The sequence below is a fragment of the Gordonia soli NBRC 108243 genome (assembly GCF_000334455.1).
Classification (GTDB): domain Bacteria; phylum Actinomycetota; class Actinomycetes; order Mycobacteriales; family Mycobacteriaceae; genus Gordonia; species Gordonia soli.
In genome coordinates, this window is record NZ_BANX01000005.1 from 1 (window position 1) to 115,343 (window position 115,343).

Annotated in this window: 97 protein-coding genes and 1 pseudogene; 52 read left to right on the forward strand and 46 right to left on the reverse strand. The window is 68.1% G+C overall.

Annotated features, from left to right (window positions below):
- Nucleotides 1–101 precede the first annotated feature (101 nt).
- Nucleotides 102–2,810, reverse strand: a complete 2,709-nt coding sequence (locus GS4_RS02975; RefSeq protein WP_245555545.1) for a DUF6049 family protein — start codon at nt 2,808–2,810, stop codon at nt 102–104.
- Nucleotides 2,803–3,573 (reverse strand): annotated as a pseudogene (locus GS4_RS26455) (NUDIX hydrolase); the annotation flags it as partial. The pseudogene GS4_RS26455 and the gene GS4_RS02975, both read right to left, overlap by 8 nt.
- A 996-nt stretch (nt 3,574–4,569) precedes the next feature.
- Here GS4_RS26455 and GS4_RS02985 point away from each other — a divergent pair.
- Nucleotides 4,570–6,024, forward strand: a complete 1,455-nt coding sequence (locus GS4_RS02985; protein ID WP_007617349.1) for a CCA tRNA nucleotidyltransferase — start codon at nt 4,570–4,572, stop codon at nt 6,022–6,024.
- Nucleotides 6,025–6,058: 34 nt separating this feature from the next.
- Here the strand turns inward: GS4_RS02985 and GS4_RS24695 are convergent, their stop codons facing one another.
- Both GS4_RS24695 and GS4_RS02995 read right to left on the reverse strand, forming a co-directional pair.
- On the reverse strand, nt 6,059–6,628 hold the full coding sequence (locus GS4_RS24695) for a pyridoxamine 5'-phosphate oxidase family protein (RefSeq protein ID WP_007617351.1): 570 nt from the start codon (nt 6,626–6,628) through the stop codon (nt 6,059–6,061).
- A gap of 134 nt (nt 6,629–6,762) precedes the next feature.
- Nucleotides 6,763–7,749, reverse strand: coding sequence for a YegS/Rv2252/BmrU family lipid kinase (locus GS4_RS02995; RefSeq protein WP_007617353.1), 987 nt, complete (start codon nt 7,747–7,749; stop codon nt 6,763–6,765).
- Between the two features lie 190 nt (nt 7,750–7,939).
- Here GS4_RS02995 and GS4_RS03000 point away from each other — a divergent pair, with 190 nt between their 5' ends.
- The 4 genes from GS4_RS03000 to GS4_RS03015 all read left to right on the forward strand — a co-directional run bounded on the left by GS4_RS03000 (nt 7,940) and on the right by GS4_RS03015 (nt 12,007).
- Nucleotides 7,940–8,545: a TetR/AcrR family transcriptional regulator gene (locus GS4_RS03000; protein ID WP_040509380.1), complete on the forward strand. Its 606-nt coding sequence runs from the start codon at nt 7,940–7,942 to the stop codon at nt 8,543–8,545.
- Nucleotides 8,545–10,086, forward strand: coding sequence for a glycerol-3-phosphate dehydrogenase/oxidase (locus GS4_RS03005; protein WP_007617357.1), 1,542 nt, complete (start codon nt 8,545–8,547; stop codon nt 10,084–10,086). Before GS4_RS03000 ends, GS4_RS03005 begins: the two co-directional genes overlap by 1 nt.
- A gap of 61 nt (nt 10,087–10,147) precedes the next feature.
- Complete coding sequence (locus tag GS4_RS03010; protein WP_007617359.1) at nt 10,148–10,744, forward strand: pentapeptide repeat-containing protein; 597 nt, start codon at nt 10,148–10,150, stop codon at nt 10,742–10,744.
- A 57-nt stretch (nt 10,745–10,801) separates the two neighbouring features.
- Nucleotides 10,802–12,007 (forward strand): acyl-CoA dehydrogenase family protein, encoded by a 1,206-nt coding sequence (locus GS4_RS03015; protein WP_007617362.1) that lies wholly within the window; start codon nt 10,802–10,804, stop codon nt 12,005–12,007.
- A 29-nt stretch (nt 12,008–12,036) separates the two neighbouring features.
- On the opposite strand, the gene GS4_RS03020 is transcribed toward GS4_RS03015, so the two are convergent.
- From GS4_RS03020 to GS4_RS03030, 3 genes are read right to left on the reverse strand one after another with little or no spacing between them, the layout of a single operon-like run.
- The gene (locus GS4_RS03020; RefSeq protein ID WP_007617363.1) at nt 12,037–12,360 is read right to left on the reverse strand and encodes a DMT family transporter; all 324 of its coding nucleotides are present in this window, start codon (nt 12,358–12,360) and stop codon (nt 12,037–12,039) included.
- Complete coding sequence (locus GS4_RS03025; RefSeq protein ID WP_007617364.1) at nt 12,357–12,761, reverse strand: DMT family transporter; 405 nt, start codon at nt 12,759–12,761, stop codon at nt 12,357–12,359. The genes GS4_RS03020 and GS4_RS03025 overlap by 4 nt, the downstream gene beginning before the upstream one ends.
- Nucleotides 12,762–12,780: 19 nt before the next feature.
- The gene (locus tag GS4_RS03030; protein ID WP_007617365.1) at nt 12,781–13,872 is read right to left on the reverse strand and encodes an aminotransferase class V-fold PLP-dependent enzyme; all 1,092 of its coding nucleotides are present in this window, start codon (nt 13,870–13,872) and stop codon (nt 12,781–12,783) included.
- Nucleotides 13,873–13,993: 121 nt separating this feature from the next.
- Here GS4_RS03030 and GS4_RS03035 point away from each other — a divergent pair, with 121 nt between their 5' ends.
- Nucleotides 13,994–14,713 (forward strand): hypothetical protein, encoded by a 720-nt coding sequence (locus GS4_RS03035; protein ID WP_369403292.1) that lies wholly within the window; start codon nt 13,994–13,996, stop codon nt 14,711–14,713.
- A 310-nt stretch (nt 14,714–15,023) separates the two neighbouring features.
- Here GS4_RS03035 and GS4_RS03040 read toward each other — a convergent pair whose 3' ends face one another.
- The gene (locus GS4_RS03040; RefSeq protein ID WP_007617367.1) at nt 15,024–16,352 is read right to left on the reverse strand and encodes an MFS transporter; all 1,329 of its coding nucleotides are present in this window, start codon (nt 16,350–16,352) and stop codon (nt 15,024–15,026) included.
- A gap of 101 nt (nt 16,353–16,453) precedes the next feature.
- Here GS4_RS03040 and GS4_RS03045 point away from each other — a divergent pair, with 101 nt between their 5' ends.
- The 4 genes from GS4_RS03045 (at nt 16,454) to GS4_RS25525 (ending at nt 21,055) form a co-directional block, all read left to right on the forward strand.
- Nucleotides 16,454–17,119 (forward strand): YqgE/AlgH family protein, encoded by a 666-nt coding sequence (locus GS4_RS03045; protein WP_007617368.1) that lies wholly within the window; start codon nt 16,454–16,456, stop codon nt 17,117–17,119.
- Between the two features lie 77 nt (nt 17,120–17,196).
- On the forward strand, nt 17,197–19,224 hold the full coding sequence (locus GS4_RS03050) for a CocE/NonD family hydrolase (RefSeq protein ID WP_007617372.1): 2,028 nt from the start codon (nt 17,197–17,199) through the stop codon (nt 19,222–19,224).
- A 95-nt stretch (nt 19,225–19,319) separates the two neighbouring features.
- Nucleotides 19,320–20,480: an AAA family ATPase gene (locus tag GS4_RS03055; RefSeq protein ID WP_007617373.1), complete on the forward strand. Its 1,161-nt coding sequence runs from the start codon at nt 19,320–19,322 to the stop codon at nt 20,478–20,480.
- Nucleotides 20,481–20,485: 5 nt separating this feature from the next.
- On the forward strand, nt 20,486–21,055 hold the full coding sequence (locus GS4_RS25525; protein ID WP_157226476.1) for a hypothetical protein: 570 nt from the start codon (nt 20,486–20,488) through the stop codon (nt 21,053–21,055).
- A gap of 13 nt (nt 21,056–21,068) precedes the next feature.
- Here the strand turns inward: GS4_RS25525 and GS4_RS03060 are convergent, their stop codons facing one another.
- Together GS4_RS03060 and GS4_RS03065 are read right to left on the reverse strand one after the other, a co-directional pair.
- Nucleotides 21,069–22,064, reverse strand: coding sequence for a bile acid:sodium symporter family protein (locus GS4_RS03060; RefSeq protein ID WP_007617375.1), 996 nt, complete (start codon nt 22,062–22,064; stop codon nt 21,069–21,071).
- A 59-nt stretch (nt 22,065–22,123) separates the two neighbouring features.
- Nucleotides 22,124–22,669, reverse strand: coding sequence for an SdpI family protein (locus tag GS4_RS03065; RefSeq protein WP_007617376.1), 546 nt, complete (start codon nt 22,667–22,669; stop codon nt 22,124–22,126).
- A gap of 184 nt (nt 22,670–22,853) precedes the next feature.
- Here GS4_RS03065 and leuS point away from each other — a divergent pair, with 184 nt between their 5' ends.
- Nucleotides 22,854–25,733, forward strand: a complete 2,880-nt coding sequence (gene leuS, locus GS4_RS03070) for a leucine--tRNA ligase (RefSeq protein WP_007617377.1) — start codon at nt 22,854–22,856, stop codon at nt 25,731–25,733.
- Between the two features lie 135 nt (nt 25,734–25,868).
- Here leuS and GS4_RS03075 read toward each other — a convergent pair whose 3' ends face one another.
- The gene (locus tag GS4_RS03075) at nt 25,869–26,204 is read right to left on the reverse strand and encodes a TfoX/Sxy family protein (protein ID WP_007617378.1); all 336 of its coding nucleotides are present in this window, start codon (nt 26,202–26,204) and stop codon (nt 25,869–25,871) included.
- A gap of 62 nt (nt 26,205–26,266) precedes the next feature.
- On the opposite strand from GS4_RS03075, the gene GS4_RS03080 reads away from it, so the two are divergent.
- Nucleotides 26,267–27,457 (forward strand): acyl-CoA dehydrogenase family protein, encoded by a 1,191-nt coding sequence (locus tag GS4_RS03080; RefSeq protein ID WP_007617391.1) that lies wholly within the window; start codon nt 26,267–26,269, stop codon nt 27,455–27,457.
- A 49-nt stretch (nt 27,458–27,506) separates the two neighbouring features.
- Here GS4_RS03080 and GS4_RS03085 read toward each other — a convergent pair whose 3' ends face one another.
- A complete protein-coding gene (locus GS4_RS03085) occupies nt 27,507–28,346 on the reverse strand; it encodes an RDD family protein (RefSeq protein WP_007617393.1) in 840 nt (279 codons plus the stop codon).
- Nucleotides 28,347–28,440: 94 nt separating this feature from the next.
- Between GS4_RS03085 and GS4_RS03090 the strand changes: the two genes are divergently transcribed.
- Nucleotides 28,441–29,436 (forward strand): stage II sporulation protein M, encoded by a 996-nt coding sequence (locus GS4_RS03090; protein WP_007617395.1) that lies wholly within the window; start codon nt 28,441–28,443, stop codon nt 29,434–29,436.
- A 284-nt stretch (nt 29,437–29,720) separates the two neighbouring features.
- Here the strand turns inward: GS4_RS03090 and GS4_RS03095 are convergent, their stop codons facing one another.
- The 6 genes from GS4_RS03095 to GS4_RS03120 form a co-directional block, all read right to left on the reverse strand.
- A complete protein-coding gene (locus GS4_RS03095) occupies nt 29,721–31,013 on the reverse strand; it encodes a DUF58 domain-containing protein (protein ID WP_007617408.1) in 1,293 nt (430 codons plus the stop codon).
- On the reverse strand, nt 31,013–32,062 hold the full coding sequence (locus GS4_RS03100; RefSeq protein ID WP_007617417.1) for an AAA family ATPase: 1,050 nt from the start codon (nt 32,060–32,062) through the stop codon (nt 31,013–31,015). The genes GS4_RS03095 and GS4_RS03100 overlap by 1 nt, the downstream gene beginning before the upstream one ends.
- Entirely contained in the window at nt 32,059–33,219 is a 1,161-nt protein-coding gene (locus tag GS4_RS03105; protein ID WP_245555548.1) for a DUF4350 domain-containing protein, read from the reverse strand. Before GS4_RS03105 ends, GS4_RS03100 begins: the two co-directional genes overlap by 4 nt.
- Nucleotides 33,220–33,311: 92 nt before the next feature.
- Entirely contained in the window at nt 33,312–33,986 is a 675-nt protein-coding gene (locus tag GS4_RS03110) for a DUF4129 domain-containing protein (RefSeq protein ID WP_007617419.1), read from the reverse strand.
- Complete coding sequence (locus tag GS4_RS03115) at nt 33,983–35,029, reverse strand: glycerophosphoryl diester phosphodiesterase membrane domain-containing protein (protein ID WP_157226477.1); 1,047 nt, start codon at nt 35,027–35,029, stop codon at nt 33,983–33,985. The genes GS4_RS03110 and GS4_RS03115 overlap by 4 nt, the downstream gene beginning before the upstream one ends.
- A gap of 616 nt (nt 35,030–35,645) precedes the next feature.
- Nucleotides 35,646–36,122: a winged helix-turn-helix transcriptional regulator gene (locus GS4_RS03120; RefSeq protein ID WP_007617422.1), complete on the reverse strand. Its 477-nt coding sequence runs from the start codon at nt 36,120–36,122 to the stop codon at nt 35,646–35,648.
- A gap of 119 nt (nt 36,123–36,241) precedes the next feature.
- Between GS4_RS03120 and GS4_RS03125 the strand changes: the two genes are divergently transcribed.
- Both GS4_RS03125 and GS4_RS03130 read left to right on the forward strand, forming a co-directional pair.
- Entirely contained in the window at nt 36,242–37,414 is a 1,173-nt protein-coding gene (locus tag GS4_RS03125; protein ID WP_007617423.1) for an acetyl-CoA C-acyltransferase, read from the forward strand.
- A 165-nt stretch (nt 37,415–37,579) separates the two neighbouring features.
- Nucleotides 37,580–37,969: a nuclear transport factor 2 family protein gene (locus GS4_RS03130; RefSeq protein ID WP_007617425.1), complete on the forward strand. Its 390-nt coding sequence runs from the start codon at nt 37,580–37,582 to the stop codon at nt 37,967–37,969.
- A gap of 133 nt (nt 37,970–38,102) precedes the next feature.
- Here the strand turns inward: GS4_RS03130 and GS4_RS03135 are convergent, their stop codons facing one another.
- Nucleotides 38,103–38,783 (reverse strand): SDR family oxidoreductase, encoded by a 681-nt coding sequence (locus tag GS4_RS03135; RefSeq protein WP_007617427.1) that lies wholly within the window; start codon nt 38,781–38,783, stop codon nt 38,103–38,105.
- A 225-nt stretch (nt 38,784–39,008) separates the two neighbouring features.
- On the opposite strand from GS4_RS03135, the gene ggh reads away from it, so the two are divergent.
- From ggh to GS4_RS03150, 3 genes are all read left to right on the forward strand, one after another.
- Nucleotides 39,009–40,349 carry a glucosylglycerate hydrolase gene (gene ggh / locus GS4_RS03140; RefSeq protein ID WP_040509385.1) on the forward strand — a complete coding sequence of 447 codons (1,341 nt, stop codon included), beginning with the start codon at nt 39,009–39,011 and terminating at the stop codon, nt 40,347–40,349.
- Between the two features lie 64 nt (nt 40,350–40,413).
- Nucleotides 40,414–41,388: a LacI family DNA-binding transcriptional regulator gene (locus GS4_RS03145; protein WP_007617430.1), complete on the forward strand. Its 975-nt coding sequence runs from the start codon at nt 40,414–40,416 to the stop codon at nt 41,386–41,388.
- A 352-nt stretch (nt 41,389–41,740) separates the two neighbouring features.
- Complete coding sequence (locus GS4_RS03150; protein ID WP_007617431.1) at nt 41,741–43,648, forward strand: carbohydrate-binding domain-containing protein; 1,908 nt, start codon at nt 41,741–41,743, stop codon at nt 43,646–43,648.
- 153 nt (nt 43,649–43,801) lie between these two features.
- On the opposite strand, the gene GS4_RS03155 is transcribed toward GS4_RS03150, so the two are convergent.
- The 3 genes from GS4_RS03155 to GS4_RS03165 form a co-directional block, all read right to left on the reverse strand.
- Nucleotides 43,802–45,112 carry an MFS transporter gene (locus GS4_RS03155; RefSeq protein WP_007617433.1) on the reverse strand — a complete coding sequence of 437 codons (1,311 nt, stop codon included), beginning with the start codon at nt 45,110–45,112 and terminating at the stop codon, nt 43,802–43,804.
- A gap of 4 nt (nt 45,113–45,116) precedes the next feature.
- On the reverse strand, nt 45,117–45,587 hold the full coding sequence (locus tag GS4_RS03160) for a MarR family winged helix-turn-helix transcriptional regulator (RefSeq protein ID WP_439644591.1): 471 nt from the start codon (nt 45,585–45,587) through the stop codon (nt 45,117–45,119).
- A 246-nt stretch (nt 45,588–45,833) separates the two neighbouring features.
- A complete protein-coding gene (locus GS4_RS03165; protein ID WP_007617437.1) occupies nt 45,834–47,921 on the reverse strand; it encodes a PhoX family protein in 2,088 nt (695 codons plus the stop codon).
- Nucleotides 47,922–48,137: 216 nt separating this feature from the next.
- Here GS4_RS03165 and GS4_RS03170 point away from each other — a divergent pair, with 216 nt between their 5' ends.
- From GS4_RS03170 to GS4_RS03180, 3 genes are all read left to right on the forward strand, one after another.
- The gene (locus GS4_RS03170; protein WP_007617439.1) at nt 48,138–49,004 is read left to right on the forward strand and encodes an ABC transporter ATP-binding protein; all 867 of its coding nucleotides are present in this window, start codon (nt 48,138–48,140) and stop codon (nt 49,002–49,004) included.
- Between the two features lie 229 nt (nt 49,005–49,233).
- Nucleotides 49,234–50,106: an ABC transporter substrate-binding protein gene (locus GS4_RS03175; protein WP_217997671.1), complete on the forward strand. Its 873-nt coding sequence runs from the start codon at nt 49,234–49,236 to the stop codon at nt 50,104–50,106.
- A gap of 86 nt (nt 50,107–50,192) precedes the next feature.
- Nucleotides 50,193–52,211, forward strand: coding sequence for an iron ABC transporter permease (locus GS4_RS03180; RefSeq protein WP_245555549.1), 2,019 nt, complete (start codon nt 50,193–50,195; stop codon nt 52,209–52,211).
- 90 nt (nt 52,212–52,301) lie between these two features.
- On the opposite strand, the gene GS4_RS03185 is transcribed toward GS4_RS03180, so the two are convergent.
- The 3 genes from GS4_RS03185 to GS4_RS03195 are packed head-to-tail and all read right to left on the reverse strand — an operon-like array spanning nt 52,302 to nt 54,755.
- Nucleotides 52,302–53,042, reverse strand: a complete 741-nt coding sequence (locus GS4_RS03185) for an SDR family NAD(P)-dependent oxidoreductase (RefSeq protein WP_007617456.1) — start codon at nt 53,040–53,042, stop codon at nt 52,302–52,304.
- Nucleotides 53,042–54,193, reverse strand: a complete 1,152-nt coding sequence (locus GS4_RS03190; RefSeq protein ID WP_040509493.1) for a 3-ketosteroid-9-alpha-monooxygenase, oxygenase component — start codon at nt 54,191–54,193, stop codon at nt 53,042–53,044. The genes GS4_RS03185 and GS4_RS03190 overlap by 1 nt, the downstream gene beginning before the upstream one ends.
- Before the next feature lie 16 nt (nt 54,194–54,209).
- Nucleotides 54,210–54,755 carry a VOC family protein gene (locus GS4_RS03195; RefSeq protein ID WP_007617460.1) on the reverse strand — a complete coding sequence of 182 codons (546 nt, stop codon included), beginning with the start codon at nt 54,753–54,755 and terminating at the stop codon, nt 54,210–54,212.
- Between the two features lie 55 nt (nt 54,756–54,810).
- Here GS4_RS03195 and GS4_RS03200 point away from each other — a divergent pair, with 55 nt between their 5' ends.
- Both GS4_RS03200 and GS4_RS03210 read left to right on the forward strand, forming a co-directional pair.
- Complete coding sequence (locus GS4_RS03200; RefSeq protein ID WP_007617466.1) at nt 54,811–55,503, forward strand: TetR/AcrR family transcriptional regulator; 693 nt, start codon at nt 54,811–54,813, stop codon at nt 55,501–55,503.
- Between the two features lie 1,447 nt (nt 55,504–56,950).
- Nucleotides 56,951–57,424, forward strand: a complete 474-nt coding sequence (locus GS4_RS03210; RefSeq protein WP_007617468.1) for a hypothetical protein — start codon at nt 56,951–56,953, stop codon at nt 57,422–57,424.
- A 40-nt stretch (nt 57,425–57,464) separates the two neighbouring features.
- Here GS4_RS03210 and GS4_RS03215 read toward each other — a convergent pair whose 3' ends face one another.
- A complete protein-coding gene (locus GS4_RS03215; RefSeq protein WP_040509390.1) occupies nt 57,465–59,486 on the reverse strand; it encodes a TPM domain-containing protein in 2,022 nt (673 codons plus the stop codon).
- Between the two features lie 92 nt (nt 59,487–59,578).
- A complete protein-coding gene (locus tag GS4_RS03220) occupies nt 59,579–60,385 on the reverse strand; it encodes an LLM class F420-dependent oxidoreductase (RefSeq protein ID WP_007617470.1) in 807 nt (268 codons plus the stop codon).
- Nucleotides 60,386–60,500: 115 nt separating this feature from the next.
- Between GS4_RS03220 and GS4_RS03225 the strand changes: the two genes are divergently transcribed.
- A complete protein-coding gene (locus GS4_RS03225) occupies nt 60,501–61,652 on the forward strand; it encodes a MalY/PatB family protein (RefSeq protein WP_007617471.1) in 1,152 nt (383 codons plus the stop codon).
- A gap of 21 nt (nt 61,653–61,673) precedes the next feature.
- On the opposite strand, the gene GS4_RS03230 is transcribed toward GS4_RS03225, so the two are convergent.
- The 3 genes from GS4_RS03230 to GS4_RS03240 form a co-directional block, all read right to left on the reverse strand.
- Nucleotides 61,674–63,014, reverse strand: coding sequence for a carboxylesterase family protein (locus tag GS4_RS03230; protein ID WP_007617472.1), 1,341 nt, complete (start codon nt 63,012–63,014; stop codon nt 61,674–61,676).
- A gap of 162 nt (nt 63,015–63,176) precedes the next feature.
- Nucleotides 63,177–63,671, reverse strand: coding sequence for a hypothetical protein (locus GS4_RS03235; protein ID WP_007617473.1), 495 nt, complete (start codon nt 63,669–63,671; stop codon nt 63,177–63,179).
- Between the two features lie 70 nt (nt 63,672–63,741).
- Nucleotides 63,742–64,272: a hypothetical protein gene (locus GS4_RS03240; protein ID WP_007617475.1), complete on the reverse strand. Its 531-nt coding sequence runs from the start codon at nt 64,270–64,272 to the stop codon at nt 63,742–63,744.
- Between the two features lie 187 nt (nt 64,273–64,459).
- Between GS4_RS03240 and GS4_RS25530 the strand changes: the two genes are divergently transcribed.
- Entirely contained in the window at nt 64,460–64,714 is a 255-nt protein-coding gene (locus GS4_RS25530; RefSeq protein ID WP_040509391.1) for a hypothetical protein, read from the forward strand.
- Between the two features lie 468 nt (nt 64,715–65,182).
- Here the strand turns inward: GS4_RS25530 and GS4_RS03255 are convergent, their stop codons facing one another.
- Genes GS4_RS03255 through GS4_RS03270 form a run of 4 tightly spaced genes read right to left on the reverse strand, consistent with a single transcriptional unit; the run spans nt 65,183 to nt 68,161 of the window.
- Nucleotides 65,183–66,424, reverse strand: a complete 1,242-nt coding sequence (locus GS4_RS03255; RefSeq protein ID WP_007617479.1) for a hypothetical protein — start codon at nt 66,422–66,424, stop codon at nt 65,183–65,185.
- On the reverse strand, nt 66,421–66,675 hold the full coding sequence (locus tag GS4_RS03260) for a hypothetical protein (RefSeq protein ID WP_007617481.1): 255 nt from the start codon (nt 66,673–66,675) through the stop codon (nt 66,421–66,423). Before GS4_RS03260 ends, GS4_RS03255 begins: the two co-directional genes overlap by 4 nt.
- The gene (locus GS4_RS03265; RefSeq protein WP_007617483.1) at nt 66,672–67,355 is read right to left on the reverse strand and encodes a VOC family protein; all 684 of its coding nucleotides are present in this window, start codon (nt 67,353–67,355) and stop codon (nt 66,672–66,674) included. Before GS4_RS03265 ends, GS4_RS03260 begins: the two co-directional genes overlap by 4 nt.
- 50 nt (nt 67,356–67,405) lie before the next feature.
- Entirely contained in the window at nt 67,406–68,161 is a 756-nt protein-coding gene (locus tag GS4_RS03270) for a maleate cis-trans isomerase family protein (protein ID WP_007617485.1), read from the reverse strand.
- A 259-nt stretch (nt 68,162–68,420) separates the two neighbouring features.
- Between GS4_RS03270 and GS4_RS03275 the strand changes: the two genes are divergently transcribed.
- Genes GS4_RS03275 through GS4_RS03295 form a run of 5 tightly spaced genes read left to right on the forward strand, consistent with a single transcriptional unit; the run spans nt 68,421 to nt 77,000 of the window.
- Nucleotides 68,421–70,529, forward strand: coding sequence for a hydantoinase/oxoprolinase family protein (locus tag GS4_RS03275; protein WP_007617487.1), 2,109 nt, complete (start codon nt 68,421–68,423; stop codon nt 70,527–70,529).
- Between the two features lie 20 nt (nt 70,530–70,549).
- Nucleotides 70,550–72,871 (forward strand): hydantoinase B/oxoprolinase family protein, encoded by a 2,322-nt coding sequence (locus GS4_RS03280; protein WP_007617489.1) that lies wholly within the window; start codon nt 70,550–70,552, stop codon nt 72,869–72,871.
- Nucleotides 72,868–74,622 (forward strand): (2,3-dihydroxybenzoyl)adenylate synthase, encoded by a 1,755-nt coding sequence (locus tag GS4_RS03285; RefSeq protein WP_007617490.1) that lies wholly within the window; start codon nt 72,868–72,870, stop codon nt 74,620–74,622. The genes GS4_RS03280 and GS4_RS03285 overlap by 4 nt, the downstream gene beginning before the upstream one ends.
- A gap of 17 nt (nt 74,623–74,639) precedes the next feature.
- Nucleotides 74,640–76,244 (forward strand): FAD-dependent monooxygenase, encoded by a 1,605-nt coding sequence (locus tag GS4_RS03290; RefSeq protein WP_007617492.1) that lies wholly within the window; start codon nt 74,640–74,642, stop codon nt 76,242–76,244.
- Nucleotides 76,245–76,262: 18 nt separating this feature from the next.
- A complete protein-coding gene (locus GS4_RS03295; protein WP_007617494.1) occupies nt 76,263–77,000 on the forward strand; it encodes a TetR/AcrR family transcriptional regulator in 738 nt (245 codons plus the stop codon).
- Nucleotides 77,001–77,266: 266 nt separating this feature from the next.
- Here the strand turns inward: GS4_RS03295 and GS4_RS03300 are convergent, their stop codons facing one another.
- The gene (locus GS4_RS03300) at nt 77,267–78,184 is read right to left on the reverse strand and encodes an alpha/beta hydrolase family protein (protein ID WP_007617496.1); all 918 of its coding nucleotides are present in this window, start codon (nt 78,182–78,184) and stop codon (nt 77,267–77,269) included.
- A gap of 146 nt (nt 78,185–78,330) precedes the next feature.
- On the opposite strand from GS4_RS03300, the gene GS4_RS03305 reads away from it, so the two are divergent.
- Complete coding sequence (locus GS4_RS03305) at nt 78,331–79,173, forward strand: helix-turn-helix domain-containing protein (protein WP_157226495.1); 843 nt, start codon at nt 78,331–78,333, stop codon at nt 79,171–79,173.
- Nucleotides 79,174–79,175: 2 nt separating this feature from the next.
- Nucleotides 79,176–80,336, forward strand: a complete 1,161-nt coding sequence (locus GS4_RS03310; RefSeq protein WP_007617500.1) for a low temperature requirement protein A — start codon at nt 79,176–79,178, stop codon at nt 80,334–80,336.
- A 142-nt stretch (nt 80,337–80,478) separates the two neighbouring features.
- Here GS4_RS03310 and GS4_RS03315 read toward each other — a convergent pair whose 3' ends face one another.
- From GS4_RS03315 to GS4_RS03325, 3 genes are all read right to left on the reverse strand, one after another.
- The gene (locus tag GS4_RS03315) at nt 80,479–81,702 is read right to left on the reverse strand and encodes a cytochrome P450 (RefSeq protein WP_007617501.1); all 1,224 of its coding nucleotides are present in this window, start codon (nt 81,700–81,702) and stop codon (nt 80,479–80,481) included.
- Between the two features lie 13 nt (nt 81,703–81,715).
- Nucleotides 81,716–82,690, reverse strand: a complete 975-nt coding sequence (locus GS4_RS26305) for a PDR/VanB family oxidoreductase (protein ID WP_281169197.1) — start codon at nt 82,688–82,690, stop codon at nt 81,716–81,718.
- A gap of 168 nt (nt 82,691–82,858) precedes the next feature.
- Nucleotides 82,859–83,500, reverse strand: a complete 642-nt coding sequence (locus GS4_RS03325; protein WP_007617505.1) for a class I SAM-dependent methyltransferase — start codon at nt 83,498–83,500, stop codon at nt 82,859–82,861.
- Between the two features lie 303 nt (nt 83,501–83,803).
- Here GS4_RS03325 and GS4_RS03330 point away from each other — a divergent pair, with 303 nt between their 5' ends.
- Both GS4_RS03330 and dinB read left to right on the forward strand, forming a co-directional pair.
- The gene (locus GS4_RS03330) at nt 83,804–84,232 is read left to right on the forward strand and encodes a DUF5994 family protein (protein ID WP_007617507.1); all 429 of its coding nucleotides are present in this window, start codon (nt 83,804–83,806) and stop codon (nt 84,230–84,232) included.
- A 60-nt stretch (nt 84,233–84,292) separates the two neighbouring features.
- A complete protein-coding gene (gene dinB / locus GS4_RS03335; protein ID WP_007617508.1) occupies nt 84,293–85,501 on the forward strand; it encodes a DNA polymerase IV in 1,209 nt (402 codons plus the stop codon).
- A 4-nt stretch (nt 85,502–85,505) separates the two neighbouring features.
- Here the strand turns inward: dinB and GS4_RS03340 are convergent, their stop codons facing one another.
- On the reverse strand, nt 85,506–86,816 hold the full coding sequence (locus GS4_RS03340) for a ClC family H(+)/Cl(-) exchange transporter (RefSeq protein ID WP_007617511.1): 1,311 nt from the start codon (nt 86,814–86,816) through the stop codon (nt 85,506–85,508).
- A 173-nt stretch (nt 86,817–86,989) separates the two neighbouring features.
- Here GS4_RS03340 and GS4_RS03345 point away from each other — a divergent pair, with 173 nt between their 5' ends.
- The 5 genes from GS4_RS03345 to GS4_RS03365 all read left to right on the forward strand — a co-directional run bounded on the left by GS4_RS03345 (nt 86,990) and on the right by GS4_RS03365 (nt 93,494).
- On the forward strand, nt 86,990–88,486 hold the full coding sequence (locus tag GS4_RS03345) for a CitMHS family transporter (protein WP_007617513.1): 1,497 nt from the start codon (nt 86,990–86,992) through the stop codon (nt 88,484–88,486).
- A 63-nt stretch (nt 88,487–88,549) separates the two neighbouring features.
- Nucleotides 88,550–90,265 (forward strand): ATP-binding protein, encoded by a 1,716-nt coding sequence (locus GS4_RS03350; RefSeq protein WP_040509393.1) that lies wholly within the window; start codon nt 88,550–88,552, stop codon nt 90,263–90,265.
- Nucleotides 90,255–90,920, forward strand: coding sequence for a response regulator (locus GS4_RS03355; RefSeq protein WP_007617517.1), 666 nt, complete (start codon nt 90,255–90,257; stop codon nt 90,918–90,920). Before GS4_RS03350 ends, GS4_RS03355 begins: the two co-directional genes overlap by 11 nt.
- Before the next feature lie 269 nt (nt 90,921–91,189).
- Entirely contained in the window at nt 91,190–92,491 is a 1,302-nt protein-coding gene (locus GS4_RS03360; protein WP_007617518.1) for a TrpB-like pyridoxal phosphate-dependent enzyme, read from the forward strand.
- A 274-nt stretch (nt 92,492–92,765) separates the two neighbouring features.
- The gene (locus GS4_RS03365; RefSeq protein WP_007617519.1) at nt 92,766–93,494 is read left to right on the forward strand and encodes a DUF429 domain-containing protein; all 729 of its coding nucleotides are present in this window, start codon (nt 92,766–92,768) and stop codon (nt 93,492–93,494) included.
- 9 nt (nt 93,495–93,503) lie between these two features.
- On the opposite strand, the gene GS4_RS03370 is transcribed toward GS4_RS03365, so the two are convergent.
- Nucleotides 93,504–94,076, reverse strand: coding sequence for a GNAT family N-acetyltransferase (locus tag GS4_RS03370; protein ID WP_007617520.1), 573 nt, complete (start codon nt 94,074–94,076; stop codon nt 93,504–93,506).
- A gap of 624 nt (nt 94,077–94,700) precedes the next feature.
- Between GS4_RS03370 and GS4_RS24700 the strand changes: the two genes are divergently transcribed.
- A complete protein-coding gene (locus tag GS4_RS24700) occupies nt 94,701–95,282 on the forward strand; it encodes a TetR/AcrR family transcriptional regulator (protein WP_007617521.1) in 582 nt (193 codons plus the stop codon).
- Nucleotides 95,283–95,547: 265 nt separating this feature from the next.
- The gene (locus tag GS4_RS03385) at nt 95,548–96,876 is read left to right on the forward strand and encodes a reverse transcriptase family protein (protein ID WP_007617522.1); all 1,329 of its coding nucleotides are present in this window, start codon (nt 95,548–95,550) and stop codon (nt 96,874–96,876) included.
- Between the two features lie 9 nt (nt 96,877–96,885).
- On the opposite strand, the gene GS4_RS03390 is transcribed toward GS4_RS03385, so the two are convergent.
- From GS4_RS03390 to GS4_RS03400, 3 genes are all read right to left on the reverse strand, one after another.
- On the reverse strand, nt 96,886–98,307 hold the full coding sequence (locus GS4_RS03390) for an acyl-CoA synthetase (protein ID WP_007617523.1): 1,422 nt from the start codon (nt 98,305–98,307) through the stop codon (nt 96,886–96,888).
- A gap of 202 nt (nt 98,308–98,509) precedes the next feature.
- Entirely contained in the window at nt 98,510–99,601 is a 1,092-nt protein-coding gene (locus GS4_RS03395; RefSeq protein WP_007617524.1) for an inositol-3-phosphate synthase, read from the reverse strand.
- Nucleotides 99,594–100,370: a PadR family transcriptional regulator gene (locus tag GS4_RS03400; protein WP_007617525.1), complete on the reverse strand. Its 777-nt coding sequence runs from the start codon at nt 100,368–100,370 to the stop codon at nt 99,594–99,596. The genes GS4_RS03395 and GS4_RS03400 overlap by 8 nt, the downstream gene beginning before the upstream one ends.
- A gap of 280 nt (nt 100,371–100,650) precedes the next feature.
- On the opposite strand from GS4_RS03400, the gene GS4_RS03405 reads away from it, so the two are divergent.
- The 5 genes from GS4_RS03405 (at nt 100,651) to GS4_RS03425 (ending at nt 106,817) form a co-directional block, all read left to right on the forward strand.
- Entirely contained in the window at nt 100,651–101,040 is a 390-nt protein-coding gene (locus GS4_RS03405; protein ID WP_007617526.1) for a DUF5318 family protein, read from the forward strand.
- A gap of 183 nt (nt 101,041–101,223) precedes the next feature.
- Nucleotides 101,224–103,491, forward strand: a complete 2,268-nt coding sequence (locus GS4_RS03410) for a transglycosylase domain-containing protein (protein WP_007617527.1) — start codon at nt 101,224–101,226, stop codon at nt 103,489–103,491.
- Nucleotides 103,492–103,507: 16 nt separating this feature from the next.
- Nucleotides 103,508–105,172 (forward strand): glycosyltransferase family 87 protein, encoded by a 1,665-nt coding sequence (locus GS4_RS03415; RefSeq protein WP_007617528.1) that lies wholly within the window; start codon nt 103,508–103,510, stop codon nt 105,170–105,172.
- Between the two features lie 80 nt (nt 105,173–105,252).
- Nucleotides 105,253–106,251 (forward strand): MDR family oxidoreductase, encoded by a 999-nt coding sequence (locus tag GS4_RS03420; protein ID WP_007617529.1) that lies wholly within the window; start codon nt 105,253–105,255, stop codon nt 106,249–106,251.
- A gap of 134 nt (nt 106,252–106,385) precedes the next feature.
- Nucleotides 106,386–106,817 (forward strand): HNH endonuclease, encoded by a 432-nt coding sequence (locus tag GS4_RS03425; protein WP_157226479.1) that lies wholly within the window; start codon nt 106,386–106,388, stop codon nt 106,815–106,817.
- On the opposite strand, the gene GS4_RS03430 is transcribed toward GS4_RS03425, so the two are convergent.
- Both GS4_RS03430 and GS4_RS03435 read right to left on the reverse strand, forming a co-directional pair.
- Nucleotides 106,810–107,391 (reverse strand): GNAT family N-acetyltransferase, encoded by a 582-nt coding sequence (locus GS4_RS03430; protein ID WP_007617532.1) that lies wholly within the window; start codon nt 107,389–107,391, stop codon nt 106,810–106,812. The two genes, GS4_RS03425 and GS4_RS03430, sit on opposite strands and share 8 nt — an antisense overlap.
- Nucleotides 107,388–108,926, reverse strand: a complete 1,539-nt coding sequence (locus GS4_RS03435; protein ID WP_157226480.1) for a glycosyltransferase family protein — start codon at nt 108,924–108,926, stop codon at nt 107,388–107,390. The genes GS4_RS03430 and GS4_RS03435 overlap by 4 nt, the downstream gene beginning before the upstream one ends.
- 171 nt (nt 108,927–109,097) lie before the next feature.
- Between GS4_RS03435 and rpsF the strand changes: the two genes are divergently transcribed.
- The 4 genes from rpsF (at nt 109,098) to rplI (ending at nt 110,811) form a co-directional block, all read left to right on the forward strand.
- Nucleotides 109,098–109,379 (forward strand): 30S ribosomal protein S6, encoded by a 282-nt coding sequence (gene rpsF / locus GS4_RS03440; protein ID WP_007617536.1) that lies wholly within the window; start codon nt 109,098–109,100, stop codon nt 109,377–109,379.
- Nucleotides 109,380–109,507: 128 nt separating this feature from the next.
- A complete protein-coding gene (locus GS4_RS03445) occupies nt 109,508–110,020 on the forward strand; it encodes a single-stranded DNA-binding protein (protein WP_007617538.1) in 513 nt (170 codons plus the stop codon).
- 62 nt (nt 110,021–110,082) lie between these two features.
- Nucleotides 110,083–110,340: a 30S ribosomal protein S18 gene (gene rpsR / locus GS4_RS03450; protein ID WP_007617539.1), complete on the forward strand. Its 258-nt coding sequence runs from the start codon at nt 110,083–110,085 to the stop codon at nt 110,338–110,340.
- A gap of 18 nt (nt 110,341–110,358) precedes the next feature.
- Nucleotides 110,359–110,811, forward strand: coding sequence for a 50S ribosomal protein L9 (rplI, locus tag GS4_RS03455; RefSeq protein WP_007617540.1), 453 nt, complete (start codon nt 110,359–110,361; stop codon nt 110,809–110,811).
- Nucleotides 110,812–110,999: 188 nt separating this feature from the next.
- Here rplI and GS4_RS03460 read toward each other — a convergent pair whose 3' ends face one another.
- Nucleotides 111,000–111,599, reverse strand: coding sequence for a hypothetical protein (locus GS4_RS03460; RefSeq protein WP_007617541.1), 600 nt, complete (start codon nt 111,597–111,599; stop codon nt 111,000–111,002).
- A 615-nt stretch (nt 111,600–112,214) separates the two neighbouring features.
- Here GS4_RS03460 and dnaB point away from each other — a divergent pair.
- Complete coding sequence (gene dnaB / locus GS4_RS03465; protein WP_007617542.1) at nt 112,215–114,425, forward strand: replicative DNA helicase; 2,211 nt, start codon at nt 112,215–112,217, stop codon at nt 114,423–114,425.
- 243 nt (nt 114,426–114,668) lie between these two features.
- A complete protein-coding gene (locus GS4_RS03470) occupies nt 114,669–115,082 on the forward strand; it encodes a hypothetical protein (RefSeq protein ID WP_007617543.1) in 414 nt (137 codons plus the stop codon).
- Nucleotides 115,083–115,343 lie beyond the last annotated feature (261 nt).

The window sequence follows — 115,343 nt, forward strand, 5'->3', positions numbered from 1 at the left end:
CGGCTCCGGGCGCGGCCGGCGCGACGACGGCCCCGGTGGGATGCGTCGCGGACTCGCCCGACGGGGCTCGTCGGGGTCCGGACTCTGGGGTGGACGTTCGGTCATCGATCGTCCTCTGGTGGTTCGGGACGGACGACGGGTTCCTCGACACGCAGGGTGCGCTGACGCACCTGATAGGTGGCGCCGGCCAGATGCCGTTCGTGCTCGTCGGGTTCGGGTCGGTCCTCGTCGGCCGGGTCGGGCTCACCGCGGAAGCGGTGCCAGAGCCTGCGCGCGGTCAACAGGACCAGTGCGGCGCCGGCGCAGATGGTGATGATGAACAGCGGCATGCCGTAGGCGTTGGAATGCACCGACAGGCTGATGGGGACCCCGAGCGGCACGCCGCTGGAGGTCAGCATCGAGATGGTGACGGTGATGGCCTCGGAACTGTCGGCGCGCGTCGGCATCTGGATCTGACGTGTACCGCGCGCCGGTATCTCGATGACCCCGACATCGCCGACGTCGAAGTCGGTCGGCGCGGACGTGTCGATCCGTACCCGGACCGGGAGTGCGAGGTCGTTGCGTACCACCAACAGCAACGGGCTACGTTCGGAGGCCAGCGTGTAGCGGCCACCGGGGTCGAGGATCGACACCGCTCCGGTCATCCGTTGCAGTGTCGCATCGACGGCCTCGGTGCGCTGGGACCGTTGCTCGGTGAGCACGGTCCGGGCCGGCGGGGTCAGGGTGTCGGGACTACGGACCGCGCGCAGCAGGTCCTCGCGTAGCGGCGCGACGTACCGCTGCGGGCTGACATCGACGTCCTCGCTGCTGACGAGCGATGCCTGCAGGCGCCACGACAGCTCGGCGCTGCGCCGGATCGACGCCGCGACGCGGTCGTCGACCACCCAGGCCGCCCGGGCGTCGGTGGCGGTGCCGGACGGAGAGACGATCCGCGCAGCATCGGTCACGCCGTCGAGGTCGCGGACGACGTCGGGCAGCGGAGCCGGACGCGCGGTGCCCGACTCGAGCAGCACCGTGGCGGTCGACAGGAGCGCAGCCGCATCGTCGTCGGATGGCGACCAGTATGTGGGCGGCACCACGAACTGACTGCGACCGGTGATCGGGAGTGGTTGCGGCCGTTGCGGTTCGCCGTCGGAAGCGAGGCGATCCGGGGCGGCGATCGCGGTGTAGGCGAGTGACGCGGTCGCGGTCTGCCGACGGCTGGCCGGCGACTCGCCCGCGAGGGCGACCCGTTGGTCGGCAGGGGTGAGCGCGGGGGTGGTCGGTGCCGTGCCGACTGCGCCGAGCGCCGCGCTGACGGGCGTGTCGAAGGTCTGCGCGCGGAGGTTCTCGATGCGGTAGCGACCCGATGCCTGCGTGCCGCGGGCGGGATCGACGGAACCGGCAGCCGTCACCAGTCGGTCGCGTTTGCTCGACTCGAGGAGCCCGGCGCCGGCCGGATCCACGGATCCGACGGCCGGGATGGTGAGGTCGCGGACGCTGCGGACGTCGAGGATGCCGTCCACCACGTCGGACGGTGTCGCCAGCGCGGCGGTGGTCAGCCCGACGTCGTCGATACGGGCCAGTGAATCGAGATCCGCCTGCGCGAAGGGCAGAGCGGTCACGCACATCTTCGACGCGACGCGACGCAACTCGGTCAGCCACGCGTCGGCGGCATCGCGGCCGGTACCCGGGGTGGTCGGCGAGCGCGGGTTCTCCGGATCGTCGGTGACGACGTATCCCAGCGACATCGCGCGGACCGTGACGAGCAGGTCCGGGTCGACGGCCAGGCAGGTGCTCTGCGCCAGTTTCGCCGACGGAGCGTCCGCATCCGCGTCCTGTGCGGAGGTGGAGGTGGGCGGGAAGGATCCGGGCGGCGACGATCCGGGTGACGCCGACGAGGGTGCACTCGCAGCGCTGCTCGAACCGTCGGAAGCGCCGGAGGCGTCCGACGAGTCGCCCTCCGGTGCGCCGACCACCGGGGTCAATGCGTGCAGCAGGCGGTACAAGCGGCCACCGGGGGAGACCGATCGGGCCATGTCCTCGCTGATCAGACGGACCGGCTCGGTGCCACCGCCCAGGACGCCGGGGGCGAGCTGCGGGGGAGCGGCGAGCGGCCAGAGCATCGTCAACGCCGACGGGCTCGACGTGTTAGCCGAGACCGAACCGTCGGGGCCGACGTCGGGATCACCGGAGCCCTCGAGGGGGTCGACATAGGCCCGGGCGCGGGCCCGATCCGGCGGCAACGACAGGACCGGCAGAAGCGTGCGCGTCCCGCCGACCTGTGCGAGCGATCCGTACTCGGGCACCCCGTTCAGGTTCACCTGCAGCGGATACACGCCGGTCCGGTCGATGCCGAGACCACCCGGCGCCGACAACGGCATGCTCAGCGAGAACGGCTTGCTGTCGCCGGGTTCGAGGAGATCGTCGAACTGCCGGAACTCATCCGAGGCCGCGACGGGTGGATGGTCGACGGCCAGTGAGCGTCGGAGTCCGGCCGCCGACTGCACACGGTCGCCGCGCTCGAGCCGGATAGTGGTGTCGCGCAGGGTGCGACTGCCCACGTTCTCCACACGACCGGCGACGGTGACGGTCGCATCGCTGCTGCTGGTGACCAATGACGGCGTCACGGAGTCGATGACGACATGGGCGAAAACCTCGGAACCGGAGGTGTCGTCACCCGGGTCGGCTCCGGCGGGTGAGCTGACCGGTGCGGCCAGCAGCATCGCGATCATCAGCGCACCGGCCAGCGCTGCCCATCGGCGCGCGGCGCGAACGGCGCAGCGGTGTCGGGAGCGGGGGATTCGGTGGACGTCGGCGGGCCTAACCATCGCCGGACGAGCCGCGTCGCGGGCGCCGCCTGCGCCGACGGGACCGAGCCGGCGGGGGCGGCTCGTTGCGGCGCTGGTTGCGGGCGGCTGCGGCTCTCTCATAGGCGTTGGGTTCGGTCCGGATGCTCTCGGCCTCGGATTCGGCCAACCGACGGGGATCGGCGGCGAGATCGGCGATGACTCCCCGGGCCATCCGGGCCAGTCGCCGCTCGTCAGAGTACGTGAGCTTGCGGGGGAGTTCGCGCAACGGCACCCACGCGACCTCGCTGACCTCGTAGTCCGCGTCCGACAGCTCACCGCCGACGCTCCGCAGGAGGTAGTGGTGCACGGTTTTGTGGATGCGCCGACCCTCGCTGACGAACCAGTAGTCGATCTTGCCCAGCGGGGCCACCACGGTGCCGTGGATACCGGTCTCCTCGGCGACCTCGCGGATCGCGGTCTGCTCGGCGGTCTCGCCGGTCTCGATGTGGCCCTTCGGCAGCGACCACATCATCCGTCCACGACGGTCCATCCGGCCGATCAGGGCGGCGTGCAGGTCGTCGACGGGCCGGTCGAGGTCGGAGATGACCAGACCACCGGCCGACGTCTCCCGGACGGTGTGCAGCTTCTCACCCTTGTCGCCGGTCTGCTTGGGCTCTGCCCGCCGGCGTCGGGACGGTGACGCTCCCGGGTCGCCGTGGCCGAGGCCGGTCTTGGTGATCTTCGCCGACACCGCGACGAGGTCGGACGGCTTGGGTCGTGAGACCCGTGCCCGACCGGGTTCGGAGTTGGTGGTGCCTGCCCCGCGTCCCGGCGGAGGTCCCGGTTTCGGTACGTCACCGGCCGAGCTGCGTGCGGCCCGGGGGCGCCCGTTCGGGTGCCCGCCGTTCGGGTGTCCGCCGTTCGGGTGTCCGCCGTTCGCGTGTCCACTATTCGGGTGTTTACCGTGCGGATGGCCCGCGCTGTGGCCTGCCCCGTTCTGGTCACCACCCCGGCGAGCGGTGTTCTGTCCGGTGCGCTGGTCTTTCGGTTGCTGACCGCGCGGCTCGTCGCGCCGGTCGGACGGTCGGGGTCCGGGCTTCGGACGGCCGTCGCCGCGCTGACCACCCGAGGTGCCCGAACCGGTGTCGGTGGCTGCCGGGCGCCCGGTGGCGCCGGGGCCCGACGGTGCCGTGCGCTGGGTGGTCGAGCCGGGCCGGGCGGGGTCCTGCCGATGGGGCGCCTGCGTCGGATGCGCGGTCGGGGAGTCGGCCCGGGCGTGGGTCGCGTCGGCGGTGTCCCCGCGGCTCTCGGGGCTCCGACGTCCGCGTCGGCGTCGCCCCCGACGGGTGCGCCGACCTTTGCCCTCTCGCTTGTCCGGTGATGCGTCGCCGCCTGCGGGCGAATCCGAGCGTGGGCCGCCTCCGGTCGGTGCGGTCGAGGAGCCGGGACCACCGGTGTCGGTGCCGTTGTGCCGACGATCGCCGCCGGTCACCGCGGGTCCGTCGGTCGCCCGACCACCGCCGGCGACGTCGGCGCCGACGTCAGCTCGATGGGTGGGGGATTCGGCGGACACAGTCTCGATGCTAGCCGCTGGTCACCATGCGTTTGCCTGGATGGCGGGTCGTGGCGGTCGGCCGACCGCCCGTCGGTCGCTGTCGCGGTACTTCGATCTCCGTCTGCTCCCGGACGCCGCGACCATGCGGTCGGGTGGTGTCGGAGTGTCGCGTGGGGTCACGTCGGGGGTCGGCGCCCGGCACGCCTGTGGAGGTGGGCGCGGTCGCCGGTAGGCTCACACGACGTGACCGAGCTCCCCGACCGCCGAACGCGCCTCCTCGCGGCCGCCGCGGTGGAACTACAGGGACTCGCAGACGTCCTGGTGCCACTCGGCACGCTCTTCGCCGACGCCGGACATGAGCTCTACCTGGTGGGCGGTTCGGTGCGCGATGCCGTTCTCGGGCGCCTCTCCGGCGACCTCGACTTCACCACCGATGCCCGGCCGGAGCAGGTCGACGAGCTGCTGCGCGACTGGGCCGACGCGCGGTGGGACACCGGGATCGCCTTCGGGACCATCAGCGTGCGCAAGGGTGACCTGATCATCGAGATCACGACGTTCCGCGCCGACGCCTACGACCGTGTGAGCCGGAATCCGCAGGTCCGGTTCGGCGACTCCCTCGACGACGATCTCGTGCGGCGCGACTTCACCATCAACGCCATGGCGGTGCGCGTCGGGCGCGACGGTGCACAGGACTTCTGCGATCCCCTCGACGGTCTGAGTGCTGCGCTCGCCGGCGTCATCGACACCCCGGCCACCCCGGAGGAATCCTTCGCCGACGATCCGCTGCGGATGCTGAGGGCGATCCGCTTCGTCTCCCAGCTGGGCTTCCGGCTCGCCCCGCGGGTGCAGGAGGCGATCACCGCGATGGCCGAGCAGATCGACCGCATCACGGTCGAGCGCATCCGCGTGGAACTCGACAAGACCATCGCCGGCGAGCATCCGCTGGAGGCGATCGACCTGCTCGTGGAGACCGGACTGGCCGAGCGGGTGCTGCCGGAGATCCCCGGGATGCGCCTCACCATCGACGAGCACCACCAGCACAAGGACGTCTACCAGCACTCCTTGACGGTCCTGCGGCAAGCGATCGACCTCGAGGAGGGCGATCCCGACCTGGTGCTGCGATGGGCCGCGCTGCTGCACGACATCGGCAAGCCGGCCACACGCCGCCACGAGTCGGGCGGTGGGGTGAGCTTCCACCACCACGAGGTGGTCGGCGCCAAGATGGTGCGCAAACGCATGCGAGCGCTCAAGTACCCCAAGGCCGTGGTCGACGACGTCGCGCAGCTGGTGTTCCTGCACCTGCGTTTCCACGGTTACGGCGACGGCACCTGGACCGACTCCGCGGTCCGTCGGTACGTCACCGACGCGGGCGACCTGCTCGACCGGCTGCACAAGCTGGTGCGCGCCGACTGCACCACCCGCAACAAGCGTCGGGCCCGACGCCTGCAGGAGAACTACGACCATCTCGAGCAGCGCATCGCCGATCTCGCCGCCGCCGAGGACCTCCAGCGCGTGCGTCCCGATCTGGACGGCAACGCGATCATGGAGTTGCTCGATCTGCCGCCGGGGCCCCTCGTCGGTCAGGCATGGCGGTACCTCAAGGAGCTACGCCTCGATCGGGGACCGCTCTCGCGCGACGAGGCGGAGGAAGCCCTCAGGCAGTGGTGGGCCGAGCGCCGCGCGGCGGCCGACGGCTGAGCTGAGCGGCAGGTCGCGGGGCCGTACGAGATCGTCAGAAACGGAAGCGCGTCGGTTCGAACTGGTCCGCGGTCGGGAAGGCGAAGGCGCGTGCGGGTGTGAAGCGGTAGAGCCGGTACGGCGGGCCTCCCGACGTCGGCGCACCGTAGGGCGCGTCCACGACGTCGCCGATCACCGTCGTCGGCCAGCCGTAGACCTCGAGCAGCGCCGCCGATGCGTTCTCCAGACCGGCCGGCGTCACCAGTCGGTCGGCTCGCCCCTCGACGACCAGGTGCACCGACGACAAGTCGATGGCCAGGGACCCACGACCGTCTGCATCCAGGTGTGCCGACTTCGCGGTGGAGCCGTTGGAGGCGAACACGAAGGCGTCGCCGGTCCAGGCGGCGAAAACCGGCCGGGTGTGGACACCGCCGGCCGACCGTCCGACGCTCAACCAGGTCGTCCCCGAACCGGCACGCAGGAGTTCCTCGACGTCGGACCACACCTGCGGCCTGTTGTCGGGCTGGTCGCCGTCGGGCTGGTCGCTGCCGTGGTCGGGCAGTGTGGCGGCCGTGTGCCGGGGGATCAGTTCGACCGTGGGTTCACTCGCGTTCGGATCACTCATACCGGATCCGACCGCGTGGCCCGCTGGAACTCATCGCTCGTGACAGTGGGGCGCCCGCCCCGGACCCACCCGTCCGCACCCCGCAGGCGGAGGAGGGGTCCGAGGCCGGACGGGAACAGCGGGACGCCGAACAGCTACCGCGAGCTGAGGTCGCCCTGGGGATGTGCCGAGCGTCCACCTCGCGCGGAGGCCGGAGTGCCGGCGTCTTCGGGCACCAGCATCTCGATAGCGGCCGGGATGGCCTCGAACACGGCCGGCAGCGTGCCGACCAGGTCGCCGTCGACCGACACGAGCGCGGGTGGATCGCAGTACAGCTCGATCTCCTTGCCGCGCAGCGTGATCACCATCGGATCGTCGACGTGCTCGCCGGAGAACACCTTGGGGAACACCTGGGCGATCTTCAACCTGGCGAAGCGTGGGGGCAGCTTCCCGAGCGTCACGTCGAGCAGACCGTCGAACAACGAGGCGGCTGGCGCGATCTGCATGCCGCCGCCGTAGGAGGTGGTGTTGCCGATGGCCGCGAAGGCGAGGTCGCCGTCGAAGGCCTCGTCGTCGTCGACGCGCACGTTGTAGTGGTGTCCGCGCAGTCCGATCAGCTCTCGCAGCGCCGCGAGCGTGTATCGCGACTGGCCGCGGGGCCAGCGCATGCCGATGGCGCGTTCGGTGACCGCGGCATCGAAGCCGGTGGCGGTGACCGTGCCGAACAATTCCGACCGACCGTCGGGAAAGGTCACGCGGCCGAGGTCGACGCTGCGCGTGTGTCCGGCGACCAGCACATCGACGGCCGCGGCGACATCGTCGAGCGGTATGCCGACGTTGCGCGCGAAGTCGTTTCCGCTGCCCGCCGGGATGACCGCGACGGGTACCCCGCTGCCGTAGGTCGCCTCGACGGCGAGTCGGATGCTGCCGTCGCCGCCGACCACCACGAGGGCGTCGGTGCGGGTGCGTGCGGCCTTGCCGGCGAGTTCGCGGGCCTCGTCGACGTCCCGACCCTCGATGACCGCGACCTCGAGTCCGCGCTCACGCAGCAGGCGAGCAGCCTCGTCGCCGACCGCTCCGGCCGCACCATGGCGCGCATGCGGGTTGACCAGCAGTGTCAGGTGTCGCACGGTCCCGGTCATCGCGCACCGCCGAGCACATCGACGATGGCTGCAGGGGTGGGCGGCCCGGACCCCGGCGCGCCGCTGGGGGGGAGGTGCGGCGTGCACGGGGTCCGGCGGGCCGGCCCGGCGAAAACGGTCTCTGGGGCGCCCGTCGGCATGGCCCCGAAGGTGGGCGAAGCAACGGTCATGGGTTACAGTGTTACACATCATGTCAATCTGTAAAGACGACATCGGCGATGTGGTCCTCGATTCCGCTCGGCTCTGCCTGACGCGGAGCGAGGGACGCAAGGTCACCCTGGCCGAGGTGGCGCGTGAAGCGGGAGTCAGCAGACCCACCGTCTACCGGCGCTGGCCCGACATGGATGCCATCATCCGCGCCCTGCTGACGCGGGAGGTCCTCGGCGTGATCAATGCGGTCACCGAGACCACCCCGCTCCGGACCGCCGACTTCGACGCGACCATCGATCTGGTGGTGCGGGTGGTCGGCGCGCTGCGCGAGGACGAACTGGTCGCATCGCTGTGGCGCGAACAGCGGGAGTTCATGACGCCCTACGTGTTCGACCGTCTCGGCACCAGCCAGGAGAGCGTGCTCGCGATCCTCGCCGACACCATCGCGCGCGGGCAGGATCGCGGCGAGGTGCGCATGGGCGACGCCAAGAAGATGGCGTCGATGGTGCTGCTGATCACGCAGTCGGCGATCCAGTCGCGAGCCCTGGTGGAGACCATCCTGGGTGATGAGTGGAGCGTCGAGCTGCACCACGCGCTGTCGGCGTACCTGCGCCGACCGCCGGTTCCCGGAACGGCGGTCAACTGATGTCCGCGCTGGACACCGTCCGGCGCCGCACCGACCTCGACGCACTGCGAGCCCGCACCGAGCCTGTCGACGTACTCGTGGTCGGCGGCGGTATCACCGGCGTCGGCGTCGCGCTCGACGCCGCGAGCCGCGGACTGTCGGTGGTGTTGGTCGAGCACCACGACCTGGCCCACGGCACATCGCGCTGGAGCAGCAAGCTGGTGCACGGCGGTCTGCGTTATCTCGCCTCGGCCCGGCTCGGCATCGCCTACGAGAGCGCGGTGGAGCGGCATCACCTGATGACGACCATCGCCCCCCATCTCGTCGCCCCGCTGCGGCAGATCGTCCCCGACCACGGATCGCGACGCACCGCCGCGAGTGTCCGGATCGGCTTCCGTGCCGGCGACATGCTGCGTCGCACCGTCGGCACCCCCACCGCGGTGCTGCCGGGCCCGACGCGGATGTCGGCGGCCGAGGTCGTCGACCGCATCCCGACGGTTCGCCGGATCGGCCTGCGTGGTGGCATCTCCGGCACCGACGGTCGGCTGGTCGACGATGCCCGTCTGGTCGTGGCGGTGGCGCGTACGGCGGCCGCGCACGGCGCGACGGTCCTCACCCGGGTCCGCTCCGACGAGATCACCGGCGATGGAGCGCGTCTCACCGACACGCTGACCGGTGACAGCTTCGATGTCCCGGCCCGCACCGTCATCAACGCCACCGGCGTGTGGGCGGATCACCTCGACCGGACCATCGCCGTCCGACCGAGCCGGGGAACCCACCTCGTACTCGATGCCGCGACCCTCGGTCACCCGACGGCGGCACTGACCGTCCCGGTGGCGGGTTCGGTGAGCCGCTTCGTGTTCGCCATCCCTGAACAGCTCGGTCGGGTCTACCTCGGCCTCACCGACGTCGATGCGCCCGGCGCGGTCCCCGATGTCCCGGTGCCCGACGAGCACGAGATCGACTTCCTGCTCGACTCCGTGAACGTCGCGCTCGAGCGTTCGCTGACCCGCGCGGACATCCTCGGCACCTTCGCCGGCCTCCGCCCGCTGATCGACGAGCGGACGGCCCCCACCGAGGGTGGCGACCTCGCCGACGTCTCCCGGCGCCACGAGGTGCGCGTCACCGACGGCAAGCTGGTCAGCGTCGTCGGCGGCAAGCTGACCACCTATCGGCGGATGGCGCAGGACGCGGTCGACGCGGCGATCGGTGCGGCCGATCTCGATGCCGGGCGCTGCATCACCACCGACATCCCCCTGGTCGGGGCTGCCGGTGCGGTTGTCCCACCGGGGCTGCCACCGTCGCTGATCGCACGGTACGGCTCCGAGGCAGGGAAAGTCGTGACCACGGCGACCGTCGCCGAACCCCTGGAACGCATCGCGCCCGGGATCGACGTGACGCGTGCCGAGATCGAGTTCGCCGTCCGTGCCGAGGGGGCCCTCGACGTCGACGACGTGCTGCACCGCCGGACGCGCATCGGGCTGGTCGCGGCCGACGCCGACGCCGCCCGCCCGGCCGTCACCGAGATCGTGGACGCCGCGCTCATCGCGGCAGCCGACTGACGAGACGGCCCGACCGGGCGTCGGCCGCGGTCCGTCGGGACGTCGGTGTAGAAACGGCGGCATGACTGACGACGTGACGGGTGCGACCTTCGACCACGAGGATCTCCACGGCGAGGAGTGGACCGACCGGACCTTCACCGACTGCACCTTCGTCGAAGCCGATCTCAGTGAGATCCGTACGCGGCGAACGGTGTTCGACGGATGTGACTTCACCGGGGCCAACCTGGGGCGTTCGGTGCACCGGGCCAGTGCGTTCCGGAACTGTCACTTCGAGCGGACCCACCTCGGTCGGGTCGACATGGCCGACTGCACTCTCGTCGGGTCGATGATCACCGGCTGTCGGACCACGGCGATGTCGCTCGTCGACTCCGACCTGACGCTGGTCTCGATGGGCGAGTGCGATCTCGGCGGCGTGACCCTGACCGGGTGCCGGCTCCGCGAGGCGAATGTGTCGGGGTCGACGCTGGCCAAGTCGGACCTCTCGGGCGCCGACCTCACCGGCCTGCGGGCCATCGGCGCGGTGCTCGACGGAGCCGATCTCCGAGGTGCTCGATGTGACCCCGCACTGTGGCTGCAGACGTCGGCCGTCGGCACCCGCGTCGATCCCGCCCAGGCGATCGAGTTCGCCATCGCGCACGGGCTGCGGATCGGTGACTGACCGCCGACGCCGACGGATCGTCGACCCGTCGGCGTCCCGGTGGCTAGGGTGCGAGACATGACCGTCACCGTGCCCGATGCCGCTCAGCTGCCGTCCTCGGCCGAGGTCTCCGCCGACGACCTCGCCCAGATCCTCGCCGCCACAAGACAGTTCGTCCGTGAGAAGGTGGTCCCGCGGGAGACGGAGATCGCCGAGGGGCAGGCCATCCCCGACGACCTGCGGGCGGCGATGGCCGACCTCGGCCTGTTCGGCTTCGCGGTCCCGCAGCAGTGGGGTGGCCTCGGCCTCGATCTCGCGCAGGACGTCCTGCTCGCCGAGGAACTCGGCTATACCAGTCTCGCGGTCCGGTCGATGGTCGGCACCAACAACGGAATCGCCGGTCAGGTCCTGGTGGAGTTCGGCACCGATGCCCAGCGGGAGCGCTGGCTGACGCCGATGACGACCGGCGAGGTGGTCGGGTCCTTCGCGCTGACCGAGGAGGGCGCCGGATCGGACCCGGGCGGTCTGCGGACGTCGGCGACCCGCACCGACGACGGCTGGGCCATCGACGGCACCAAACGGTTCATCACCAACGCGACCATCGCCGGGCTGTTCATCGTCTTCGCGCGGTACCGCGAACCGGAGAAGGGCAGTCCGGGTATCGGGGTGTTCCTGGTTCCCGGCGACGCGGAGGGGATCACCGTCGGGCCGCGCGACGCCAAGATGGGGCAGGAGGGCTCGTCCACCGCGGAGGTCGTCTTCGACAAGGTCCACGTCTCGGCCGACGCGGTTGTCGGCGACGACCCCGATCTCGGCTACCGGGCCGCCATGACCATTCTCGCGCGCGGGCGCATCCACATCGCGGCCGTCGCGGTCGGTCAGGCGCAGCGCGCGCTGGACGAGTCGCTGCAGGCGGCCGTGACCACCACGCAGGGCGGCGTCTCGATCGGCGATCACCAACTGGTGCAGGGGATGTTGGCCGACCAGTACACACAGGTCTCCGCGGCCCGCGCGCTGGTGCGGCAGACCGCAGCGGCGTGGGTGTCGGGTGAGGATCGACGGATCGCGCCGTCGGCGACCAAACTGTTCTGTACCGAGGTGTTGGGTCACGTGGCCGACCTCGCGGTCCAGATCCACGGCGGCAGTGGCTACATGCGCGGCGTGGCGGTCGAACGCATCTACCGTGACGCCCGACTACTACGGCTCTACGAGGGGACCAGCGAGATCCAGCGTTTGATCGTCGGTGGCAACCTGGTCAAGGCAGAGCGTCGGCGACTGGGGTGAGTCACGGCTGCGGCCTGATCCCCCGGAAGTCAGTGCGCCGCACCGAGTTCGATGAGCAGCACGCCGGCCATGATGAGGCCGATGCCCGCCATCATCCGGCCGGTCAGCGGTTCGGCGAAGAGGAACTTGGACGCGATGGCGGTGAGTGCGACGCCGGTCGCCGCCCAGACGCCGTAGGCGACCCCGAGCGGCATGCCCTGGGCGAGAGTCAACGACAGCAGCAGGAACGCGGAGAGGTAGCCGACGGCGACCGGCACATAGAACACGCGTCGGCCGGTCGCGGCCATGCGGAGCGAGAGCGTCGCGGCGACCTCGAGGACGATCGCCCCGAACAGGGTGAGCAGCGCGATCACCGGATGCCCCGATCGTCGGTACCGCTGCTCGTCGCATCGGTCGCGCCTGCGTCATCGGTCGCGGTAGCGGTGTCGGAATCGGCGGGGTGAGAGCCGAATTCGACCAGCAACACACCGCCGACGACCAACACGAATCCGATGCCCATCAGGATCGTCAGCGGCTCGTCGTATATCGCCGCCGAGGCGAGCGCGGTGAGTGCGACGCCCGACGCGCCCCAGATGCCGTACGCGACGCCGAGGGGCATGCCGCGCTTCAGCACCATTGCGAGAAAGGCGAACGACGCGAGGTAACCGGCCGCGACGATCGCGTACAGGCCGCTGTGGTCGAGCGCTCCCTTGAGCGCGAGTGACGCGCTGACCTCGCACAGGATCGCACCGACGAGCAACAGCCAGCGGATCATCGGGCCGACATCGCCGCGCTCAGTAGCCCATGGTGCGCAAGGCGTCGGCGAGCCGATCGAGATCCTCGCGCTGCACGTCGAGATGTGGGCTGATGCGGAGCAGGGACTGCTCGGTGGCGAGTGGCGCGCGCCAGGAGTCGGCCGCGGTGACCAGGATGCCCAGGGTCCGCAGCTTGTCGCGTGCGGCCAGCACATCCGACGGCTGCCAGCCGGGCGGCGGGGCGAGCGTGACCGTTGCCGACGGCTCGTCCAGTGGCTCCACGACCTCCCAGCTGGCGATACCGTGCAGGCGCTCGCGGGTGGCGAGTCCGATGGCGGCGAGTTCGCGGAAGACCCTCTGCTGGCCGATCTCCAGCAGTTCGGCGACGGCCACGCCCAGTCCGAGCCGGCCGGCGACGAAGGCCTCGGAACTCTCGATCTGCACGGGGCGCAGGGAGTCGCGCCGGACGGCGACGAACCCGACGCCGCGCGGGCCGGTCAGCCATTTGCGGCTGGTCCCGTAGACGATGTCGGCGCCGGTCACCGTCGGTACGTGCCCGACCGCCTGCGCCATGTCGACGACCACCGGCACCCCGGCGTTGTGGGCGATCTCGACGATCTTGGCGACCGGCTGGACGATGCCGCTCATCGCGCCGATGTGGCAGATGTGGATGAACTGCGGCTGATCGAACTGCAGCATGTTCTCCAGCGCGTCGGTGTCGACGTGCCCGTACACGTCCGAGTCGGGCAACGGGCGCACCCCGTAGCCGCGGCGCTCGAACTCGACGAGGTTGGGACCGAACTCGTTGGTCGCCACCCACACGGTCGACGCGATCGGCAGGTTCCAATAGGTGAGCAGGCCGCGCAGCGCGGCGCGTGCGCTCTCCCGGAACGCGAGTTCGTCACTGGTGTGGCCGATCAGCGACGCGAGATCGCGACGGTCGCGTGCGATCTCGTCGGCGCGGTCGTCGGCAGCCACATAGGAGCCGTGCTCGGACTCACGCCACAGATGCGCGCCGATCGCCTCGATGACCGCATTGGAACTGCGACCGGCCGACGCCGAATCGAGGTGTGCGATCGCGGGTTCGACCCGCGCGTGGTGCCACAGCTCGCCGAGTTCGCTCACATACACACTGGTCAACCTACCGTGTGGCCTGCGGTGGGTGCCGGGGTGGGCACGCGGCGGGGAGTGCGCGAGGTGACCTCGTGGGTGACGGTGACCACGGACCTCCGGGAACCGGATGACCGGGTCGGTGCGTCGAAATCCCATGGACCCGACCATCGAGTACGCATTCGGCGTGGGGGACGGGCACACGACCACCTGGACGTCGGTCGCCGACGCAGACCTGGACGGCGACGGCCGGCTCGATGCCGTCTGGCTCGACTTCGACGGCGACGGCCGTCGTGACGACGCGATGTGGGACTCGGACGGCGACGGCATCGCGGACACGGCCGTGCTCGACGCCGATGGCGACGCCGGCCGTCACTTCCACGACTCCGGTCGTGGGCTCTGGGATCAGCCGGTCGAGCGGTCGGCGGATGATCCGTCCGGCGCGCGTCCCGGTCGTCAGGACACGCCCGAGTCGGGTGGTCGGGAAGTGCGCCCGGCCGACCCGCCTGTCGACGCCCCGCCCGCCGAGCCCTCCGAACCCGGGCCCGCCCCACGGCCCGGCCGGGTGCCCGACGAGCCTGCGGCACCGTCTCCTGCTGCTCCATCGACACCACGGGTCGCCGAGCCGGATGTCGGGGAGTCGGACGACCCGGGGACCACCCGGGTGCTCGACCTGAATCGGGACGGCAGGGTCGATGCCGAACTGCACGGCACCCGCCGGGCGGGCATTCCCGTCGCCACGCACCTGTACGTCGACGAGAACGGCGACGGCACCTTCGATCGGGTGCTCGTCGACACCGACGGCGACGGTCGGGCCGACGCGACCCACGACCGCCGATGGTCGGGCTTCCGGCGTCGGTGAGATCGGATTCCCGTCGCTGGTCCACGGCCGTCAGGCTCTTCGGCTGAAATCTGTACCTCGGGGACCCGCGGTTGACGATATGTCGACGGCCGGCTGCTGGCGTACAGATTTCGTACCCCGTCCGCCTGGCCGCGTCGCAGCTCTGGCCCTGTTCGCTGGCCCGCCGCTGAAATCTGTACGTGGGGGGCCCGCGGTTGACGATATGTCGATGGCCGGCCCCTGACGTACAGATTTTGTACCGGTTCTGGTGTGGTCCCGCCCGGACCGCCCCGGCCACCGCGCCCGGACCGAGCCCCCCGGACCCCGACCCTCACACGTCCGAGACGTGGCCCGCCGTCTTCGCCGACACCGGGGTCTCCACGTGATGCGCGGTGTGCAGCAGCCGCACCGTCAGGATGCCGAGCAGGTAGATGACGGTGCCGAGGACGATCAGCCCGGCCGACTCTCCATCAGCGGGGATGGTGAACGCCGCGATGGTCACCGCGCCGACGTAGGCGATGTTGAACACCGCGTCCTGTACGGAGAAGACCTGACCGCGGACGGCATCGTCGATGTCGACCTGCATCGCGACGTCTCCGCACAGTTTGGCGACCTGTCCGATCAGCCCGAGCACCAATGCGGCGAGGCAGTACACGACGGCATCGAACGAGAGCAGTGAGATCTGGGCGACCGCACCGACCAACAACGCCGACACCAAGGTCACCCGCCGACCGAGTCGCGCCACCAGGATCGGGGTCAGCGCGGCCGCAGCCAGTGCGCCGCCGGCCGTGAAGCCGCCGATGACCGACACTCCGGCGAGCCCGTCGCCGAGCCCGGACTGTCGGGTCAGCACCAGCAGCATCAGCGTGTTCATGCCGAACACCAGTCGATGAGCCCCGATCGCCGACAACGCGGCCGCGACCGTGCGGGTGTGCGCCACCGCGCGGGTGCCGTGCAGCAGGCCGACGGCCACCGCGTGGGTCGCCGACGACCCGGGATCGTCCGGGTGGTCGGGTCCGAGTTGGAGTCGGGTGAAGCCGCGGGCGATGGTGGCTGCGATCAGCGCGATCAGCACTCCGGCGAGGGTGGTCCACGCGCTGCCGGTGTTGTCCGATCCGAAGATGGCGCGCAGACCGATCGCGATTCCCGCCCCGACGGCCAGCATTCCCGCACCGAGCGTCGTGAACAGGGCATTGATCCCGACGATCACGTCCCGATGGGCGACGTGTGGCAGACCAGCCGACAGTCCTGACGCGACGAATCGACTCGCACCGGTGGCGGCCAGCGCGGCGATCAGCACGACGGTGTCCGGGGCGCCGCTCGCGATCGCCGCCGCGACGATCCCGACCATTGCCGCGCGGACGATGTTGGCGTACATCAGGACACTGCGCCGATCCCAGTGGTCGAGCAGCGCTCCGGCGAACGGACCGATCAGCGAGTACGGCAGCAGCAACACCGCGAGCCCACCGGCGACGGCCACCGGATCCGCGTGCCGCTCGGGGTTGAACAGGATCGACGTGAACAACGCCGCTTGGAAGACGCCGTCGGTGATCTGGCTGGAAAGCCGCACCGCGAGCAGGCGTCCGAGGCCCGGCGAGGAACCGAGCGAACGGACGAATTCCCGGACGCCGGGGGCATTCCGAGCAGGCCGCAGGTTCACTTGTCCAGCCTACCGACGTCCCGCTCATCGGAATCGCCCAACTCGGGAGTAGGGCGCGCGTGACCCGCCGCGTAGCGGGTGGGTCGTGCGATGATGGACGCGTGGCCGGTGGCGACGAATCCGACGATCCGACTCCCGACCCGTTCGCCGAGGGGTCGGACGCGCAGTGGCGCATGTCCGATGCGGCGCGCGACATCGAATCCGCGGGCCGCGTCCGCGCCGGCACCCTGCTGATCTCGTCGACGGATCTGGTCGAACCGACCTTCGCCCGGACCGTCATCTACGTGATCGAGCACAACGACGGCGGCAGCCTGGGGGTCATCCTCAACCGGATGAGCCACACGGCCGTGCACAATCTCCTGCCGCAGTGGTCCGATCTCGCAGCATCGCCGCGCGCGCTGTTCGTCGGCGGTCCGGTCAAGCAAGACGCCGCGCTCTGCCTGGGCGTGCTCAAGCTCGGTGCCGACGTCGACGGCGTGGAGGCGTTGCGTCCGGTCGACGGACGCGTCGTGTTGGTGGATCTCGATGCCGACCCTGAGGCACTCGCCCAGGTCCTCGACGGTGTCCGCCTCTTCGCCGGCTACTCGGGCTGGGGCATCGGGCAGCTCGACGGCGAACTCGACCAGGACAGCTGGATGCTGGCATCTGCCCTGCCCAGCGACCTGTTGGCGCCCCCGACGGCCGATCTGTGGTCAGACGTCCTGCGTAGGCAACCGTGGCCGATGCCGTTGTTCGCGACGCACCCCATCGACGTGGCCCGGAATTGATCTGAGACAGGTGGTGACAGGCGTCTCATCATCGGGCTAGGCTACGCGCGGTATCCACTCGGTGATGGGGGTCACACGTGCGCGTCGGTCTGGTTGTTGGTGTGTTCGCAGTTCTGTCGACTCTCGTCGCGGTACCCGCGACCGCGGGTGCGGCACCGATCGGTCCCACCGGCGGTTCCACCGGCGCGCGGTGGGCGGCCACGCATGACGGGCCGCAGCCGTATGCGGGTGTCAACATCCAGTGGGACGTCCCGATCCGGATGAGCGACGGAACCGTTCTCAAGGCCAATGTCTACCGGCCCGCCGATCGCGCGGAGCGGCCGACGACGAAGAAGACACCGACCATCGTCACCATGACGCCGTACACCAAGCTGGTCTCCGCGCTCGGCGCCGCCGTTCTCAATCACCCTGTGCTGGAGCCGTTCCTGCTGCAGGTCGCGTCGGCGATCCGGCTCAGCGGCACCCCCATCGACGGCATCACCGACATCGCGCAGACCATCCGTGACCGCGGTGGCAAGACATTCGCGGTCGACTACGACCTGGTGCGCAGCGGGTACACGATGGTGGTGGTCGACGTGCGTGGGACCGGTTTCTCGCAGGGCGTGTGGGATGTCTTCCAGAGTCGGGAGCAGGCCGACACCGTGGAGGTCCTCGACTGGGTGAGCCGACAGCGCTGGTCGAACGGACGACTCGGCATGTCGGGTGTCTCGTACTCCGCCATCAACCAGATCCAGGCGGCGAACAAGCGCCCCAAGGGACTCCAGGCGATCTTCCCGGTCGAGCCCGGCGGCGATCTCATCCGGGACATCGTCGCTCCGGGTGGCTCGCTGGGCGTCGGATTCTTGCCTCTGTGGCTGACGTTGGTCAACTCGACCAAGTTGGTTCCCAACGTGGCGTCGATGCTGAACGGCACCTTCGACTGGAAGTGGCTCGCCGATCGCATCAAGGATCCGTTCACGTTCTACCCGCAGCTGTTCGCCGCGTTGCTCACCCCCGACATCCCGTCGGTGCCCGACAATCTGAAGGCGTTGTTGCGCAACGACTCCGAACCACGCCAGGCTTGGCTACCGCATTCCGATCGGATCACGGTACCGACGCTCATCTACGGCGGCTGGTTCGATCTGTTCACCAACAGCGAGGTGCGGATGTACAACGACATCCCGCTGACGCCCGGGCGCAAGCAGCTGATCATGGGCGACGGCTACCACCTGACCATCGGCGGCGGTCAGACCGGAACCAGGGGCACGCCACCGCGGCTCGACGTCCTTCAGCGCGCGTGGTTCGACCGCTGGCTCAAGGACATCCCCAACGGGGTCGACCAGTACGGGCCGGTCACCCTCAAGCAGCTCGGCAACACCTGGATCACCGCCGATCAGTTCCCCCGCGCCGGGATGACCCGCCAGCGGCTCTACCTCGGCGACCGTCCGAGCCGGACCGCACCGCACGCAGTCCGGGACGGAAGTCTGACGGTCGGCAAGCCCACGTCGCGCGGCCGGCTGACCATCTCGCCCGGCGTGCTGACGGTGTGCTCGCGCGATGCCGCCCAGCAGACGGCAGGTGCGCTGGCGCTCTTCCCGGGCTGCGCCAAGGATTCCCGTGTCGCCGAGCACAATGCGCTGACCTTCACCAGCGCGCCGATGCCGACCGCCCGCTCCGTGTCCGGGCCGGTCAACGTGCATCTCAACACCGTGCTCGACGCGACCGACGGGTACTGGACGGCCACGCTCAACGACGTGGCGCCCGACGGCCGGTCGACGGTGATCAGCTCCGGACAGGTGGTCTCGTCGCTGCGCCAGCTCGACACCTCGAAGACGAAGTACGGGCCGAACGGTGACGTCATCGACCCGGTGAACACCCTGACGCTGGCCACGCGACAACGGAACGTGCCCGGACGGCCGACCACCCTCGACATCGGGCTGCTGCCCACCGAGGCGCTCATCCGTCCCGGTCACCGGCTCCGCATCGATGTGTTCGCGATGAATCTGCCCCGCGGTCTGCCGCTTCGGCCGTTGCTGAACGAGTCGGGGCTGCGGCCGCAACACATCCAACTCGATCCGAATCGACCGAGCTGGGTCAACCTGCCGCTGTCGGTGCCGGTGTCCTAGACGCCGGTACGGTCACCGGCGGCGCGGGTCTCGATACCATTGGACAGCCAGGTTCAACTGGCATCGAGCGAACCGTTCTTGCTGAGGAGACTGGGTTGCGGATTACACGAGTCAGCGCCAGCAATTGGCGCAACTTCAAGTCGCTGGATTTTCCACTCGACTCGCGTCTGTTCGTAGTCGGTCCGAACGCGGCCGGAAAGTCGAATCTGATCGATCTCTTGCGTTTCCTGGGTGACATTGCGCAACCTGTTGGTGGATTGGCCGCCGCACTCACTGATCGCGGGGGCCTGTCAAAAGTGCGCAGCTTGTTTGCCCGCAACCACGCAGGTGGAAGATTGGTCATCGAACTCGAATTGGAGGACGAGACATCCACGTGGAAGTACCGACTTTCAATTAAAGGTGAGAGCGGGGGAAAGAACCGCCCGGTCGTGGACGAAGAAAAGGTGTGGAAGAACGGCAAGAACGTACTGTCCCGGCCGAACAAGCAAGATCTAGCAGATCCTGCGCTCCTTACGCAGACGCACCTCGAGCAGATCGCTGCCAACCAAGACTTCCGTGCACTCGCGGAGTACTTCGTCAAGGTCCGATACTTCCACCTGGTGCCGCAGATCATCCGTGAGCCTTCACGCTATGACTTACCTGGCGAATTCGGGGGCGACTTTATAGCCCAAATGAATTCGGTTCCACCGAAAACCAGAGATGCTTGGCTCCGACGCATGCGCGATGCACTAAGAGCGGCAGTGCCAGAGTTCGAGTCGTTGGACATAGAAGTTGATTCTGCGGGGCGACCCCACCTCATGGCTGGATACAAGAACTGGCGTAAGAACCCGGCTCGTCAGTCGGAGGCGGAGTTCTCGGATGGCACGCTACGACTCATCGGCCTGTTGTGGACAATGGTAAGCACACCGTCGAACGGTGGCGTGCTCCTGCTTGAGGAACCAGAGCTGTCGCTCAACGCGAGCGTTGTTCGCAAGCTACCCGCAATGTTGGCGGTTTCGCAGCGAGCCAAGGATCTTCAGGTGATCCTCTCCACGCACGCGCCGGAACTTCTCGACGATGAAGGCGTCCATGGAGACGAAGTTCTTGTACTACGCCCGGCGAAGGAGGGCACGGAAGCAGAACTGCTGTCGGAGATCGCCGACGCCGTCGGCGAGCTCGAAGCCGGGCTGCCGAAATCCGACATAGTTCAGGGCCTGATCGATCCCCGAGACTTATCCGACCTCGTCACTGTTGGGCGTGACTCCAAACGACGATGACGCGCGTGATCGTCGAAGGCCCTTCCGATCGGGGAATGGCGGAAGCCGTCCTACGAGAGGCTGGCCAAAAGGTCGGAAGCATCACTGTTCGCGGAGGCAAGACCAAAATCGATCCGCTCCTGAGTAGCTACAATCGAGCCGCTCGCCATTCGCCTCTCATCGTGTTTCGCGATACCGACACAAAATGCCCGCTAGAGCTGCGTAAGTATCTGACGCACGATGTCGAGGACATGGCTCCGGGATTTATGCTTCGGTTGGTTCATCCCATGACCGAGGGCTGGCTCCTGTCCGACAAATACGGGTTCGCGAGATACTTTCATGTGAGCCCGGGCAAAATCCCTACAGACACCGGGTCTTTAGTCGATGCAAAGTCGACATTGTTGGCACTGTGTATGAAATCGACCTCACGCGACATCAGAGCGGAAGTCGTGCGAAAAGACGGCAAGACAGGCCCTCTTTACACAGACCATCTGAATGAGTTCGCGAGTCGCTACTGGGACGTTGCGGCGGCTTCTGAGCAGAATGACAGCCTGCGCCGAGCTGTTGAGCGGATTCGCGTCATCAGTGCGTCGTGATGCCGAGCGAGAACTAGCCTGCAGCGGGATCGGCGTCCTCGATCTCCCGCCCGTATCGGGTCGCGAGCCACGAGCAGATGATCAGCTGGATCTGGTGGAAGATCATCAGCGGCAACACGATCAGGCCGACGGACGAGCCGGCGAACAGCACGGTCGCCATCGGGAGTCCGGTGGCGAGACTCTTCTTGGTGCCGCAGAACTGGATCGCGATGGTGTCGGCGCGGTCGAAGCCGAGGCGCTTCGGCAACCATCCGGTCGCCACCAGCATCACCACGACCAGGATCGTCGCGATGATGCACACGGCGATGACCTGCCAGGCGTCAACGCTCGACCAGATGCCGTCACGCACACCCTCGCTGAACGCGGCGTAGACGACGAGCACGATGCTGCCGCGGTCGGCGAGTTTGGTGGGCTTGGCATGCCGTGTGAAGAAGCCGCCCACGAACGGTCGGGCGATCTGTCCGACGATGAACGGCACCAGGATCTGGCCGACGATTTTGAGGATCGACGAGGCGTCGATGTGCACGCCGTCGGTGCTCATCAGCAGCACCACGAGCAGCGGGGTCAGGACCACGCCGAGGATGTTGGATGTGGATGCGCTGACGATGGCGCCCGCGATGTTGCCACGGGCGATCGAGGTGAAGGCGATCGACGACTGGACCGTCGACGGGACCAGACACAAGAACAGCAGGCCCGTGTAGAGGTCCGTTCCGATGATCGGCTCGGTCACCGGTCGTAGCGCCAGACCCACCAGCGGGAACACGACGAAGGTGAACGCGAGGATGGTCAGGTGGAGGCGCCAGTGCGCGAGGCCGGCGAGGGCCTCGCGTGGGTGCAGCCGGGTGCCGTAGAGGAAGAAGAGCGCGGCGATGGCGACGATGACGACCCAGTCGAGGACGTCGGCAAAGGCCCCGCGGGCCGGCAGGACGGCGGCCAGTACGACGGCGCCGAGGATGGCGAGGATGAAGCCGTCGATCGGGGACCGGCTCAAGACGCTGCGAAAGGACACGATGGGAAAACCTACGCCGGTCCGACACGTCCTCGGTCGTGGGGCGTCGGCCCCGGCGCTCAGGCCTGGGCTGTCTCGGGAGCGCAGGCTCCGCGGAGGCTGCAGGCTCCGCAACTGGTGCCACAGTCGGAGGCGTGATCGGTGTCCCCGGTAGCGGCTGATGCGGTGGTCGTCGCGGTTTCCGCCGACGCCGCCTGCTCGTGCTCGGCATCGCCGTGTGTGTCCGACGAGCAGCAGGAGCAGCCGCCGCCGGCGCTGTCGGCGGTGATCGCGGACGCCGCCTGAACGCCGTATGCGCTGATCAGACCGACGATCATCAGACCAGCGACGAGGCCCCCGGCGAGAAAGGCCAGTGCCCACAGGCCGTCCACGGCGAGCGCGGCCAGGGCGCTGAGCACGAGGATTCCGGCCGCGCCGAGCATGCCGGGAGCGGCGACGCGGTTGGCCACCTGGAAGCGCTCTTCGGAGGCGAGGGTGTCGGGAGTGCGGACGCCGAGCCACCGATTGCGGCGCAGGACGCCACGGGCTCCCAGCACGCCGACGACGGCCCAGACCGCGGCTACCGCGATCAGCAGGATGGCGACGATCAGGGACACGACACTCACCCGATCAGGATACGACCACGGGTTTCGGGTCGGAAATCCGTGTCCACCCGACAACGAGCGTCCGCGTCGGAGTGCGCGGTCGGTGAGCTCGACTCTCGGCAACCGGGGTCGGCGTCCGCCGTCACGACGAGGGTCGCGGGCGACCAGTTGGAGGCGGCGGCGGCGCACGATTTACGCTGGTGGCGTGACTTCAGCCGAAACCCCGAGTGCCGCCGATGCGGGCACCGACGCCGTGCCCGGCCATCGCTACACGGCCGAGCTGGCCGGGGAGATCGAGCAGCGATGGCAGCAGGTCTGGACCGACGAGCACGCCTACGAGGCCCCCAACCCGGTCGGCCCGCTGGCCGGTGACCTCTCGGCCTTCGACGGCGGCGGTGCCGATGCTGCGGCCAAGCTGTTCATCCAGGACATGTTCCCGTACCCGTCCGGCGCCGGACTGCACGTCGGCCACCCGCTGGGGTTCATCGCCAGCGACGTCTACGCGCGCTTCCATCGGATGGACGGGCGCAACGTCTTGCACACGATGGGCTTCGACTCGTTCGGTCTGCCCGCCGAGCAATACGCCGTACAGACCGGCACCCATCCTCGGACGACCACCGAGGCCAACATCGAGCGCTACCTCGGGCAGATCCGTCGACTCGGGCTCGGACACGACGAGCGTCGCCGGGTGGCCACCACCGACGTCGACTTCTACCGGTGGACGCAGTGGATCTTCCTGCAGATCTACAACGCCTGGTACGACGGCGAGCAGCAGCGTGCGCGTCCGGTCGACGAGCTCGTCGCCGAATTCGATTCCGGAGCACGGTCGCTCGCCGACGGCCGCCAGTGGGCCGATCTCGACGCCGCGGCGCGCAACGAGATCATCGACGGCCACCGCCTGGTGTACCTGAGTGACTCGCAGGTCAACTGGTGCCCGGGACTGGGCACCGTGCTCGCCAACGAGGAGGTCACCGCCGACGGTCGGAGCGATCGCGGCAACTTCCCGGTTTTCCGCAAGCATCTGCGCCAGTGGATGATGCGGATCACCGCCTACTCCGATCGCCTGTTGGACGACCTGGACCGCCTGGACTGGCCGGACAAGGTCAAGACCATGCAGCGCAACTGGATCGGACGGTCGCGCGGTGCACAGGTGAGCTTCCCGGTGCCGGGCACCGACGCGGTCGTCGATGTCTTCACCACACGCCCGGACACCCTGTTCGGAGCGTCGTACATGGTGCTGGCACCGGAGCACGAGCTGGTCGACACCCTGACCGCCGGCGCGTGGCCGGAAGGGACCGATCCCCGGTGGACCGGCGGCGCATCGGACCCGGCGACGGCCATCAAGGACTACCGTGCGTCGATTGCGGCGAAGTCGGACCTGGAGCGTCAGGAGAACAAGGAGAAGACGGGCGTCTTCACCGGCGCCCTGGCCACCAATCCGGTCAACGGGGAACGCATCCCGGTCTTCATCGCCGACTACGTCCTACTCGGGTACGGCACCGGCGCCATCATGGCGGTGCCCGCTCACGATGCCCGCGACCACGAGTTCGCCCGCGCATTCGGGCTGCCGATCCGTGAGGTCATCGGCTCCGATCAGGGCGTCGAGGACGAGGCATACGTCGGCGACGGTCCGCTGGTGAACTCCGACTTCCTGGACGGACTCGCGGTGGACGAGGCCAAGGCCGCGGTCATCGAACGGCTCGAGGCCGACGGGTCCGGCACCGGCACCATCCAGTACAAGCTGCGCGACTGGCTGTTCGCTCGGCAGCGGTACTGGGGCGAGCCCTTCCCCATCGTCTACGACGAGGACGGTCGCGCGCATCCGCTGCCGGAATCGATGCTGCCGGTGGAACTCCCGGAGGTCGACGACTACGCGCCGGTGTCCTTCGACCCGGACGACGCCGACAGCGAGCCGTCGCCCCCACTGGCCAAGGCCACCGACTGGGTGACGGTCGAACTGGACCTCGGCGACGGGCCGAAGACCTACACCCGCGACACCAATGTGATGCCACAGTGGGCGGGCAGCTCGTGGTACCAGCTGCGCTACATCGATCCCACCAACGAAGAGACGTTCTGCGCCAAGGAGAACGAGGCCTACTGGATGGGTCCGCGCCCGGAGCTGCACGGTGCGGATGACACGGGTGGTCTCGACCTCTACGTCGGTGGCGTCGAGCACGCCGTCCTACACCTGCTGTATTCGCGGTTCTGGCACAAGGTCCTGTTCGACCTCGGCTACGTGACCAGCGTCGAGCCCTACCGGAAGCTGTTCAACCAGGGCATGATCCAGGCGTACGCCTACACCGATGCCCGCGGCATCTATGTCGAGGCGGACGCGGTCGTCGAGCGCGACGGGCAGTTCTACTTCGGCGACGAGCCGGTCCGCCAGGAGTACGGCAAGATGGGCAAGTCGCTCAAGAACTCCGTTGCGCCGGACGACATCTGCCGCGACTACGGCGCCGACACCCTACGCGTCTACGAGATGTTCATGGGTCCCCTGGACCAGTCGCGTCCGTGGGCGACCAAGGATGTCGTCGGTGCACAGCGGTTCCTGCAGCGCGTCTGGCGACTCGTGGTCGACGAGGAGTCGGGGACGGTGCGTTCGGTGGACGACGCACCCGCAGAGGAGACCGTCAAGCTACTGCACAAGACGATCTCCGGTGTGCGCGAGGACTTCTCGGCTCTGCGCAACAACACGGCGGTGGCCAAGTTGACCGAGCTGACCAACCACCTGACCAAGACGTACCCGTCGGGAGCGCCGCGGTCGGTGGTCGAGCCGCTGGTGATCATGCTCGCGCCGCTCGCACCGCACATCGCCGAGGAACTCTGGAACCGGTTGGGCAAGGACGGGCTCCTGGCCCACGGCCCGTTCCCGACGCCGGATCCGACACTGCTCGTCGAGGACAGTGTCGAGATCCCGGTCCAGGTGAAGGGGAAGGTGCGCAGCCGGATCACGGTGGCCGCCGATGCCGACGAGGACACCATCCGCGCCACCGCCCTGGCCGACGAGAAGATCGCCGCCCTGCTCGACGGTGAACCGCGCAAGGTGATCGTCGTCCCCGGCAAGATGGTGAACGTCGTCCCGTAGTCGGCGGCTCCGGTCGTAGCCGATCGGTGCGTCTCCTCGCGCTCGCGACCTCAGCGGCAGGGCTGTGTCAGCAGTCCGGCCGCGGCACCCGCACGCGCTACATCACCGCATCCGCTACGTCACCGATCGGGCGGCTCACCCCTTCGGAGGCAGCTCGCGGGCTCGCGCCGCGCCGACGTCCACCCAGCGCCGGAGCGCTGCCTTGGTGGAGATGCCGGCTGCATCGACGCGAATCCACCCGCGCGTCTCCCGGCCTCCCATCACCATCGGCGTGGTGTGAGCGGCAGACAGGTACTCGGCCGTCTCGTCCGGTGGTACCCGCACCATCAGGCCGCCGCGCCCACTGGCGCAGACGGCCATGTTGCCGTCCAGGAGAAAGGCGAGGCCGCCGAACATCGACCGTTCGTCCAGGCCGGCCTGTCCGGCCAGCAGTTCGCGGATGCGGTAGGCGAGGTCCTCGTCGTAGGCCACCTGCTGAGAGTAATCCGAGGATGCAGCTTGGCAACGAACTTACTCGGGAGTAAGGTACGGTCATGGCGATCAACCTGGAGCTCCCGAAGAAGTTCGATTCGACGGTCGAGCGCACCCATCTCGCCGCAGAGCACATCCTGCGGCCGATCTCGCGAAAGTACGACAAGGCCGAGCACGAGTACCCCAAGGAACTCGACGACCTGGGTGAAGCCGCCAAGCAGGCCCGTGGCCAGGAGCGCACCGGCGAGTCGGAGACCGAGGAGACCTACGGGGTCGCCAATGGCGCCAGCATGCGTGCCGTGCTCTCCGCGCGTGAGATGAGCTGGGGCGACGTCGGCCTGCTGCTCTCGGTCCCCTACCAGGGGCTCGGTAATGCTGCCATCGCCGCGGTTGCCGACGACGAACAGCTCGAGCGGTTCGCCGACGTCTGGGCGTCGATGGCGATCACCGAGCCCAGCTTCGGATCGGACTCCGCCGCGGTCAGCACCACCGCCGCCCGTGACGGCGACGACTATGTGATCAACGGCGAGAAGATCTTCGTGACCGCGGGCTCGCGCGCCGACCACATCGTCGTCTGGGCGTCGGTCGATCGCAGTGCCGGCCGCGCGGCCATCAAGAGCTTCGTCGTGCCGACCGCCACCGAGGGCGTCACCATCGAGCGGCTCGAGCACAAGCTCGGCATCAAGTCGTCCGACACCGCGGTCATCCGCTTCGAAAACGCCCGCGTGCCCGCCGAGAACCTCCTCGGTTCGCCGGAGGTGGAGACCAAGAAGGCGTTCGGCGGGGTCATGCAGACCTTCGACAACACGCGCCCGGTCGTCGCCGCCATGGCGGTCGGTCTGGGTCGCGCCGCGCTCGAGGAGCTGCGACGGATCCTCGAAGAGGCCGGCCACGAGATCGACTACGACCGTCCGGCGTCCAGCCAGCACGCATCGGTCGCGGAGTTCATCCGCATCGAATCCGACTGGGAGGCTTCCTGGTTGCACACCATCCGGGCAGCCTGGATGGCCGACAACCGCGAGCCGAACTCCGCCGAGGCGTCGATGTCGAAGGCAAAGGCGGGACGCACCGTCACCGACATCACCAACAAGGCCGTGGAGGTCGGCGCGACCGCTGGCTACTCGGAGACCTTGCTCCTCGAGAAGTGGGCGCGCGATTCCAAGATCCTGGACATCTTCGAGGGAACCCAGCAGATCCAGCAGCTGATCATCGCTCGTCGTGTTCTCGGAAAGTCCTCGGCCGACCTCAAGTGACCTGCGCTGGCAGGTGAAGCCCGTCGTCATGTGACGGGTTCGCGGCGCGTCAGCGCAACAGTCGGGACCGCAGGTTCTCGTCGCGTGCAATCCGTTCGGAGTCGCGGCGCCGACGTTCGGCCATGATCGCGACGAGCAACTCCTCGGTCGGCGCTCCCGGCGGAGGAGCCGGGGCGACAAAGGGTGCCGTGGCCGTCAGCAGGCGATCCGCCATCATGGCCCGCGCCGGTGGACTCATCTTCTCGCGGCGCCCGAGGAACTGTCGGATCGCGATCGCGAGTGGGTCGGGGAGTGGCGCGATGTCGGCGAATTGCGCCCAGGGTTGCAGTCCGGGCGGCATCGGAGGCGGCTCGGGCAGCGAGATGCGATGCCGGTCGCGGATGACGTAGGTGCCCGCGAGGAGATCGCCGAACCGCTTGCCCTTCCGGGTGCAGACTGCAGCCAGAAACGCTGGTGCACCGAGGCATCCGTAGATCTCGATCACTCCGAGCATCGCACGACCGAGGGCTTGTCGAAAGCCGATCGGTCCGGCATCGTCGCGGACCGTGCGGAGCCCGACGACGAAGTGCCCCAGGGTCTTACCGCGCGAGTAGGTCTCCAGTGCGGTCGGGATCACCACCAGTGCGGTGATCACCGTCAACGTGTTGATGGCGATGAACAGCGCATCGTCGGACTCGCCGAACGCACGGATCGCCAGCCAGCGCAGGCCCGCCCAGGCGAGGTAGCCGACGAGCAGATCGATGAGACCGGACAGGATGCGCAGGCCGATGCCGGCGGGCGGGAGGTCGAGGGCGACGGCCTCTCCGGAGACGAGGTCGTCGCGACCCACGCCGACGGTCCCACTGGTGATCGCGGTGGTGGGCACCGGGGGTGGCGGCGGACCGTACATGCCGCACAACCCTAGTCGCCCCAGGCGACCACGACGTGACCCGAACGAATGACAAAAGCCCGGACGCCGACCATCGTCGGGCTAGGGTTGGCGCGTGGACCTCGACGCCTATGTGGATGCGCACCGCCCCACGTGGGAGCGGCTGGAGGTGCTGTCGAAGCAACGGTCGCTGACCGGGGCCGAGGCGGATGAGATCCTCGACAGCTACCAGCGCGTGGCGACGCACCTGTCGGTGATCCGATCGACCGCGCCCGATGCCTCACTGGTCGGGTATCTGTCGGCGCTGCTCGCGCGCGCACGATCGCGAGCAGCCGGCTCCCGCGCGTCGGCGTGGTCGGACGTCGGGCGGTTCCTGGCCCGATCGTTCCCGGCGGCGCTGTACCGGATGCGCTGGTGGTGGTTGTCGGTGATGGGGGCGTCCACGGTCTCGGCGATCGTGATCGTGTGGTGGATGCTGGAGCACCCCCGGATCGAGAGTTCGTTGGCGTCTCCGGCCGAGATCGATCAACTGGTGAACAACGACTTCGAGAGCTACTACAGCGAGTATGCGGCGAGTTCGTTCGCATTCCGCGTGTGGACCAACAACTTCTGGCTCTCCGCGCTGTGCATCGCCTTCGGGGTGTTCTGCATCCCGGTGATCTACATGATCTACTCCAACGTGCTGAATCTGGCGATCGTGGCCGCGGTGATGATCAACCACGGGCGCGGCGACCTCTTCTTCGGACTCATCACCCCGCACGGCCTCCTCGAGTTGACCTGCCTCTTCGTCGCGGCCGGTGTCGGACTCCGCCTGTTCTGGGCGTGGGTGTCTCCAGGCGCGCGCACCCGGGTGCAGGCGCTGGGGGAGGAGGGACGAGCCGCGCTCGGCGTCGCGCTCGGACTGGTTCTGCTGCTGCTGGTCTGCGGTCTCATCGAGGCGTTCGTGACTCCCTCGGGCCTACCGACCTGGGCCCGTGTCGGCATCGGCATCACGGCCGAGGTCGTCTTCTTCGTCTACGTGTTCACCCTCGGTCGGTGGGCGCACAACGCCGGTGAGACCGGCGATGTCGACGAGTCCGAACGCGGATTCGTTGCGCCGGTGGTCGGCTGATTCGTCGACCGTGCGCTCGGGATTGTCGACTGTGCGCTCGCGGATGGTTGGGCTCGCTGAAATTTGTACGCCTGCGGGCCGCCGTTGACGGTATGTCGATGGTGCCGCTCTGATGTACAGATTTTGTATGGCGGGGGCTCTTCTTCGGTCGCGGTGGGGTGGTCCGGATTTCTGACGCGTGAGCGGGCTGTGGTGTGGGTATTCCCGAGTTGGCTCTGCTCTGGTGTCATTTGTCCGGCCCGGCCCGCCCGGACCGGCGCGCCCACTCAGCCCACCCCACCGACTCAGAGCAACCCGCGCGACTTCAGCAGCAGGTAGTGGTCGGCCAGGCCGGTGGGGAGGTTCTCCGGCGACGCGTCGATCACGGTGACGCCCAGCCGCCCGACCGCATCGGCGGTCCGGTCCCGCAGTGCGATGGTGCGCGCCGCGGCCGCGGCGTCGAAGACCTCTCGGGCGTCGCCACGCTCGGCGAGCATCGTCGACAACGCCGGGTCCGACACGGACGCGATGACCACCCGATATCGCTGCGCCAGTACCGACAACGGCGGCAGCAACGACTCCTCGACGGCCGCCGGTTCCAGCGGGGTGAGCAGCACCAGCAGCGCGCGCTGACGACTCAGCGTGCTCACCTCGGCGGCCAGCAGCGGCCAATCCGCTTCGAGCAGAGCCGGTTCGAGCGGTGCCATCGCGTTCACCAGGTCACTGAGCAGCGACGTCCGCTTCGACCCGACAACGCGGCGGTGCACCCGACGGTCGCCGGCGATGAGGTCGACGCGGTCACCGGCATGCGAGGCCAGCGCGGCCAGCAGCAGCGCCGAGTCCATCGCGGCGTCCAGTCGCGGCACGTCGCCGACCCGTCCCGCCGACGTCCGCGAGGTGTCCAGCACGATCACGATGTGACGGTCCTTCTCGGGCTGCCACGTCCGCACCACGGTCGAACGTCGACGAGCGGTCGCCCGCCAGTCGATGCTGCGCACGTCATCACCTTCGACGTAGTCCCGCAGTGAGTCGAATTCGGTGCCCTGCCCCCGGATGCGCACCGCCGACCGGCCGTCCAACTGGCGGAGCCGTGCCAGTCGCGACGGTAGGTGCTTCCGAGAATCGAAGGGCGGCAACGCGCGAACCGATCCGGGCACGAACACCGATCGCTGTCGCCCGGCGAGTCCGAGTGGCCCGGTCCGGCGGATGGTGACCCGCACCGCTTGGCGATCGCCGCGACGAACCGGTCGCAGAACCGTCGTGAGGGCGCGCCGTTCACCCGGCGGCACCGACACCCGGTGGCGGTTGTCGACCGCTCCGGCCGACGGCTGCCAGGCATCGCGCAACTGGCCCCGGAAGGTCCGGGTACCGGGGTTCGCCACCAGCAGAACGGATGTGGTCTCGTCTCCGAGTCGGATGGGCACGGTCGGGCGACGTTCGATGTGCAGTCCCGACGCCTGGCCCGCGGCCAGCGCATCGACGGTCAGCACCAGCAGGCAGAACAGCACCCACAGGGCGACCGTGGCATAGGACGGGTACACCACGGTCGGCACGGCGCCCAGCAGGACGAGGGCGAAGAACCGTCCGGTGAGGAACATCAGCGCGGGACCGGCACCGACGCGATCGCGGCATCGAGCACCGCGGCGACCGAGACCCCTTCGAGTTCGGCTTCGGGGCGCAACGAGAGTCGATGAGCCAGCGTCGATTGCGCGAGCGCCTTGACGTCGTCGGGGGTGACGAAGTCACGACCGTTGAGCCATGCCCACGCGCGGCTGGTCGCCAGCAGCGCCGTCGCGCCACGCGGACTGACTCCCAGTGCGAGTGACGGGGACACCCGGGTCGCGCGTGCGATGTCGACGATGTATGCGGCCAACTGCGGCGCCACGGACACGTGGCGGACGCGGTCGGCACCTGCCTCGATGTCGGCGGCCGACGCCACCGCCCGGAGGCCCGCCGCCGACAGGTTGCGAGGGTCGAACCCCGCCGCATGGCGGCTGAGGACGGTGATCTCGTCGTCCCGCGGCGGGAGCGGGAGGACCACCTTCACCAGGAAGCGGTCCAGTTGTGCCTCCGGCAGCGGATAGGTGCCCTCGTACTCGACCGGATTCTGGGTCGCGGCGACGAGGAACGGTGACGGGAGTGGTCGCGGCACACCGTCGACCGACACCTGTCGTTCTTCCATCGCCTCCAGCAACGACGCCTGGGTCTTCGGCGGGGTGCGGTTGATCTCGTCGGCCAGGAGCAGATTGGTGAACACCGGCCCTTCCCGGAAGGTGAAGTCCGAGGTCGCGTTGTCGTACACCAGCGACCCGGTCACGTCACCGGGCATCAGATCCGGGGTGAACTGGACACGCTTCGTCTCGACCTGCAGAGCGGTCGCCACAGATCGGACGAGCAGCGTCTTGGCGACGCCGGGCACACCCTCGAGCAGGATGTGTCCGCGGCACAGCAGCGCGATGAGAATGCCTGCGACCGCGGCATCCTGGCCGACGACCGCCTTGGCGACCTCGGCGCGCACCGCCGACAACGCGGTACGCGCGCGGTCGTCTGTGGTGGCGGCGCCGGCGGGCGGGCCGGAGAATCCGTGTGCGGTGGGCTGGGCGGGGTGGCCCGGCTGTCCGGGTGGCCTGGTGGGATCGATGGTCATGGCGTGAGACGCACTTCCTTCTCGAGGGCGGTCAGGTCGGTGACGAAGGCGACGAGGTCGTCCTCGGTGGCGGGCAGCGGCCCGGTGAGCAATCGGTGGACGAGCCTGGGGTCGCGGCCGGATGCGGCGGCCGCGGCGTCGGCGATGGCGAACACGCTGGGCGACACCGGTATCGGTTGCGGACGGTCGGGGCCGAGGGCCGATCGTGTGTCGACCGGTAGGCCCAGGGTCGCACCGAGCCGGGCGACGGTATGGGCTCGGAGCTGCTCGGCGGCGCGTCCGTCGGCCCGCGCGCGGTGGTACAGCCGACCTCTGGCCTGCGTCGTCTCGATCGCCTTGACCACCGCGGGCAACGGCTCGGTCACCAGCGGCCCGAAGCGCCGACCGCGCCAGAACATCAGTGCCAACAGTCCGAAGAATCCGAGCAGGGTGAGCGGTCCGAGTGCGGCCGGGATGTCGGACGGCTCCTCCTCGGCGACGACGCTCGGCGGTGTGTCCCGATGATCGGGGACGTACCAGAGCAGCCTGGACGATCCGGCGAGTGTGCGGATCGCGACGCCGGCGTTGTCGAATCGGGTGATCTCGTCGTTGCGGACGAGCAGTGAGCTGAGGACCACCACTTCCGGCCGCCCCGCAGCCGCGGGCAGGACGACGAGGTCGGCGCTGCCGTCGAGATCGAAACAGCTGATCGCGCCCGGCGCGGTGGTCGCGTAGCCCGTGCTGTCGCGACTGATGATGTCGTCGGGCTCGACGCCGCCGATCCGACAGTCCGCACGGATCTCGTCGTTCACCGACGTCGACGATCCCGATGTGACCGGGATGTCCATGGTGCTCAGCGTGTTCGAGTAGGCGCCGACCACCACGACGCGGCGCGCACCGGAGACGCGCGCCCAGAAGCGATCGGCGGTCATCGACGACAACTCGGACGCGGAGGTGACCACGACAGTGGTGTCGGCGCCGGGGCGCGGCGCGTCGAAGAGGGCGTCCTGATCACGCACCACATCGACACCGACGCCTTTGTCGTCGATGACCGATGCGAGCGCCTGCGCGCCGTTGCCGTCTGGATTGGACGGATCCAGGTAGGCGCTCTCCTTCTGGGTCTGTCCGGCGGCGATGGTGAGCGCGATCCCGATCAGCGCGACGATCACGACCGCCACGATCACGATCCAGGGCCAGCGTCGTGGACGGCGTGATGTCGTCGGGGCCGAAGGAGGGGCAGCGGGGCCGTCGTATGCGACGACCGAGGCGGTCACTGCGTGGCCCCCGACGTCGCAGCATCCGGTTCGGTCTCGACCGATCGCGGACGTGCAGAAGCGATCTCGGACTCCAGATCGAGCAGACCGCGGGCTTCGTCGGCGGTTGCGTGCCGACCACCGTAGGCGACCGCGTCGAAGAGCAGGGCGGCCGCAGCGAGCCGTTCGCGCCGATCGGGGAAGTGACGGGTCAGCCCGACGGCGACCTCGCGTGCGGTCAGGGACGGGGCATCGGCGAGCAGCGTCCGGTCGAAGCCACGGCGCGCCATCGCACGCATGGCGTCGAGTACACATGCATCGTGATCGCCTGCCGCGAGAGCCTTCTCGGCCCGCTCGCGGAACTCGCGCGCCGACAAACGATGCCCGCCGAGCACCGACTGCGTGGACGCGGACTTCGCCTTGGGGGTACGGCGGACGAAGCGCAGGAGGTAGATGACCAGGACCAGCAACAGGACGACGACGATGGCCGCGACGATTCCTGGCAACGGAGTGGCTGCGCCGTTGATACCGCTGAGCAGGTCGGCGAACCAGTTCTCCAGGTTCTCCCACCATCGGTCGGTGATCGACGACTGATCGGAGTACTCGGGCTTCGACAGTTCCCTCTCGAGCCACCTCCGCGCTTCGTCGTTGTCGGGTGAGAGCCCTTCTGCGAGAACCACGGTGACGCTCATCGCGGCACCGACCCGGGGGACGGCTCGCGCGGCATCCAGCCGTCGGCGTGTGCGCCGGCGGCCACCTCGGCGGCGGCCTGGCCGAGGGTGATGTCGAATCCCTCGGCGCGGATTCGCGCGTCGATGTGGACGAGCGCCAGGGCGATTGCGATGAACGGCTGCGTCACCACGCTGGACAAGACGGTCCCGATGATCATCACCGCCGCGGCGACGATGGTGATGGCGGTGGCCCCGCCTGCGGCGTGTCCGACGGCGATCAGCAGGTAACCCAGGATCTGGAACAGGAACGAGATGACGTATTGCACTATCCCGGTGAGGATCGCGATCACCAGGAGGGTGGCGAAGGTCCGCCAGAACAGACCGGACGTCAGTGCGTAGGACCGACGGATGGCATCGACGACACCGAGCTCTTCGACGACGACGGCGGGCAGCGCCAGGGCGAGCCGGACACCGAGCCAGACCACGCCGATACCGATCGCCACCGTCAGGACGAGTGCGAGCACACCCAGCACGGGCTGCTGGGCGCTGAACGCCCAGACGGTGGCTGTCACCGGCAGACCGATCACCAACGATGTCGCCAGTCCCAGGAGGAGATACAGGCCGACCAGACGCGGAACCGAGTACTTGGTCCTCGCCCAGGTCTCGCCGACGGTGGTCGAGCGACCGACGGCGCCCTGGTTCACCGGGTAGGCGAGCACACCGCTCAGCGCGGCGGTGACGACGCCGCTGAGCACGGAGAAGCCGAGGAATCCGATCGCGACCGTTGCGACGATGGCGAGTTCGTCCGCGCCGGTCGCCGAGACGGCGAGGAACGCCACCGCGCCGATCGCGCCGGCGACGAAGAGGAAGACCAGCCAGGTGACGAGGGTCAGCCCGAAGTAGACGGAAGCGTTGCGCCGTACGGCCGTGAAGGCGGCCTGGAGGATGTCGCCGAGGTTCAGCGGACGGAGCGGGATGGTGCCCGGCTTGTGTGCGACCAACGGGTTCGCGTGGCCGAACGGCGGCGCTGACGGGCCGCCGACACCCCATGCAGGCCCGGGCACCGGCGGTCGACCGTCCGACCCCCACATCGGTCCGGGCGGTGGCCCTGACATCGGTCCCGGTGTCGACCCCCATGCGGGCCCGCCCCAGGACGCTCCGGCGGTGCGCGGTGCGGTGGTGGCCGATGGTGGGCCGACGATCCCAGGGCTTCCGTGACCGGATGCGTGAGGTGCGCCCCCGACCGGCGCACCTCCCGCCGGATGACCCGGTCGGTACGGCTCGGCGTGCCCGTAGACATCCGGTACCGACGACCATCCGGGAGGCGGCGCGTGGTGCCCCGCGCCGCTCGACCGCGGACCCTGTTCTCCCGCCCCTTGATCGAAGGATCGCGTGCCCGTCGACTCCGTACTCGGAGCCACCCACGACGGGCCGACCGGGTTCCCGTCCGGCCCGGCGTCGTCCCCGCTCGGGGTGGCGCTCATCGGTGCTCCTCACCCGTCGGCCCGCAACGACCGCGGGTGTGGTCGCGAACTTATCAAACCCCCGGCGTACCGGGCAGGAGCTTGTCAGCCGGTCAGACGACATGACCGCGGTCCGACCGGGGGCCGCACGGCACCATCGACGTGGCCGGATACGAGACCCGGTCCCGGCGGGGTCGGAGGTCGGACAGTGGCCGGATCAGCGCCGCGGGCGGGCGATCCGTACCTCGACATCCTCCGGGGTGAGGTGGCGGTCGGCGCCGGCCACCACGTCGACGCGCACCGGCTCGCCGGACTCGACATCGCGCAGGGCCAGGGGCGCGCCGTCGGGCTGCAGATGGTCGTTGCCGAACTGCATCAGCGCGGTGATGACCGGGAAGAGGTCCCGACCCATCTCGGTGAGTCGATACTCCGACCGCGCGCGTTGGCCCGGCTCGCGGTACGGGACCTTGGTGAAGATCCCGGCCTCGGTCAACTCCTTGAGGCGTGCGGCCGCGACGGCATCGGTGATGCCGACGCGCCGGGCGAACTGATCGAACCGGGTGGCCCCGTAGAAGGCCTCGCGCAGGATGAGAACAGCCGACCGCGTCCCGATCAGTTCCATCGCCTTCGCGATCGAACATCCGGTCGCCTGCCAGCGATCGCGCTCTGCCAACGGCCCGGCCAACTTCATCATGTGACCGATCCTACTCTGACTTGACTATGGAATAGTCAGCTCGGTAGACCAGTTGACTATAGCGAGGCAAAGTCAGCCCGACCGACGGCCGGCCGGGTAGCCCCGTGAGGAGGACGATCATGACCAACGCAGTCATCGTCGACGCGGTACGGACTCCGGTCGGCAAGGGCAAGGCCACCGGCGCACTGCACGACGTCCATCCGGTCGACATGCTGGCGCACAGCCTTCGAGAGATCGTGACCCGCACCGGGATCGATCCCGCCCAGATCGACGACGTCATCACCGGCGTGGTCAGTCAGGCAGGCGAGCAGAGCTTGAACCTCGCCCGCCGCGCGCTCCTGGCCGCGGGATATCCGGAGTCGGTCCCGGGGGTGTCGGTGGACCGGCAGTGTGGCAGCGGCCAGCAGGCGATCGCGTTCGCGGCGCAAGCCATCGCATCGGGTACCCACGACATCGTCGTGGCGGCCGGTGTCGAGTCGATGTCGCGCGTCCCGATGGGGTCGGCCGCGTTCGGTACGGAGAACCTCAACGGCGTCGCCTTCGACGAGCGGTATCCGGAAGGGCTGGTCGGCCAGGGCATCTCGGCCGAGCTCATCGCCACCGAATGGGACATCTCGCGGACGCAGATCGACGAATTCGCCCTACGCTCGCACGATCTCGCCGCCACCGCGTCCAAGAACGGACTCTTCGATGCGGAGATCGCGCCGTTGGCGGGGCTGACCGCCGACGAGGGCATCCGCACCGGCAGCACGCTCGAGGGTCTGGCCGGTCTGCGGCCGGCGTACTTCGACGAGGGCATCGGTCGGCGCTTCCCGCAGATCGACTGGCGGATCACCGCAGCGAGCGCGAGCCAGATCAGTGACGGCTCGGCGGCGCTGCTGCTGATGAGTGAGGAGAAGGCCGCAGAACTCGGCCTCCGGGCCCGCGCGCGGGTCCACACGATCGCGGTGGCGGGCGACGATCCGCTGCTGATGCTCACCGCCATCATCCCGGCCACGCGCAAGGTGCTGGCCCGTGGTGGACTCGACCTCGCCGACATCGATCTCTTCGAGGTCAACGAGGCGTTCGCGCCCGTCGTGCTGGCGTGGGAGAAGGAACTGGGTGTCGACCCGGCCAAGGTGAACGTCAACGGTGGCGCCATCGCGATCGGTCATCCGCTGGGTGCAAGCGGTGCCCGCCTCGCGACCACCGGTCTCAACGCACTGGAGCAGCGCGGCGGCCGCTACCTGCTCCAGACGATGTGTGAGGCAGGCGGACTCGCCAACGCCACGATCTACGAGCGGCTCGTCTGATCCGTTCGTGAGCACCGCCCCGGCCGAGCCTCCGCTCTCGGTCGGGGCGCTCTGCTGCTCGCCGACGGTGGCGGGGGCAAGTGGTCGAAGCCTGGTCGGCGCGGGTGTGCCGATGCTACGGTGATCGACTAGAACACGTTCTAGTTTCTCATCGGAAGGCCTGGCATGACCGTCGAACAAGAGAGCCTCAGCGCAAAGATCAACGCGGTGGTCGACAGCTACGTCGAACTGCTGAACAACGGGACCGCGGAGCAGATCGCCGACCTCTACGCGGCGAACGCGACGGTCGAGGACCCGATCGGTGCCGACATCCGTTCCACGCGGGAAGCGTTCGTGGAGTTCTACGGGATCATCACCGGCATGGACGAGCGGACCGCCACGCTCAAGTGGAAGAAGATCGCGGGCGACACCGCGGTCTTCGAGTTCACCCTGGTGACCGGGACGTCGGGGATGAAGTTCGAGATCACTCCCATCGACATCATGGTGTTCGACGATCAGGGCAAGATCGTCTCGATGCGAGCCGTGTGGGAACAGTCCGATCTGAAGCAACTCTGAGTTCTCGGCCCCGGCGCGAGCGCCCGGCGGGCCGTTGCAACCGATGTCGTCCCGCTCACCCGATCGGATGAGCGGGACGAATCATATGAGCTGTGGATCCGTACGGACATGTAGATGGTCCGCGCGGCTCCGGTCAGCCGCGTCCGGTCGGCTTCAGGATGATGTCCTCGGGATGTGCGTCGCCGGGGGTGGCGATCGCGTGGACGATGGCCGCGGCCACCGTGGCGGGCTTCAAGAACCGGGACCGGTCGTACTCGTCACCCTCGATGGCCACGATGTCGCGCTGCATGTCGGTGTCGATGCGGCCGGGGAAGACCGAAGTCACCCGGATCTCCGGCTCCTCACCGCGAAGTGCCTGCGCCAGAGCGGTCACCCCGAACTTGCTCGCCGCATAGGGTGCCCACCCGGGACGGGCGTTGCGGCCGGCGCCGGAGTTGACGAACACCACGTGGCCGCGGGCAGCACGTAACGCGGGGAGCAGCAGTCGGGTCAGCTCGGCCACTGCGATCAGGTTGACGCCGAGGACGTGCTGCCACTCCTCGACCGGGGTGTCGGCGATCTTCTCCAGGCTGCTCCCGACCCCGGCGTTGTGTACGAGCACGTCGAGCTCGCTGATCGCCTCGGTCGCGCCCTCGAGCTCCTCGTGGTCGGTGAGCTCGACGGCAAACGTGCTCGCGCCGTCGAGTTCGGTGGCGAGAGCGTCGAGTTCGGCCGATGGTCGACCGCCGAGCAGCAGGTCGTGGGTGGGTGCGAGTTGTCTGGCGATCTCGGCACCGAGGCCGCGGCTCGCTCCGGTGATCAGGGCGGTGGGCACGCCGTCGACCCTACGCCGCGGGCGGATGGCCGCTCGTGGGTCGAACCATCCTGGATGGTCCGGCCACGGCGCCGGCCGCGCGAAGTCTGTACGTGGCGGCCGGGCGGTCGACGTAGTGTCGTCGGTTGCGCGCAGGCGTACAGATCTCGTCGGGTCGGGCGGGCCCGGGGCGACGGCTCCAGGCCTCGGTGCGCAGTCGAGGGGCGACCGGTGCAGAATCGACGCGTGGCGCGCTACGGATTCACCCCGACCCAGCTGTCCGCCCGAGCTGCCTATCTCCTCCGCGGCAACGACCTGGGCACGATGACCAGCGCTGCGCCGCGCCTCTACCCGCACATGTGGAGCTGGGACGCGGCCTTCGTGACCGTCGGACTCGCGCCGCTGTCGGTGGAGCGCGCGGTCATCGAGATGGACACCCTGCTGTCGGCGCAATGGGACAACGGGATGATCCCGCACATCGTGTTCGCGAACGGTCGCGACGGTTATTTCCCCGGCCCCGCGCGTTGGGAGTGCGCGCGGCTCGCGGCCGATGCGCCGGAGTTCCCCGACACCTCGGGCATCACCCAACCGCCCGTCCACGCGATCGCCGTGCAGCGCATCCTCGATCACTCTCGACGCCACGGCCGGACCACCCGATCGGCCGCCAACGAGTTCATCGATCGCCGGTGGGGGTCGTTGGTGCGATGGCATCGGTGGCTGGCACATGCGCGGGATCCGGAGGGGCGTGGTCGGGTGACGATCTTCCACGGCTGGGAATCGGGCATGGACAACTCGCCGCGCTGGGATGCCGCTTACGCGAATGTGGTTCCCGGCGACGATCTCCCGCCGTACAGCCGCGCCGACCTCGACCATGTCTCCGACAACTCGATGCGCCCGTCCGACCTCGAGTACGACCGCTACCTGTGGCTGGTCGAGCAGATGAAGCGTGCCAACTACGACGATGCGGTCCTGCCGTCCGTGATGAGCTTCGCGGTGGAGGATGTCTTCGTCAGCGCCATCTTCTCCGTGGCCTGCGACGTCCTGGCCACCATCGGCGAGGACTACTCCAAGCCGCGGTCGGATGTGCGCGACCTGCGTGCGTGGTCGGAGCGATTCCGCAACGGTGTGGTGGCCGCGACCAACGAGCGCAACGGGGCCGCACGGGATTTCGACCTCCGCGCGAACTCCTGGATCAACACCGAGACCATCGCCGTGTTCGCCCCGCTGATCTGTGGCGGACTCTCCCGCGAGCGGGAGCGCGCACTGCTCCGACTGTTCGACGGCCCGCGCTTCTGTGGCCATCCCGACCTCCGGTACGCGGTGCCGCCGTCGACATCGCCGATCTCCATGGACTTCCGTTCGCGCGAGTACTGGCGTGGCCCCGTGTGGCCGGTGATGACGTGGCTGTTCAGCTGGGCCTTCGCCCGGCGCGGCTGGACCGAGCGGTCGGCGCGTCTGCGTGAGGAGGGTCTGCGTCAGGCCACCGACGGGGCGTTCGCCGAGTACTACGAACCGTTCACCGGCGAACCGCTCGGCAGCATGCAACAGAGCTGGACCGCGGCGTCGGTCCTGGATTGGCTGGACTGAATAGGCGTCCCGTACAGCTGTGCGAGAGGATGGCCGGGTGACTGATGGACAGCGGCGGCCGACGATGCAGGATGTCGCCGATCGCGTGGGAGTGTCGAAAGCCCTGGTGTCGCTCGTGTTCCGGAATCAACCGGGCCCCAGCTCGGCCACGCGCGAGAAGGTGATCGAGGCGGCCCACGAACTCGGCTACCGCGTCAACCGCGCCGCCGCACTCATGACGGCAAAGCGATCACACCTGTTGGGCGTCTCGGCGCTGATCTCCAACAGCTTCCATGCCGAGGTGGTCGAGCACCTGGTCGAGGTCGCCGACGACGCCGGTTATGAGGTGGTCCTCGGCGCGGTGACATCGCGGAACGTCGAGGCCCGGGTGGTCGACACACTGCTGGACTTCCGTTGCGAGGGCATGCTTCTGCTCGGCCCGCAGCTGTCGAACTCGGCGCTGACGACGCTCGGCGCCCAGGTGCCGACGGTCTCGATCGGTCGACGTGTGCCCGGTGGTGTCGTCGACGTGGTCCGGGCGAACGACAGCAAGGGCATCGCGCAGGTCGTCGATCATCTCTCTTCCCTGGGGCATTCGCAGATCGCGCATGTCTCGGGTGGACGCGGGGTCATCGCCGGTGATCGGCGCAACGGCTACCTGCGTGCGATGCGACGGCACGGACTGGAAGCGCAATCGCGGGTGGTCGACGGCGACTTCACGGCCGAGTCCGGTGCTGCGGCCGCGACCGCGATGCTTGCCGACGGTCTCCCGACCGCGGTGACGTGCGTCAACGATCCGGTCGCCGTCGGGGTCATCGACACGTTGCGCCGAGCCGGCGTCGAGGTACCCGGCGATGTGTCTGTCGCGGGATACGACGACAGCCCGCTCGCCCGACTGGGTCACCTCGATCTCACCACCGTCAGTCAGTCTCCGGTCGAGCAGGCGCGCGTCGCGATCGGCGCGCTCGTGTCGAGGCTGGACGACGGTCGCACCGACGTCGAGACGGTGGTCCTCGAGCCCGAGCTCGTCGTGCGCTCGACCACCGCGCCGTTGGACTGAGTCGGGCCGTCGGTCTGGTGCTGGTTGGGTCGCCTGGCCGGTACGAAATCTGTACGTGGGCTTGCGGGCGTTGACGTAGTGTCGCCGGCTCGGCGCTGGCGTACTGATTTCGTACCGGAGTGGGGCGGCGCGCCGAGCCCGCGTGAACTCCCGATCCCACGCCGTGGGATTGTCGATGTCGAATCAGCGATCAGTGATGTGTCAACGAATCGACTCCGGCACAGCGACTTTCGGTCTGCACTCGCGCGGCAGGGCCGAACCGACACCTGCCCGTTATCGCTACGACACCCGAGGTATGACTTACGCCACTAAGTTACTGGAGTTAGGGGAGGGGCCAAAGTGAAAGGCGACCATGATCCCCTCGGAGCGGGTCCGCGGTACCAGGCGCTACTGGAAGGTCGGTGTCGTCGGCCTCTCCGCGACGGTCGTCGGCTGTCTGGTCGTCGTCGCGATACCCAGTGCCGCCGCTGCCACCGTCGAGGCCGAGACGCTGGCGACGTCGGGCACCATCTACCAACTCTCGGACTCGACCGCGTCCGGCAAGAAGGCCGTCACGCTGGCCGCGACCAACAGCCAGGTGACCTACACCGCCGACACCGGTGCGCTCAACGGAGTACGTATCCGCGCGAAGGCGACCAACTGCAACGGGTCCCCGCAGATGCGGGTGAGCCTCGACGGCGTCGCCGTGAGCACGGTGACCGTCGCCGCGACCACCTGGACCGACTACACGGTCCCGTTCACCGCGGCTGCCGGACGACACAGCATCGCGGTCACCTACATCAACGACTACTCGTGGTTCCTCTGCGATCGGAACCTGTACGTCGACACCATCACCGACATCGCGGCACCCCCGACATCGAGTACGCCACCGTCGAGTACCCCTCCGACGACGACGCCACCGACGACAACTCCGCCGCCGACGACGCCACCGACGACGACGCCACCGACGACGACGCCACCCACGACGACACCACCCGGAACAGGTTGTGCAGCACGCGAGTACAAGGCGAGGTACTTCAACAACACGACCCTCGCCGGTGCGCCCGTGCTGGAACGATGCGAGGTCTCCGTGGGTGGCAACTTCGGTACGCGCTCTCCGGCGACGGGGGTCCGCGCCGACAACTTCGGCATCGAGTACAGTGGCGCGCCGGACTTCCCGGTCACCGGCTCGTACACCTTCGGCGCCGACACCGGCGACGTCGGCGTGCGCGTCTGGCTCGACGACGCCCTGATCATCGACAAGTGGGCTACCAACACCTGGGGTCGATTCGAGGAGGTCCGCACGGTGACCGCCGGCCGCCACCGCGTCAAGGTGGCCATCATCGACGCGGGTGGGACGGCCATCCAGCACTTCTCCGTATCCCAGGCCGGGGCCGGGCCCAGCGCACGCAGCAGCGCCGACGGACGGTACTTCGCCGGTGACTCCTTCTGGAACACGCCGGTTCCCACCGGGGTGCAACTCGACTCCCGGACGTCTCGCTGGGTGACGATGCTGCGCAACTCGTCGGCCATCCGCGAGATCGCGATGAACTCGCGGGCGTGGACCACCACCCTCTACCTCGCGCCGGCAGGCACTCCCAAGAAGTCGATCCGCGTGTCCAACAACGCGAACAAGACGGTCAGTATCCCGTATCGCAGCAACTACGTGCCATCGCCGGACGGCGATGCGCACCTCGCGGTGATCGACCAGGCCGATGGATGCCTGTACGAGTTCCAGGGATTCAACGCCGGGTCGGGGAGCGCGATCGCCCACGCGACCTATCACGCCTACACGGGCTCCGGGGGTCATGTGGCCGGTCCGGCCCACGCGGGAGGCGAGTTCTCCTATGTCGCAGGCATGATCACGCCGCGCGACGTGTCACGCGGGGTGATCGACCATGCTCTGCGATTCGCCGTGCCGATCGGTTCGCAGAACTTCGTCTACCCCGGCACCCGCACCGACGGGACCACCGCCGACGGCATCCCGCAGGGAATCCGGATGCGTCTGAACCCGTCAATCAACCTGGACACCCTGGGGCTCAACCCGTTCCAGACGATGGTGGCCAAGGCGCTGCAGACCTACGGTGGCTACAACGCCGACACGTCGGGCAGCTTCTCGCTCTACACCCAGAGCACCGCCGACGGCAGCAGCTACGCCCAGCCGCCGGTCTCGTTGCCCAAGTCGTTGATCGATCACCTGCAGTTCCTGGAGCCGACCCTCGACTCGGTCGATGTGCGGCTCGATCGGGCATCGGACACCACCTGCGCGCAGGCCCGATGATCCGACCCTGACGCGAGATGCCCGCCGATCACAACGATCGGCGGGCATCTCCACACGTCGGGTCTCTCTCGCGAGCTCCGCGGATCCGGTGGTCGAAAGCCGTCGGACGTGCTCGACGGCGGTTCGTGGACATCAGGTCGATGCGGTGCTGACTCAGTACTCCTCGGCGCCGACGAGTGCGGCTTCGTCGTCGACCACGGTCTCCTTGGCGGGGGCTCCGCGGACCAGGCCCACTGCGAGCATGGCGACGACGCAGTAGCCCACGGCGAACCAGAACGGCACGGCTGCCGATCCGAACCATTCGGCCAGGTAGGCGACCAGCACTGCGGCGATCGCCGCGCCCATCCAGCGCAGGAAGGAGTAGCCGGCGCTGGACACCGACCGTGGCGTGTTCTCGTCGCCGGACGACATGGCCACCCCGGTGAACAGGGTGTTGAGGACGCCTGACGGCAGGCCGGACAGGATCACCGCGAGACCGATCAACCAGACCGTGTCGGTGAGGGTGCCGATCGCCGCGAGCGCCATGACGAGTGCGTAACCGCCGATGGCGACCAGCACGCCGGCCTTCTGACCGATCCGTGCCGCGAGTGGCGGAGCGAGGAAGACGCCGGCGAGAGCGGTCAGCAGACCCCATCCGAAGAAGACGAGACCGGCGTAGATGGGTCGGAGACCCATGGCAATCGGTGCCCAGGCGATCACGGTGAACAGCGCTCCGGTGTAGAAGGCCGACCCGATGGAGGTGATCAGCAGCGTCCGGTTTCGCAGGGCCCGAAGCGGATCGGAGATGGTGACCGGCTGACGCTCGGTGCGGGGACCGTCCGCGGGGAGCATCGTCGCGCAGAGGATCGCGCCGACGAGCATGAGGATCGCGGTGCCGCCGAACGGCGCACGCCAGGTCCACTCGCCGAGGACGGCGCCGAGCAGCGGGCCGATGGCGAGGCCCGCGCCGAGGGCCGCCTCGTAGAGCATGATCGCGCCCGCCTGACTGCCCTTGGCGGCGCTGACGATGAAAGCCAATGCGGTGGCGAGGAACAGTGCGTTGCCCAGACCCCAGAGCACGCGGTAGGCGATCAGCTGGTCGATGTCGCTGCCGAACGCCGAGATCCCGGCCGCGATGACGATGAGCGCGAGCCCGACGACGAGCGTGCGCTTGGGTCCGAATCGGTATGCCGACCATCCGGTGATCAGCATCGCGACGCACTGCACCCCCACGTACACGCCGAACAGGAGCGTGAGTTTGTTGGGCGGGGCGTTGAGTGCCTCGGCGATCGAGTGGAGGATCGGGTCGACCAGTCCGATTCCCATGAAGGCGATGACGGCCGCGAAGGCGGTCACCCACACGGTGCGTGGCTGCTGCCGGAAGGTCTCGATCAGGGACTCCGAATGCGCGCCGTGCGATGAGTGGGATGGCTGGGGCGCGCTGTGCGCCGTGGGGGTGGATGCCGGGGTGTCGGTGGTGGTCACGGGGTCACTTTCGATGGTCGGGGGATGCGGAGGCGCGATCCGGTTTGTCGAGGCGGTCGCGCAGTGCCTGTAGCGCCGGCGCCGCAGCGGCGAGCGCATCCCGGTGTTCGTCGGACAGATCGGCGAGTGCGCGGGTCAAGACCACGTCGCGCTCACTGCCGACGCGTCGTAGGACGTCACGGCCGTGGTCGGTGAGGGCCACCTGGACGGCGCGACGGTCGGCCGGATCAGGGGTGCGCTCGACGAGATCCGCTTTGCAGAGACCGTCGACGAGGGCGGTCGCGGTGGGCATGCGGATGGACTCGCGGTCGGCGAGTTCGCCCATCCGCAGCGGTCCGTGGTCGACGAGCGTCGCGAGTGCCGACGCCTGAGCGGCGGTGTACTCCGGGATCGGTGTGTGCCGACGCATCGCGAGGTAGAGCCGGATCAGCGAGGGGCGAATCCGGCCGGCCAGGTCTGCGATGTTCTCGGACACATCGGACACGTTAATACTTAGGCTTACGAAATAAAAGCAGACAGCGTGTGATCCATGCGACATGTCGGACGATCCGGACATCGCGTCCGATGCGGAGCGCGGACCACGAAGCCCTCCCAGCAGCGGTTCCTCCGTCGCGAACCGCTTTTTCCGCAGTCTGCACGCGGAAGACGAAGTCGGGACGGAGGAACGCGGCGGGTCGGACGTCGCGGCCGGAGTCCGGCCGCGCGGTGGGGGACGCGGCGATCAGACGCCGATCGAACCGCCGTCCTTCCAGACTGCGACGACCGAGGGCCGCGGCTGCGACGAGCCTCCGTCGGGCCAGTGCGAAGCCGGGTTGTCGGCCGAGTGGTCGTCTTCCTCACCCGGATGCTGGACGCAGACGATCACCCGGTCGCGGTCGATGATGGGACCGCAGGTCTCGGCACCCTTCGGTACGGTGAGGAACTGTTTGGTCTCGCCCCGACGGTCGCCGTCGAGTGCGACGGCGAACAACCCGTCGTTGCTGTCGAGGGCGTTGCCGTCGGTGGAGACCCAGAGGTTGCCATGCGGATCGAATGCGACGTTGTCCGGACACGAGATCGCACTGACCTTGGTCTTGTCGAAGCCGCCGTAGTAGGTGTCGGCCGCCGCCGGATCACCACAGACCAGCAGCAGATCCCAGGTGAACTCGGTGCCGACGTGATCGTCGGTGATCTCGATGATCTGGCCGTTCTTGTTCTCGTTGCGCGGGTTGGCCGAATCGGCGGCTGCCTCGCCGCTGGTGCCGCGGTCGTCGTTGTTGGTCAACGCGCAGTAGATCTTTCCGGTCCGTGGACTCGCCTCGATGTCTTCCGGGCGGTCCATCTTGGTCGCGCCGGCCTTGTCCGCGGCCTGTCGCGTCCACACGGCGACCTGCTCGGGGGTCATGCCCGCCACGTGGGACGTCGACTTCCCGTCCGCATCGACGGTGAGAAGCTTGGCCCAGGTGCCGCGTCCGGCGAACGAGCCACTGGCAGGGAGCTTTCCGCTGCCGTCGACGGCGCCGGGGTCGTCACCGGTGAACGTGGCGACGTAGAGCGTCCCCTCGTTGAGGATGCCCATGTTGTGGGTGCGTGCGGCCTTCGACAGGCCGGACTTGATCCGACGTGTCGACACGAACTTGTAGATGTACTCGAACTTCTCGTCGTCACCGCTGTACGCGACAACCGTTCCCTCGTCAGGCCCCGAACCGACGACGTACACGTTCGCCGACTCGTGCTTGAGCCGTCCGAGAGCGCTGTGCTTGACGGGGGTGGACGTCGGGTCGTGCGGGTCGACCTCGACGATGTAGCCGAACCGGTTGGCCTCGTTGGGTTCCTGCGCGAGGTCGAACCGCTTGTCGAAGCGTCCCCACAGGTGGTAGTCGGCGTCGTCTTCGAAGCTGTAACGCTCGAGCCCGGCCTTCGTTGCCTGGTCCGTCACCTTGCTCGCGTTACCGAAATAGTTGTTGAAGTTCTCCTCCCCCGAGAGCATCGTGCCCCAGGGGGTGAGGCCGCCGGAGCAGTTGGCGATGGTGCCCAGCACGGTGTCGCCTGCCGGGTCGGCCGAGGTCTTGACCAGCGCGGAGCCGGCCGCCGGACCGACGAGTCGGAAGGGGGTCGACGCGGTGATGCGGCGATTCCGCTGTCCGACGACAGGTGTCAGCTTGCCGGTACCGGGGGTCGCGGCCACCTCGACCACGGTGATCCCGTGCGCGGCCATCGAGATCCGTGCCTGCTGCTCGGTCGGCGCTTTCTCCTGGTACCCGGTGAACATGAACTGCTCGGTGGTGTACTCCTGATTGACCACCAGGTAGTGGTGGTTGGGTACGCCGTCGATCGGGATGAGACCGGCGAAGTCGTTGTTGAAACCGAACTGACCCGCCTGCGCCTCGGGGGTCTGGTTGGCGAAGTCGAACTGTGGCGCGCCGGGGAGAACCGGATCACCCCAACGGATCACGATCTCTTGCCGGTATCCGTCGGGGATCACCACGGCGTCCTGTGTGTTCGCGGCGACCGGGTCGAAGGTCATCCCGGGTGCTGCGCCATCCGGTCCCGCCGACGCCGAGGTCGGGCCGGACCCGCCGGAGTCGCCACACGCGGCGAGAACGGTGGTGGCACCCGCTGCAACCGCCGCCGCGGCCGAGGAGCGGAGGATCGTTCGGCGCGAGATGCTCGTCCGCACCATGTCCCGGAAGTACTCGTTGTCGCTGGTGTTGCCCGGCTCGTGCCAGCACGCCTCGCCGCACTTGTAGCGGCAGGTGACGCGGGCTCGGCCGGACGATCCGAGTCGATCGGCCGCGGGCGAGGTGAACAAGGGCAGCGGGATGCGCACGGCAGAGTCCTCCAGACACTTCGAGTCACTCCCGGGCTGTGGGAGACCCGGGGAACGTTAGGAGTGCCGCTGAACGTGACGGAGTGCGTCGGGTGAACTGAGGGCAAACGGGAAGTGCCGAAATATCGGGTTCGCGAGGTAGGCCGAGGCCGCGCCATGGCGTGCCCCACGGCGGGCGCCGAGGACCGGCTCCTTAGAGCAGGTTAGGCTTACCTAATGAGTAATCCGCTTCGCCTCGTCGGTGAGCAGCTCGAGTTGCGGTACGACAAGACACCCGTCGTTCACGGAGTGTCGGTGACGCTGCGTGCCGGACAGATCACGGTGGTGCTGGGCGCCAATGGCAGCGGAAAGTCCACCGTGTTGCGTTCGCTGGCTCGGCTTCATCCGATTGCCGACGGTGGCGTTTCCATAGGCCGCAGCTTGGAGAGCGGTACAGAGACCGAGTCGCGGGCGCACCTGCGGGATGCCACACTGTTGAGCCCTCGCGAGTTCGCAGCTCGTGTCACGCTGTTCGCTCAGATCCGCGCCACGCCGCAGGGGTTGTCGGTGCGCGATGTGGTGGCGTTCGGGCGCCATCCTCATCGGCATCGATTCGCCAGGCTGACCTCTGCCGACAATGTTCTGATCGACGAGGCGATGAACCTCACCGGGGTTTCTTCTTTCGCAAGTCGTGGCGTCCAGGACCTCTCGGGTGGCGAGATGCAACGAGTGTGGCTGGCCGCGTGCCTGGCTCAGAACACCGACATCGTGTTGTTGGACGAGCCGACGAATCATCTCGATCTGCGTTACCAGGTCGAGGTTCTCGATCTCATCGAGGATCTCGCGCATGACCACGGAGTAGCGGTCGGTCTCGTACTCCACGATCTCGACCAGGCAGCCCAGATCGCCGACAACGTCGTGCTGCTGTGCGGGGGGCGCGTACACCGAGCGGGCCCGGTCGCCGAGGTACTCACTTCGGCGAACCTCACCGAGGTGTATCAGATTCCCATCGAGGTCAGCCGCGACGCCGACACCGGAAGGCTACGCATTGACGCCCTCGGTCGCCGTGATCGCCAACGCCAACGCCAACGCCAAGTGATCTGATCACTTGACTGTCGCTGACGTGCTTCGCAACAAAAGATTTCGCTCTCAACACGAACGAGGACTAGCTATGATTCGACCTGGATCCCGGAACCTGCGAGTGGCGTCGGCAGTCGTCATCATTCTCGCGATGGCGGGTTGTGGTACCACCGATGTCGGCGGCGCCCCTGACCCATCGATGATGTCGGGCTCGGCTGGTTGCTCGAGAGGCGCCCCGGCCACAACCGGTGCGGTGACGGTGACCGACGACTTCGGCCGGAAAGTCACACTCGAAAAGCCGGCGGCCAGGGTCGCTTCTACCGAATGGCAGCAGACCGAAGACCTGCTCACGCTGTGCCTCACACCGGTTGCCGTCGCTGACACGAAGGGTTACGCGGCCTATGACACTGCCGAGAAGTTGCCGCACGGTGTCACCGACGTCGGAACCCGAAGCGAACCGGACTTGGATGCCCTCGCTGGTGTGGCGCCTGATCTGGTGATCGTGGAAGCCACGGCTGCAGACGATCCCAGGGTCACCGGTCTGGAGAAGCGCGGTGTCAAAGTGCTGGCAACGAAGGGGGCAGATGCGACCGACCCGGTGGCACATATGAGGTCGCTGTTCACTTTGATAGCAGAGGTGACGGGGCGCACAGATCGGGCCGACCAGGTGCTCACCGAGCTCGACTCGCATGTCGACGAGGCTCGGTCCAAGGTCATGCGTGCGGGATTGGCGACCAGGGATTTCGTCTACCTCGACGGCTGGGTCGAGGGCGGAAACGTCACGATACGACCGTTCGGGAGGGGTGCGTTGTTCTCCGCTCTCGGTGAGCGTCTGGGTCTGACTGCAGCCTGGAATGGCCAGGTGGACAGCACTTATGGACTCGGGCAGACAGATCTCGAAGGCATGATCGCCGTTGGCGACGCCAATCTGTTCTATACCGCCACCGAAGACCCCACCAGTGACAACTACGTCACAGAACTCGGTAAGAGTTCCATCTGGGCCAATCTTCCTGCAGTCAAGGAAGGGCGGGCCAAGCCGTTCCCGCCCGGGATCTGGACTTTCGGCGGACCGCGCTCTGCCGTTCAGGCTGTCGACGCATACGTGGATCTGTTGATCGCGGAGTGAATACGACCGGCGGCTCCCGCTCCGGCGTCGAGAGACGTTCCGAGTGGGGCGGTCCCGGGTCCGGTCGTGTCGCTGTCGGCTCGTGCGTGACCTTGGCCGTGTTGGTCACCGTGCTGGTAGTTCTCGCGATCTGGCACCTCGGTCAGGGAACTTCCGGCATCGAACTCGCCGATATCGCCCGCTATCTCCGCGGTGAGACGGAGTCGGTGGGTGATGTCAGCGTGGGAGACGTCTTCAGGGGGTCTCGTTTGCCGCGACTTCTTGCCGGCATCGCCGTGGGAAGTGCTCTCGGTGTGGCCGGCACACTGCTGCAATCGATTTCCAGGAACCCGCTGGCGTCTCCGGATACCTTGGCTGTCACCGCGGGGTCGTACTTCGCCGTCGGCATCACTGCTGCCGTCGGTGTCAGCATTCCGATATGGGCCAGTGCGGGAGTGGCATTCAGTGGTGGCCTACTCGCAGCGGGCCTGGTCTTGGTGCTCTCTGGCGGCGCAGGGGCGCCGACAACCCGGCTCATCCTCGCCGGTTCGGCGGTCGCAATGGCGTTGCAGTCGGCAACGTCGACGCTGCTTCTGGTGTTCCAAACCCAGACGACTGGTCTCTACGCTTGGGGGAGCGGGTCGTTGTCGCAGCTCAACGTCGACGCTGCGCTTCGGGCTCTGCCGGTGATCGGAGGGGTGGCGGTGGCCGTCATCTTGCTCGGTCGGCGACTCGACGTCTTGGCGATGGGCGACGACGCTGCATCGACAGTGGGGGTGCCGGTCCGGCGGACCCGTGCCCTCGCCGTTCTTGCCGCTGTATTGCTCACCAGCACCGCGGTCACCGTGGCGGGTCCCATCGCGTTCGTCGGCCTCTGCGCCCCGATAATGGTGCGGCTCATGGCGAGTCGATTGAAGGGATTGCAGCGGCACATCCTGCTGCTGCCGGCATCGGGGCTCATGGGTGCGGTGATCGTCGTGCTCGCCGACGTGGTGATCCGTACGGCTCTGGGCGCCCAGTCGGCCGCGTCGATTCCGACCGGAGTCACAACTGCACTGCTCGGTGCGGTGGTGATGGTTGCGCTGGCCCGCACGATGCGTGACCCCGGGCCGGCGTTACCGACACAAGCCCGCGTGCGTAGGCGCGGAGCACGCCGATGCATCCTCGTGCTGAGTGTGGCAACGGCACTGATGCTCATGGCGGCAATGGTCGGACTACTGGCTGGTTCCGTCATGTTGAAGGTCGGCGACCTCGTGCAATGGGCTCAGGGAAGCGCACCGCAGCTGATCGATTTCGTCTTTCGAGATCGGGCGCCCCGTGTGGTCGCGTCAATCGCCGCGGGTATGGCACTGGCGTTGGCCGGCAGCAGCGTGCAGACAAGTGTGCGTAACCCGCTCGCAGAACCAGGGCTTCTCGGGATAACCGCAGGCGCTGGATTCGGTGCGGCGCTGGTAACGGTTGCCTTTCCCGACTCAGGGCACAGCACGATGGTGGTCGTAGCGGTGGCGGCGGGCTTGGCCACCTACGCTCTCATCACGCTGCTGGCGCTGCGTGGGGGGCTTGCCCCCGGCCGTATGGTGCTGATCGGGATCGGACTGGGATACGGCCTGACCGCGTTGACGACACTTGTTCTGCTGCAAGCAGATCCGTGGAATACGCCACGTATCATGACATGGTTGTCGGGCACTACCTACGGTCGATCGTTCGGCGACGTGATACCCGTGTTGGCAGCGCTCGGGATCGTGGCGCCGTTACTGCTGTCGGCACATCGCGAGCTCGACCTCCTGGCCGTGGATGACGATCTGCCCCGAATTCTCGGTGTCCGGCCCACGCTGGCCCGGGCGGGACTGCTCACCGCGGCATCGACGCTGGCGGCGGTCAGTGTCGTGGCGGTCGGTGTGATCGGGTTCGTCGGTCTCGTCGCGCCGCATTGTGCGCGTGCACTGACCGGTGGCCGCCACATTCACGCTCTGCCGGTTGCGATGATGTTGGGCGGGACGCTGGTCTGCGTCGGCGACAGTATCGGCCGAACCGTCATCGCGCCCGCTCAGGTCCCAGCGGGTCTGGTCGTCGCGATGATCGGTGCGCCCTACTTCGTCTGGTTGATGTGGCGGTCGCGCGTCTGATCACGATGCGGCACCGGAGTCGGTCATGCACGTGCCCGGAAGTGATGTGTGTCAATCCGAACAACCAACTGCCCACCAGGTCCGACGGACTCAGCCGGCGCCCTTGCCGTTGTCGATCCGGTACACCGCGCCGTGCACGGCTGCGGCATCGTCACCGATCAGATAGGCGATGAGGGTCGCGACCTGTCGCGGGTCCATCAGGCCTCGTGGCGACGCCGCACGCAGGATCAGGTCGAAGTCTGCGTCCTCGGGCGCACTGAAGCCGCGGACCTGCCGTGTGTCCATGCCGCCTGGACAGATGGCGTTGACGCGCAATCGGTCTGCGCTGTACTCGACGGCGAGAGCCCGCGTCAGACCGACGAGCCCGTGCTTGGCTGCGCAGTACCCGGCGGAGTACGCCTGCCCCTCGACGCCGGCTATCGACGCGACGTTCACGATGCTCCCGCCGCGTGCGATCAGGTGCGGGAGCGAGGCACGACACAGGTAGAACGGGCCGTCGAGGTTCACGGCCATGTCGCGCGCCCACTCGGCGTCATCGAGCATCTCGGTGCGCCGCATCGTGTGCGAGCCGGCGACGTTGACGAGGGCGTCGACCCCACCGAAGCGCGCGACCGCCTCGTCGATTGCACCGCGACACTCGTCCGCGTCGGCGATGTCGGCGATCGTGAACGCGCCGTGAGGAATATCGGCAAACACCTCGGCGAGCCGATCCCGATCCCGGCCCACGCCGAATACCGTTGCGCCACGCTCGGCGACGAGCCGCGCGGTGGCGGCGCCGAGTCCTGAGGACGCACCCGTGACGACCGTGACCCGACCGTCGAGCTCGCCCATCAGTGGACACCGATCGACGCCAGTCGCTGACGTTCCACCATGTTGCGACGGATCTCCTCGTCCCATTCGCCACGCGCATGGGTCACATCGATCTCACACTCGTAGCGATCGGTCATGTCCGGGGTGACGGCGGCGCGGTCGACGTAGAACTGCTCGTACCACCGACGTTGCTGATATACCGGCCCGTCCTCCTCGGTCAGCAGCGGATTGTCGATCCGGGTCTTGTGCCGCCAGACCTCGACGTCCTCGAGGAATCCCTCGGAGAACTTGGCGGAGAATGCCTCTGCCATCCGCGACATCTGGGCGTCGGATAGCCCGGGCATCTTCTGAACCGCCACGCCCCACTGCAGCACGAACGAATTCTGGGTCACCGGGTAGTGGGCGTTGGTGAGCACCACCTCGACCGTCCCGCCACTGCCGATGTCGTTGTGCAACCAGTTGATCATGTACGCCGGTCCGAAATAGGTTGCCTCCGAACGCAGCAGGGAGTCCGGGTGGTAGTACTTCGAGTCGCCGAAGATATCCTCACGCGACTTCGAGTGCATCAGCTGACTGGCGGTGTGACCATCGATCACGTTGGCGAAGTACGTCGGGTACGCGTGATGAATGTAGAAGAAGTGGGCCATGTCGACGTTGTTGTCGACGATCTCCCGACAGTGCGATCCCTCGATGAGTTCGCTGCGCCACGCCCACGTACTCCATCTCCCCTCGTCGAAACCTTCGATCGTGGGCGGGAGCCACGCGGGATCGGGGGCTTGATTCTCGACGTCGTGCCAGACGAGGAGTTGCCCGTTCACCTCGGACGTCGTCCAGCGGCGGGTGCGCGCCAGCTTGGGCCGGCGCTTGGCGTACGGGACGTCGGCGCAACGGCCGGTTGCGCCGTCCCACTGCCACCCGTGGAACGGACAGGCGAGGAAGCCGTCGCGCAGCGACCCCATCCCGAGATCGGCGCCCATGTGGCGGCAATACGCGTCGAGCACCCGGATCGCCCCCGCGCCGTCCTCGAAGATCACGATGCGCGTGCCGAAGGCGTCGACCGAGTGCGGACGACCGCCGCGGAATGAGTCCGCCAGACCCAGGCAGTGCCAGCCCCGCGCATACCGATCGAAGTCGGCGCCGGTATCGATCTGCCGCACGTCGTCCGGTGTCATCTCGGTCAATCGAACATCAACGTCCACCTGCTGTCTCCTCGTCCCGTGAGTCGATCTTGATCTGGTCGTACAACGCCCGAATCCTCGGTCCGACAGCCGCGACCTCCAGCACCGGCGCCCCGGACCGCTCGCCATCCAGGTAGACGAAGCGCATCTCGTCGCCGGCGAGTCGGCCGTGCTGCACGACGCTCAGGCCCTCGGCCTCCAGGAACGAGACCGTCGCGTCGATGTCGTCCGGCTCGATGCACACGTGGTGCATCCCCGGGCCGTGATCGGTCAAGAACTCGTGATAGATCGATCGCCCTCTCCCCGGAGCGATCAGTTCCAACTGGAGGTCGCCGCTGTAGGCGAGCGAAATGTCCGCGGTGAAGTTCGCTGGGGCACCGCGATAGACGCACGAGTCGGGCCCGAAGTACACGTCGGGAAGACGGGTCCAGCGACGGACCCCGAACATGGAGCCCAGCGTCCGTTCGACTCCGTCCAGGTCATCGATCACCCACGCCAGTTGCGTGATCGACCCCTCATCCCACACCGCGCCGCCGATCGTCTCCACCTTGGCCATGTAAGCACATGTGATTAATTGAGTAAACACTGCGGATGATCGGTACGCTCACGCCGTGGCTGTCGACACCGGAGGGCGGGAACGACTCCTGCTGGCAGGAGAACGTCTCATGGCGGAACGTGGCCCCGACGCCCCGCTACGAGACATCGCGGCGGCCGCCGGGCAACGCAACAACTCGGCGGTGCATTACCACTTCGGGTCCCGGGAGGGCCTCATCGTCGCCATCGTCGAGCGGAGACAGGACGCCATGGACAGAGCGCGGACGGCGATGCTGGCCGACCTGTCCACCACCGGTGGCGGCGACGATCGCCTGACCGCGCTCGTCGAGGTCCTGGTGGCGCCGATGTTCACGGTTCCTTATGAACAGGGCTCGACGCATTACGCTCGATTCCTGGACCGGGTCCGTATGCACCCCGAGGTTTCGACCGCGCGCAACCTCGATCATTGGCCAGCTACCCGAATGCTCGTGTCGAAGCTGTACGACAGCCTGACGCATCTGTCCGGACGCGAACGCGCCGAACGTCTATCCGCCACCAGCAGCGCACTGTTCGCCCTGATCGCCGATCACGAGTCCCGGGCCGCTGTCAGTCCGAGCGGCACGCCCCAGCCCTCGCAGGCCACCATCACCGCCATGACGGTCGGGATGCTCGGCTATCCTGCGATCTCCACTCCGCTCGGAAAGGGTGCGGCCTCACCCGATGTCGTCGCCACAACGCCGGAGTTGCGTTTCGGCATCGCGGAGTTCTGACGCTTCGTGCGCGGAGCACCGGCGGCAACGCCCCATCGGCGCACCTGGGCGCCCCGATCGGGGTCGACTCTCACCGTGGTGGGGTCAGGCCGAATCATGTCGGCGAAGTCCTCGACGATCGTGCCGGCGACTGTTGTGGCGTCATCCAAGGTGACCTGGACCCGGTTCGACACCGAGAACGTAGAACCGTCGTGGGCGGTGATCGGCACGGGTGGCTCCTGTACGAGTGCATGCCTGACGTGTGCGCACATACATGCCCATCACAACACGATTCTCCGCACTGTGTGGCCCACCATCCTCCGGCACGCCGACTCGACACCGTCATGGAGCCACTGTCTGCGGTGGTGCGATGTAGTCCGCGCTCCTCCCCTGCGCGGGCGACCATCGGTCTTGTCACGACTTCGCATGGTCGGCTGTTGCGGTCAGCCGGCCGGATCGAGTTCGACCGGCGGTGCGAGTGAGGCGGTGGGGCGGCCCAATCCGAACCCACCCCACCGCCTATGTCGGTCATCGAAGCTGGTGGCTCAACCCCGACGACACAGTCGCAAGGGCCGCTTCGCATCCTCGCGACCTGGTTACGCCGATACCCCGTGTCCAGGTCGGTCAAACCCTTCTGCGCGGGTCGGCAGCGGTGGAGCGTGCGTGGGTGAAGCCACCGAACGACCCGGGAATGCGGACGCTGCTGCAACCTCCGTCTCAACGCCTCCGCGGTCCACCGAAGAAGAGACGGACGCGCACGGAGTAACTGCGCAGTGCGTCACCGATCTCCATGCGTCCGACGACGCAGAGATCGCCGATCGACACCGCCCCTTCGTCGCGGGCGCATTCCAACACTGCTCGACGGACAGCATCGCTCTCCGCGGGCCCGTGCAACGTCGCCGGTAACGTGAACCGGAACGTTACGTCGTTGCCACTCGACGCCATCTGACCATGATGTGCGTGGTTGCCGGTGATGCCCAGCCGGCACAGGAACGGGCCGGGTCACGATGTGTGTTGGGGTGGGCGTACGCCCGTGCGAGAAACGCGCCGCCTGCCCGGCCCGCCTCACCAGTAGACAGCTCGGCGTGTGGGACCGACGAGACAACCACGGTCGGATCGCGCTGTCTCGGTGGCGACATCGCGGTCCGCATCCTTGCTAGCGTGGGTTCGGTGATCCGTCGGTTCGAGGGCGAGCCGGGCCGCAACCAGGTTCACGCCGGCGCAGCCGACCGCGAGCCGACCACGATCACAGCGGAGACCGACGTGCCCTCCGTGAGAGTCGACGATGCGACAGCTCGGCCGGTGTGGCACACCGAAACCCGTACGCAGTGTCATGGCTGGACACCGCGACACCTCTCCGCACAGCGACCCTCCGGTCGACCTACTCCAACCGAACCAGCGCGGACAGAGACCCTTCGGGCACACGACACCGCGGTCTCGACCGGCCGGCCGAATCGCGAGGCGGTGGATGTGGAGCATCGCCGCCGTGTCGATCGCGGGCGCACTTGCGGCTGCAGCACTCATCGTGTGGCGAATCGCGCAGGGCGATCGATGCGATGAGGCCGTACCCTTCGCAACCAAACGGGGGCTGAGCCTGTCGGTGGCCGAGAGGATCGTCAGTGGTCGATGGGACGTCGCGTGGCTGGACGCCACAGCATCCATCACGCTCCGTACCGCATCACGCACCGCGCGTGAGGCACTCTTACGTCGATCAGGCACCAGTGATTTCGTGGAGCGTGTCTATGTCGGTACCGGCGACGGGGAGGTCTACGAAGAGGTGGTGGACAGGCCGAATCTCAGACGCGCCGACCGGGTCTACGTCAGCGCGACTCCCGGTGCTCTGACCATCCGATACAACCGGAACGAGGAGTCCGGGACTCTTGCTGCACGTGGTCGCCATCGACTGAGCACGCGACGCCTCACGAACTCTTGCTCCCCGTGAGGTCGTCCGCGGTACAGGAGAACCCTGTTCGTAGTACGACTCAGAACCGCCCGCCGACCCCGATCCGGCCCGAACTGCTGGAGCCGCCGAACGATCCGGGGCTGCGGCCGCCGCTGCTGTACCCGCCGCCACCCCAGCTGCCGCCGCCGCCCCAGCCGCGTCCGCCGCCCATCCCGCGCAGGAAGCTGTCGACGAGGATGCCGCCGAGGACGGCGCCGGCACCGGATCCCGCGGAGGTCGTCGACGGTTGCGACTGCTGCCAATCGACCACGTCGGCCTGGGCCGCCATCAACGCCTGATCGGCCAGCGAGCCGGAACGTCGGGCCTGGTCGGCTGCCGCGATCGGGTCGGTTGCCCGTGCGACGCCTGCGGATTCGAGCAGACGCTGCGCCTCCGACAGTCGGGTGCGCGCGATCGACTGCACCGCGCCGCGACGGGTCGCGATGAAGTCGGCGGCTGTACCGACCTTGGCGGTGGCCGATTCGATTGCGGCATCGACTACTTCGGTGCGCCGTCGCCGCGCTGCCGACGCGTCGCGGGCGGCATCGAGCGCTGCGTCCAGGTCGGTGTCGGCGTCGACCAGCGCGGTGAAGGTACCCAGTGGGTCGGCGTCGAACCCGGTGCGTGCGGCCTGCACTGCTGCCTGGGCCGTCGCGACGGCGGTCGCCAGGGCCGGACCGCCGTCCGTGGACAACTGGCCGGCCTCGACGAGCTCGGCATCGACTTCCTCGATGAGCGCGGGCAGCCGACTGTGTGCGGCCGTGATGGTCGAGTCCGCATTGGCGATGGCGTCGAGCAGACGACCGGCCTGCTCGATCGCGCCCTCGGCCGACCGGATGTCGGCGACCGCTGCGCCCTGCTCGCCCGCGGGGGCGGTGATCGCAGCGCGGCCCTGGTCGGTGTTCGCCTCCGCGAACTCGATCTGCTCGCGTGCCAACCCGACGTTGTCGGCGATGGAGGTCAGTGTTGCGGCACCGTGCTTCGCCACCAACGCGGTCAGCGTCTCCTCCGACTCCTCGAGTCTCGCTCGCAGGGCAACGGTCTGCTGGGTGAGTTCGTCGAACCGCGCCCCGGCATTGATGAGAAGGTTGCGCATCGTGTCGAAACTCTCGACCTGCTCGTCGAGATCGGAATCGACCGAGGTGCACGTGGTGATGATCTGCACGAGCATCGAGCGCTGCTCGTCGGCGGTCTCGGGGACATCGTCGTCGAGGCGCTGACGCAGCGCGAACGACTCCGCGAGTCCCTTCCGTGCGGCATCGAGTGCGGCGGTGAAGGGTGCGGTCTCGGCGGTCCCGAACTCGCTGACGGCCAGACGCAACTCCTCCTCGCTGGTCCTGATCGCGTTGTCGGTGTCGGTGAGCACCTCGCGCGACCAGGGGTCGAGTACGTCGAGGGGCTGGGCGGCGAGCTGCTCGACGGTGAGTTCCTGCTCGCGCAACGACTCCACGCCGTCCTCGACGCGCCGACGGCGACGCCTGCGCGTGTAGAGGAGCGCCCCGCCACCGCCGACGACCACCACACCGCCGACCGCAGCGGCAGCCACCCATCCGCTGTTGGACGGGACGAGGGCGGCGGACACGCCGTCCGCGGCGCCGAGGCCCGCGGCCAGCCAGTTGTTCGCCCGCAGGGCCGGGCGGATCTCGTTGCGGTCGATGTCGTCGAGCGTCGACTGATCGATGCCCTCGATGTCGCCGGGACTGCTGAGGTGGTACGACCGGGTGTCGGTCGCCACGGCGAGCACCAGGTCGCGATCGCCGAACTCGCTGATGTCGCTGGTCTGCTTGGCCCACTGCTCGGCCGAGAGATTGTCGAAGTTGCGCACGTACACCACCCAGAGCTGGATGTCGTGCTCGTTGTAGAGCCGGTCCAGTCGCTGCTGGAGCTGATCGCTCTGACGGGTGTCGAGAACATCGGCGGCGTCGACGACCTGCGTGGGGAGCCTGGTCGGCGGCTCGGCGTGGGCGATGCCGGCACCGATCCAGCTCAGACCGAGCATCGACAACAGGACGGCGAGTGCGCTCACGGCGACACCGGAGGCGAGACGGCGGCGTACGACCATGGCGTCCAATCTAACGTCCGCCGATGCCACCGCCGCGCCTCACCCGCGGTGGGTCCGCGGGCCAGACGTGGCGGTGGGGTGGGCGCAGTTGCTCAGCCGTTGCGCTGGTCGCGCCAGCGGACAAGAGCGGACAGGGCTTCGAAGTCGTACTTGGGGCCGTTGGCGCCGACGGTGAGCAGGCTCAGACCGGCATCGGCCAGTTCGTCGGCCGACCGCAGGACCTCGTCGATCGACTTCCCGTCGGTGTCGACGCCGGTCGAGTGCTCGATCGCCGACGGGTCACGCCCGACGGATGCGCAGTGGTCGGCCAGGATGCCTGCCTTGCGCTGGTACGTCGGGACGTCGCTGAACGAGTGCCAGATGTGGGCGTGCTTCGCGACGTGGCGCAGGGTCTTCTTCTCGCCGCCGCCACCGATGAGGATCGGGATGTCGCGGGTCGGCTTCGGGTTGAGCTTCTCGAAGCGCGACGCGATGCGCGGCAGGGCCTCCCCGAGGTCGTCCAGGCGCTTGCCTGCGGTCTTGAAGTCGTATCCGTACTCGGTGTAGTCCCGCTCGAACCAACCACTGCCGATGCCGAGGATCAGGCGACCGTCGCTGATGTGGTCGACGGTGCGCGACATGTCGGCGAGCAGGTCGGGATTGCGGTACGAATTGCAGCTCACGAGCGCGCCGATCTCGATGCGTGAGGTCTGCTCGGCCCACGCCCCGAGCATGGTCCACGACTCGAAGTGGGCGCCGTCGGGGTCGCCGTACAGCGGGTAAAAGTGGTCCCAGTTGAAGGCGATGTCGACGCCGATGTCCTCGGCACGTCGCACCGCATCACGGATCAGGGAGTAGTCCGGCGAGTGCTGGGGCTGGATCTGGACGCCGATTCGGACGGGACGTGAGGAAGAAGTCATGTTCTCCAGTCTGCCCAGCGCAGCGGTTCGCGTCGATGCCCATTCGAGTTCGTCACAAGCGGGAATAGGAGCGACGGATTGGCTCCGGACGTCGGCGGTCGGGTAGGCAGAGACGGTGACGCTACCGATCGCTCCCGACCTGGCCGAGCTCCGATCGCGGACCAGCGCCAAGTGGCGGACCTACGCCGACGACGTGTTGCCGCTGTTCATCGCCGAGATGGACTACCCGTTGGCGCCGGTCGTCGCCGAGGCGATCGTCGAGCGGGTCCGCCGGTCCGATGTCGGGTACGTGGCGGGCCCAGGGCACGTCGGTGTCGCATTCGCCGGATTCGCCGCGCGCCGATGGCAGTGGGAGGTCGACCCCGCCGACATCCGGGTCACCACCGATGTGAGCGTCGTGATCGTCGAGGCACTGCGCGTCGCGATCCGCCCCGGCGACGGAGTGGTGCTGACATCACCGGTGTACCCGCCGTTCTTCGAGCTGATCCCCGAGGCCGGTGGTCGCATCATCGACGTACCGCTCGTCGGGTCCGGTGCCGACTGGCGGCTCGATCTCGCGGGCATCGAGCAGGCGTTCGCCGGCGGAGCGCGGGCGATGGTGCTGTGTCAGCCGAACAATCCCCTTGGTCTCTGCCACCCGCGGGAGGAACTCGCGCAGCTGGCCGAACTCGCAGCCGCCTACGGCGTGATCGTGGTCAGCGACGAGATCCACGCGCCGCTCGCGCATCCCGGTGCGCAGTTCGTACCGTTCCTCTCGACCGGCGAGGCGGCTCGTGAGATCGGCATCGCCGCACACTCGGCGAGCAAGGCGTTCAACGTAGCCGGCGCCAAGTGCGCCCAGTTCGTCGCGGTGTCGGAGACAACGCGCGCGTTGCTGGATCGGATGCCGCGAGAAGTCGGGTTCCGCACGAGCCTGTTGGGTGCGGCCGCTGCGGAGGCGGCGTACGCCTTCGGCGACGAATGGCTCGACCTGATCCTCGGCGTCCTCGGTCAGAACCTGAACCTGCTGGAATCACTGCTCTACGAACGAGTCCCGGATGTCCGGTTCCACCGGCCGTCGGCGTCGTTCCTGGCCTGGCTCGACTTCCGCGGCACCGAGCTCGGGCCGGACCCGGCCGCGCACATCCTGGATTACGGGCAGGTCGCACTGCATTCCGGTCCCGCGTTCGGGCCCGGCGGAGTCGGGTTCGCGCGGTTGAACTTCGCCTGTGCACCCGACGTGCTCACCGAGGCCGTCGACCGGATCGGTCGGGTCGTCTACGGCTGACGGGTGAACCCGGCCGCCGGCTCAGCCGAACCGGATCAGCCCCGGGACATCGGCGGGGGAGGTCCAACCGTCGCGGGCGAAGTCGGCCCAGATGCGCCGCAGCTCCCGACCGTCGGTCGTAGCGCGCTCGGCGTCGTGACCGGCGAGGATCGGCGCGCCGGCCCATGTCTCCGGGGTGCCGAACAGCAGCGGGATGTCGACGGTGTGCACCGCGCGTAGCGGATTGCCGGGGACGCCCCACTCGATCACGTACTGCGCGGCCTCACCACCGGCCTTGCGATGACGGCGGGCGAAGCGGTCCGCCGCTTTCGTGTAGACCGCTTTCGTCAGTTGGTGGACCAGCGTCTCGTGCACGAGGTTCCCGACGATCGGCAGCCGCGGCAGTGACGACACCCCGCCGATCGCATGCGTGAAGAACCCGGTCTCGCGCGAGTTCCACCCGATCAGGATCTCGACCTCGCTCGCCCGGGCGGCCCATGCCGCATCGACCTCGTCCTCGCTGGGCAGCGGATGGTGCCCGTACTGCGGTCCGAAGGACATCAGGGCCGGGAGTCCGTGGCGCAGCAGGGCACCCGGCCCCATCATCGACTCCTGGACACTCAGCACCTCGTCGACGCTCGCCGACGCCGACACCTCGTGCGACGCGGCGAACATGTCGGCGTGCATCCGCTCCCGACGACGGGTGATCCCGAGTGGCGCGCTCTGCAGGATGGCCCGATGGAATAGTCCGGATGTCGCCTCGGCAGCCATCAGCTGGGCGATGGCATCGCCACCCGCCGACTCGCCGAAGACGGTGACCGTATCCGGATCACCGCCGAATCCGGCGATGTTGGTGCGTACCCAACGCAGGGCTTCGATCATGTCCAGCAACCCCAGGTTGGCGGGCCGATTCACCCCGTCGCCGAGGAATCCGAACAGGCCCAGCCGGTAGGTCACCGACACCACGACCACGCGCTGCTCGGCGACCAGCGGCCCGGGGTCGTGGCAGGGGGCGTCGGCCGCGCCGATGATGTACGACCCGCCGTGGATCCAGACCATCACCGGCAGCACCTCGTCGGCGCCACGATCCGCGGGGATCGTCACCGACAGGTACTGCGCGTGTTCATCGGGCACCAGGTCACCGAGGGCGGCATCGCCGAAGGTGTTGTGCACGATGCCGTCTTCGTCCCGCTGCGGACAGGCGGGTGACCAGGACGTCGCATCGATGGGCTCGGTGGCCGGCGGTTGTGGGGTCGGGACCTCGAAACGTTCGGCGTGGGCATAGCGGATGCCCGTGGCGCGGACCACGGGTCCGTCGGTCCAGCCCATGACGGTGCCGGCCGGACAGTCGAAGGTGGTTGTGATCGAGGGTGATTCCGTCATCGGACTCCTTCGCGCACGGCAGTGGTGACCGCGCCGGCCGAGGTGTGCCCCGCGATCCCCTCGAGGATACGTTCGATTCCTCGTGTCATCCGTGTCCGGCAGATTGCGGAGGCGGTGTCGGCGAACCCCGACGACCGAGTCCGCGCGCCGTTCGCCGCAACGTCAGCTGATGACGATGGTCCCCTTGCAGGTCGTTGCAGGGATCTCCCACAGCGCGTTGCGGTTGACCGTCGACAACGTGACCTCCACGCGACCCTTGCCCGGCTGATTGCGGGGCCAGGTGAACCCGTGAACGCCGGTGTTGGGTGGACGGACATTGCTGTTGGAGACGAAGGTTCCGCGCTTGCCGTTGTCGAGGTGGCGCCAGTCGAATCGGGCGACGGAGTCGTAACCGGTCAGGAGCCACAGACTGCCGTAGGTCACCATGACATTCGTCCACCCGTCGTACTGCCCCACGACGACCTGGCTCGGCGCATAAGGGACGTCGACGATGTTGGGACTCAGTCCGAAACAGTTGTTGATCGGGAAGCCGCGGGAGGTCGACGGCGCCGGTGCGCCGGTCGCGGCCGACTGGGCGGAGATGAGTCCCACAGCCGCTGCGGCGACGGCCATGGTTGCGATCAGGCGCTGTCGCGCGTTGTGACGTCTGGACTGCATGGTCGACCTTCTCTCTGTTGCTGTGATGGTGAACGCATTTGTCGTCAGTGCCCAGCTCGGGCGAGGCCGTTCACACCGAGATCAGGTGTGGGATCGGGAGGATGTAGTTCAGGCGGGGAATCAAGCCGGTCTGTGGAGGCGTCGATCCGTACACGACGAGGATCACAGGGCCGGCCCCGGTGTGCACCACCCCGACGCGGTCTGGGTAGCCGAGGGGCCGGTTGCCGGCCGCAGATCCCGACAGTTCGATCCGGCCGGCCGCGCCGGTGCGCAGATTGACCCACGCGGTGGTCAGTGCCGAAGGCTCAATGAGGTCACGCTGGATCACCGTGATGGTCGCTCGTCGGTGGTCGATGACCGCGTCGACCTTCATTCCGGGGTTGCCATTGCGAGGGTTGGCGAGGTTGATCTGCTCGACGTCGGCCGCCACCGGTCGTGCGGACGTGGCGGTCTCGGCGATCGAGGCCGGAACACCAGCTGCCACAAGGCGCGCGGCGGGGTCGGTTGTCGGTGCGGCGTGCGCGGGGCTGACCCCGAACGCGACCGCACTGATCGATATGGCAACGGCGACAACGCCCAGCGAGCGTCGAACGTTCGTCATGCCGACCTCCTCTTCGGTAGGGGCGTGTGTCTGTGTATCCCACCCATGTGTGTGATCACCCGCCGGTCAGGGTGATGGGCTGGGGCGGGTCTCAGTGGTCGGGGCGCGGATCGGTGCCGGACACCGACCTGTCCGCTCGCCATCGGAATTGATCTCGGCGTTCGAGCGCGGATCGCCGGCATAGTTGATGCGGTCGGTGCACTTGACCGCGTCGGTCGGTGCAACTGCGACGGGACCGCGCTGCGACGATCCGGTCTCGGCCGCCCGCGCTGATGTGGCAGTGGGCGGGCTCGGCGGACGAGCGGGTGAGGAGCTGGCGACCGACGACGAGGTCGAGGCCGATGGTGCGCTCGCGGGAGCGGAGTCGTCACCTGAAGTGCACGCCGTCAACGACAACGCAACCGTCGCCACGGCCGCCATCAGCAGGGCGACTCGCCGCTGAGGTGTGCCCGCGCGTGTGCGTTCCATGTGAGGTGTATCTCCGATGGCGCCTCATTCGTTAACGAGGCTCACGGAATTGGTCCGAACGAACGAACCGTACGCTCGTAGCGGGTGGTGCCGCGATAGCGTGGTCGGCTGTCCAGCGGATCTGATCAGGAGGTCGCAGAGAGATCCGTCGCGGGTAGTGGGTGATGCGGGACCGATGGGAGGATGACCAGAATGGTTGGGCCGATCGACCAGGCGCTCCGGGAAGATCTCGACGATGCACTGAATGCACTTGTCAGAGCGACGGGGCGGTGTGATGCCGTCCTCGAAGACCACGGCCGCGCGGCGCCACGGAACTATCGGGTCGTGGCTCACCGAGTCAACGATGCGCGCAAGTCGGTCTCTGCGGCGTTGAGCGAACTACCCACGGCAGGTGGCGAGTAGACCAGCGCACGATCGACGGTTTCGCGCGCGCGGTCGACGGTCAGAAGCGCTCGGCCAGCCATCCGCCGATCTCGGCTGCGGCGAGGCTCGCGCCGGTGGGCGCGCCGTCGCGGATCGGACCGCCGAAGTGGGTTCCCTCGACGCGGACGTGTCCGACATCGTCAGCGCCGAGGGCGTTCACCATCGCTGCCGCGTCCTCGGGGAAGCACGCCTGGTCGCCGGTCAGTTCGACGAAGAGGGTCGGCACCCGTACGCCCGGCGCGCAGCGGACGAAACCGGCGTTGCTCGACAGTCCGGACCAGGTCGACAGCCACGCGTCGGGTGTCGCCAGACGGCCGAAGCCGACGAGTCCGTAGTCGGTGAGGTCGGGCCGCCGGCCGAAGAGCGACCCATAGGGCCGGTCGTTGGGGCTCAGCGTCGGGTCGAGGAACCGTAGGTCGGCGTCGGTCCGGTAGACGGTCAGGATGCGCGGTGCGAGTGCAGCGCGTCGATGGGCGGCGTCGCCGGTCGCCTTGTGGAGTCGCCGCTGCTCCGCCGTCTCCGCGACGAGCTCGCGGGCCCGGGCGTCGATGCGCTCCACCCGCGCCCGCTGAGCAGCGCGGTAACGGTCGACGAACTCGGGTGAATAGGTCGATGGCGCAGGCGGATCGACGAATCCGTTGGCGGGATCGAAGGCATTCAGCGTGGAGTCGACACTCAGCGGATCGTCCTCGTCGGTGACCGACGGGTCGATGAGACGGAGGAGCAGCTCGCCCTGCCCGGGATGGGGTGCCATGAAGATCGCGCCGTCCGGGACGGGCAGATCGGCACCGGCGAGGTCGACGGGTCGCCCGGCGGGTGTCGACGCCAACCGCTGTCCCGGGGGTAGGCCGGCCTGCTCGTGGTAGAACGCGAACAGCGCGCCACCGCCGGAATGGCCGAGGGTGACCACCGAGTCGAAGTCGCTGTCGCGCAGGAGAACCTGACCGGCGGCAGCGTCGAGCACGGCCTGCTCATGGACCAACGAGAGGTCGTTGTTGACCGATCGCGTGCCCTGCGTCCACACCGCGAATCCGCGAGCCAGCAGTTCGGGGACGAGCACGTGGTGGGTGAGGTCCTGCCGCGGGTGCATGAGCGCGACGACCGTCCGCGCGCCCGGGACGGTACGCAGCACGCCCGTGACCTTCGCGCCGTCTGCGGTGGTCAACTCGTGCACCGACGTCCGGGTCTCCGACGGTTGCCGGGCCGACTCGATGTACCGGCCCGCACCCAGACGGGTGGTGTCGGCGGTCGAGGTGCTCACGTCGTCGCCAGCGGTTCGACACGCAGGGCGTCTTTGTCCCACTGCGTGATCCGCGAGTCGAGCAGTCCGGCGACGCTGCTGTACCAGACCGCATGCCGACATCCGGTCGCCCGACGGTCCACGACGATCGCGTCGTCGGCGGTGATCCGGAAGTAGGGTCCCATCCGGTCGACGGTGACGTCGGGGTCCTCACCTGCGACGACGGCGACTGGCTTGTTCTCCGGGACGTCGAGGACGAACAACGTGGTCACCGGGCGCCCACCTCGTCCGTCGCGTCCTCTGCCTCGACGATCTGCCGGGTCTCGAGTGCATCCTGGTCGGCCTGCCACTGCGCAGCGCGTTCGACGATGCGCTCGGCCTTACGCGTGAGCAGTCCGGCCATGCTCGGATTCGGCTCGGACAGCACGTCGATCAGCGCGTCGATCGTGAGGTTCGCGTCGAGGTCCTCCTGCGGGGTCACCGGCCGCATCGCCCGGGTGAACTCGATCATGTAGCCGTTCGGGTCGTGGGTGTAGATGGATTCGATGGTCTCGTGCTGGATCTGCATCTCCACCGGCCACTCACTGTTGTCGAGCCGTCGGCGGTACTCCATCAGGTCCGCGTCGTTCTCGACGTGGATCGCCAGGTGGCGTGACCGGATGAACCAGATCGGCACGTCCTCGGCGAACCGGGAGTACGAGTCGCCCTGCGGCCCGCCGTCGAACGGCTCGAGGCCGAAGTAGTAGAAGAAGGCGAGACGGTCGTCGTTGCCGATGTCGAAGAAGAAGTGGATGAAGTCGGGGTGCTTGTCGGGCCCCCAGCCGGCGGCGCAGATGGAGTGGACGACCGGGAATCCGAGGACGTCGCGGTAGAAGCGGACGGTCCCGGCGGGGTCGAAGGTCGGGTAGGCGACGTGGTCGACGCCGCGGACCTTGTGTGCGAGCTCGCTCATGTGATGACTCCTTCGGTTGAGCTACAGTCTGTTTCGGTGACGCGCGCCGGTCAGGCGGGCATCGACGCCAGGTCGGCGCGGAGAAGGCTGCCCGCGCCCTCGATCGCGGCGGGCAGGCCGAGACCGCGCAGGATGCTGTACGCGCCGGCGGTCGCGGCGGACAGGACCGGTATGCCGAATTCACGTTCGGCGTCGTCGACGAGTGGCAGTGACGGCATCTGCACGCAGCACGACAGCACCATGGCGTCGACTCCGGTCAGGTCGAGCGAGCGTGCGGCTCCCATCACTCGATCGCCGGGGATGCAACCGACCTCGGCGTTGTCGGCGACCTCGAGTGCGCGCCAGTCGTGCACGTCGAATCCCTCGGCTTCGAGGTACTCGACGACCTTCTCGGCGAGAGGCCGCAGGTAGGGCGTGACGATGGCGATCCGTTTCGCGTCCAGTGCACGTAGTCCCTCGACGAGCGCGCCGGCGCTGGACCGGATGATCGCCTCCGAGCCGCCGGTGGCCAGCTGTTCGGCCACCGCGCTCTCGGCGCGCTGATGCTCGCCGGGGCCGCCGACCATCAGCGCGACCAGGCACGCGTAGAGGATCGCGTCGGGCGCGGCGTCGGCGATCTCCATGACGCATCGCTCGCGCTGTGCGTTCATCGCCGCGAGTTGCTCGGGCGACACCGTGTGCATGCGCATCCGGGTCGAGTGGAACGAGAACTGCGACGTGGGGTGCCGGTGGAGGAGGGCAGGCATCTCCGTCTCGACGGTGACATTCGAGCTCGGTACCACAAGCCCGATGCGATGGATACCCATCCGTGGTCCTTTCCGTGGCGGTCGCGACGCCGATCGACGCAACATTGACGCTGATGATGATTATTCGACGTCAATGCTGATCCGTCAAGGTCGGTGCCGAGCAGCGGCTGAACTGGGCAGATGTTGATGCGGGCGGCACAATTGGGTGATCGGCTTCACATTTGACGCTTGACAGCTGATCGCACACGTCGAATACTCAACGCCAGCGTCAAACAACGTGGAGGGCTGCGCGGCCCGGAGAACGAAGGAGTACCTGGCCATGGCTTACGTGATCGGTGTGGACGTCGGTGGGACGTTCACCGATGCCGTCCTCGACGACGGCGACGGACTGGTGGTGGCCGGCAAGGCGCCGTCGACTCCCCCGGACTACTCACAGGGTGTGATGGACGTCCTCGGCGTACTCGCCGACCAACTCGGGCAGTCGCTCGACGACATGCTCGCCGCGACCCATCACATCGCGCACGGCACCACGTCGTCGCTCAATGCGCTGGTGATGAACAAGGTGCCCGACGTCGGGTTCCTCACCACCAAGGGCCATCGCGACTCGATCTACATCATGAACGTGGAGGGCCGCTACCTCGGCCGGTCGCCGGAGCAGCTCCAGAACGTGATGGCGCAGAGCAAGTCCCACGGTCTGGTGCACAAGCGGCACGCGCTGGAGGTGACCGAACGTATCGATCGTGACGGTCGGGTCGTCGTCGCACTCGACGAGGACGAGGTCCGGGTGGCGGTCCGGTCGCTGCTGGATCAGGGCATCACCGCCATCGCCGTCTCGCTGCTGTGGTCCTTCCGCAACCCCGCCCACGAGCAGCGCATCCGGGAGATCGTCCAGGAGATCGATCCGACGGTCTTCGTCGCACTGTCCAGTGAGGTCAGCCCGCGTATCCGTGAGTTCGCCCGCAACGCGACCACCATCATGAGCACCCAGATCGGTCCCGGCCTGCGCGATTACCTCGGCGAGCTCGAGGGGCAACTCCGCGAGCACCGACTGTCGGGCCCGCTGCTGGTGATGCAGAGCAACGGCGGCGCGGTCGCGGCTGCCGAGGCGCCCGGCAACGCCATCTCGACGGTCGGCTCGGTGCTGACCGGTGGCGTCGTCGGTTCGGTCTCGCTGGGCCGACAGCTCGGTCACGAGAACATCATCGCCACCGATGCCGGCGGCACCACCTTCCTGGTGGGCCTGATCGTCGACGGTGAGCCGGTGCGGTCGTCGACGACGATCATCAACCACCACCCGATCAACGTCCCCACCCTCGAGGTGCACGCGATCGGCGCCGGCGGCGGCGCCATCGCCTGGCTGGACGCCGGCGGGAACCTGCAGATCGGCCCACACAGCGCGCAAGCCGTACCCGGGCCGGCCTGTTACGGCCAGGGCGGCACCGAACCCACCAACACCGACGCGAATCTCGTCCTGGGCATCCTCCCCGAACGAGGACTGCTCGGCGGGCGCAAGGCGCTCGACGTCCAACTCGCGCGCGAGGCCATCCGCACCCGGATCGCCGAACCGCTCGGTCTGTCCATCGAGGACGCGGCCGCGGCCATCTTCGCGGTGCAGAACGCGCAGACCGGCGACCTGCTCCGCAAGACAGTGGTGGAGGCCGGACACGATCCGCGCAGCTTCATCGTCTACGCGTTCGGCGGGTCGGGTCCCTCGCACTGCGGTCTGTACGCACAGGAGATCGGCGTCTCACGCGTCGTCGTGCCCCTCGGCCAGGTCGCCTCGGCGTTCTCCGCCTACGGGCTCGCATCCTCCGACATCGTTCTCGCCAAGGAACTCTCGGACCCCGCGGCGATGCCGCTGGATCCGGCCCGGGTCGAGGAGAACTTCAAGATCCTCGAAGAGCAGGTCCGCGGTCAGCTCGACCGACAGGGACTCACCTTCGCGTCGGTGCAGATCGAGCGTGAGATCGACATGCGCTACACGATGCAGCTGGCCGAGGTGGCCACCCCGCTGCCCGAGGGATCGCTGACCTCCACCGAGATCGCCGCCGCCGGTGAGACCTTCGAGAACCGGTACGCCGAGTTGTACGGCAAGGACAGCGGATTCCGGGAGGCGGGCATCCAAGCGATCACCTACCGCGTCCGCGGGACCGGCGTGCTGCCGTTCTCGCCGGAGCTGCCCGAGCTCGCGGTCGCCGACTCCCCGGACGCGAGCGCCGCGCGGGTCGGCGTCCGAAAGGTGTGCCTCGACGGACGCCGCGGATTCGTCGACACCGACATCTACGACTACGCCGGACTGCGTGCGGGCCACGTGGTGCGGGGGCCGGCCGTCATCGAGGTCCCGACCACCACCGTCGTCGTCCCCCACGACACCACCGGTGAGATCGACCGCCTCGGCAACCTCACCATCACCGTCGACCAGGCCTGAGCCACAGGAGAATTCGCACCATGACCGCACCCATTCCCGGCTCCGAGGTCTTCTCGAGCCGACCGATCGACCCCGACGCACTGGCCCGAACGCTGCCGCCGTCGGTGCCTGTCCACACCGTCACGCAGGAACAGATCGACGCCCTGGACCCACTGACCTACGAGGTCATCCGACATCGGCTGTGGTCGGTGACCGACGAGATGGGCGAGGCGCTCAAGCGGATGTCGGGCTCGCCGATCGTCACCGACGCCAACGACTTCGACTTCGCGATCAGCGACGAGATCGGTCAGGAGGTGCAGGTCGGTCTCTACAACACGATGCTCGTCGGCGCCGTCGACCTCGCGATCTACTGGACGCTGCAGAACCGCTCCACCAACCCCGGGATCCGCGAAGGGGACATGTTCCTCTGCAACGACCCCTGGGTCGGCGGTGGACTGCACCAGAGCGACGTCATCGTCTACCAGCCGGTCTTCTACGACGGCAAGCTCTTCGCGTGGACCAGCGCGATCTGCCACGAACCCGATCTCGGCGGATCCGGTCTCGGCTCCTTCGACCCGGCCGCGAAAGACGTGTTCTCCGAATCGTTGCCGACACCGCCGATCAAGGTGGTCCGTGACTTCGAACTCCAGCGCGACGTCGCCGACGTATGGGTGCGGCGCTCACGGGTGCCGATGCTGGTCGGCCTCGACCTGCGCGCCAAGATCGGTGCCAACAGCGTCGGCCGCAACCGGATGCTGGCCGTCATCGAGCAGTACGGGGCCGACACGGTCAAGGCCGTGATGAAGCGCATGATGTCCGATGCCGAGAGTCGGTTGCGCGCCAAGCTCACCGATCTCCCGGACGGGACCTGGCATGCGACCGGATACCAGGACCAGGCGCAGGTCGGTGACCGCGAGGTCCACAAGATCACCGTGGCGATGACCAAGAAGGACGACCACCTCTCGTTCGACTTCACCGGTACCGACCCGCAGACCGGCGTCATCAACTGCACCTACGCCGGTATGCGCGGCGGCGTGATGCTCGCGCTGCTACCGATCCTCGCCGGTGACATCCCATGGTCGGCAGGCGGTCTCATGCGCTGCTTCGACCTCGTCGCCGAAGAGGGCACGATCAACAATGCGACCTTCCCGGCCGCAGTGAGTCGCGGTCCGATCGGTCCGGCCTGGTTGACCGGCAACCTGATCGCCGAATGTTTGGCGCAGATGTTGGACCGCCACCTCGAGTTCGGCAAGAACGTCCAGGCCTCCTGCTGCGGGACCTGGGACACCGCGGTGGTCGCCGGCCTCGACGAGCGCGGCGAGCAGCCGGTGCCGTTCCTGAACATCATGATGGAGCCGATGGCCGGCGGGTACGGCGCCCGGCCGGTCGCGGACGGCATGGACACGGGCGGTCTGTTCTGCATCCCGATGGGTCGGGTCCCCGACACCGAGATGACGGAGTTCCTCTACCCGCTGCTCACCCTGTGGCGGCGTGAGGAGCCCGACTCCGGTGGGCCCGGCCGACATCGCGGCGGTGTCAGCGCATCGCTGGCGGTGACCCCGTACGGCACCAGTCTCCCGATGGGGCTCATCTTCGCATCGGCGGGCAAGGCGGTCGCCCAGAACTCCGGTCTGGCGGGTGGCCTGCCCGGGAACACCGGACTGGAGATCCTGGCACGCGAATCGGGCGTGCAGGAACTGTTGACGCAGGGCACCATTCCCGGATCGATGGACGATCTGGGCGGCACCAAGGAAATCGGTGCGTGCTACGCCGAGAGCTACCTGGCGCCGGGCGAGGTGCTCTACATGCACTGGCAGGGCGGTGGTGGCTACGGCGATCCGCTCCGTCGTGACCCGGAGGCCGTCGTCGACGACGTGCGCAACGGCAAGGTGACCGCGGCCGGTGCCGAACTCGGATACGGCGTGGTCGTCGCCGACGGTCAACTCGACGCGGCCGGGACCGACGAACGTCGGTCGGCGATCCGCGACGAGCGGCGCACGCGCTCGGAGATCCCGACCACCCAGGAGTCGACCCTGGACCTGGCCGCCGCGCGTCGACTCGACGACAACCTCGTCGAGGTGACGATCGGCGACTCCCGTGCGGTCGGTTGCGCTCACTGCGGACGCCTGTTGGGCGACAGCAGGTCCGGGCGACTCGATCTGGCCAGGTTCGAGGGGCCGACGAGCGCCGCGGGACCGCAGGTGACCTCCGATCCGGGTGAGTACGTGGACACCCCGGTGGTGTTCCGGCAGCAGTGCTGCCCGGGATGCTGGACGGCGATCTATTCGGGCATCGTTCCGGCCGATCACCCCGATCACGTCGCCGAACTGGCCCAGTTGTTGCCCGCGGTGGCCGGTCGATGACCATGGCACCTCCGGCCGGCCGATCACGATGGGGTGATCGGCTGGTCGGGTACCCCGACGACCGCGCGCAGCGGTATCGGCGATCTGGTGTCTGGACGGATCGGCCGCTCGCGGATCGGTTGCAGGAGTCGGTCGAACGGTTCGCCGACCGCCGGGCCGTGGTCACCGATGTCGCGTCGATCACGTACGCCGAGTTGGGTGTCCGTACCGATCAGATCGCCGCGGGATTGCTCGATCTCGGACTCACCCCCGGGGATCCGGTGCTGTTCCAGTCCACCAACCGGATGGAGACGGTGCTCGCCTGGTACGGCTGCATCAAGGCCGGGCTGGTACCGGTGGCCACGCTCGCAGCCCATCGTGGGCACGAGATCGGACACATCTCGCGGGCGGTCGGCGCCGTCGGGCACGTCGTCGAGGCCGGTCTGTCGTTCGACCTCGTCGACTTCGCCCGCGACCAGTCCGCCGGACACCCGACGCTGCGCGCAATCTTCACCATCGGCGCGACCCCGACCGGCGAGGATGCACCCGGCGGTGTCATCGCCGCGATCGAGACGCTCGGCGCCGACATCGCGCCGGCGTCGGCTCGAGAGCGTGTCGTGGCGGTACAGGCGGCCATCGACCCGATGGACGTGGTCGCCTTCCAGTTGTCGGGTGGCACCACCGGCGTCCCGAAGGTGATCCCGCGTCTGCACGTCGAGTACTGGGACAACGCGCTGTTGTACGCGCGTCGGCTGCAATGGGATCCCGAGACGCGGGTCGCCCACCTGATCCCGATCATCCACAACGCGGGTATCTCCTGCGGGCTGCACGCGGCTCATTCCGTGGGGGCCTGCCTGGTGTTGGCGACCGCCGACGTCGGTCCGGCGTTCCGGCTGATGGAACGCGAACGGGCCACCGACGTGTTGATCGGACACGGTCACTATCAAGCCGTGGCCGGACCGGAATTCGACCGCGTGGCACCACATCTGCGGACCATCGTGCTGTCCGGCGCCAAGGTCTCCCCGGAACTGTTCGCGCGGGCCTGCGGTGAGCATCGTTGGGTCGGGCAGCTCTTCGGCATGTCGGAGGGACTGTTCACCGTCTCGCCCCGCTCGGCACCTCGTGGCGCGCGGCTGATGACGGTCGGCACACCGGTGGCCGGTGACGACGAGATCCGGATCCTCGATCCGGGTACCGAGTCGGAGCTGGCGGACGGATCGGTCGGCGAACTCTGCTGCCGCGGTCCGTACACCATCCGTGGGTATTTCGATGCCACAGAGCACAATCGGTCGGCGTTCACCTCGGACGGCTTCTACCGCACGGGTGACCTGGCGGCGATGGTCGACATCGACGGCGTCCGCTACCTGTCCATCGAGGGGCGGATCAAAGACCTGATCAACCGTGGCGGCGAGAAGATCAACGCCGAGGAGGTCGAGCAACTGCTCGTGTCGCATCCCGGCGTGGCCAATGCCGCCGTCGTCGCGATGCCCGATCCGCGGCTCGGTGAGCGCACCTGCGCCTACCTGGTCTCGGTCGACGGGACACCGCTGACCATGGCGCAGGTGCAGTCGCACCTGGATGCGCTCGGCGTGGCCAAGTTCAAGTGGCCGGAGCGACTCGAATGGCTTCCGGCACTGCCGCAGACCAACGTCGGGAAGATCGACAAAAAGCGACTCCGCGCCGACGTCGTGGCCAAACTCGCCCCCGATGCCGGGCCCGACGTCGACGGCACTGCCACCACCGCCTCGACGGCCGCTCGCTCGGGCACCTGATCAGTGAGGAAGAAACCATGAAACCCAGTCGCATCGCCGTTCTCGGCGGCGGCCCGGGCGGGCTCTACGCCGCCCGACTGTTGAAGATGAGCCATCCGGACGCCGACGTCACCGTGTACGAGCAGGGCTCTCCCGAGACGACTTTCGGATTCGGCGTCGGACTTGCCTCGCGCACTCAACGCAACCTGCGCGACGCCGACCCCGATTCACTCGACGCGATCGTCGCCGTCTCCCATCCCCACGAGATGTCCATGCGGGTCGGCGATTCCACGGCGCGCTTGTCGCACGGCGAGTTGCTCGCCATCGCCCGGACCACCCTGCTCGAAGTACTCCAGCAGCACGCGGCGGCCGCCGGTGTACGCCTCGAATTCGGTACCCGAATGACCGTGCGGGATGTCGACGCCGATCTGGTCATCGCGGCCGACGGGGTCAACAGCGCGACGCGTAACGAGTTCGCCGACCGACTCGCTCCGCAGATCTCCACCGGCGCCGGTCTCTACCTCTGGTGCGGAACCGACTTCGCCCTGCCGAGCGCGGTGTTCACCCCGGTGACCACCGAGCACGGCACCTTCGTCGCGCACGCCTACCCGTACGCGTCCGATCGCAGCACCTTCCTGATCGAGACCGACGAGACGACCTGGCGGAAGGCCGGTTTCGACGAGTCGACTGAGGCCACCGGCCCGACCGAGAGCGACGACGTCGCCCTCTCCTATCTGCAGGAAGCCTTCGCCGACACCCTCGACGGGCATCGACTGATCGGTAACCGGACCCGCTGGATGCGCTTCCGCACCGTCACCTGTGAGCGTTGGCACGCCGGCAACGTGGTGCTGCTCGGCGACGCCGCGCACACCGCCCACTACTCCATCGGCTCAGGCACCAAGCTCGCGATGGAGGATGCCATCGCGTTGGATCGCGCAGTGCGCGAGGCCGACACACTTGGCGAGGCGTTGTCGGCGTACGAGGTCGAACGTCGCCCCGGCGTCGAGTACCTGCAATCGATCGCGTCGCGCAGCGAGCTGTGGTGGGAGTCGTTTCCCACCCGGACCGACATCGGCGTCGACCAGCTCATGATCGCGTACATGACCAGGGCCGGAAAGGTCAGCCTGGAGCGGTTCGCGGCGTCGGCGCCGGAGGTGGCGATGCGTGGTCTCGCCGGCTACGCGGGTGTCGATCCGGGGTCGGTCCCGGCCGGCGGCATCGCGGATTGGGTGCTGCGACAGCCATTGGTGCGCAATGGACGTCACTTCCCGACGCGAACGGCGCCGACGGAGCTCCGTGATGCCGCCGGCACCAGGGTCGTCGCGGTCGATCTGCGATCGGTGTGGGGGGTCGATGCCGACGAGCTGATCGCGTCGGCCGTGGGTGACGATGTGGTCTGGTTGACCGGTGCCGCCGACCGTACCGCGGTGCTGACCCGACTCGACCTCGGCGAGCGTGTCCGGCGGGAGACCGGTGCCGTGGTGGTCGTCGACGCTCCGGCAGAGTTCTCCGGCGACCTCGTCGCCGGGCTGGCCGCACTTCGCGCCGATCTGGTGTCGGTGTCGGACGGCGGCACCCCGGAGAGCGCCGTCGCGGAGGTCGGAGACGACACGTCGGCGGTACCGCGTACCGCCGCGGTCTGACGCAACTATCCTTCGCCTATGACCAGCTCGACGCCGGAGGTGCCGTCGTCCCCAGCGACCGGACGCGGGGGACGCAGCAACTCTCGGCGCGAGCTGGTCGAGCGCGAGATCATGGAGCAGGCGACGCGTCTGTTCGCCGAACGTGGGCTGGCCGGCACGACCCTGCAGGACATCGCCGATGCCACCGGACTCACCCGCCCCGCGCTCTACCACTACGTCGCGAACAAGGACGAGCTGTTCGCCCGCCTCGTCAGCGAGATCGCCGAAGAGCCCGCGGTGTTGCTGCACGAGATCAACGAGCGGACCGATCTGGACCCGGTCGGCAAGCTCCACGCGATGGCGACGGCCATCGCGGTGCACCAGACCCAGACCCTCGATCGCTTCCGGCTCTTGATCCGGTCCGAGGCCGAACTACCGGCACCGCTGGCGGACACCTACCGACAGAGTCGGCGTCGCGTGCTCAAGGAGTTCGTGACCGTCATCGACGACGGGATCGCGCAGGGGCGCTTCCGGGCCGCGGACTCGCGGGTGTCGGCGTTGGGCATCATCGGGATGCTGAACTGGATCGCCTGGTGGCACCGCCCCGGCGAGGCCGAGGCCGATCGTGCCGTCGCCCGCCAGCTCGCGGACATGTCCGTGAACTCGGTCCTCGACCCGGACGCCGACGACGCGCAACCCGGCCACGATCGCGTGATCGCGCAGATGCGCCAGAACCTCGACTATCTCGAGCGCGAGCTCAACCCCCATCGCCGTTGACGCGGGGTCCGGTCGCCTGGCCTCGCCGTCCGCGCCCGATCCGTGCGACGTCTCCCGAACCCACCGAGACCGACTCGAGTGTCCCGGATTCGTCGGGTGGCCTGGCGGCTACCTGAATGCGGGTGGGTCCATCCGTGCCGGGCTTGTTGATGCCGAGGCTTTCTCCCAGGTGAGATCGACACTTGATCTCTCGCGAACTGGGGCGCGGCGACTGCCCATCCTGGCCGCAGGGCCCGACCCCGGAGTGCGGGGTCGGGCAGGGGCGGCTACTTGAGGTGCTTGTCGAACCAGTCGATGGGGATCTCCGGGTGCACGCCGAAGAAGTTGTAGCCGTCGAATCGCCGGTCGGTGCCCTCGATCCAATAGAGTTCCTTCTCCTCCACAGGCAGAGCATCGAAGATCGACTGGACGTCGTCGGGACGGGTCATGGCGTCGTCGTGGACCTGAGCGACGAGAGTCGGGACGTCGATGTTGCCGACGTATCGGGCAGGGGCTTGCTCGTCGAGGTGGAAGCCGGTCCGCTCCTGTACGGCACGGTCGAACTTCTCGAAGCCGTTCGCGATGCCGAGACCGTCGACGAACGTCTCGACGATCGGCCGCGCGGACACAGGCTGGAGCATCACGAGGGCCTGCACGTCGGCGAACTCCTCGGGGTGCTTGTGCCAGCCCACGGCTGTGGAGTCAGCTCCCAGGCACACCGACAGCAGCACCTTCTTCATGGATGCGGTGTCGGGGCGCGCGGCAGCGTAGCGCAGTGAGCCGATGACGTCGCGGTACTCGAGCAGGCCGATACCGGTGATGCCCCCGTTCGCCTGGCTGCTGAGGCCATGGTTGCGGATGTCGTAGGCGAGGATGTTGTAGCCGGCGTCGTGCAGGGCCTTGTACTCGGGCAGGAAGTTGATCTCGAATCCGCCGAATCCGCCGAACTCGGGCAGATGGCCGGGATATCCGTACCGGTTGCCGGGTAGGAAGTGGTTGTGGATCACGAGGCGGTCGGAGTCGGCCGGGATGAACCAGCCCTCCAGCGGAACCCCGTCCTGGGAGGGGAAGGTGACGTCCTCGTAGTCGAGTCCGACCTCGTCGGGTCGCCGCAGAACTGGGGCGCGCCGACCTGCGGTGGTGCCGGTGGTCCACAACGACACGAAGTTGTCGAACGCTGCCTGGGCCTTGTCCTGATCGGGCATGGTGATCTCCTCACGTCACGGGTGCGTGCGATCTGCAGTCCACGGTGCCAGCGCCGAGTGACGGCGGGAAGGGTCCTGTTGTCATAGGACAGATCTGTCCCCCTGTCCTTGCCCGCCTGGACCTGACAAGATCTCCTCTTGTGAGTGTGATCGGTGCTGGTGACGAGCTCGGCCGCTTTCTGCGCGCACGGCGGGCGGAGTTGTCTCCCACTGACGTAGGTCTCCCCGAATCACTGGGTGTCCGCCGCCGTGTCCAGGGACTCCGACGTGAAGAGGTGGCCCAGCTTGCCGGGATCAGCACCGACTACTACTCGCGCATCGAACAGGGGCGCCGCACACCCCCATGGGGCACGCTCGATGCCATAAGCCGGGGACTGCGTATCGACGAGGCGGGCCGCAACTACGTGTTCGCTCTCATCTCCGCCGACGCTGCGCCGCCGCGGCAGCGGCGGGCCCAGCGAGTTCCCGCTCACCTCCAACGGGTACTCGACGACCTCCATCTGGTGCCCGCGGTCATCCTCGGCCGCAGGATGGACATTCTCGCCTGGAATCGGCTAGCGGCCGTGGTGATCACCGACTTCGATGCTCTTCCGTCGCGGCGACGCAACTGGGTGCACCTCACCTTCACCAGCAGTGCTGTGCGCGCGCTCTACCCGGACTGGCCCACCGTGGCACGACAATGTGTCGCACAGCTGCACCTGGAGGCTGGACGTAACCCTCACGACCGGCAGCTGACCGAGCTCGTCGGCGAGCTCTCTGTTCTCGACCCCGATTTCCGACGCTGGTGGAGCGATCACCACGTCGCCCTCCGCACCAGAGGAACCAAACGCCTGCTGCATCCCGCTGTCGGCGAACTCATCCTGGACTGGGACACCGTCATCTGGTCAGGCGATCCCGAACTACAACTCATCTCCTGGACTGCGGAATCCGGAACACCCACGTACGACCGCCTGAACCAACTGGCTGCCCATCGACCTGACGAGAGATGACGATGCCTCACGCCTACCTGTCACCGATGCGACCCCGTGATCCCGACGAGAACGGACGCACCGCAAGCACCCTCGAGCTGTTCTTCGACCTCGTCTTCGTCGTCGCGGTCAGCATCGCCGCGGTGCAACTCCATCACGCCCTCACCGACGGACACATCGTCGACGGTCTGACCGCCTACGCGATCGTCTTCTTCGGCATCTGGTGGGCCTGGATGAACTTCACCTGGTTCGCAACATCATTCGCCACCGACGACTGGCTCTACCGTGTGTTGACCTTCGTACAGATGGCCGGAGTGCTCGTTCTGGCCGCCGGGATCGAGCCCGCCTTCACCGAACGAGACTTCGCACTGCTCGTCGCAGGTTACGTACTCATGCGTGTGGCCATGGTCGCCCAATGGCTCCGCGCCTCGCGCGGGGCCGATCAACCGCGCCGCCGTACCACTCAGATCTACGCCGCGGGTATCGCCACCGTTCAGGCGCTCTGGCTGGTCTGGCTGCTCGTGTCCGGCACGATGGCCACTGTCGGGCTGATCGCACTCGTCGCCGCCGAACTCGCCGTCCCGATCATCGCCGAACGCCGAGGCGGCACACCCTGGCATCCCCATCACATCACCGAACGGTACGGACTGTTCACCCTCATCCTGTTGGGCGAAAGTCTGCTCGCCTCGACCAACGCCATCATCGAAGCCCTCCGGCGTGACGATCAGGCGATCGCACCGCTGGTCTCGATCGCCATATTGACGTTCATCGTCACCGCCGCGTTGTGGTGGATCTATTTCTGGCCTCCCCACCACACCGCCATCAGGACGTTCGCCACCTCACTTCGCTATGGCTATGTGCACTACTTCGTCTTCGCTGCCGCCGGTGCTCTGTCGGCCGGAATCGAGGTCGAGATCGACGCGCTGACCCACCACAGCGAACTCACCGACATCCAGGCGTCCTACACGGTCACCATCCCCATCGCCGTGTTCATCCTCGGTATCTGGTGGATTGCCATCCGCGACAACGCCGACCGCGTCGTCAACACCGCGTTGCCGGTCGGCGCCGTCCTCGTGCTACTGGACCCGATCGTCCCCATCCCGGTCACTCTCACAACGGTCATCCTCGTCGCGATCGTGGTCGTCCTCGTCGTCCGAACACCCAGACCGACCACCCGTAGCTGACCCGCACCCCTCACTCCGAACGCGACGAGCAGGTGTGGTCCGACACGTGCACGTGAACCCGGACACGCGGCGCGGCGGGCGTCCGGGCAGATGTGAGCTGCGGCCGCATCGCTCAGCCAGTTCGCCGATCTGGATCGGACCCTCAGCGATCCCAGCGGGTGTGGATCTCGGCCGCCCCGCGGAACATCCAGCCCATGGGCGCAGGCGGCATGTCGGGATCGAGTCGGATCGACGGCGCCGCGGCGAACAACTCCTCCAGCGCGATCCGCGCGGCCTGCGGCGCGAAGGCACTGCCCACGCAACTGTGCCGGCCGACCCCGAAGGCGAGGTGCGGGTGCCGGTCGCGATCGAGGTCGAAGCTCAGCGAATCGGCGAACTCGGCCTCGTCGACGTTGGCCGAGCCGTAGATGAGCCACACGTGGTCGCCCTCCGCGATCTGCTGATCGCCGACGGTCACGTCGTGGGCGGCGGTGCGCGACGCACCGCCGTACAGCGGACTCATCCATCGGATGCCCTCGGCGACAGCCTTGTTGAGTACTCGGGGCTCGGCGATGACGCGCGCGGCCTGCTCCGGCCGCGACATCAGCCCGAGGAAGGTGACGCCGCACGCGTGGCCGGGCTCCTGGAGTCCGCCGAGGAACATCAGCAGAACCGTCGGCAGCACGTACTCGACCTCGCGGAGTTCGCCTTCCGGCATCCCGTTACGGAACAGCTTGCCGGCGCGTTCGGCGCCCGGTGTCCGCGCCTCGCGTTCGCGGACGCCCTCCAGGTAGGCGCGCACCTCGGCTCGGACGCCATCTGCGCCGTCGAAGCCGTGGGGGTCGGCGAATCCGCCGGTCTCGTCGGGTGTGTTGACCGTGGCCGCCGCCAGCGTGTGGAACCACCGACGGAGCGTGTCCGAGTCGAGGTCGGAGAAGCCCAGTGAATCCGCCACGGCCAGGACGCTGACCGGCTCGAAGTAGTCGGTCATCAGCTCGGCCGAGCCGCGGTCGATGATCTGCTGGACGTGATCGCGGGCGAGCGGCCGGATGTGCGACTCGAGGCGATCCTTGAAACTGCGTGGGCTGAGCTGTTCCGACACCGCGGTGCGGAGGTCCTGATGTACATCGCCCTCGGCACCCAACATCAACGGCTGCCCGAACAACCGGGCCTCCATCGCGTTCGTCCCGCCTCGGAAGTTCTCCGCGTCCATCGCGATGGCGCGGCAGTGTTCCCAACTCGTCACCGCCCACCCGTGCAACGCCGGAATCCAGGTGACCGGCGCGGTATCGCGCAGACGGCGGAAGACGGTGTCGGTGTCGGAGTTCAGCGTTTCGACGCTGAGGCCGGCGATCCACTCGGCAGAGTCGGTGGTGATGGTGTCCATGGGGTGCCCACTTTCAGAGGTCGAGACGGAGTTCTGCGGATACAGCACGTGAGATGCACGGGATGATGACGTCGTCGCGCGACTTCTCGTCGTCGGTGAGGACGGTGTCGCGGTGGTCTGCCGCGCCCGCGAGGAGCCCGACCTCGCAGGTGCCGCAGATGCCCGATCGGCAGGACGACATCACGTCGATGCCGTTGTCCTCCAGCGCCTCCAGGAGTGTCGATGCCGCATCGACGACGATGCGCTCGCCGGTGCTGTCGATGACCGCGGTGAACGACTGCGCGGTCGAGTCCTGGGCTGGGTCGGGTGGCGTGAAGCGCTCCACGTGCAGGGTGACGCTGAGCTCGGCCGCAGCCTCGACGGCTTCGCGGACCATGCGGTCAGGTCCGCAGACGTACACCGCCGCGCCGTCGATAGCGTCGGACATGATGGCCCGCAACGGCAGTCGCATCCCTTCGGCGCCCACATACACGTCGGTCCGGCCGGTGTGCCCGGCGTCGAGGGCCTCGATCAGACCGGCCGACGACCGGTGGCGCACCGCGTGATGGAGCTCCCAGTCGGCGCCGTCGGCCTGGAGTCGTTGCGCCATCGGCAGAACCGCGGTGATGCCGATCCCGCCCGCGATGAGGACCGTTCGCGTCGAGGTGCGCAGCGGGAAGCTGTTGCGAACCGCGAGGACGTCCAGGGTGTCACCGACCCGGAGATCGGCATTCAGATAGCGGGATCCGCCCCGACTCCCGGGGCCCTGGTCGAGGATCGCGATGCGATAGGAGTCCCCGGCCGACTCCGGCCCGCACAACGAGTACTGACGGATCAGCCCGTTCGGGAGGCGCAGCTCGACGTGCGCGCCCGGTTCCCATCCGGGGAGCGGGAGGCCGTCCACCGACCCGAGCGTGAGCGACACGACGCCGGGAACGATCTCGCCGACGTCGGTGACGGCGAGCGTGAGAACTGCTGTGGCTGAATCGGTCGCGAGCGTATCGGACACGTAATACCCCATGTGACTTGAACTGCTGTTCGTCATGACTATGACGTGGGTTACAGCAGAAGTCAACACTGACGTAGAAAACCTGACATCTGCGTTCGAAGCGACGACATGGAGAAGCCGGGTGTGTCCGGAATCGACACACCCGGCTACGTCAGCGAGGTAAAACCGTCAGGTGCGGCGGGCCCGGAGCACCACGTCGTGGGTGTGGTGGCCGCCGCCGGCGGCGATGCCTCGTTCCCGGGTCTCGTCGACGACGACCTCCCAGTCGTCGCCGAGTGTGGCCCGGAAGTCGGCGGGCCACGCGTAGGCGTCAGGATCGAAGCCGTGTGCCCGGACGCCCTCCGGCGCGTGCGCGACCACGAGCAATGTGCCGCCGGGCCCGACGGCGCCGACGAGTCGGCCGACCAGGGCGGCGTGCTCGCGTGGGATGGGAAAGTAGTGCAGCGTGACCAGGCCGAAGTCGATGCCTGGGATGTCGTCGACGGTGAGATCTGCCTGTAGCCAAGAGATCTCGGGGCGTGGGTCGATCTCCCGCGCGCGGTCGATCGCCACCTGCGAGATGTCGACGGCGGTGACCTGCCAACCGTGGTCGGCGAGCCAGCGGGAGTCGGCGCCCTCGCCACTTCCGACCTCCAGCGCGGTTCCGGGGGAGAGGTCGGCGATCTCGGCCATCAGTGCGGGATTTACGTTGGCGGTCCACAGTCGGTCGGCGTTGCTGTAGCGCTCGTCCCACGCGGCAGCCGAGTGGTCGGGGTCGTGGGTGACAGGAGCTGGGGAGTCGGGGGAGTCGGTCGGTGATTCTGGCGCCATGACCCGAGAGTGGCACGACTTCTGAGGAGTACGGCTGTCCGTTGCCGACTCGGCAAGAATTGCTCGGCGGACTCCGGTACGAACCGGGCGCGGCCTTCCGGGCTCCCGATGTGGCCGGTACGGTGGGCGTAGGACCGGCACTCATGGCTCGCGCACTCGCGGTTGCAGCTTGACGGTTTCTTCCACGGCGTGCACGCGGGGCGTCGAGTCAGGATGACAAGTGTCAGCCGATGATGATGGATCTGCCTCCAGATCAGAAATGAACGCGTACAACGCTTGTCGCCCGTCGGTCGGCGGCCGTCGATGAAACCGGTGTTGGGGCCCACCCGGCTGCGGATCGGAGCCGATCTGACCGTGCCGGTGGCAGGCGCGTGGTTCCCGTACACCTCGAAGCTGTCCGACGAGCTCTCGGTTCTGTCCCTCGCGGTCCGGCCGATGCTCGGGGACATCGCGTCCATCGAGGTGACGTGGCGCAACTTTGCGCGGATCGCCGGGTTCGACTCCGAGAACACGGTCGACGAGCTTCCGCTGATGACCTTCGCGACCGCTGGGTCGTCGGTCACGCTGCTGGTGATCCCGCCGCGCACGGCATCGTCACTCGCGGCGACTCTGCTCCGGCTGGCCGGCGATCAGGTGATCATCGACGGCCACTTGCACTCGCTCGAACAGCGTCGGGCGGCTCGGATTCTCGAGCGCGCGACGGCTCAGCGTCAGCGGGCCGTCGCCGGCTGAGCCGTCTTCTGGTCCGGCGCCCGCTGGTGCTTGTCGGCAGCCGATGCGAACATATGTTCTATGCGCATCGAGCGGCGGGAGCGATCGGAGGCGAGCATCCTGCACGCCGACCTCGACTCTTTCTATGCGTCGGTCGAGCAGCGCGACAACCCAGGCCTGCGGGGCCGACCGGTGATCGTCGGCGGCGGAGTGGTGCTCGCGGCGAGCTACGAGGCAAAGGCCTTCGGCGTTCGCACGCCGATGCCCGGGCGAGAGGCGCGGGCGCTGTGTCCGCGCGCGATCGTCGTCCGGCCGCGGTTCGACGCCTACATGGAGGCGAGCAAGGCGGTCTTCGACGTGTTCCGGGACACGACGCCGGTGGTGGAGGGCATCTCGGTCGACGAGGCCTTCCTCGACGTCGGTGGTCTCGGTCGGCTCGTCGGATCGCCGGTCTCGATCGCAGCGACGCTGCGTGAACGAGTGCGGTCGGAGGTCGGTCTGCCGATCACCGTCGGAGTCGCCCGCAGCAAGTTCCTCGCCAAGGTCGCGAGTGCCGTCGGCAAGCCCGACGGACTGCTGGAGGTGCCGCCCGACGGCGAGCTCGGGTTCCTGCATCCGCTCCCGGTAACACGCCTGTGGGGGGTCGGCGCCATCACCGCGGCCAAACTCGGCGATGCCGGCATCACGACGGTCGGCGACCTGGCCGACTTCGGCGAGCATGCGCTCTGCGGCCTGCTCGGACCGGGCTCGGGCCGCCACCTCTACGCGTTGTCGATGGCCCGCGATCCGAGGCGGGTGGAGACCGGCAAGCGCCGGAGTTCGATCGGATCCCAACGTGCCCTGGGACGTCGGCCCAAGGCCGACGCCGACCTCGAGGCGACGGTGACCGCCATCGTAGAACGTCTGGGCAAACGCCTCCGAGCCGCGGACCGGGTGTGCCGCACCGTGATCCTGCGACTGCGGTTCGACGACTTCTCCCGAGCGACCCGATCGCGATCGCTGATGGAGGCGACCGACCGCACCGACGTCATCATGTCCACCGCGCGGGGGCTGCTCGCCGACGCACTGCCCATGCTGCATGACCGTGGATGCACGCTGATCGGACTCTCGCTCACCAACCTCGACGATCACGACAGCGTCCAGCTCACCCTGCCCTTCGAGGTCGACCACCGGCCTCAGCTCGACACCGCGATGGACGGCCTGCGCGATCGTTTCGGCATCGACGCCGTGACCCGGGCGGTCCTGGTGAACCGCACTCACGGCGCGGACGCGCCGATGCTTCCCGACTAGTGGCCTACGGAAGGGCGGTCGGGGGACGCGGACCGGCGAGCATCCGGTCGCGCAGCGAGTCGTAGATGGGCGGCGACCCCGCGAGGTGGGCGATGAGTACCGCGATCGCGGTGGCCGCCAGCATCGGGACCGCGAGCGTCGTCGTCGCGGTCATCTCCATCACAATCACCACACCCGTGATCGGTGCACGGACGACGGCACCGAACAGCGCGGCCATCCCGACGATCGCCAGCGCGATCCGCAGCGAGGGATGGTCGCCGGGGACCACGAGCTCGGTGACACCGCTGCAGAGCACACCCCACAACGCGCCGAGGGCCAACAGCGGCGCGAACAGTCCACCGGGTGCGGCCGTCGCATAGGACATCGGCCCGGCGACGAATCGGATGACGAGCAGTGCCGCGATCATCGGCAGCGCACCCCCGCCGTCGAGGATTCGTTGCGACAACGTGTCGCCGCCACCCGCGGTGAGCGGATCGATGGCGAGCAAGGCGCCCACGAAGGCTCCGATCAGTGCAGCCTTTGTCACCGGGGACACGTTTCTCATGAAGTCGACCGCGTCCAATGCACCGAGGATCGTGCGGTTGTAGAGCACGCCGACCACGCCGGTCAGTACGCCGAACACCACGAAGACGGGCAGCAGTTCCAGCGACGGCGGATCGATCGGGCCGACCAGGAAGTCCGGCCGGTCTCCGACCACCAGTCGGGAACATCCGACGCCGACCGCCACCGCCACGAGGGTCGGCACCACCGCGCGCAACCGGACGGTCTTCATCACCTCTTCCAGGACGAAGAGCGCGCCACCGATCGGTGCGTTGAAGGCGACTGCGAGACCTGCCCCGCCGACCGAGGTCTGGAGGAGCCTGACGTCGGTGTCGTCGAGCCGGGCGCGGTGACCCGTCGTCGCGCCGATGGCCGCACCCATGTGCACCGTCGGCCCCTCGCGTCCCAGGATCAGGCCCGACCCGATGGCAAGCAGACCGCCGACGAACTTGGCGGGGAGGATGCGCAGCGCCGGCGGCTGTGCCTCGCCATGGTCGACGGCCTCGACGTGCTGGATGCCGCTGCCCGCCGACAGCGGGACGAGGCGGACGATCGCCGCGGCCGCTGCTGCACCGCCCGCGGTGACCGCGATCGGTATCAGCCAGCCGGGTCCGGGTAGATCGTGCACCCAACCGAGCATCTCCACTCGCCAGCGGTCGAGGTGGCCCAGACACCAGCGGAACGCACCGCCCACGAAGCCGATCCCGGCCCCGGCGACCACCGCCAACACGCACAACCTGACCAGTCCGGCTGTCGTGTCCTCGGCATCGGCCACATCGATGAAAGTACCGCGACCTGCAAGTTCCGTACGGCACTTCGACCACGCGAAATGCGCGAAAGACGACTAATGCGCGCAAGCGTGACTGTGACCTGGATTACTTGAACACTTCTCCGGTAACGGCCGACACGGCGCGGCTGCACAGTCCCCGGAGAGAAACGAGTACAACGATGTTGGTAGCGCTCGGGCTGCTGATGGTGGCCACCTTCATGTTCTTGATCATGACCCGACGGGCGACGCCGGTGGTGGCCCTGATCCTGGTGCCGGTCGCCTTCGGCTTGTTCGCCGGTGCCGGACTCGGCATCAGCGACATGGTGGTCGACGGGATCAAGGAACTCGCCCCGACCGCGGCGATGCTGTTCTTCGCGATCATCTTCTTCGGCATCATGATCGATGTCGGACTGTTCGACCCGGTCGTCCGACTGGTGGTGCGGATGGTCGGCAACGACCCGGCCCGACTGGTCGTCGGCACCGCGGTGTTGGCGATGGTGGTGTCCCTCGACGGCGACGGCTCGACCACCTTCATCATCACGACTGCCGCACTGCTGCCGCTCTATCTCAAGCTCGGGGTCAGTCCAGTCGTGCTGACCGTGGCCGCCGGACTCGCGAACGGCACCATGAACATCCTCCCGTGGGGCGGCCCGACGGCTCGTGCGGCCGCGGCGCTGAACGTCGAGACCTCTGATGTCTTCTTGCCGATGCTGCCGTCGCTCGGCATCGGACTGCTCATCGTGCTGGCGTTCTCGTATCACCTCGGCGTGCTGGAGCGTCGACGGATCGGCGCGATCGAGATCCGTGAGTCGGTGCTCTCCGGTGCGCGCGAGAAGATCTCGGTCGGCTCCGGTACGGGTACGGGTACGGGGTCGGGTCCTCGCCGCGGCGGGCGTCGACGTCTCGGCTCGGGCGGTACCGGCGGTGCCGACGATGCACAGTCGACCGGCGATATCCCGGTGTCCCGCGGCGACGACGAGGACGCGCCCGAGAAGGCCACCGAGAAGGACTCGCAGGCCGACAGCTTCACCGGTGTTCTCGACCCGAACCGTCCCACCCTGCGTCCGAAGCTGTTGTGGGTCAACGCCGCACTGACCGTCGCGCTGCTCGCGGTCCTCGGCGCCGACATCGTCTCGATCCCGGTGCTGTTCATGATCGCCGCGGGCATCGCCCTGGTGATCAACTTCCCGAAGGTCAAGGAGCAGCAGGCGGCGATCACCCGACATTCGTCGAGCATCGTGTCCGTGGTCGCGATGGTGATGGCCGCGGCAGTCCTGACCGGGGTGTTCTCCGGTACCGGCATGGTCGAAGCGCTGGCCCAATGGCTGGTGTCGGGAATCCCGGACTGGCTGGGGCCGCATCTGGCCGTCGTGGTCGGCGTCCTCTCGATCCCGTTCACCTTCCTGATGAGCAACGACGCCTTCTACTTCGGTGTGCTCCCGGTGCTCACCGAGACCGCATCCAACTACGGCATCGCCGCCGAGGAGATGGCCCGCGCCTCGATCACCGGCCAGCCGGTCCACATGCAGAGCCCGCTGGTCCCGGCGATCCTGCTGCTGGTCGCACTGGCCGGCGTAGGCCTGGCCGACCACCACAAGAAGGTGCTCTGGCGTGCCACCGTCGTCTCCCTCGCGATGTTGGTGGTGGGTGTCCTGGTCGGCGTGATCCCGTTCTGACCGACCGGACGAGACCGTAAGGTCGGAACGATGTCGGCCGCGAGGTTCCGCAGGGCTGACCGCATGACATTGCGAACGCAGGTACTGCTCCTGCAGCTCGCCGTCATCGCGGTCAGCCTCGCGGTCGGTTTCGGCGTCGTGATCTCCGGCTCCGATGATCGGGTCCGTGAGCAGTACACCGAACGCGCCCTGGCGATCGCGCGGTCGGTCGCTGTCGACGACGAGGTGCGGGCGCAGGTCGCCGACCATCCGGGCACGCGACTCGACGCGGCGGCACTCGCACGGTCACCGCTGCAGGCGCAGGCGAACACGGTTCGGGCGCGCACCGGTGCGCTGTTCGTCGTGATCGGCAACGATGTCGGCCGGCGGCTGGCCCATCCCGAAGCAGATCGGCTGGCGCGCCAGGTCTCCACCGATTCGTCCGCGGTGCTCGCCGGGCGCGAAGACATCGCCATCGAGCGTGGCACCCTCGGCGACTCGGTGCGGGCCAAGGTTCCGGTGCTCGCCGACGACGGACGGGTCGTCGGGTTCGTCAGCGTGGGGGTGTCGATGCAGCGGCTCGCCGCCGACACCCGCCGTGACGTCGTCGCGATGGTGCTGATCGCGCTCGGCGCCCTGGCAGTCGGAGCAGTCGGATCGCTGCTGCTGGCCCGCCGATGGCAGCGACTCACGTTGGGACTGCAGCCCGACGAGCTGGCCGAGCTGGTCCGCGAACAGGGAGCGGTCCTGCACTCGATCGCCGACGGTGTGCTGGCCGTCGACGCGAAAGGGGTTGTGCGCGTGATCAACGCGACCGCCCGTCGACTGCTCGGGATCACCGCGCCGGTGGGGGTGCCGGTCGACGACATCGGGCTGACCGCTCGTGTCGCAGAAGTGGTGCACGAGCCGACCCCAGATCCGCGTGCGGCGACTGTCGGCGATCGTGTGGTGCTGGTCAGTTCCCATCGCGTGCACGCCGACGGTCGGGATCTGGGGATGGTGTTGTCAGTGGTGGACCGCACCGACGTGGAGCGACTCACCCGGGAGGTGGACACCGTGCGGACCATGAGCACCGCGCTTCGTGCCCAACGGCACGAGACTGCGAACCGGCTGCACGTGCTGGGTGGTCTGCTGCGTCACGATCACGTCGACGAGGCGCGCGCCTACCTGGACGAACTGACCGGACGCGGAACGTCGGCCGGGGTCGACGGGCTCGCGAACGTCCGCGAGCCACATCTGCACGCCTTCCTCGACGCCAAGGCGGCCCACGCCCGCGAACGCGGGCTGACCCTGACCGTCGGCGACCAGACCTACGTCGAGGGCATGGTCACCGATCCCGTCGCGGTCACCACGGTGGTCGGGAACCTGGTGGACAACGCATTCGACGCTGCGGCCGAGTCCGACGACTCCGGTCGTCGGGGACGCGTGGACGTCGAGCTGCTGGCCGACGGGTCGACGCTCTGGGTGACCGTCGCCGACTCCGGTCCGGGCATCGCGGCGGTCGATCCCGAGCAGATCTTCGACGAGGGTGTGACGACCAAGGAGGCGGGGTCGGTGCCTGGTGGTCGGGGCATGGGCCTCGCGCTCGCACGACAGATCGCTCGGCGGCTCGGCGGCGAGGTGTCGGTCGCGGACCGTGGTGGGTCGTCGGCCGGTGGGGCCTCCGAGGGTGGGTCGTCGGGTGATGCCGATGGTGCCGCCACCGAGGGACTGACCGGCGCGGTGCTGGTCGCACGCCTCCCCGACGTCCTCGATCCCGGCGATCCGACCGCCGACCCGGAGGTGTTCGATGACCGATGAACTCGGCGTGCTGATCGTCGACGACGACTTCCGGGTGGCCGCGTTGCACGCGGCGATCGTCTCGGCGGTCCGTGGGTTCACGGTGCGGGCCACCGCGGGAACGGTCGCGCAGGCCCGATCGGCGATGAGCGAGCATCCCGACATCGACCTCGCGCTCCTCGACGTCTACCTCCCGGATGGATCCGGCCTGGATCTCGTCGCCGACCTGCCGTGCGACTGCTTCGTCGTCGGTGCGGAAACCGATGCCGACGCCGTGCGGACGGCGATGCGGTCGGGCGCGATGGCCTATCTCATCAAGCCGTTCGACGATGCCGAACTCGCGCGTCGACTGGCCGGTTACGCGCAGTACCGACGCGTGCTCGCGGCGCCGACCGTCGACCAGCACGCCGTCGATGCCGCGCTGTCGGCGTTGCGCTTCGGGACCAGAGCTGCCGATCGAGGTGACACCGGGTCGCCGACAGAACGTCGTATCCTCGACCTCTTCGCCGACGACCGGCCACTCTTCGCCGACGACGTCTCCACCGCACTCGGTGTCTCCCCGCCGACCGCCCGTCGTCACCTCGCCAACCTCGTCGCCGCGGGCCGACTCCGGATGTCGCTGCATTACGGCGGGACCGGCCGACCCCGGCAGGAGTATCGCCGGGCGCCGGACTGATCGCGGCCCATGTGTGGTGCGCCCTCCGGATCGGGCAGCCCTCCGGACCGGGCCAGCCCTCCGGACCGGGCCGAAAATCTGTACGTGGGGGCGTCGCCGTTGACGTTATTACGACGGTCGGGTGCTGGCGTACAGATTTTGTCCGCGGGGCGGGGGCGGCTCGGTCCTTGCCGATGTGCGCCGAGCGGCCCGGAGTCGGCCCCCGGACCTGGACAAATGACCCAGCCGGCGGTGATCGGGCCCAGGGGTCGGTCGCTACAGTGACACCCATGACGCTGCACGCCGACGCCGCCCATCCCGACCTGGTCACCGTCGAGGTGCCGACGCACTGGTACAACCTGGCCGCCGAGCTGGACACCCCGATTCCGCCGCACCTGCACCCGGGGACTAAGGAGCCTGTCGGCCCCGACGATCTCGCTGCTCTCTTCCCGAGCGGCCTGATCGCCCAGGAGGTCTCCACCGAGCCCTACATCGAGATCCCCGAGGCGGTACGCGACATCTACGCCTCGTGGCGGCCCTCGCCGCTGATCCGCGCCCGCCGCTTCGAGCAGGCGCTCAACACCGGTGCGCACATCTACGTCAAGTACGAGGGTGTGAGCCCGGTCGGCAGTCACAAGACCAATTCGGCTGTCGCGCAGGCGTACTACAACAGCGTCGACGGCGTCCGGAAGCTGACGACCGAGACCGGTGCCGGACAGTGGGGCAGTGCGCTGGCCTTCGCCGGCGCGCAGTTCGGCATCGATGTCGAGGTATGGCAGGTCCGAGCGTCCTACGACTCGAAGCCCTACCGCGGCCACCTGATCCGCACGTACGGCGGCACCGTCCATCCGAGCCCGTCCGACCTCACCGAGTCGGGCCGGAAGATGCTCGCCGACAATCCGGACACCACAGGCAGCCTGGGCATGGCGGTCAGTGAGGCCGTCGAGGTCGCCGCCGGTGATCCCGACACCCGGTACGCGCTGGGCAGCGTCCTCAACCATGTCGTCCTGCACCAGAGCGTGATCGGCCAGGAGGCGGTCGCGCAGCTCACGCTCGCCGAGGGCCGCGGCGCCGACGTCGTCTTCGGATGTGCGGGTGGCGGTTCCAACCTGGCCGGCCTGTCGTTCCCGTTCCTGCGCGAGAGGATCCACGGCCGCTCGAACCCGCGGATCGTCGCCGCGGAGCCCGCCGCCTGTCCGTCGATCACGCAGGGTGAGTACCGCTACGATCACGGCGACGTGGCCGGCCTGACGCCGTTGCTCAAGATGCACACGCTCGGAATGGATTTCGTGCCCGACCCGATCCACGCCGGCGGTCTGCGCTACCACGGAATGGCACCGGCGCTGAGCCACACCGTCGAGCTGGGCTTGGTCGAGGGTGTCGCGATCTCCCAGCACGACGCCTTCTCCGCCGGCGTGCAGTTCGCCCGTGCGCAGGGCATCGTCCCCGCCCCGGAATCCACGCACGCCATCGCCGCCGCGGCCGCACATGTCGCCGATGATGCGACCGAGCAGGTCGTCGTCATCGGACTCTCCGGCCACGGCCAGCTCGACCTCCCGGCGTACGCGGAGTTCCTCGACGGCAAGTTCTGAACCCGTTGATCGTGCGCTCCAGATCGTTGATCGTGCGCTCGAAATCGTTGATCGTGCGTCACCTGGTTTCGTGGTGCGGGGGCTGCGCACGATGAACGCACCGGAGTGCACGATGGACGCACGGGAGCGCACGGTCAACGAATCGGAGCGCACGATGGACGGATCCGCGCGCACGGTCAACGAATCGGAGCGCACGATGGACGGCCCGGAGCGCACGATGGACGCACCGGAGCGCACGGTCGACGAATCGGAGCGCACGATCGACGGAGGTGTGATGCGCACGGTCGGAATCGATCTCGCGGCGGCGCCGACCAAGACGGCGATCGCCACGATCGAGTGGGCACCCGGCGCGGCACGTGTCGTCGACGTGACGATGCCGGCCGACGACACCGCGATCGCGCGCGCAGTCGAGGGCGCGGATCGCGTCGGGATCGACGCTCCGTTCGGATGGCCGGAGCACTTCGCCGACTTCCTCGCCGCACATCGTGCAGGGAGGCTCCCGGCAAGCGCAGGTCTCGGCGACATCGACAACCGGCGTCGTCTGGCCTATCGGCGAACCGATCTGCGACTCATGGAGATCGGTGCGGGTCGACCGCTCAGCGTCTCGGCCGACCAGATCGCGCACGTCGCCTTCCGATGCGCCGGCCTGATCGCCGACCTCGGACTGGTCGATCGCGTGGACGGGTTCGCGGTCGAAGCGTATCCCGCAGCGGCCCTGCGCAGATGGGGTCTGCGATCGCGCGGCTACAAGCGTGTGGCAAACGTGGCGCTGCTGACCGCACTCGTCGACGACCTCGAGCGTGTGGCGCCATGGCTGCAATTGGGCGAGTACCGGGAGGTCGTCAGCGCTGTCGACGACGCCTTCGATGCAGTCGTCACCGCACTGATCGCACGAGCTGTCGCACTGGGACTGACGACGCCCCCGAACGCCGACGATCACGCGATCGCCATGCGGGAGGGATGGATTCACGTGCCGGAGGGCACCCTCGCCGATCTGGTCTGACCGCCGCCGTCAGGACAGGTCGAGTCGCATCAGGACGCGGGGGAAGCCCGCGAGCACCGAGTCGGTGGGGGACACCTCACGAAAACCCGCCTTCTCGAAGAGTCCTCGCGTCCCTACATAGGCCATCGTCAGATCGACCTTCTCGTCCTTGTTGTCGACGGGATAGGCCTCGATCACCGGCGCATCGTGCGCCCGCGCGAACTCGACGGCACCGCTCACGAGGTGGTGCGAGATCCCCTTCTTACGATGGCCGGGCCGCACCCGGACGCACCACACCGACCATGCCGGCTGATCGTCGACGATCGGAATCTTGCGGGCCTTCGCAAACGTTGTCTCGCTGCGCGGAGCCACGGCCGCCCAGCCGACCACCTCGTCCCCGTCATAGGCGAGCACGCCCGGCGCGGGTTCGTGGGCACACAACTCTCGCACGTACTCGCCCCGCTCGGGACCGACCAGCGACCTGTTGAGTTTCGACGGGATGCGATAGCTCAGGCACCAACACACGTTGGCGTCGGGCCGCTTGGGGCCGACCATCGTGCGGACATCGGAGAACTCGCTCGCGGGCCTGACCTCGATCGCCATGTATCGAGCCTGCTCCGCCCGGGTCTGCGGCGGCAAGTCGGGATTCGTGAGCGGGTGACGTGTCAGCAATGTGAGACACCCGCGTCCCAAATTGTCGGGCGTGCAGGGTCGTGAACACGGAATACATCGTCGTCAACGAGACACCGACCCTCGAACAGTACAACAGATGTGTCAGCCTGCATCGATACGTGCTGTACAGATGACCCACACCGGTTAGCGTGAGCACGCGGAGTTCATCGCTGCCTAACCCATATCTGTTGTAGTGCAGATTAATTGGGCGGAGCCAATTGGACGCATTCGGCCCGGCGGCCGGGGGTGAGCCCGTGGTGCCCGGTCGGACACTGTGTCGACACGCCAGACACTCAATTGGGGTGGTCGACGGGGCGCCGGCGGCGGTGACCTTCCAGGTTGGGGGGGACGGTCGAACCGCCGTGACACGACTCCGGTCGGAGCGGGACTTCCCCGGTTCACGCTCCGACCGGTGTCGCATGCATGCGCCCAGATCGGCCCAGAACGATCCACGTCCGTGAATCGTCGCCTTACGATGGCGACGTCAGCGGGAGTTGGCGGCGCGCACGGGGGAGCCGCCGATGGCATCCCGGGGAACGGAGGTAGGACGACGCGGTGGGACCACCACGACCACCCGGCCCGACGTGGCGCGGTACCCAGCAGACTGCTGCGCAGCACGCAGCCCATCGCCGAATCCTCGATGCCGCGGCCGAGATCCTGGTCAATCGACGGGTCGACGAGCTGACCATGTCGGCTGTCGCGCGCCGGGCCGGATGTTCGCGCGCCACCCTCTACCGGTACGTCCCCGATCGCGACGCGCTCGTCACCGCGGTGCTGGAGGACAAAGCGGTCGAGGCGCTGTCCGGGAAGTTCGTCGCCGCCACCCGGCCGCGCCCGGCGCCGGGCGATCCGCACGGCGCGACCGTTGCGGCGATGGTCTTCTACATCCGTCTCGCCCGGGCACGCAGGGACCACCGGTTGTGGCCGACCCTGGTCACCGACCACTCGATCGTCTCGTGTGGGGTCCGCTCGACGATGTTCCGGTCCATCGCGGCGTCGTTCAGCGGCTTCGACACCGATGCCGACGAGGTCACCTGGCTCCTTCGGCTGATGTTCTCGGTGCTCGGCAGCCCGGAGCGAGATGCCGAGACCGAGCGCCGCATGTTGGTCGCGCTCACCGCCGGGCTCTTCCGCTGAGCCGCCGCTTCCGATGCCGGTCATGGCAGGATCGGCACATGGAGGGCGGGCGCGGTGAGGGTGGATCGGTCCGATCCGTCTCAGGGGTAACCCCTGGGTTCATCACACAGTTGGTCCCTGCGTCCGACGCCACGCCGCACGCTGCGCGTGCTACCCGGCGCCGCGATCACGCGTTCGAGGTCACCGCGTCCGCCGTCCATCTGGTCTGTCGTCGGCGCGTCCTGTCGCCTGCGGACCGCGGATGCGTCGAGGGTGTCGGACGTCGATGACCGAGCCGTCGCGATCGGCTCCGCAGCCGTTTCTGTCGGTCGCCGATGCGGCTGTGGTCGGAGCCCTGTTCGCCCGGCATCACACCGCGTGGACCTGGCCGGAGACACTCCGCGCCGTGGACTCGGCGCTCATCGATGCACTGCAAGCAGGGGTCACCGCCCTGGCCGACGTCCCCGACGGTCTGGCACGTGCGATATCCCTGCGCATCCTCGACGGTGGGCCTCTCCGCGATCCGGTGGCGGTCTTCGTCCACGCCGCCGCGCGGTGGACCCTGCCGGCCGACGCCGCGCCGCGGTCGATCGAGACTCCCGGCCCGACGCCCTCCGTCGGCCTGCCCGATGAGCTCCCCGAACTCCACGACGTCGAGCAGTTCGCCCACTGGCTCGACTTCACGGTGCCCGAACTCGAGTGGTTCGCCGACCGTGAGGGCCGTCTCCGCACCGCCCGTCCGACGCTCCGGCACTACCGGGTGTGGCGTCGGGACAAACGATCCGGCGTGCGTGTGATCGAGGCGCCGAAGCCGCGGATGCGGGAGACGCAACGCCGACTCCTCCGCCGGCTGGTCGAGCGGATCCCCGCCCATCAGGCGGCGCGAGGATTCGAACCCGGATCGTCGACGGCCGCCTTCGCGTGGCCGCACACCGACCGGCCGACGGTGTTGCGGGTCGATCTACGGCACTGCTTCGAGTCCGTCCCGGCCGCGCGGGTCCGCAGGGTGTTCGCCGACGTCGGCTATCCGGCGTCGGTCGCGCGGCTGCTCGCCGAGCTGTGCACCACGACGACGCCGATCGACGAACTCACCGGCATCGACTCCGAGCATGCGATGCTCCTCCGCGGGCGCCACCTCCCCCAGGGGGCGCCGACCTCGCCGCATCTGGCCAATCTGGCGATGCGGTCCCTGGATCGGCGCATCACCGGATTCGCCGAACTAAATGGACTGCGCTACACCCGATACGGAGACGACCTGGCCATCTCCGGCGACGAGATGGACGCCGGTCGCGCGCTGTGGACCGTCGCGCGCATCATCCGTGCGGAGGGTTTCACGGTTCACCCGGAGAAGGTCAGGATCATGGGTCGGCATCAGCAGCAGCGTCTGGCCGGGCTGGTCGTCAACGACCGTCCGCGCGTCTCGCGCGTCGACTACGACAACCTACGAGCACTGCTGCACAACGCGATACGCGATGGAGCGACTGCCCAGAACCGGGAGGGCCATCCCGAGTTCCGTTCACACGTATACGGATTGATCGCGTGGGTCGGCGCAACGGATCCGGCGCGCCGACGCCGGCTGCTGGCGATGGCCGCCGACGTCGACTGGGACGCGTGAGCGAACGGCTCAGCCGAGCAGCTTCTTCTGTACCTTGCCCATCGCGTTGCGCGGGAGCTCGTCGACGAAGCGGATCTCGCGAGGCCGTTTGTGTCGGGACAACTCGGCGCCGACATGCTCGATCAGCGCGTCGCCTGCCCCGGATGCCCCGGAGTTTGCCTCGCCGCCCTCCGGCTCGCGCACCACGTAGGCGACGATGCGCTGGCCGAGGTCGTCGTCGGGCACGCCGATGACCGCGACCTCGCGCACCGCCGGATGTCCCAGCAGCGCGGTCTCGATCTCGCCGGCGCCGATCCGATAGCCGCCCGACTTGATGAGGTCGGTGGCGCGTCGCCCGACTATCCGGTGCATCCCATCGGGATCGATCACCGCGACGTCGCCGGTCGCGAACCATCCGTCGCCGATCCAGGACTCCCGGGTCGCCTCCGGACGGTTCAGATAGCCGCTGGACGTCATCGGCCCGCGTACGTGCAGGTCACCGACCGACTCACCATCGTGTGCGACATCGGTGTCGCCGTCGCGCAGCCGCGTCTCGACGCCGCGCACCGGCAGTCCCACCCATCCGGGGCGACGCTCGCCGTCGGCGCGGGTGCTGACGGTGATGAGGGTCTCGGTCATGCCGTAGCGCTCCACGATCCGATGCCCGGAGAGATCGGCGATCTGCTCGAACACCGGTACCGGGAGCGGCGCGCTGCCGGACACCAGGAGTCGGGCCGACGAGAGTTGCTGCGCGGCTGACGCATCCGCTGCAAGCCGGGTCCATACGGTCGGCACACCGAAGAAGAGGGAGGCCCCCGCCGATGCCGCACCCGCGTAGCCCTCCGGGGTCGGGCGAACGGTGTGGATCAGCCGCCCGCCCCGACGGAGCGGACCCAGCACACCGAGGACGAGACCGTGCACGTGGAAGAGCGGAAGGCCGTGTGCGAGCGCGTCATCGGGGGCCCAGGCCCAGGCATCGGCGAGCGCGTCGAGACCCGCGGCGATCGCCCGTCGGGTCAGCGGGACGCCCTTGGGCAGACCCGTGGTGCCTGACGTGTAGAGCACCAGCGCGGTCGAGTGCTCGGGTGGTTCCGGGTGCCAGTGCCAGGAGCGCGCGTACCGGCGGACCGGGATGGCGGGCAGCGTCGAGCCGTCGGCGGGCGTGCCCAGCCAGGCCTGCGCCCCGGAGTCGGAGAGGATGTGCTCGAGCTCGCGGACCCCGGAGTCGGGCGGCACCGGCACCGCCGTCACCCCCGCGATCAGGCAGCCGACCACCGCGAGGACGGTCTCGACGGTCGGGCGCGCGCAGATCGCCACGGTGTGGGCGCCCGCAATGCGCTCGGCGACCGACGTCGCACCGCCGACGAGGTCCTCGGTGGAGAGTCGGTCGTCACCGATCACGACGGCGTCGGGACGGTCGGGCGCGTTCGGGGTCAGGGTCGGGAAGAGCACGGCTCAACTCTGCCACGGTCGACGTCGGGGTCGGAGTGCTGCTGAGATCAGCCCCCTCTGGCTCAGCCGAGGGGAATGTGCCCTCGGCATCCGCTTACGGGGCTGATCTCAGCAGCACTCGCCCTCCGGATACTCGCCCCCACCGACGAGAACCGCCCACCGGCACGAGGCCGATGGGCGGTTCCGCGAGATCGTCGGGCGATCAGGGCTCGATGATGAACTCCTCGAGCTGCTTGCGCGCGACGTCGTCGGCGAGCTGCTTCGGGGGGCTCTTCATCAGGTAGGCCGACGCCGGGATGACCGGTCCGCCGATGCCGCGGTCCTTGGCGATCTTCGCGGCGCGCACGGCGTCGATGATGATGCCTGCCGAGTTGGGCGAGTCCCAGACCTCGAGCTTGTACTCCAGGTTCAGCGGGACGTCACCGAAGGCGCGGCCCTCGAGGCGGACGTAGGCCCACTTGCGGTCGTCGAGCCACTCGACGTGGTCCGACGGTCCGATGTGGACGTTCTTGTCCTGGATCTTGTTCGCCAGCGCGCCGGTCAGGTTGCTGGTGACGGCCTGGGTCTTGGAGACCTTCTTGGACTCCAGACGCTCGCGCTCGAGCATGTTCTTGAAGTCCATGTTGCCGCCGACGTTGAGCTGGTAGGTGCGGTCCAGCGTGACGCCGCGATCCTCGAACAGCTTCGCCATGACGCGGTGGGTGATGGTCGCGCCGACCTGGCTCTTGATGTCGTCGCCGACGATCGGGACGCCGGCGTCGGTGAACTTCTGCGCCCACTCCGGGTCGGAGGCGATGAACACCGGGAGTGCGTTGACGAATGCGACGTTCGCGTCGATGGCGCACTGCGCGTAGAACTTGTCGGCCTGGTCGGAACCGACGGGCAGATAGCTGACCAGGACGTCGACCTCGGCGTCCTTGAGGGCCTGCACGACATCGACACCGGAGCCGTCGGCCTCGGTGATGGTCTCGAGGTAGTACTTGCCGAGACCGTCGAGGGTGTGGCCGCGCTGCACGGAGACACCGGTCGGCGGCACGTCGGCGATCTTGATGGTGTTGTTCTCGCTCGCGAAGATCGCGTCGGAGAGGTCGAAGCCGACCTTCTTGGCGTCGACGTCGAACGCGGCGACGAACTCGACGTCGCGCACGTGGTACGGGCCGAACTTCACGTGCATCAGGCCGGGCACCGTCGAGTTCTCGTCGGCGTCCTTGTAGTACTGCACGCCTTGGACCAAGGATGAAGCGCAGTTTCCTACGCCCACAATGGCCACGCGCACCTTATTGGGCTCACCCATGGTCGGGCTCTCCTTCTTCTCGCGGCATCGCAGGTGATCTCTGCGACACCGGGGTTCTCTCTTGCTGTGCGGCACCGGTCGTCGATGAGTCGGTGCCACGGGATGGGGTGTCGGCCGACGGACTCGGTCCGGCGGTGGTGATCGGCGGGACGGGCCCACCGACCTCGCTGCCGGCGATGTCGGTGTCGACGGTGTCGACCGCGGTCGCGCCGGTGCCGGACTGGGTCTCGTCGACCTGTTCGCCGCCGGGGTTGGACGCTTCCGCGGCGATCAGCTCGTTGAGCCAGCGGACCTCGCGTTCGCTGGACTCGAGACTCAGCTGATGGAGCTGCTTGGTGTAGCGGTCGACGGCGCGGTTGGAACGACCGACGAGGTCGCGGAGACCCTCGCGTCGCTCCTCGACCTGGCGGCGCCGGCCCTCGAGGATGCGCATCCGCGCGACCGCGGGGGTCCGACTGAAGAACGCCAGGTGCACACCGAAACCGTCGTCGGTGTAGTTCTGCGGACCGGTGTCGGCGACCAACTCGCCGAACCGGACGCGGCCGGACTCGCTGAGCTGATAGACGCGCCGTCCACGCCGGACCTTCATGCCGGTCGGGGTGGGGGCCTCGTCGATCAACCCGTCGGTCTGCATCCGACGCAGGGTCGGGTACAGCGAGCCGTACGAGAACGCGCGGAACGCACCGAGCAGGCCGGTGAGTCGTTTGCGCAGCTCGTAGCCGTGCATGGGTGACTCGAGAAGCAGTCCGAGAATGGCCATCTCGAGCATCTGTCGTCACCCCTCTCGCATCTCCACGGACGATGTCGACGATTCGGAGCGGATCGTCCGGGGCAGTGTCACCACTCCTGACGAACCGACACCTCGTGTCGATCTATTTCTCAATGTATCGCACCGATATATTTGAGTCCACCGGTGGAGTACCGATGAACGACGAGGACGCATCAGCGATGCACGACGAGGACGTCGAGTGCGCCCGGGCGCGAAAGGCGTCGGCGCGCGACCGGCATCACAGCACCGACGGTCAGGGTGAGCACGTACCCTGAAAACCGTGCAACGCCAGATCGTCGACTACGCCCTGCAGCGGAGGTCACGGCTGTCCGACGTCCACTCGGGGCGGACCGCGGTGACCGATGTCTGCGATGCGAGTCCGTATCTGCTGCGGGCGGCCAAATTCCATGGCCGCCAGACCCCGACGCTCTGCCCGATCTGCCGAAAAGAGCAGGTGACGCTGGTGTCGTGGGTGTTCGGAGAGAAGCTCGGCCAGGTGTCGGGATCGGCCCGGACGACCGAGGAGATCGCTCGCCTCGCATCGACCGCGGAAGAGTTCTCGGTCCACGTCGTCGAGGTGTGCCGGACCTGCAGTTGGAACCATCTGGTGCAGTCCTACGTTGCGGGTGTGCCGCCCCGCACCACCCGCACGCGACGGGTGGCCAAGTAGCGGCCGACCCATCCGGGTCGTCCACGCCGCCGGCTGTGAGCACCGTCGATCCCCGGATCGGCCGCGGTCCGATTTTTGCCGGACCGTCGGGCGTGCGTCAGAGTGGAGTGGCACCGAACAACGGAGAAGTACTGTGAACAGCGATGTGGAGACCCGACCCGAGGGTCGGCAGGGAGGCGGACGATGAGTGCAGGTGGTAGGCCCACCGGCCCACGCAGGCCCGCATCCGCGGAGTCTCCCGACGCCAAGTTGCGGCAGCGGCACAAGCTGCTCGCCTGGGGGCTCGGCCTCGTCGGCGGCATCGTTCCCGCCGTTGCGCTGATCGGTCTCCTGGCGTTCCTGTTCACCTACATCGGGGCATCGGTCCCGGCCCCGGGTGACATCAAGCAGAACCAAGTCGCGACGATCCTCAACACCAACGGTGGGGTCATCGCGCGCGTGGTGCCCCCGGCAGGCAACCGCACCGACGTGAAGATCACCGAGATCCCGAAGTCGCTGCAGAACGCGGTCATCGCCGCGGAGGACCGTGAGTTCGCCAGCAACGCGGGCTTCTCGATCCGTGGTCTGTCGCGTGCGGTGCTCGGCAAGCTCACCAACAAAGAGGACGCCGGCGGCGGATCGACCATCACCCAGCAGTACGTGAAGAACGCGTTGGTCGGTGACGAGGTCTCGTACCAGCGCAAGTTCAAGGAACTCGCGATCGCCACCAAGATGTCGAACGAGTGGTCCAAGGACGACATCATGGCCGCCTACCTCAACACCATCTACTTCGGTCGCGGCGCCTACGGCGTCTCGGCCGCCGCGCAGGCGTACTTCCGCAAGCCCGTGCAGAAGCTCACTCCCGCGGAGTCGGCCGTGCTCGCGTCGTCGATCCGGTCGCCGTCCTACTACGACCCCGACACCAACCGCGAGGCCGCGCAGGCGCGCTGGAACTACGTGCTCGACGGCATGGTCGGTATCGGGGCGCTCACCCCGTCCGACCGCGCGTCGCTCAAGTACCCGCGCGTGGCGGGTGTGCCCGACGCCCTGTCGGATGACACCCCCGGCACCAACGGCCTCATCAAGCGTCAGGTGCTCGCCGAACTCGGCAAGCTCAACATCTCCGAGCAGCAGGTGCGCACCGAAGGCCTGAAGATCACCACCACCATCGACCCGAAGGTGCAGCGCTCGGTCGTGGAGGCCGCCAACGGCAAGCTGGAGGGCGAGCCCAAGGACATCCGCGATGCCGCGGTGTCCATCGATCCGCGTACCGGTGGGGTGAAGGGCTACTTCGGCGGCAACGACGGTCAGGGCTGGGATTACGCCCAGGCCGGACTGCAGACCGGGTCGTCCTTCAAGGTCTTCGCCCTGGTCGCCGCGCTCGAGCAGGACATCCCGCTGTCCAAGGTGTACAGCTCGTCGCCGTACACACAGGGCGCTCTGACGGTGAACAACTCCGATGGTGAGAGCTGCGGCTCGTGCAACCTCGCGACTGCGATGAAGATGTCGCTCAACACCGTCTACTACCGTCTGATGATGGATCTCGACGGTGGGGCGCAGGCAGTCGCCGACGCCGCTCACAAGGCGGGCGTCGCCAAGAGTTTCGGCGACATCGAGTCCACCCTGCAAGAGAAGAACGGCTCACCCGAGGGTGGCGTCGTGCTGGGCCAGTACCCGTCGCGCGTCATCGACATGGCGTCGGCGTACGCCACGTTGGCAGCCGAGGGCATCTATCGCGAGCCGTACTTCGTCCAGAAGGTCGAGACCTCGGACGGCACGGTGCTCTTCGACAAGCAGCAGAACCAGGGACAGCGCGTCTTCCCGAAGAAGGTCACCGACAACGTGACCTCTGCGTTGCAGCCGATCGCCGCGTACTCCAACGGTCACGGCCTGTCCGATCCGAATCTCGGGACCCGGCCGTCGGCTGCCAAGACCGGCACCGCGCAGCTCGGTGACACCGGTCAGAACAAGGACGCCTGGATGGTCGGCTACACCCCGCAGCTCTCGACCGCGGTGTGGGTCGGTACCGACAAGGGAACCGCCCTGAAGAACTACGGCGGTGCATCGGTCTACGGCAGCGGACTGCCGTCCGACATCTGGCAGGCCGCGATGAACGGCGCTCTCGAAGGGCAGGACATCGAGAAGTTCGCCGAGCCGGAGGCGGTCGGCGGGCAGGCTGGTGTGCCGTATGAGCCGCCGGCGACCACCAACGCACCGCGTCGGTCGCGGACCAACGACAACCCGCTCCCCGAGATCCCGCGTGGAGACGGCAACCTGACGCTCGCGCCGGGCGTGACGATCCCGATCCCGGGTGCGGCGCGACCGGAACAGCCCGCACCGGGTGACGGTGGCGGCGGCACCGGAAACGGTGGCGGAAACGGCGGCGGCACCGGCAACGGTGGTACAGGCGGCGACTCGGGCGACACGGGTGGCGGCGACGGAGACGTCCCTGCGCTCCCGTCGTTCGGCTGAGCCGACGGCGATCCCGGTGTCGTCGGACGACGGCTGGGAGTCGCCCACGACGCTCGCCGACGATCGGCGCACCGACGATGATCGGTACCTCCCCGGGCGTTCCGACGGTGTGGTCCGGGAGGCCACCGGCCTGATCGGTGGCCCGGTGGGCCGTCACGCGGTCGTCGGCCGCGGTCCGCGCCTGACGCCTGTTCGCGTCCTGTTCGGGCTGGCCCTGATCGCGTTGGCCCTCGGATGGTTCGGCAAGGCGGGGTGCCTCCAGCAGGCCCCGCCCGACGCGAACTCGGCGGCCAGTCAGTCGTCGGAGATGCGACTGGACTGGGACGACCAGCGCCAGTTCACCGACCTCTGTTACTCCGACGTCATCGCTCTGTTCGGCGCCGAGCACCTCGACCGTGGCGCCTTCCCGTATCAGACGTTCTGGTACGAGGACGGCCCCGACGGCAAACAGATCAAGCGCTACATGGAGTACCCGGTGATCACCGGGATGTACATGTACGGCGTCTCCGAGATCGCCCGCGCGTGGTCGGATGCGTCGGATCGCTGGGGGATTCCCGGCGCGCTCGACGTGGTCCTGTTCTTCGACCTGGCGGCACTCGGTCTCGCGCTGTTCTGGCTGGTCACCATCTGGGCCACCGGCCGTACCGCCCGAACACGGCTGTGGTCCACCTGGCTCGCCGCGCTGTCGCCACTGGTGGTGGTGCACGTCTTCACCAACTTCGACGCGATCGCGATCGCCTTCGTCGCGCTGGCGATGCTCTCCTGGGCGCGCCGACGACCCTGGCTGGCCGGCGTCTTCATCGGTCTGGGTACTGCGGCCAAGCTTTATCCCGTGCTGCTGCTCGGCGTGATCCTGGTGCTCTGTCTGCGCACCGGTAAGGTCCGCGAGTTCGTCGCCGCTCTCACCGCGGCCGCCGCGACGTGGATCGTGGTGAACCTGCCCATCCTCATTGCCTACCCGTCGGGATGGCGAGAGTTCTTCCGCTACAACTCCGATCGCGGCGCGGACCCCGACTCCATCTACCGCATCATCTCCGATGCCGGTGGTTTCACGTGGAACGTCGATGTTCTCAACGCGGTCTCGTTGGCCCTGCTCCTGCTGGTCGCGATCGGTGTCGCGTTCATCGGCCTGCGCGCGCCGTACCGACCACGGCTCGCGCAGTTGGCCTTCCTGCTCGTCGCAGGCTTCCTGCTGGTGAACAAGGTATGGAGTCCGCAGTACTCGCTCTGGCTGGTGCCGCTGGCCGTGCTCGCCATCCCACGGACCCGACTCCTGCTCGCATGGATGGTGGTCGATGCGGCCGTGTGGATTCCACGGATGGCGCTCTACCTGGACGCCGACCGCAAGTGGTTGCCGGAGCAGTGGTTCACCGTCGCGGTGGTCATCCGCGCGCTGATGGTGATCACGGTCTGCGCGGTGATCATCTGGGAGATCTGGCACCCCGAGGACGACGCAGTTCGCTACGACGCCGCGGGGCGATGGCTCGACGACCCCGGGGGCGGCGTGTTCGACGGCGCGCCCGATCAGCTCGGTGCCTGGGGACGTCGGAACCCTCCGCCGGGCGTTTCCGACGTCGGCGCATGGACGACCGGTGCGCACCCGTCGGAGTCGGTGGCCGCTTCGACCCGGGATGCATCCGCCGACATCCCACCGTCCGACTCCCGTGGCGACCGGCTCTGAGTTCACCGCGGTTCGATGGTCGGGCGACGCCTCCCGAACGGAACCCTCGACGTGCGGACCGGGGCCAGTAGGGTCGGGGTATGGGTGACGTGAACGCGCTCGTGGCGCATCAGGACGACGAGGGCAACATCGATCTGGTCCACGAGGTCGTCGACGACAGTTTCCTGCCGGAGGGTGACGTCGAGATCTCCGTCGAGTACTCCGGGGTCAACTACAAGGACGCGTTGGCGGTCACGCCGAAGGGCGGTGTCGCGCGGTCGTATCCGTTGATCCCCGGCATCGACCTCGCCGGCACCGTGCGAGCGAGTTCGTCGCCGGACTTCGCTGTCGGGGATGCCGTGGTGGCTCACGGGTACGACATCGGCACCGCCCGTCACGGTGGCTACGCCGACACCGCGCGTCTGTCCGCCGACACCGTCGTGAAGCTGTCGGGTCTGACCACCGCGGAGGCCGCGGCCATCGGCACCGCCGGGTTCACCGCCGCACTGAGTGTCGACGCGCTGGTCGCCCACGGCGTCACCCCGTCCGACGGTCCGATCCTGGTGACCGGTGCGAGTGGCGGCGTCGGCAGTGTGAGTGTCGACCTGCTCGCGGCGGCCGGATACGAGGTCATCGCATCGACCGGCAAGGCTGATGCCACCGACCTCCTCCGCACTCTGGGAGCGTCCGACGTGATCGGTCGAGTGCCCGAGGAAGGCGAGAAGGTCCGCGCTCTGGGCAAGTCACGGTGGGCGGGTGCCATCGACTGCGTGGGTGGGACGACGTTGGCGTACGTGCTGAGCACAGTGGAGTACGGCGGCATCGTCGCAGCGTCGGGTCTGGCCGGCGGCGCCGACCTCCCGACCACGGTCCACCCCTTCATCCTGCGCGGTGCCACCCTCGCCGGTATCGACTCCGTCTTGCTGCCCATCGCACCCCGCCGTGCACTGTGGGAACGTCTCGGCGGCGACCTCAAGCCCCGGCACCTGGACGCCGTGACCACCGACGTCGCGGTGACCGCCCTGCCGAAGTCGATCCACTCGATCCTGAAGGGCTCGGTCACCGGCCGTACCCGGGTGGTGGTGCACGGCGAGTTCTGAGCCGATCCGGCGGATCGGCCGAGGCCGTGCCGGCCCGCTGGCGGTGTGGTCGTGCCGACCTGCCGGTGGTGCGGTCGTGCCGGCTTGCCGGTGGTGTCGTGCCAGGCCCGGCATCCGCGCCCTACGATCTGAGGATGGCGCACCCCAGAAGTCGACGCGGTCGAGCGGATCGTCGCCGACGGCGTCGGATGCTGGCCGCCGACAACGACCTCACCCCCGTGCAATGGGAACGTGTGCGCTCCGCGTGGGGCGGGTGCGCCTACTGCGGAGCGACCGACACGCCGCTCCAACGCGACTGCGTCCAGCCGATTTCCGTCGGCGGTCGGTACACGGTGGGCAACGTGGTGCCGGCCTGCCGATCCTGCAACACCAGCAAGTGCAACTCCGAGGTCACCATGTGGATGCGCCGCAAGAAGTTGGACGAACGGCTGTTCCTGGAACGGCTTTCGGTGATCGCCCGCACCCTCGCCGATCCGGCTCCCGACCCGACCGTCGCCGAGCCCGCGATCACCGAGCCGGATGTGTCGGACATCGACACCGAGGGCTGCGTGAGCGGGACTACGTGAGCGCGGCGATCCGCTCGCGCAGAGCCGCTTTCACGGTCGGCCAGTCGTCGTCGGTCATGGCGTACTGAGCCGTCGTGCGCCAACCGTCGCCGAATCGACGGTGCTTGCGGAGCAGACCCTCGAAGGTGGCGCCGAGTTTGGCGATCGCGGCGCGTGACTGCGTGTTGTTCTCGTTGGTGTGCCACACCACGCGTACTGCACCCGCGGTCTCAAAGGCGTGCTGCAGCAACAAGAGTTTCGACACCGGGTTGACGATGGTGCCCTGCGCGCTCTCGGTGTAGAAGGTGTAGCCGATCGCGACCGACAGATTCGATGGGTCGATGTCGTAGAAGCTGGTGCTCCCGACCAGCTGCTCGCCGTCGAGCACGGCGAAGGCCACACGTGACTCGGGGTCGGCCCGCGCCGTCGCGATGAAGTGATGGCTGGTCGCGTGGTCGGTCGGGACGCCAGGCGACCACCGGAACCGGTCGGGCTCGCCGACCACGTGTGCGAGGTCGGCCGTGTCGTCGGCGGTGAACGGGCGCAGGGTGATCCGCCCCGCGGTCAGCGTCGGTGTACCGAGCCATTCGCTCATCGGACGCTGCTCTCCTCGCGATCGTCGGTGGGGTCGAGTGGATCCGGGTCGGTGTCGTCGGCCGGGACGCTCGCCGAGGTGTCCCGGTTGGTGCCGGCCATCAGGGACCGCAACGGTTCACGCAGTGGCGCACGGGCGAAGGCGACCAGCAGGATCGCCAACAGGACCGCATGGACCCAGACGCCGAAGTTCACGCCGCCGATCACCCACCACTGCATCGGTGAGCCCGACGTGTAGATGCCGAACAGCCGGAAGATGGTGAGGTCCAACGCCAGATCGGCGAGGAGGTAACCGAGGATGATGGGCCAGCGCACCTGGAGCAGCACGAACAGCGGGAGGATCCACAACGTGTACTGCGGTGAGTGCACCTTGTGGAACAGCATGAAGCCGGCCAGCATCGACCCGCAGACGCCGATCCACGGGTAGGTTCCGGTGCGCTGGAACACCTTCCAGCCCAGGAAGACCGATGCGACGAAAGCCAGCAGGATCAGCGCGGGCGAGAGCACCCCCACCAGCGAGTGGTAGGTGTCGGTCTCACCACCGGTCAGATGGCGCAGTCCCCAGTACCAGATCGAGTTCGTGTCGACCTCGGCCTGACGCTTCCCCTGGAAGCTGAGTGCGGCCTTCCACCCCTCGAAGCCCAGGATCATGAACGGCGCCTGGATGGCGATCACGCTGATGGTCGCGGCACCGGCCACCCAGATCGCGCCGACCCAGTCCAGGCCGCGACGGGCCACCGCAGCTGCCCCGTCGTGGCCGCGGGTCAGCACGTAGACCGCGAGTGGGAGCACGAAGAATCCCGGATAGAGCTTCAGACAGAATCCGACGGCCAGCAGGATCGCCGCGAGTATCGCGCTGGTGCGCAACGAGAGCCGACGCTCACCGTCGGCACGACGGGACCCGCCGAACGCCATCACCGCCACGGCCGCCACGGCGGTGAACACCACCGGCAGCTCCCAGTTGTGGAAGGCGTAGAGCACCAGCGGCGGAGTGGCCGCCCACAGCAGCACCCACCAGCGGGTGAGCAGGGCGAGCATGATCGTGATCGCGATGGCGAACGGGATGAGCACGAGCACGGAGTGCTGGAAGAATTCGGTGTCGGTGTGTGCGCCGATCGCGCCGAGGTACATCAGTACGCCGGACAGCACCGGGTACTCGACAACGCCGCCGAACAGCGTCCCGTCGGCGTTGATGCCGCCGTGGATGAACGGGAAGACGTGGTTGTTGATGTCCCGACCGATCCAGAGGTACATCAGGTCCGAGTAGCAGGGGATCGCGGCGTCGGGATCGCCGACCGGCCAGTGTTTGCTCCTACCGTCGGGGAAGAATGGCTCGCCGCCGCATTTGATCTTGGCGTGGTAGCTCCACAGCAGCGCGATGCTGGTGAGGAGCAGCGAGACGATGAGGACGAGCGCGATGTTCCCGCGACCCGACAGCAGCGAGCCCACCCGCGAGGAGAGCGAACCGGCGGCGGCCGGACCATCCGTCGGGGAGCCCGTCCGCGACGCTGGCACGGAGGCACGCGGGGCAGACATGGGCATCAGGGTAGGCGGTTGGTGTCCGCGGACGGCCACCGAGTACGTCGGTGGAGAACGATTTCGCTGGTCACGGGTGCGTCGTGTATCTTGGAGGGGTTGCCGACGCAGGCGACCCTCCTGTCACGGACAGTCCGTGGCCGATTAGCCCATAGGAGGTGATGTGGTCTTATGCGTCACTACGAATTGATGGTCATCCTCGATCCGAGCCTGGACGAGCGCACCGTCGCACCCTCACTGGATACTTTCCTCAACGTTGTCCGCAACGATGGCGGCAAGGTTGACGGTGTCGACATCTGGGGCAAGCGCCGTCTCGCCTACGAGATCCTCAAGCACACCGAGGGGATCTACGCAGTCATCGATCTCAACGCCGAACCCAAGACGGTGACCGAGCTCGATCGTCAGCTGAAGCTGAACGAGTCCGTGCTGCGCACCAAGGTCCTCCGGAAGTAGTCGAGAAGACCTTTCGGCCGATCCACTGAACGCGTCGGTACCGGGCCATAGGGTTGAGGTCACCAGACCACAACACACCCGGTGCACGTCGATCAGCGAGTGCCCAACCACGATCCGAGGGGATTCCCATGGCAGGCGACACGGTCATCACCGTCATCGGCAACCTGACCGCCGACCCGGAACTACGGTTCACGCCGTCCGGCGCTGCGGTTGCCAACTTCACGGTGGCGTCCACACCCCGCACGTTCGATCGCCAGACCAACGAGTGGAAGGACGGCGAAGCGCTGTTCCTCCGCTGCAACATCTGGCGTGACGCTGCGGAGAACGTGACCGAGAGTCTGACCAAGGGATCGCGCGTCATCGTGCAGGGCCGCCTCAAGCAGCGCTCCTTCGAAACCCGCGAGGGTGAGAAGCGCACCGTGGTGGAACTCGAGGTCGACGAGATCGGTCCGTCGTTGCGCTACGCCACCGCCAAGGTCAACAAGGCCTCGCGCGGCGGTGGTGGTGGCGGCGGGTTCGGTTCCTCCGGCGGCGGTAGCCGCGGCGGCGGATCGAACCAGCAGGTCGCCGATGATCCGTGGGGCAGCGCCCCGGCGAGTAGCGGGTCCTTCGGTGGCGGCGACGACGAACCCCCCTTCTAGATTTCGCCGGGTGCACCTCGATTCATCGAGGCGCCACCCGACCGCATTGACTGGAGTAACACATGCCAAAAGCAAAAGGTGGCCGGAAGCCACGCGTCGAGAAGGTCACCAAGACCAAGGCGTGCAGCTTCTGCAAGGACAAGAAGACCGACATCGACTACAAGGACACCGCGCTCCTGCGTCGTTACCTGTCCGACCGCGGCAAGATCCGCTCGCGTCGCGTGACCGGCAACTGCGTGCAGCACCAGCGCGACGTCGCCGTGGCCGTCAAGAACTCGCGTGAGGTGGCACTCCTGCCCTTCACGTCGACCAGCCGATAAGCGGGAGGGGACAAGAACATGAAGCTCATCCTCACCGCCGCCGTGGAGAACCTCGGCGAGGCAGGCGACACCGTCGAGGTCAAGGACGGTTACGGACGCAACTTCCTGCTGCCTCGCGGCCTGGCCATCAAGGCCACCCGCGGTGCACAGAAGCAGGTCGAGGGCATCCGCCGCTCGCAGGAGGCTCGCGAGGTCCGCGGACTCGATCACGCCAACGAGCTGAAGCAGGCCCTCGAGGGCCTCGCCGAGGTCTCGCTGGGTGTCAAGACCCACGACTCGGGCAAGCTCTTCGGCTCGGTCACCGCGTCGGATGTCGCCGGTGCGATCAAGACCGCAGGCGGCCCGACTGTCGACAAGCGCACCGTCGAGCTGCCCAAGGGGCACATCAAGTCGACCGGTAGCTACCCGGTGATCGTGAACCTGCACCCGCAGGTCTCCGCGACCGTCCAGCTGGCCGTCGTCGCCGGCTGAGCCCGCTCGAACACACACGACGCCGGCCGTCCCAGGAATGGGGCGGCCGGCGTCGTCGTGTCCGGGGTCGGGTCCCCGTCCCTCGCATTCTTCCGCCCCGAACTGCTTCCTCCGCCGACTGCAGGGCGCGGAAGAAGAAGGCGCGGAAGAACGGCGGTGCGACGGTTCGAGCCGGGCGGTGGTCGGCGTCAGCGCGGAATCGGCGGCGTGGCCGGCAGCTGATTCCAGTACTGCAGCCGCGGCGGCAGGAACCGCGCGGGCGGATTGGCGCTGTGCGCGGTGTCGCGGGCGGGGAAGAAGAACTTGTGCCAGGACGGCGTGAGGATCAGCGCGCGGCCTCCCGTACGGCAGGCCACGACGTCGGGACGCGGTGCCGTGCACGTGGTGCCGCCGAAGGTGATGCGCTTCCCCACGGCCAGCTGAGGCGGACGGAACCCGCTCGGGATGGCGAACCGGTACGTCGGACGGTTGTCCGGCCGGTTGATGACCCACCACGGGCCCTGTTGATCGCCCGAGATCGCGACGCCCAGGGTGCCGGGAGGCGCCGTCGCAGGCTTGCCCCTGCACCCGACGTAGCGATAGGTGGGGCCGAACTGGCACGTCCATCGACCCGCGGTGAAGTACCCGCGGCCGTTGTCGGCGTAGGCCAGTGCCCGGTAGCGCTCGGGGTTGACGGGCTGATAGCGGGCGAGGTCGAACTCGACCGGCATCGTCAGCGGCGGGGCGGCCGATGCCGGCGCCGCGGACATGGCGAACTGAGGCGTCACCGCGACGACTGCTGCCGCCATGATCACGACCGCGACACGCCGGACCCCACCCACCTTGCTCACAGTCGGTATTGCACCACAGGTGTGTAAAGCTGTGGAGCGATCTGCGAGAGAAGTCCGCGCGAACCGAGGTCGGTCGCGGAAAAATGCAGGTTGTAACCCAGATCACACTCGATGTTCATCTCGGCTTCCGACTCAGGCAGTTGTCAGGGCACCGCAACACGCCGAACGGCGCTCTCGGAGAGACACGCCGACGACCCTAAAAAGTCATGCTGTGGAAAACGAACCAAGCCTCTGACCTGCAGAGTTTGCATTGCTCACAGAATAATTCCCCAGTTTGTCCCCAGCCCCTGCACAACGCGTCCTGCGCGCTCCACACTTCGTCCACAGTTGGTCCCCAGGTTTGCTCACAGTTCGGTTTGAGGTGGGGCGCGAAGGGGCCTTATCGTCTGCCCTCAGTGCTTCCTGGAGCCGATCGGGACCCACGCTCACGCGCCTCGCGCCGATGAGTGTCGGAGTTCTCCGGTACCACGGAGCGATGACACCGACGTCCCGCGTGCGCCCCGCTCCGAGGACGTCACGGAGTCGGGGTGTTCGACGACGAGCGGCCCGATCGTTGCGAGAGGTTTGACTGGCGTGGCAGTTGTCGACGACCGCGGGCATGACGCGGCGCGGGACGAGATCCCGACCGAGGACTTCGGTCGGCAGCCGCCCCAGGACATGGTCGCCGAGCAGTCAGTTCTCGGCGGAATGATGCTGTCCAAGGACGCGATCGCCGACGTCGTCGAGAAGCTGCGGTCCAACGACTTCTATCGACCCGCCCATCAGGCCGTCTACGACGCGGTCCTGGAGCTCTACGGCAAGGGTGAGCCCGCGGATGCGGTCACCGTCGCGGCCGAACTCGAGCGCGCAGGCGAGCTGCGCCGGGTCGGCGGTGCCCCGTACCTGCACACGCTGATCTCCACGGTGCCCACCGCCGCCAACGCCGGCTACTACGCCGACATCGTCGCCGAGAAGGCCATCCTGCGCCGACTGGTCGAGGCCGGTACGCGCATCGTGCAGTTCGGTTATGCCGGTGGCGAGGGGCAGGACGTCGCCGAGGTCGTCGACCGCGCGCAGGCCGAGGTCTACGAGGTCACCGAGCGACGCACGGCCGAAGACTATGTGCCGCTGGAGGAGTTGCTCCAGCCGACGATGGACGAGATCGACTCCATCGCGTCCCGGGGCGGGATCTCCCTCGGCGTGCCGACCGGCTTCGCCGACCTCGACAAGATCACCAACGGCCTGCATCCCGGTCAGATGATCATCGTCGCCGCCCGACCAGGTGTCGGCAAGGCGCTGGCTCTCGACACCCCGCTGCCCACCCCGACCGGCTGGACCACCATGGGCAAGGTCGGCGTCGGCGATCGGCTCATCGACGCCAACGGCCGCCCGACGCGCGTGGTCGCCACCACCGACGTCATGACCGAGCGCCCCTGCTTCGAGGTCGAGTTCAACGACGGCACCGTCCTGGTCGCCGACGAAGAGCACCAGTGGGTCGCCGACATCGACAACAAACGCCAGGTGATCACCACCTCGGGTATGCGGGCACATGTCGGCTGCGCCATCATCCGCAACACCAAGCCACTCGAGTTGCCGCGCAGGCGATTCGCGTACGGCCCGTACACGGTCGCGGCGCTGGCGGGCATGGCCTTCGACGATCCCGAGATCGCGATGCGTATCGACGCCGAGGGGCCGGTCGACGTGATGACGCTGATGGCCGACCTCGGTGGCCGCATCCCCTACGAGTACCTGCGCGGTTCCGTCGCGCAGCGTCGCGCGCTGCTCGCGGGCCTGCTCGACGCGCGGGCGACCGTCGATGACGACGGCTGGATCACGGTTCCGGCAGCGACCCGCCACATGACCGGTGTGGTGGCTGATCTCGTCGCCGGACTGGGCTACTCCTACAAGCGATCCACCACCGGCTGGCTGCGCGTCGATGCCGACGACGACGTCTTCACCGTGCACCACAAGGCGGTGCGGCACAAGGAACTCCGACGTCCCGCGGGTGTACGCCGGGTGACCGCGATCCGACCGATCGACCCGGTGCCGGTGCGCTGCGTCCAGGTCGACAACGCCGAGCACCTGTACCTCGCCGGCGAGGCGATGGTGCCGACCCACAACTCGACGCTCGCGATGGACTTCCTGCGCTCGTGCTCGGTGGGACACCACCTGGCCAGCGCGATGTTCTCGTTGGAGATGAGCAAGACCGAGATCGTGATGCGTCTGCTGTCGGCGGAGGCGAAGATCAAGCTCGGCGACATGCGTTCCGGCACGATGAGCGACGACGACTGGACCCGACTCGCCCGCCGCATGGGCGAGATCTCGGAGGCGCCGCTCTACATCGACGACTCACCGAACCTCACGATGATGGAGATCCGCGCGAAAGCTCGTCGCCTGAAACAGCGCAACGACCTCAAACTCGTTGTCGTGGACTACCTGCAGCTGATGACGTCGGGCAAGAAGGTCGAATCCCGTCAGCAGGAGGTCTCGGAGTTCTCTCGTCAGCTCAAGCTCCTCGCCAAGGAGCTCGAGGTCCCGGTGGTCGCGATCTCGCAGCTGAATCGTGGTCCCGAGCAGCGCACCGACAAACGCCCCCAGGTCTCCGATCTCCGTGAGTCCGGCTCACTCGAGCAGGACGCCGACATGGTGATCCTCCTCCACCGTCCCGACGCCTTCGAGCGCGACGATCCCCGCGCCGGCGAGGCCGACATCATCCTCGGCAAGCACCGCAACGGCCCCACCGCCACCATCACCGTGGCCCACCAGCTGCACCTGTCCCGCTTCGTGGACATGGCGCGGGGGTGATGGGCGCGGGCGCGAATCCCGCTGCGATTCACCATCTCTCCATGCTGCGATGATGTCGCGGTCGGACGCATCGACGGATGCCGCATGCACCCCTCCCGCCCCGACCCACGTACTCCTCGACCATCCGAGTAGTCACCCGATCGAAATCCGCGTGTGCCGCCACTCGTTCGTTCAGGCGGCCGGTCGACGACTCTGAGTGAGGTGCGGGCCCACCGCACGGTCATCACCACCAGAGGAGTCATCATGTCCAGCATCACTCGGGGGCGCCGCGGGATCAGAACGCTGGGAGCCGCGAGCGCGGTACTCGGAGCTGCCGCGGCGACGTTGGTCGTCGCCGCACCGTCGAACGCGGCGGTCGGCACCGTCACCATCACGCCCGGTCCGACCGGAATGGTCGGCACCAGTTGCCAATACGAGGTCCGGGCCACTGCGCCCACCGGCAAGACGGTCCGGTTCCGGGATCAGAACGATGTGCAGATCGGTACCAGCGTCTCCAGCAACGGTGTCGCGACCATCCAGTGGACGCCGACCGATCCCGGGCCGGGCAAGTTCGTCAAGGCGCGGCAGATCAACCCGGTCGACGGGCCGACGAGGTTCAGTCAGACCGTGACCGTCGGCCGCGGGATCAACACGGGCAGTCTGTGCTTCGTCGTCTGAGCGCTTCGGCGTCAGTGAGACCGTCTACGCTCCGTACCCACCGTTCGCTCCCGAAACATCAGGAGCGAACGGTGGTTTCGGGAGCGAACAGCCATGTCTGCGAACATCCCTACCGCCTGCGAACAAAGCTCTGCCCGCAGACGGTAGGAATGCGCGCAGGCGCGGCGCCGGGCCGTCCGGAGAACACACCTGCACCTGCGAGATCCATTGAACTGAGTGTCGGGCACCCACGGACTGCCGCGAGTCCAGGAGCCTCGATAG

What these genes read in the sequence shown, in the direction of transcription:
- GS4_RS03220 (WP_007617470.1), bottom strand. Translation starts at nt 60,385, where the DNA reads ATGACTTCTTCCTCACGTCCCGTCCGAATCGGCGTCCAGATCCAGCCC.
- GS4_RS03240 (WP_007617475.1), bottom strand. Translation starts at nt 64,272, where the DNA reads ATGACGAACGTTCGACGCTCGCTGGGCGTTGTCGCCGTTGCCATATCG.
- GS4_RS25530 (WP_040509391.1), top strand. Translation starts at nt 64,460, where the DNA reads ATGCGGTCGGTGCACTTGACCGCGTCGGTCGGTGCAACTGCGACGGGA.
- GS4_RS03470 (WP_007617543.1), top strand. Translation starts at nt 114,669, where the DNA reads ATGTCCAGCATCACTCGGGGGCGCCGCGGGATCAGAACGCTGGGAGCC.
- GS4_RS03330 (WP_007617507.1), top strand. Translation starts at nt 83,804, where the DNA reads ATGAAACCGGTGTTGGGGCCCACCCGGCTGCGGATCGGAGCCGATCTG.
- GS4_RS03195 (WP_007617460.1), bottom strand. Translation starts at nt 54,755, where the DNA reads ATGGCCAAGGTGGAGACGATCGGCGGCGCGGTGTGGGATGAGGGGTCG.
- GS4_RS03425 (WP_157226479.1), top strand. Translation starts at nt 106,386, where the DNA reads ATGGCGCACCCCAGAAGTCGACGCGGTCGAGCGGATCGTCGCCGACGG.
- GS4_RS03435 (WP_157226480.1), bottom strand. Translation starts at nt 108,926, where the DNA reads ATGTCTGCCCCGCGTGCCTCCGTGCCAGCGTCGCGGACGGGCTCCCCG.
- GS4_RS03000 (WP_040509380.1), top strand. Translation starts at nt 7,940, where the DNA reads ATGTCAATCTGTAAAGACGACATCGGCGATGTGGTCCTCGATTCCGCT.
- GS4_RS03190 (WP_040509493.1), bottom strand. Translation starts at nt 54,193, where the DNA reads ATGACACCGGACGACGTGCGGCAGATCGATACCGGCGCCGACTTCGAT.
- dinB (WP_007617508.1), top strand. Translation starts at nt 84,293, where the DNA reads ATGCGCATCGAGCGGCGGGAGCGATCGGAGGCGAGCATCCTGCACGCC.
- GS4_RS03110 (WP_007617419.1), bottom strand. Translation starts at nt 33,986, where the DNA reads ATGAGCGTCACCGTGGTTCTCGCAGAAGGGCTCTCACCCGACAACGAC.
- rplI (WP_007617540.1), top strand. Translation starts at nt 110,359, where the DNA reads ATGAAGCTCATCCTCACCGCCGCCGTGGAGAACCTCGGCGAGGCAGGC.
- GS4_RS03325 (WP_007617505.1), bottom strand. Translation starts at nt 83,500, where the DNA reads ATGGCGCCAGAATCACCGACCGACTCCCCCGACTCCCCAGCTCCTGTC.
- GS4_RS03275 (WP_007617487.1), top strand. Translation starts at nt 68,421, where the DNA reads ATGGCTTACGTGATCGGTGTGGACGTCGGTGGGACGTTCACCGATGCC.
- GS4_RS03150 (WP_007617431.1), top strand. Translation starts at nt 41,741, where the DNA reads ATGATCCCCTCGGAGCGGGTCCGCGGTACCAGGCGCTACTGGAAGGTC.
- GS4_RS03010 (WP_007617359.1), top strand. Translation starts at nt 10,148, where the DNA reads ATGACTGACGACGTGACGGGTGCGACCTTCGACCACGAGGATCTCCAC.
- GS4_RS03410 (WP_007617527.1), top strand. Translation starts at nt 101,224, where the DNA reads ATGAGTGCAGGTGGTAGGCCCACCGGCCCACGCAGGCCCGCATCCGCG.
- GS4_RS03235 (WP_007617473.1), bottom strand. Translation starts at nt 63,671, where the DNA reads ATGCAGTCCAGACGTCACAACGCGCGACAGCGCCTGATCGCAACCATG.
- GS4_RS03100 (WP_007617417.1), bottom strand. Translation starts at nt 32,062, where the DNA reads ATGACCATCGATCCCACCAGGCCACCCGGACAGCCGGGCCACCCCGCC.
- GS4_RS03125 (WP_007617423.1), top strand. Translation starts at nt 36,242, where the DNA reads ATGACCAACGCAGTCATCGTCGACGCGGTACGGACTCCGGTCGGCAAG.
- GS4_RS03355 (WP_007617517.1), top strand. Translation starts at nt 90,255, where the DNA reads ATGACCGATGAACTCGGCGTGCTGATCGTCGACGACGACTTCCGGGTG.
- GS4_RS03210 (WP_007617468.1), top strand. Translation starts at nt 56,951, where the DNA reads ATGTGGAGCATCGCCGCCGTGTCGATCGCGGGCGCACTTGCGGCTGCA.
- GS4_RS03290 (WP_007617492.1), top strand. Translation starts at nt 74,640, where the DNA reads ATGAAACCCAGTCGCATCGCCGTTCTCGGCGGCGGCCCGGGCGGGCTC.
- GS4_RS03420 (WP_007617529.1), top strand. Translation starts at nt 105,253, where the DNA reads ATGGGTGACGTGAACGCGCTCGTGGCGCATCAGGACGACGAGGGCAAC.
- GS4_RS03015 (WP_007617362.1), top strand. Translation starts at nt 10,802, where the DNA reads ATGACCGTCACCGTGCCCGATGCCGCTCAGCTGCCGTCCTCGGCCGAG.
- GS4_RS02975 (WP_245555545.1), bottom strand. Translation starts at nt 2,810, where the DNA reads ATGGTTAGGCCCGCCGACGTCCACCGAATCCCCCGCTCCCGACACCGC.
- GS4_RS03120 (WP_007617422.1), bottom strand. Translation starts at nt 36,122, where the DNA reads ATGATGAAGTTGGCCGGGCCGTTGGCAGAGCGCGATCGCTGGCAGGCG.
- GS4_RS03270 (WP_007617485.1), bottom strand. Translation starts at nt 68,161, where the DNA reads ATGGGTATCCATCGCATCGGGCTTGTGGTACCGAGCTCGAATGTCACC.
- GS4_RS03395 (WP_007617524.1), bottom strand. Translation starts at nt 99,601, where the DNA reads ATGGGTGAGCCCAATAAGGTGCGCGTGGCCATTGTGGGCGTAGGAAAC.
- GS4_RS03170 (WP_007617439.1), top strand. Translation starts at nt 48,138, where the DNA reads ATGAGTAATCCGCTTCGCCTCGTCGGTGAGCAGCTCGAGTTGCGGTAC.
- GS4_RS03300 (WP_007617496.1), bottom strand. Translation starts at nt 78,184, where the DNA reads ATGCCCGATCAGGACAAGGCCCAGGCAGCGTTCGACAACTTCGTGTCG.
- GS4_RS03280 (WP_007617489.1), top strand. Translation starts at nt 70,550, where the DNA reads ATGACCGCACCCATTCCCGGCTCCGAGGTCTTCTCGAGCCGACCGATC.
- GS4_RS03025 (WP_007617364.1), bottom strand. Translation starts at nt 12,761, where the DNA reads ATGATCCGCTGGCTGTTGCTCGTCGGTGCGATCCTGTGCGAGGTCAGC.
- GS4_RS03360 (WP_007617518.1), top strand. Translation starts at nt 91,190, where the DNA reads ATGACGCTGCACGCCGACGCCGCCCATCCCGACCTGGTCACCGTCGAG.
- GS4_RS03430 (WP_007617532.1), bottom strand. Translation starts at nt 107,391, where the DNA reads ATGAGCGAATGGCTCGGTACACCGACGCTGACCGCGGGGCGGATCACC.
- GS4_RS03145 (WP_007617430.1), top strand. Translation starts at nt 40,414, where the DNA reads ATGCAGGATGTCGCCGATCGCGTGGGAGTGTCGAAAGCCCTGGTGTCG.
- GS4_RS03310 (WP_007617500.1), top strand. Translation starts at nt 79,176, where the DNA reads ATGCCTCACGCCTACCTGTCACCGATGCGACCCCGTGATCCCGACGAG.
- GS4_RS02995 (WP_007617353.1), bottom strand. Translation starts at nt 7,749, where the DNA reads ATGACCGGGACCGTGCGACACCTGACACTGCTGGTCAACCCGCATGCG.
- GS4_RS03445 (WP_007617538.1), top strand. Translation starts at nt 109,508, where the DNA reads ATGGCAGGCGACACGGTCATCACCGTCATCGGCAACCTGACCGCCGAC.
- GS4_RS03400 (WP_007617525.1), bottom strand. Translation starts at nt 100,370, where the DNA reads ATGCTCGAGATGGCCATTCTCGGACTGCTTCTCGAGTCACCCATGCAC.
- GS4_RS03345 (WP_007617513.1), top strand. Translation starts at nt 86,990, where the DNA reads ATGTTGGTAGCGCTCGGGCTGCTGATGGTGGCCACCTTCATGTTCTTG.
- GS4_RS03130 (WP_007617425.1), top strand. Translation starts at nt 37,580, where the DNA reads ATGACCGTCGAACAAGAGAGCCTCAGCGCAAAGATCAACGCGGTGGTC.
- GS4_RS03265 (WP_007617483.1), bottom strand. Translation starts at nt 67,355, where the DNA reads ATGAGCGAGCTCGCACACAAGGTCCGCGGCGTCGACCACGTCGCCTAC.
- GS4_RS03095 (WP_007617408.1), bottom strand. Translation starts at nt 31,013, where the DNA reads ATGTTCCTCACCGGACGGTTCTTCGCCCTCGTCCTGCTGGGCGCCGTG.
- GS4_RS03460 (WP_007617541.1), bottom strand. Translation starts at nt 111,599, where the DNA reads ATGGCGGCAGCAGTCGTCGCGGTGACGCCTCAGTTCGCCATGTCCGCG.
- GS4_RS03370 (WP_007617520.1), bottom strand. Translation starts at nt 94,076, where the DNA reads ATGGCGATCGAGGTCAGGCCCGCGAGCGAGTTCTCCGATGTCCGCACG.
- GS4_RS03005 (WP_007617357.1), top strand. Translation starts at nt 8,545, where the DNA reads ATGTCCGCGCTGGACACCGTCCGGCGCCGCACCGACCTCGACGCACTG.
- GS4_RS03365 (WP_007617519.1), top strand. Translation starts at nt 92,766, where the DNA reads ATGCGCACGGTCGGAATCGATCTCGCGGCGGCGCCGACCAAGACGGCG.
- GS4_RS03350 (WP_040509393.1), top strand. Translation starts at nt 88,550, where the DNA reads ATGACATTGCGAACGCAGGTACTGCTCCTGCAGCTCGCCGTCATCGCG.
- GS4_RS03315 (WP_007617501.1), bottom strand. Translation starts at nt 81,702, where the DNA reads ATGGACACCATCACCACCGACTCTGCCGAGTGGATCGCCGGCCTCAGC.
- GS4_RS03385 (WP_007617522.1), top strand. Translation starts at nt 95,548, where the DNA reads ATGACCGAGCCGTCGCGATCGGCTCCGCAGCCGTTTCTGTCGGTCGCC.
- GS4_RS03085 (WP_007617393.1), bottom strand. Translation starts at nt 28,346, where the DNA reads ATGTACGGTCCGCCGCCACCCCCGGTGCCCACCACCGCGATCACCAGT.
- GS4_RS03215 (WP_040509390.1), bottom strand. Translation starts at nt 59,486, where the DNA reads ATGGTCGTACGCCGCCGTCTCGCCTCCGGTGTCGCCGTGAGCGCACTC.
- GS4_RS03080 (WP_007617391.1), top strand. Translation starts at nt 26,267, where the DNA reads ATGGCGATCAACCTGGAGCTCCCGAAGAAGTTCGATTCGACGGTCGAG.
- GS4_RS03185 (WP_007617456.1), bottom strand. Translation starts at nt 53,042, where the DNA reads ATGGGCGAGCTCGACGGTCGGGTCACGGTCGTCACGGGTGCGTCCTCA.
- GS4_RS03295 (WP_007617494.1), top strand. Translation starts at nt 76,263, where the DNA reads ATGACCAGCTCGACGCCGGAGGTGCCGTCGTCCCCAGCGACCGGACGC.
- rpsR (WP_007617539.1), top strand. Translation starts at nt 110,083, where the DNA reads ATGCCAAAAGCAAAAGGTGGCCGGAAGCCACGCGTCGAGAAGGTCACC.
- GS4_RS24695 (WP_007617351.1), bottom strand. Translation starts at nt 6,628, where the DNA reads ATGAGTGATCCGAACGCGAGTGAACCCACGGTCGAACTGATCCCCCGG.
- GS4_RS03285 (WP_007617490.1), top strand. Translation starts at nt 72,868, where the DNA reads ATGACCATGGCACCTCCGGCCGGCCGATCACGATGGGGTGATCGGCTG.
- rpsF (WP_007617536.1), top strand. Translation starts at nt 109,098, where the DNA reads ATGCGTCACTACGAATTGATGGTCATCCTCGATCCGAGCCTGGACGAG.
- GS4_RS03230 (WP_007617472.1), bottom strand. Translation starts at nt 63,014, where the DNA reads ATGACGGAATCACCCTCGATCACAACCACCTTCGACTGTCCGGCCGGC.